The organism is Micromonospora sp. NPDC005194, from assembly GCF_040608335.1.
GTDB lineage: Bacteria > Actinomycetota > Actinomycetes > Mycobacteriales > Micromonosporaceae > Micromonospora.
Genome location: NZ_JBEXIA010000011.1, coordinates 56,612 through 166,899, shown reverse-complemented (window position 1 = coordinate 166,899; position 110,288 = coordinate 56,612). Strand labels below are relative to the sequence as shown.

Here is a 110,288-nt window from a genome sequence, read left to right as displayed (position 1 = left end):
ACGCAGACCCTGGGCGAGAGCGAGGCCGCCGATGCCACCGCCGACGACGAGCACCTCAGTCATGGGTGAGGCCTTCTGGTGCGAAGAGGTCGCACAGCTGGTTGACCACCGACTCGGCCTTGTCGGGACGCAGACGAATGCCTTTGACGGTGGCGATCACCAGCTCGACGCTGGCAGCGACGTCGAGGTCCACCGACCAGACGTGTCGCGTGACGCCTTCGGTGAAGATCGCCGCGAGCGCGTCCCGCCAACCCTGTTCGTCCCGCTCGATATCGGCCCCGGTGGACTCGTCCCGTCGAGCCCGAAGGTCGAGCTCATCGAGCACGATGAACAACTCGGGCCGTTGCGCGACCGCGGTGGCGATCTCGCTGAGGTGTTGCCGCAATCGGGCGGCGGGTTCCAGGTCGGCGTGCATCGTGGCCTCGAATTGGCTGGTCACGTGCTCGAGCACTGCGGCGATCAGGTCGGCCTTGGTCCGGAAGTAGTGGTGCAGGGTGGAGTGGTCGATGCCGGCCGCCGCGGCGATCGGCCGCAGCCGGAACCCCTCGAAGCCACCCTCGGCGATCGCCGAGAAGGCTGCGTGCACCAGCGCCTGCCGGCGATCGAGCCGTTCGGTCATCCTCCACCATCCCCAACCAAGCGGTTGGTTGATAGTTCAGCATCGGTGTGTCGAGCTGTCAACCACCTGGTTGATGAAGACCTCCCGGTCCGGTTCGGACCAGCCGCAGCGATCGGGGCTGGTCGTGCCGACAAGGTTGATCGTCGAGTCGTCGACCTGCGAAGCTGCTGCATGTGACTGATGGTTCCGAGCGTGAGGCGACCGCCGTGACCGTGGTGCGCGACGGGAAGCTGCGCGCGGCGGGGCTGCGCCTTGGCGACGCCATCGTCTACGACTGGGGATTTCACCTCGACAATCGACCGTATGAGCAGCGCAGCTTCGTGCTGCTCGATGACGGGTTCCAGATCAATCAGCCGGTCCTATTCCCAGCCGAGCAGCAGGGCTGGTGGTACTGCGACCTGGTCCGAGTCATTGATCATGGGAGCGTGGTCACGGTCGACGACCTGTGGATCGACGTGATCGTCGGACCTGGCGACCATCCCTACCGAGTCCTGGATCTCGACGAGTACGCCACGGCCATGCAGGACGGCGCGCTCAGCATGGGTGAGGCGACCGAGGGACTCATCCGTACCCAGCGTTTCCTTGATCGACGTCTCAACCGACGGCACGACCCGCAACGCTCCTGGCCGGACTTCCCACCGGCCAGTATCACCGACCTGCTGCACGTCGTATTTCCTCAAGACTGGTCCCTCATCGACGCCGGATGAAGGCCAGTCCCGCTCAGCTGAGCCGGATGACAGCGGCGACGAGGAGCGGGCTGGCCGTTCGCCGGGACGGGCGGCCGGGTCACGCCACGGCACGCCCGTCCACGGCTTCCACCAGATCCCGTTGACGACCTGAACGTGATCCCCTAGGCGTAGCTGAACAACGGGGGAAAGACGAGGACCACGATCCAGGCCCACGCGGCGTACACCGGCAGGTAGCCTGTCTGCCACCGTTCGAGCGCCGCGAAGGGCCTACGCCGACGCAGGAAGCTCAGCAGGAGCCACGCCGACCACGCGAGGTTGACCAGCAGGATCACGTTCTCGCCGAGCGCTGCCGCCCGGTTGGGCGTACCGCCGTAGTTGTCGGTGATGCGCCCGGTGATCTCCACCAGCACCAGCACGTCGATGGCCAACGCGCTGACCACGAGCGCGAGCTGGAGTTTGTCGAACGGGCCGGGCGGGGCCAGCGGATCGCGGGCCGAGAGCGAGTAGAGCAGCAGCCCCAGCACCACGACGAGCAGGAGGTCGAAGAGGATCAACGCCTCGCGCTCGACGTCGATGCCGTGGCTGGTCCAGACGACGGCGACGAGGAAGGCGAGCAGGGCGGCGGTGAAGAGCGGGGTGAACAGCCGCGTGAGGACCGGCGCGATGTTCTCGACGACGCTCTGCTTGGCCTCGACGAGCCACCCGGCCACGACGACCGCGGCCGCGGCGCCGCAGGGCAGGAGCCACTGCGAGATGAACGCCTCCGGGACGATCCCGATGGCCGCGAAGGTGTTGAACAGGAACGCGGCGAGCACGCCGCCGCCGAGGGCCATCAGCACGAAGTAGATGAACCACTCGCCGGTGAAGCGGATGAAGTCCATGCGTCGACGCGACGAGCGCCAGTCGTCGGCGACATAGGCCAGACCGACCACGAGCCACAGGGCGATCGGAAGGTGGATGCCGGTCACGACCACGGACTGCGAGTCGTCCGCCAGGGGGTAGACGTTCGCCGCCACGGCACCGAGGGCGAACAGCGCCACCAGCACCGCGATCACCACCGATCGGGCTCGCCGGCGCCAGGCCAGGAACGCCGCCAGCCAGGGCAGCGCGAACAGCGTGGCGTTGCGCGCGTAGAACGACCCGTCGTCGTCGAAGGTCAACCCGAACAGCGCGGGCACTTTGACGGACGCCACCGCGCCGGCCGCACAGGCCAGCATGACCCACAGGTCCCGCCGGGAGCGCGAGCCGGCGGCCGGGTTGCCGGAGTCGCCGGTCAGCACCAGTTGCTTCCACAGCCGTTCCGAATGCTCCCGGGCGAACTCGCGGGAGAGCTCGTCGAGACTGCCCATCCGCTTGACCGCGACCAGGAACGCCTCGTCCGGGCTCAGGCCCGCCGCGACGAGCTCGTCGACCGAGCCACGGAGGTGGTCTTCCAACTCGTCGGCGTCCACCGACTGCAGCTCCCGACGCCGGAGCACGTATCGGCGCCACTGTGCGAACTGCGCTTCCAGCTCCTCCGGCCCGTCGTGCGCCGTCATGCGAGGCCCCCCAGCGGGCGCACCGTCAGCGGCGTACGGTCGTGCCAGATCTCCTTGAGCGCGCCCACGACGGTGTCCCACTGCCGGCGCTGCTCGGCCAGCTCGGCCAGGCCCCGGTCGGTGATCCGGTAGTACTTGCGTTTGCGCTCACCGGCGACCGACTGCCAGCTCGCCTCCACATAGGCCAGGCGCTCAAGCCGGTGCAGCAGCGGGTACAACAGCCCCTCGGTCCAGTCCAACTCACCTCCGGACAGCTCGTTGATCCGCCGGAGGATGGCGTAGCCGTAGCTCTCCCCCTCGGCCAGTATGCCGAGCACCATCGGTGTCGCCGAAGCGGCAACCAGATCCTTAGCGACCTTCACGAGACCTCCCACCTCAACCCTAGAAGCACAATGCATAGTACTGCTAGGTATTTCCCGGGCGCAACGACTCCCCGGGGGTGCGCGGAAAACCCCTCGCACGTCGGTGGTCGATCCCGCGACAATCGCCAGCGTGCAGGAGGTCGAGGTCGTCGTCGCCCACCGGGAGCGGTCGACCGTGCGCGTCGGCGACGTGTTCCTCAAGATCGACGCCGATCCGGGTCACGCGGACGTCGAGGTCGCGGCAATGGCCATGGCGCCCGTGCCAACTCCGGAGGTCCTGTGGCGCAACCCGCCTGTGCTCGCGCTCGCCGTCCTGCGCGGCAGGGCACTCGGCCGCCTCGGCGAGCCGTCGACCGCGCCCCCGACGGCGTGGGCCGCGGCGGGCGCCGCCGTACGGGCGTTGCACGACGCGCCGCTGCCACCCTGGCCCGGTCGGAGCCTCGACGAGCTGGCCGCGCAGCTCGACGGCGAGTGCCGGTGGCTCGTCGCGAACGGCGTTCTCCCCACCGACCTGGTCACCCGAAACCGCCACGTCGCCGAGGCTGCACTCCGGCCGTGGACACCTGTGTTCACGCACGGCGACCTGCAGGTCGCCCACGTGTTCGTCGACGGTGACGAGGTCACCGGCGTGCTCGACTGGTCCGAGGCGAGCCGGGGCGACGCCCTGTTCGACCTCGCCACGTTGACTCTCGGACACGAGGAGCACCTCGGCGACGTCGTGGCCGGCTACGGCGCAGACGTCGACCTCGACGTGATCCGGGCGTGGTGGTCGTTGCGCAGCCTGCTGGTGATCCGGTGGCTGGCCGAGCACGGCTTCGACCCCTCGGCGCCCGGCTGCGAGGTCGACGTGCTGCGGGCGCGGATGTGACGAACGTCAGGGGATGAGTCGGTCGAGCAGCTCGAACCGCTCGTATGGCTGGTTGTAGTCGCCGAAGTGCCCGTCGTCGCGCACGATCTGGGTGCCGCCGAGCCGCTCGAACATGGCGCGTCCCTGTCGGTCGTCGCAGCCGTACGGATCCGCGCGGGAGTTGATGAAGAAGATGTCGCGCACGTGCGACCGGATCGCGGCCCAGTCGTAGCTCTCCTGGAGCACCGGTTCCTCGCTGGTGTTGGGCCGGGTGCAGTAGCCGGCGACCAGGATCGCCTGAGCGACGGGCACCTCGATGTGCTCAAGCAGCGCCAGCAGCAGGGCCGCGCCGCCGGAGTGGCCCACCAGGACCGTGTCCTCGTCGAAGCGGCGCCCGTCGAGCACCGTCGGCAGGAACGTCGCGATCGGCTCGACGTTGATGCCCGGCAGGTGCGGCACCTCGACGGTGTAACCCCGAGCCTCGAGCCGCTGCGCCAGCCAGCGATACCAGACGACGTCCGGGTTACCGCCGGTCCCGTGGAAGATGATCGCTCTGCGTCCCACCATGCCCCCTTCGCATCGACATCGTGATCAAACCGCGTGACCCACAGAAGCGAGTGCGGCCTCAGGGGGCCGGCCGCTCCCGAGGTTCTAACGGCATCCGCATCCGCGGACAGCGGTCGCGTCCGGCGCCCTGTCACTAGGGTGATGGCTCCAACCGTTCGCGGTCGCGGGTGAGCTGGAGCCGCGTCGTTGCGTTGTGATGTGCCTGCCAGCCCATGTCGAGTGCCTGCCGGATGATCTTCGCGACCAAAGCCGGGGCGATCGGGCTCAGTTCGAACACTTCGGCCGCTCGGCCGGCAGGTGCGGTGATGATCGGTCCATAGTTCAGCCATGGGTCATCAAAGAACGCCATGACCTCCAATGCACCGCCGGGCCCGTCGCGCCAGACCTTGACCTTGACACGGCTCGGATCGACCAGTCCGACGGTCCATCGGTAGACGATGTCCTCGACGACGATGCTCCTGATTCGGGTACGCGCCACGGCGGAAGAGTAGGCACCGTCCGCGCAGTCCGGTAGCGAGGTACCGCTTCGCCAATCCGGCACCGCACCCTCCGATCACCTCGTTCTGCGCGCTGACCCAGACCGCAACTACATCCTCGCCGCACACATGGCTTCCGGGACACCCCCAGCGCTCGCGGCTCTGTCGAGTCGAGCGCGCTTGGGAGGCCGGCAAGCCATGGAGGGAGGCCGCGTCACTGCATAGCGGTCGCCGGGGGATGATCGAATGATTTGGGGCAGCGGAAGGTGTACAGCGAGTAGCCACGCCCGATCTGCACGCCGACGATGTCTGGGGACACGGTCGGGTTCTCCTCGGACGGGCGCCAGCTGCAATGCATGCCGTTCCAGTCGCCCGAGCCCACGGTGAAAATCAAGGTCATCGTGGTGCCGCAGGCAGCACAATCCATCGGGTACGGATCGGTCAGTGACCAGTTCGCGTACCCGCCGACCTTCCATCCCGGCGCCAGCGACAAGTCGGTCTGATACTGATAGTGGGGACGGCTATCGTCTTCGTCCCACTCGTCGAGCCGCTCGCGCAGGTCATCGGGGAGTAGAGCGGCGTATTGGTACTCGCGAACCTGCTCGGGGTGCACCACGCACGGAACCGGCAGGTACATGTCGCTGATCACCGGCGGCTCGGGAGGCGCTTCGAGCAGCGGGCCGACGGCGGAACTGTCGCGCCAGAAGAGGAAGACGCGAGGGCTGTAGTGCCGGTCCGAGTGGTCCACCGGGCACCACAGCACCTGGAGCAGGTCGGTGCCGTCCGGACCGGCGTAGTCCGGGACATCATGTCGGTACAGCTGCGCGACCGGGACCAACGGGATGGGGTCCTCGATCAGGTCGTCCAGGTCCAATGCGTCGGCCGCATCGAGCTCGGCCCGCTCCTGCGCAGTCAAGAAGTACCCGCCCGGCAGCGGCTCCCGGGCTTCTGCGGTCGCGAGGATCTCCCGCCTGCAGCGCAGGGCGGCCGGGGTGGCCAGGTTGTATGGCTCGTGCGCCCCGGCGTCGTCGCAGACCGGCCATACCTCGTCGGCCGGCCACAGCAGCGGTCCGCCGACCGAGCTGTCCCTAACGGTCGGAGCGCCGGGTCGGGGATGCAGGCGGGTAGCGGTGATGGAATGTTCCCGCAGTTCGGGGAAGAGCGCGGTGATGTCCAGGGGACGCGGAGGTGTGGTGCGGACCATAGAAGTAAACCTTATGGGCTGCGGTGTACCAGCAGGACCGCGCCGGTCTCCACGAGTGCGCCACAGACGACGACATGCATGACGGGATGAGAGCACCGGGATAGGACAAGCTCGGTCCAGCCCGAGGGCACGCGCACACATCCGGCTCCGCCAGGGACCAAGGCTGCGGATTCAGCGACCGGCGTCTGGCTCGGCCCTTAGCCACCGCACGATCGTCGCAAAGGGGTAGCAGATCACGATCGCTCCCCTGGCCGTTCGGTTTAGGGGCAGTTGCGGGGCGCGATCGAGCGCAGTCCGGGATAGCCTTGGCGCATATGGCTACCTATCGCAGCGCCTCAGTGCTTCTCTCCTCGGACGGCACCAGGACCCCTGGCACCGCCGCCCTCTTCGCCGAGCCCGCCCGCAAGGGTGGGATTCGACCGTGGGCAGGCGACTTCCGGCCCGCCAACAGCGCCGGCAACGGCCCCAAGAACGCGGTCGGGAAGGCCTTCACGTTGGAACTGCCCGACGGCAGCACCGGCAAGGTCGTGGTCCAGAGCCTCAAGAGCGGGAGGGGTGGCGTCGTGCTGGCGTTGATGGGCGAGGACACACCACCCTTCTGATCGAAACTGATCGCCGCCGACGTCACCGGCCCGAGCAGGCCCGCATGCGAGCCTGCTCGGCTCAGTCCAGTGTGACCACCCAGCGGGCGCCCTCGCCCCGCGCCAACCGGTCGAACGCGGTGGGCGCCTCGTCCAGCCCGATCGTGCCGCTGACCAGCACGCGCAGATCCAGTGCGCCGGCGGCCAGCTCGGTGGCCAGCACCGGCACCTCGCGGTCCGGGTCGGACGAGCCGTACACCGAGGAGCGCAGCGTACGGGCGGAGTGGAAGATGTCGAGCGCGCCGAGGCTGACCATGTCGTCCTTGGCGCCCATGCCGACCACGGTGACCGCTCCCCCGCGCCGGGTGAGACGCCACGCCGCCCGGATCGTGGCGGCCCGCCCGACGCACTCGAAGGCGTGGTCGACGCCGCGGCCCTCGGTGCGTGCCCGCACCTCCTTGGAGAGCCGGTCGTCGGAGAGCAGGAAGTCGGTGGCCCCGGCGGCGAGGGCCAGGTCCCGCTTCGCCTCGGCCACGTCGACGGCGAGGATCGTCGTGGCGCCGGCCCGGCGGGCTGCGGCGAGAACGGCGAGCCCGACCCCGCCGAGCCCGATGACGGCGACCGACTCGCCGGGCGCGACCCGGGCGGTGTTGCCGACCGCGCCGACGCCCGTGAGCACCGCGCAGCCGAGCAGCGCGGCCTGCTCGGCGGGCAGCCCGGCGGGGATCGGTACGACGGCGCTCTCCGGCACCACCACCGCCTCGGCGAGCGCGCCGAGACCCAGCGTGAGGTGCAGCCCGATGCCGTCCTCGGTCTCGCCGCGCGCCACGGTCGGGGCGGTGTTGGCGGCGCAGAGCCACGGCTCGTCGTGCCGGCACCACCAGCAGGTCCGGCAGGCGGGCGCCCAGTTGAGCACCACAGGCGTGCCGACCGGCAGCCGGGTGCCCGCCCCTGCCTCGGCCACCACGCCTGTCGCCTCGTGCCCGAGCACCAGCGGGAACGTCGCGGCCAGAGTGCCGTTGACCATGGACAGGTCGGAGTGGCAGACCCCGGCCGCCCGGATCGAAACCCGCACCTCGCCGGGGCCGGGCGCGGGCAGGCGTACCCGCTCGACCCGCAGCTCGGCGCCGGGCCCGCGCGCGACCAGCGCGCGGACGGTGACCGACCCGCCCGCCGGCTCAGCGCTGACCGCCGGCACGGCCGCCTGCTCCGCAGCCACCCCCGGTACGCCCGTCGACTCGGCGGCGCTCATCGCTGGATCGCCTTCAGCTCGCAGAACTCGGCGAGCCCGTGCACGCCCAGCTCCCGGCCCAGGCCGGACTGCTTGTAGCCGCCGAAGGGCGCGAGTGGGTTGAACGCCGCGCCGTTGATGTCGACCGCGCCGGTCCGCAGCCGCCGCGCCACCGCGAGCGCCGCCTCGGTGTCGGCGGACCAGACCGCGCCGGCCAGCCCGTAGCGCGAGTTGTTGGCGATGGCGACGGCCTCGTCGGTGTCGTCGAACGGGAGAACGGCGAGCACCGGGCCGAAGACCTCCTCCTGGGCGAGCGCGCTGTCCGGGTGCACGTCGGCGAAGACGGTCGGGGCGACGAAGTGCCCCCGCGCCGGGACCGGGGCGTCCGGGCCACCGGCGACGAGGCGGGCGCCGTCGGCGAGAGCCCGCTCGACGTGGCCGCGCACCCGCGTCGCCTGGGCGGCGGAGACCAGGGGGCCGAGGCGGGTGGCCGGGTCGAACGGGTCGCCGACGCGGTAGCCGGCCACCGCCGTCGCGACCAGGTCGAGCGCCTCGGCGTACCGGTCGCGGTGCACCAGCATCCGGGTCCACGCCGTGCAGGTCTGGCCGGAGTTCATCAGGGCGTTACCGACGCCGACCTTGACCGCGGCGGCCAGGTCGGCGTCGGGGAGGATCACGTTGGCGGACTTGCCACCCAGCTCCAGCGCGACCCGGGCGATCCGGTCGGCGGCGAGTCGCATGATCCGGGTGCCGGTGGCGGTGGAGCCGGTGAACGACACCAGGTCGACGTCGGGGTGCCCGGCGAGCGCCTCGCCGACCGCCTCGCCGGTGCCGGGGACCAGGTTGAGCACACCCGGCGGCAGACCGGCCTCGGTGACCGCGTCGAACAGCAGGTACGCGGTCAGCGGGGTCAGCTCGCTGGGCTTGAGCACGACCGTGCAGCCGGCGGCGAGCGCGGGCGCGACCTTCGCCATCACCTGGTGCAGGGGGTAGTTCCACGGGGTGATCGCGCCGACCACGCCGATCGGCTCGCGCACGACGAGGGAGTTGCCGATGGTCTCCTCGACCGGCGGCCGGGCGGCGAGCGCCACGTGGTCGCGCAGCACGATCAGCGGCAGCGCGACCTGCACGCGGGTGGCGAGCTTGAGCGGGGCGCCCAGCTCGACGGCGACGGTGCGGGCGAGGTCGTCGGCGCGCGCCGCGAGCGCGGCGTGCAGCCGGTCGAGGTAAGCGGACCGTTCGGCGGGCGCGGTGGCCGCCCAGCCGGGAAAGGCGGCGCGGGCGGCGGCGACGGCGGCGTCCACATCGGCCGCGGTGCCGGCGGGCACCTGACCGATCAGCTCGCCGGTGCTCGGGTTCTCCACGTCGATCACGTCGGTGCCGGCGGGAGACGTCCACTCGCCGCCGATGTGCAGGTGGCGCCGGAGGCGCAGGGCATCGGGCAGCAGCGACGGCGGGGCGGCGAGGTCCATGGCGTCCCTTCCGGGGTGGCGACGGGCGATGGGGGCGGGCTGAGCGGCGGGCGAAGGCGACGGGTCGCGGCGGGCGATGAAACTAGCGCTGGGAGTTTGGACGCTACCCGCTGGACCGCCCGGACTCCACCGGCCCGACGGTGCGGGCGTACTCGGCGGCCAGGCCGTGCAGCAGCGCGTCCAGGCCGAGGGCGAAGGCGCCCTCGTCCACGCTCTGCTGGTGCTCGGCGAGCCGGTGCGCCTGGCGCAGGTGCGGGTAGTGCGCGGCGTACAGCTCGGGATCCTCGACGAAGCCGCGGGCGAACGAGCCGAGCGCCGAGCCGGCCACGAAGTAGCGCAGCGCCGCGCCGATGTGGGTGGCGCGGGCCGGTGGCCACCCGGCGCGGACCAGGCCGCCGTAGACCGCGTCGGCCATGGCGAGGGCGGCCGGCCGGCGACCGGGCCCCTGGGCCAGGTACGGCACGATGTTCGGGTGCGCGGTGAGCGCCCGCCGGTACGACCAGGCCCAGTCGCGCAGCGCGCCGGCCCAGTCCCGGCCCGTGAAGCCGCTGATGTCGACGGCGCCGGTCACCGCGTCGGCGACCGCGTCGAGGATCTCGTCCTTGGTGGCGAAGTGGTTGTAGAGCGACGGGCCCTGCACGCCCAGCGCGGCGGCGAGTCGACGGGTGGAGAGCGCGGGCAGACCCTCGGCGTCGATGAGCGCCGTGGCGGTGTCGACGATCAGCTGCCGGGTGAGCCGGGGCTGGCGGGGTCGGGGCACTGCGCTCCTCGCGAGTCGGCGACGTAGGGTCTGGACGCATCAAAACTTACACCGCTAGTTTAGGGGTGACCGGCCGCGCCGACGCCAGGAGGACCACCGTGGACTTTTCGCTCACCGACGAGGAGCGGGCGGTGCGGGACACCGTCCGGTCGTTCATCCGCCGCGAGGTGATGCCCCTGGAGGCGGAGGTGCTGCGCCGCGAGCGGGCGCACCAACCGGGCCTGGATCACTCCGAGGTGCGCGAGCTGCAACTCAAGGCGCGCAAGTTCGGCTTCTGGGGCCTGGCGACCCCCGAGGAGTACGGCGGGATGAACCTGCCGGCCGTCCTCCAGTCGTTGATCTGGACGGAGCTGGGCCACACGTTCGTGCCGTTCCGCTTCGGTGGCGAGGCGGACAACATCCTGTTCCACGCCACCGAGGAGCAGAAGCAGGAATTCCTCATTCCGACGATCGAGGGCGAGCGGCGGTCCTGCTTCGCGATCACCGAACCGGGCGCCGGCTCGGACGCGGCGAACATCCGGCTCTCCGCCCGCCGCGACGGCGACGACTGGATCCTCGACGGCGAGAAGACCTTCATCACCGGCGGCCACGACGCCGACTTCGCCATCGTCGTCGCGGTGACCGACCGGGAGAAGGGCGCCCGCAACGGCGGCGCGACCGCGTTCCTGGTCGACCGGGCGATGGGCTGGCGCTCGGAGTTCATCCAGACCATGGGCGAGGGCGGGCCCGCGTCGCTGATCTTCGACGGTGTACGCGTGCCGCACCGCAACATCCTCGGCGAGATCGGGCAGGGCTTCACCCTCGGCATGGAGTGGATCGGCAAGGGCCGCTACACCATCCCGTCGCACGCCATCGGCATCGCCGAGCGGGTCCTGCAGATGGCGATCGACTACGCCAACACCCGCGAGACGTTCGGCGCGAAGATCGGCACCAACCAGGCCATCCAGTGGATGATCGCCGACTCGGAGACCGAGTTGGAGGCGGCCCGCTGGCTGGTGCTGCGTTCCGCGTGGACGGTCGACCAGGGCCTCGACCCGCGGCACGCGTCGTCGATGGGCAAGCTCTACGGCGCCGGCATGGTCAACCGGGTGGTCGACAGGGTGCTCCAGATCCACGGTGGCATGGGCTACACCCGGGAGCTGCCCATCGAGCGCTGGTACCGGCAGGTGCGGCTCTACCGCATCTTCGAGGGCACCGACGAGATGCAGCGGCTGATCATCTCGCGAGACCTGCTGCGCGGGTACACGAAGATCGGGGGCCACCTGGCCTGAACCGCGTCACCCCGCCAGCGCCTCCAGGGCGGCGTCCACATCGGCCTCGGTGGAGTAGAGGTGGAACGAGGCGCGGACCCGCCCGGCGCGCACCGCCGCCCGGATGCCGGCCGCGGCGAGACGCTGCTCCGCGCCGGGCACCTCTACGGTGACGATGGCGCTGTCCCCCGGCGGCCGGCCCAGGCCGGTCAGGAACCGGTTGGCCAGTGCCACGTCGTGCTCCTGGATCGCCGGCACGCCGATCTCGGCGACCAGCTCCATGGCGGGGGCCGCGCCGACCCAGCTGAACCAGGCCGGCGAGATGTCGAACCGGCGGGCGTCGTCGGCCAGCCGCAGCGGCGGGCCGTAGTAGGAGGCGTGCGGGTCGCGGCCCGCGTACCAGCCGGCGGCGTCCGGGCGCAGGCGCTCGCGCAGCGCCGGGGCCAGATAGGTGTACGCGGTGCCGCGCGGGTTCATCAGCCACTTGTAGCCGCCCACGGCCACCACGTCGGCCCGGCTGCCATCGAACGGCAGCCACCCGCACGCCTGGGTCGCGTCCACCACCACCAGCGCGTCGTGTGCGCGGGCCGCGGCCACGATCTCGTCGTACGCGGCGACCGAGCCGTCGGCCGACTGCACCAGGCTGAACGCGACGAGGTCGGTGTCGGCGTCGATCGCGTCGACCAGCCGGTCCGCCGGCACCGTGCGGACCGTGACGCCGCGCTCCTCCTGAACCAGCCAGGGGAACAGGTTCGAGGTGAACTCGATCTCCGGAACGACCACGGTGGCCCCCGCCGGCAGCCCCGCCGCCACCGGCGCCAGCATCTGGGAGACGGTCGCGCCGACCGCCACGTCACTGGCCGGCACGCCGATCAGACCGGCGAACGCGTTCCGGGAACGCTGCACCGAGTCGCCCCAGCCCTCCCATGACGTGCTGCCGACCCGCCAGGCGGCCAGGGCCTCCTGCAACGCCGTCCAGGCCGGCTCTGGCGGCAACCCGTAGGAGGCCGTGTTCAACCAGCCGGGCTCCGGCTTCCACAACTGCTGTGCCTGCGCGATCTCCATGCCACCGACGCTAGGCGGGCTCGTCGCGCAGGGGCACGGCCAATCGGAGTCCTGCGGCCTGCGGGCTCCCGGCGGCGGACTGCCGGCGGTTCGCGGGCTTGCGGGCTGCGCCCGGCACCCCGCACCCGGCGCCCGCCGCTCGCCACCCGGAGCCGGGCACCGGGGAGGGCGTGATGACTCTCAGGTATAGATATGACTCTGAGGTATGTCGCTCACGACCAACCTGCCGCCGAGGCGACCAGCCAGGCGCGGGCGGCGACGTCATCGACGCCGATTCGCGTCCGGCGGGTGGATCCGGGTGAGGCTGTCGGCGAGGCCGGCGAGCCATCGATCGACCTCCACCAGGTGCCGCACCGCCGAGGCGTCGACCGCGCCGAGCAGCGGACGGACCCGGTCCACCTCGTCGACACAGTCGGTCGGGGCCGGCACCGCGCCCGCGGCCCGGCCCTGTGCCACCTCTCCGGCCAGCTCGTCGTACGCCGAGCGCAGTTGCCCGGCCGCGTCCCGCAGCAGGACCGCCGCCGCCGGCCAGCCGGCGAGGCAGCCGGGCGGGTTGCGACGCAGCAGCGACTCGGCGCCGGGCACCACGTGCTGCCCGGCGCCCAGGGCGGCGTCCCAGTTCACGCGTGCGCGCTGCGGGTCGTGGCGCTCGGAGTGGTACTGGCAGTAGGACGAGTCGACCAGGACCATCCGCTGGCGGACCCGATCGAGGTCGTCCTCGGGCGGCGGCGCGTCGCCGAGCACCGCCTCGACGGTCCGCTCGACCGCGTCCCCGCTGGCCGTCAGGTAACGCGCGGCGTTGTGGCGCAGGTCGCGGCTCGCACCGCGCGGCCACATGGCGACACCGGCGAGCACACCGATCACCGCGCCGAGCCCGACGTCGACCAGCCGGGCCTCGGCGAGCCGCCAACCCTCGGGGCTGAGCTGACTGAACACGACCGTCAGCAGCAGGGTGAACAGCGCCTGTTGCCACACCGGGCCCAGCAGCCGACCGACACCGAACGCCAGCAGCAGCGTGACCGGCAGGACGACGGCGTACACGATGGGGTCCTCGACGAGGAGCACCAGCAGGCCACTGACGACGACGCCCGCGATCGTGCCGAGCACTGCGGGTCGCAGCGCGGTGCGGGTGTCGGCGGCCGAGGTCCGCAGGACCGTGAGTGTAGCCAGGAGCACCCAGAAGCCGTGGTTGAGCTGCAACACCCCGGCAGCCACCCGGGCGACCGACAACGCCACGGCCAGCCGAAGCGCGCTGTGCAGGTGTGCGGAGCTGGGAGCAAGGTGGGAGCGGAACTGCCACCAGTACAGCGTCCACGGGCTGTGTCGCGCGTACCCGAAAAGTCTGGGGTAGGCCTCGCCTCCGGCGGGCCGTGCCCCGGCGGCGACCCGGGCACCGACGGCGAAGACCCGCACCTGGTCGGCGAGGGCCAGCGCGGTCGCGTCCCGGCACATCCGGGGTACGTCCGGCGCGTCGGCGCCGCCACCTCGCCCCACTGGGTAGGCGGCCTCGGCCGCGCGGATCGCGACGTCCAGGCCAGCGAGGTCGACCGGCGGCGCACCCGGTGACAGGCTCCGGCCGGCGGCCCGGGTCGTCTCAGCGCAGGTGCGCACCAGCCGCGCCGCCGCCAGCTCTCCGATCGGCTCCGGCGGGGCGTCCCCCGCGAGCCGGTCCGCCTCGGCGAGCACCTCCCGCAGCGCCGCCGCCGAGATCCGCAGAGCCCGGTCCTGGGCGCCCGCCGCGGTCGGCGCCCGCTCCGGCGGGTTGCGGCCCAGACCGAGCGGGGCCACCAGGTCGTACGCCCGCGCGCGCCGGCTGTCCCGACCAGCGTGACCGGCGTGCGGGTCGGTCAGCGCGTCGGCGGCGTCGTCGAGGAACGCCCCGACGCCGTCCGCCGCCCGGGTGAGCAGCTGCCGGAAGGTGACCGGCACCGGGTCGGGCCAGAGCAGCACCTCGGCCGCGGCGAGCAGCACGATCGCGAGCGTGACCCCGCCCAGTCGCTGCGGCAGGGTGTCCGGTTGGTACGGCGGAAAGGACGCCAGAATGTAGAAGAGCTGGAACGCGCTGGCCAGACCCACCAGGCGTGGATTCCCGACCCCCGCGAACGCCACGACGAACCCGACGACAAGCATCCCGCCGGCCGCCGCCCACGTGCTCCACGCCAGCAGCGTGCCGGCCGCGATCAGCGCCCAGACCGCCGGCAGCGACGTGACGAGGATCCGCGCCCGCTGCGGCGCCGGACCGGGCAACTGGGCGAACGACCCGGCGGCGATCGCGCCGAACAGCCCGTACGTGGCGAGCACCGGGCTGCCCGCCCCGTACCGGCAGGCGTAGAAGATGACGGACGCGACGAGCGTCAGGCGCACCGCGCGCCGCAGGACGGCGTCCCCCGGGTCACGGCGGCGCAGCCGGCCAAGGAGGCTGGTTGCGAGCACGCCTGCTCCCCCGGTTCGTCGCGGCACCCCTTCCCGACCCACCATTCTCCACCGCACCCCGCCACGGGCTGCGGGTTTGGCGACGAATCACCGCCGAGAGCGGCCGCGCAGGCCGAAGCGGAGCGCCCGGAACAGGGTGCCGGGGCGGCTCAGGGCGGCCGGGTGGTCGAGCATTGTGGTCACCCGCCCCAACCGGGCGTTGAGCACCGGGTCGGTGAGCGACGCCCGGAAGAGCAGATCGCCGAACCACTTGGTGACCCGGTAACCGGGCGGGTACGGCCCGTCGACGTGCGGCAGCTCGATGTCGGCGGTGGTGGAGACCTGCCAGGCGGCGTCGACCACCACGCGGACCTGGTCGAAGTACGCCCGCGCGGGCTCGTCGTGCGGCTTCGGCCCGGACCGCAGATAGTTTGACAGGCAGGAGGCGTGCAGCGTCGCGGAGGTCATGCCCTGGCCGTACACCGGGTTGAAGGACGCGACCGCGTCACCGGCGGCGACCAACCCGGCGGGCAGGCGGTCGAGCTCATGGAAGTCGCGGCGTCGGCTGTCCGCCTGGTGGTACGTGACCACCGGGCCGAGCATCTCCCCGTGTTCGGCGATGTCGCCGAACATCTGCGGGTAGTGCTTCCGGCAGCGGGTGGTGAAGTCGGCGACATCGCGGCTGGGCCGGTCCCCGTCGTAGCCGGCGACCAGCATGATCCAACGGTCCCCTTCGACCGAGTTGATCCCGCCGATCCGGGCGGTACGCCCCTTGCCCGCCATGGTGTGGAAGACCGCCACCCAAGCGTCGCTGACCTTCTCGTCGCGCTTGTAGAGCGCCGTCGCGTAGTTCAGCTTGATCGGCATACGGTGCATCGGCGGGCGCGGCCACCCCTCCTCGGCCAGCCAGTCACTCAACCGGCTGGACCGGCCCATCGCGTCCACCACCAGGTCCGCCGTTTCGACGACCGGCTCGCTGCCGCCCTCGGGCACGTACCGGGCGCCGGTGACGCGCCGCTCGTCGAAGAGGAGGCCCTCGGCCCGGCCGTACACCATCTGGATGTTGTCGACGGCGAGGGTCCGCCGACGGACCAGCGCCTCCAGGAACGGACGCGTGGTGATCAACGCCGGCCCGGTGCCGGTCGCTGCCGGCGGCAGACCCAGTACGCCGTTGATGAAGACCTTCGCGGTGCCCTGGTCGCGCGGCGGCGGAGGGGCGCCGAGCGCCAGCGCCTCGTCGGCGATGCCGGGAAACCAGCGTTCCAACTGGACCTGGCCGGCGGGCAGCAGCGCGTGCACCTGGCTGCCCTGGGGCACCCCCGGCCGAGGCCCGGCGTCGACATTGGACGGATCCCGTTCGATGATCAGCACTTCCTCGGCGTGATCGCTCAAAACCCGGGCCGCCAGCAACCCGGCCATGCTGCCGCCGAGCACCACCGCTCGCCGCATGACCACTCTGGTCTCGGCCGGTCGTTCGGCCGTCGCTATCTCCGCGAAGAGCCGGGACGGAGAGGGGGCCATGCGATCACTCCTCGAACGGTCGGGAAACCTCGGCATCCACGACCGTAACCACCGCAGCGCCCGCCGTCAGCCTTCAGTTGGCCCGCTGGCGTAGCGCCGTGCCAGCAGTGTGCCGGCCGCGATCAGCGCCCAGACCGTCGGCAGCGACGTGACGAGGATCCGCGCCCGCTGCGGCGCATTACCGCCGCGAGGGCCGACGGCGCGCTACGCGGTGGTGCGTCGCCATTGTTGGCTGGCGCCGGTGCCGCACGTCCACTGCACGGCCTGAGCACCGTCCGCCGTGGCGGCGTTCAGCACGTCGAGACACTTCCCGCTGTGGCGGGCCACGAGCCTGACGTAGCCGGTTCCGAGGTCCTCGACGCGCCACTGCTGATTGGTGCCGCCGTTGCAGGTCCACTGGATCACGCGGACGCCGTCGGCGGTGGCGCCCGCGCCGCCGTACACGTCGAGACACTTGCCGCTGCTGACACTTGTCACCGTCGAGTAGCCGCCACCGGCGTCCTGGAACCGCCACCGCTGGTTGGCCTGCCCGTTGGCGCCCCACTGGACGACGTTGGCGCCATCGGCGGTGGACGCGTTGAAGGCGTCGAGGAGCTTGCCGCTGTGCCGCGCGGCCACCGTGTAGGTGGTCGGCGTGGGGGCGGTGGTCAGCGGCGCCACCCGGTACAGGCCGCTCCCGTGGGCGGGGATGGATCGGGTGAGCGTGCCGGTGACGGTGCCGAGACCGGCGCCGGACCACAGGTCGGTGACGGTGGCCGAGCCGATGCCCAGGTCGGCCAGGTTCACCGAGACGTTAGCCGTCGCGCTCTCGCGGTTGAACAGCGCCACGTACCGGTGGTCGGTGCCGGGCACATCGGCGGTCCACACCTGCCGGGTGCCGCCGACGAGCTGCCGGTTGTTGGCGCTGTTCTGGTCGACGGCGAGCACCGCCGCGTTGGTCATCAACGCCAGCTCGGCGGCGCGGTTCTCGACCAGGTTGCCGCCCCACATCAGCGGCGCCCGGTTGATCGCCCACAGGGTCATGAGGGTGCGCTGCTCGTCAGCGGTGAGCCCGGAGTAGCGGGGTGCGCCGACCGGGCCGTACTTCGACAGCCGCCCGATCGGGATCATGTCCGGATCAGGCCAGGCGCCAGTCGTCCGGTACGGCGTCCAGTTGCGCAACTGGTCGAACAGCGCGTCGAGCGACGACCAGTTGTCCCACAGGTCGTTGACGATGCGCCACATGTGCGCGTTGTCCCGCACGTGCCCGCCACTGGCCAGCGGTGTCGCGCCGGGCGAGAGGCTCAGCACCATCGGCCGACCGCTGTGCTGGATCGCCGTCCGGTAACCCTCGACCTCGGCCTGCCGGTACGTCGGGGCCGCGATGTCGTCCACCTTCACGTAGTCGACACCCCAGCCGGCCAGGAGCTGGAAGACCGAGTCCAGGTACGCCTGCGCGCAGGCGTTGGACATGTTCAGACCCCACATCAGGTTGAGCCAGGCCGCGGTGGTGGTGTTGTTGATCTGGTTGGCCCGGCAGGTGGTGCCGAGGATCGGCACGTTGTCCGCGACCGCCTGCCGCGGGATGCCGCGCATCAGATGGACGCCGAACTTCAGTCCCTGGTCGTGCACGTAGTCGGCGAGAGGCTTGAACCCGTTGCCGCCCGCCGCCGAGGGAAACCGCGTGGTGTCCGGCAGCAGCCGTCCGTTGGCGTCCATCCGCAGCCGGGGATTGAGGTTGGCGTCCTGGTTGGGGCTGTTGTTGTGCTGGCCCGGGTAGTACCAGGCCCAGTCGATGACGACGTACTGCCAGCCGTGCTGGCGCAGGTTGTCGCGCAGGTAGTCCGTGTTGGCCCGGACGTCGGCCTCGGTGACGCTCCAGTTGAACGAGTCGTAGCTGTTCCACCCCATGGGCGGGGTGTTCGCCGTGCCGTTGTCCCACGCCACGGCGGGCTTCGGGGAGATGACGGTGAGGCCGACGGCGAGCAGCACGACCAGAGCCGTGAGCCCGGCCATCCGCCGTGCGGTGGAACGCGCGAGGACGAGCGTCATCGGACCTCCCGACAGACAATGGCGCTTATCGATGTTAACGCTCACACGCCCCCTGTCAAGTGCACGGAGGGTGGGTACACAGAACCCGTGACCTACTTCGTGGACCTGACGCCGTACACGTACCTCAAGCGGCATGACGAGGACGGGCGTGGGCCATCCGACGAGCCGCTGCTCAACGTCGGCTGGCTGGACGCCTCGCATCCGTTCCCGACCGGCGCTCCCCCGGGCGGGTTGATGCCAGCTCTGACGGAACTGGCCAAGGTGCGAGTCCGCCAGACACGGGGACACCACTACTGCGAGATCTGCATCCGGGACCTGGGCGACGACGCCAGAGAAGCCATTCGGGAGGGCATGATCGCCCGCGAGAGCGCCGAATTCGAGGTGCGGGGCGACAACGTCGCGTACGCCGCTCCTCAGCTCCTGCTCCACTACGTGGACGCCCACGGATACCTGCCACCAGCCAAGTTCCGTGCGGCGGCCCTGAGGTCGACGAGCTGACCCAGGGCGACGCCGTCCGGGGCGCGGGAGGCGGTTGACAGGGTAGATCTTGGACAGTTTCCGTTAGCAGCTAACGGAAAGTGTCCAAGATTGCCAGCGGTGGCGGGGCCCGAGGTCGTGTCGCACGGGAGCGTTTGGTCTCTGTCGTCAGCCGGAGGTCAACCTCTCGGTGAAGATCGACACGAGATCAGCGATATCGGGGTGTCCTACAAGCTTGGATACCCCGATATCGCCGACCTGGAGTCGACCACCCCCCGGGACGGTCAGGCCGGGACGCCAGCTGGCGCGGTCGATTCGTCGGGGCGTGCCGCCGACTCGTCGTCGTGGTCGTCGAGCATGGTGGCCTCGTCGAACGGGTCGTCGCCGCGCAGCACGCCGGCCGCCCGGTCCCGGTCGAACTCGCCGGTCCAGGTTCCCACCAGGACGGTCGCCACCGCGTTGCCGGCGAAGTTCGTCAGCGCCCGCGCCTCCGACATGAACCGGTCGATGCCGACGATCAGCCCGACGCCGTCCACCAGATCCGGCCGGTGCGACTGGAGGCCACCGGCAAGCGTGGCCAGCCCCGCGCCGGTGACTCCGGCGGCGCCCTTCGACGCGATGATCATGAACAGCAGCAGCGAGATCTGCTCGCCGATGGCCAGGGGCTTGCCGAGCGCGTCGGCGATGAACAGCGACGCCATCGTCAGGTAGATCGCCGTGCCGTCGAGGTTGAACGAGTACCCGGTCGGCACCGTGATGCCCACGACCGGCTTGCTCACGCCGAAGTGCTCCATCTTGGCGATGAGCCGGGGCAGCGCCGACTCCGACGACGAGGTCGACAAGATCAGCAGGAACTCCCGGCCGAGGTAGCGCAGCAGCGAGAAGATCGAGATCCGGGCCACGAACCACAGCAACGCGCCCAGGACGACCAGCACGAAGATCAGACAGGTGGCGTAGAAGCCGAGCATGATCTGGGCGAGGCTCTTGAGGGCGTCCACGCCGGTCGCGCCGACGACGGCCGCCATCGCGCCGAACGCGCCGATCGGCGCCAGCCACATGATCATGGCGAGGACCTTGAAGACGACCCGCTGGAGGACGGCGATCACGCCGAGCACGGGCTCACCGCGCCGGCCCATCGCCTGCACCGCGAAGCCGACGAGCAGCGCCACCAGCAGCGTCTGGAGTACCTCCCCCTCGGTGAGCGCGGAGAAGAGCGTGGTCGGGATGATCCCGAGCAGGAATTCCGCCGTACCGCCGGCCTCGTCTCCGGCGGCGGCCTTGCCGGCGCCCGCGAGGTCCTGGCCGAGGTCCAGGCCGGAGCCGGGGTGGATGAGGTTGCCGACGACCAGGCCGATGGCGAGCGCGACGGTCGACATGGTCAGGAAGTAGCCGAGCGCCAGGCCGCCGACCTTGCCGACCTTCGCGGCCTGCCGGACGGAACCGACGCCCAGCACGATCGTGCAGAAGATGACCGGGCTGATCATCATCTTGATCAGGTTGACGAAGCCCGTGCCGATCGGCTTGAGTTCCTTGCCGAAATCGGGGGCGACCAGGCCGACCACGATGCCGGCGAGCACGGCCACGATGACGGCCAGGTACAGGTAACGGGTACGGTCCCGGCGGGCCGACGGCTCCGCCGTGGTGGTGGATGCGGTGGTGTCCATGTCGACAATGTGAAGCGCGTCTCACCCGTTGACATCCTTGCGGTCATTCTGTTCACCGCGGATGCGTCAGCGGCGGCGTGCCGAGGAGGTGGTGGAGGTGGCCCGACGGCAGTTGAGCATCGCGGGGCAGCTGTTCGCCCTCCAGGCGGTGGTGGTGACGCTGCTCGTGCTGGCCGGCGCGGCGGGCGCCGTCTGGCTGGCCCGCGTCGACTCCCGCCAGGCCGCGCAGGAGGAGGTGCTCGCGGTGGCGCAGACCGTGGCCCGCTCCCCCGACGTCCGCGCGGCCCTCACGACCGCCGACCCGGCCAGCATCCTTGCGCCGTACGCCGAATCGACCCGGCTGGCCACGGGCACCGACTTCGTGGTCGTGATGGCCCCCGACCGCACCCGTTTCTCGCACCCGACCCGGGACCGCATCGGCGAGCCGTTCGTCGGCGACATCGGGCCCGCCCTGGCGGGGCACCCGTTCACCACCACCAACGTCGGGACGCTCGGCGAGTCGGTGCGCGCGGTCGTGCCGGTGTACGACGAGCAGCGGCGCATCGTCGGCCTGGTCTCGGTGGGCATCACCACCCGGGCCATCAACCGCAAGCTGCTGCGCCAGCTCCCCGTGCTGCTCGGCGTCGCGGCGCCGGCGCTCGCGCTCGCCGCGACCGGATCGTGGCTGCTCAGCCGCCGGCTGCGTCGCCAGACCCACGGCCTGGGACCGGCGCAGATGACCCGGATGTACGAGTACTACGACGCGGTCCTGCACTCGGTGCGCGAGGGTCTCGTGGTGCTGACCACCGATCGGCGGGTGGCGCTGATCAACGACGAGGGCCGGCGGTTGCTCGATCTCGACGCCGACGAGCCGGTCACCGACCAGCCGGTCGCCGGGATCGACCTGCCGCCCGCCGTGGCCGAGCTGCTCGGCTCCGGGCGCGACGCCCTCGACGAGCCCATGCTGGCCGGTGACCGGGTGCTGGTGGCCAACCAGCGGACCGCTCGCTTCGAGGGCGCGCCGCTCGGCACCGTGCTGACCCTGCGCGACCAGACCGAGCTGCGTACCCTCGCCAGCGAGCTGGACTCGGTCCGCGCGCTGACCGAGGCGTTGCAGGCGCAGACCCACGAGTCGGCCAATCGCCTGCACACCGTCCTCACGCTTGTGGAGCTGGGCCGCGCCGACGAGGCGGTCCGGCTCGGCACCCGGGACCTGGCCCACGCGCAACAGCTGACCGACCGGGTGGTCGACGCGGTCACCGAGCCGGCCCTGGCCGCGCTGCTGCTCGGCAAGTCCGCCCAGGCCGGCGAGCGCGGCGTGGACCTCGTCATCGAGCCGGACTGCCGCCTCGACGACAGCCCGTTGCCGACCAACGACCTGCTCACCGTCGTCGGCAACCTGATCGACAACGCCCTGGAGGCGGTCGCCGGCACGCCCCCGCCGCGTACGGTGCGGGTCTTCGTCGGCGCCGTCGACGACGAACTGGTGGTCCGGGTCGCCGACAGCGGCCCCGGGCTGGCCGAGGACCGGGTGGCGGACGCGTTCCGGCGCGGCTGGTCCACCAAGAGCAGCGGCCGGGGTCTCGGTCTGGCGCTGATCGGGCAGGTGGTCCGCCGCCACGGTGGCCGGCACGAGGTGGCCCGCTCGGACGACGGCGGCAGCCTGTTCACGGTCCGACTGCCGGTCGGCGGTGCCCCGCGATGACCGACATTCGGGTGCTGGTCGTCGAGGACGAGCCGCTGCTGGCCGAGGCGCACGCCGCGTACACCGAACGGGTTCGGGGTTTCGTGGTGGTCGGGGTGGCGCACACCGCGCGGGCGGCGATGGCGGCTCTGCGCGCGGGTGGCGGCGGCGACGTGGACCTCGTACTCCTGGATTTTCGGCTGCCCGACCTGCACGGCCTGGACGTCTGCCGGGCGCTGCGCGCGGCCGGCAGCAGCGTCGACGTGCTCGCGGTGACCTCCGCGCGGGACCTGGCGGTGGTGCGCACCGCGGTGTCCCTCGGGGTGACCCACTACCTGCTCAAACCGTTCACGTTCGCGGCGTTCCGCGACAAGCTGGAGCGCTACGCCGACTACCGCGCCCAGGCGCTCGCCGAAGGCGAGGTGACCGCCCAGCACGACGTGGACCGGATGTTCGCCACCCTGCGCGGCACCGCCGGGCACAGCCTGCCCAAGGGCCTCGACGCGCAGACCCTCAGTCGGGTACGCGCGGCGCTGGCCGACGGATCCGGCCCGGGGGCGGGGTTGTCCGCCACCGAGGTGAGCGCGGCGACCGGCATCTCCCGGGTGACCGCCCGCCGCTACCTGGAGTACCTGGTCACCATCGACCGCGCGGTGCGCACCCCCCGCTACGGCACCCCCGGCCGCCCCGAGGTCGAGTACCGCCCCCGCTGACGCAACGCGACGTCAAGCGGCGCCGGGTGGATGCTTGAGTGATCAACGGCTGCTGTGGCCTGCACATGTGCTGATCGTCAGATCAGGCGATCTGGCGCAAGTCGTCGCCGTAGTCGAAGATGATCCGCATTCGGGCGCCGAGCGCTCGCGCATACCGACTCAGTGTCGCGACCTCATTAGCCTCCAGATCACCGTTCTCGATCTGGCTGATTCGGCCGGGCGTGACACCCATCAGCTCGGCCACCTGCCGCTGGGTCAAGCCCAACCGCTTCCGCTCCTCGGCAAGGTGGAACGCGCTGATCCACGCCTCGGTACGGGCACGTTCGGCGTCGAGCGCTTCATCGTCCCCGTCGTGCAGCTCGGCCCGGATGTCGTTCCAATCATGGAAGTCGCTCATCAGCCCTCCCTCCGCTTCTTCTCGAAGGCAAGCCAGCCCTCGTACGCAATCTCGGCCACCGGAATCGCCTTGTCGTACCATCGATTCCAATCTCCCGCCTTGTTGCCGGCCACCAGCAGGACGGCCTGGGACCAGGGATCGAAGACGAACAGCACCCGAACGGCAACGTCCCTTCCGGATCTCGGTCGAAGCTCTTTCAGGTTGCTGATGGTCGAGCCCTTGAGGGTGTCGACCAGTGGCCGCCCCAGGGCCGGACCGGTATCCGCGAGCATGTCGATCGCTACGTTGACGGACCGGTACGTCGCAGGGTCGGCATCTCGCAGGGATCGCAACCAGTTACGGACATCCGTTGTCGTCTTGATCGCCCAGCGACGTGGCGGCTCATGAGACATGGACCAACTATAGCCTGAGCTATACAGAACCGCTGCGCTCTAATGCGGTGGCGGGGTCAAGATCCGTTGTTAGACTTGCCGGGTTGGGTTGGCGGTGCGACCAGGGAGACCAGACATGGCGGGTGACGACGACATCTCCGGGTGAGACCGGACGTGTTCGGCCATCGGTTCGGCGCGCGTAGGCGCAGCCGCCGAGGCCATGCCGTCGTTCCACCGGTTCCCGTTGTCGTCGGGCGGCTTAGGCGCGCGCCCACCCCACCCTTTGAGGTCACTCGCATGTCTGATGCGTACATCGTCTGCTCGAACCTGTCCTTCTCCTGGCCGGACGACACCCCGGTCTTCTCGGAGCTGTCCTTCACCGTCCCGGGCGGTCGTACCGGCCTGGTCGCGCCCAACGGCGCCGGCAAGAGCACCCTGCTGCGGCTGATCGCCGGGGAGCTGACGCCCGGCGGCGGCAGCGTCACCGTCGACGGCGTGGTCGGTTACCTCCCGCAGACGCTGCCGCTGGTCGGCGACCTGACCGTGGCCCAGGTGCTCGGCGTCGCCGAGCGGATCGCGGCGCTGCACGCCATCGAGGCCGGCGACGCCAGCGAGGCGCACTTCGTCACCATCGGCGACGACTGGGACATCGAGGAGCGCACCCGCGCCGAGCTGGACCGCCTCGGCCTGGGTGACCTGGCGCTCGACCGCCGGCTGCACACCCTCAGCGGCGGTCAGGTGGTCTCCCTCGGCCTGGCGGCGCAACTGCTGCGACGGCCCGACGTGCTGCTGCTCGACGAGCCGACCAACAACCTGGACCTGGAGGCTCGGCACAAGCTCTACGACGTGCTGTCCGACTGGTCCGGGTGCCTGCTGCTGGTCAGCCACGACCGGGAGCTGCTGGACCGGATGGACCGCATCGCCGAGCTGGAACGAGGCGAGATCAACTGGTACGGGGGCAACTTCACCGCGTACACCGAGGCGGTGCAGGCGGCGCGGGAGGTGGCCGAGAGCAACCTGCGCAACGGCGAGCAGGAGGTCAAGCGGGAGAAGCGGGAGATGCAGCAGGCCCGTGAGCGGGCCGACCGGCGGGCCAGCAACGCCTCCAAGAACCTGAAGAACGCCGGTCTGGCCCGGATCGTCGCTGGTGGGCTCAAGCGCAGCGCGCAGGAGTCGGCGGGCAGGTCGCAGGAGACCCACTCCGCCCGGCTCGGCTCGGCCAAGGCCCGGCTCGACGAGGCCGGCCGGGCGGTCCGCGACGAAGACAAGATCACCGTCGACCTGCCGGACACCACCGTCCCGTCCGGACGGACGGTCTTCTCCGGTACGGGGCTGCGGGCCCGCTTCGACGATCGGGAGCTGTTCGGCGGCGACGGCGCCGACCTGGTGATCCGGGGGCCGGAGCGGATCGCGCTCACCGGGGCGAACGGCGTCGGCAAGTCGACCCTGCTGCGCCTCGTCAACGGCGATCTCGAACCGGCCGGCGGCGAGATCAAACGGGCCGACGGGCGGATCGCGTACCTGTCGCAGCGGCTGGACCTGCTGGACCTCGACCGCACGGTCGCGGAGAACTTCGCCGCGTACGCGCCGAGCCTGCCGGACGCCAAGCGGATGAACCTGCTGGCCCGGTTCCTGTTCCGAGGCGCCCGGGTGAACCTGCCCGTCGGGGTGCTCTCCGGCGGCGAGCGGCTGCGCGCCACCCTCGCATGCGTGCTCTGCGCCGAACCGGCGCCGCAACTGCTGCTGCTCGACGAGCCGACGAACAACCTGGACCTGGTCAGCGTCGCCCAACTGGAGAGCGCGCTGACCGCGTACCAGGGTGCGTTTGTCGTGGTGAGCCACGACGAACGGTTCCTCGCCGAGATCGGCGTGCAGCGCTGGCTGCGGCTGGCCGACGGCCAGCTGCGCGAGATCGCTGCGCCCGACCAGCGCTGACCCGGCGTCGCGGGCCGGCCGGACGCACGCCGGCCGGCCCGGTACCGGGCCGCTAGCGGATGTTGCTGGTGTGGCCCAGGGAGTAGCGACCGGGCTGCGGCCAGACGGTGAGGCCGTGCGGGCCCTTGCCGACCGGGATCCGGGCCAGCAGTTTGCCGGTCGAGGTGTTCAGCGCGTACACCTCGTCGGTGAAGCGCCCGGAGAGCCACAGCACCTTGCCGTCGGCGGACAGGCCGCCCATGTCGGGGCTGCCGTTCGGGATCCGCCAGGTCGCGGTGGGCTTCAGGTTCGCCAGGTCGAGCACGGTCACCGTGCCCTCCTCGCGGTTGGTGACGTACGCCTGCCGGGCGTCCCGGCTGAAGTAGATGCCGTGCGCGCCCCTGCCGGTGGGGATGAACGCGGTCTGCCGGGTGGCCAGGCCATCGAAGACATACACCCCGTTGGCGCGCATGTCGGCGACGAGGAAGTGCTGGCCGTCCGGAGTCAGCCGGGTGTCCTGCGGCATCCCGTCGGGCGTCCGGTCGAGGCGAAACTCGCGCACCTTGCGCAGGGAGGCAGTGTCCAGCACCAGCATCCGGTTGGCGAACTCGCAACTGAACAGCATCGTCCGGCCGTCGGCGGAGTAGTCCATGTGGTTGATGCCGCCGCACTCGGGAAACCGCACCGACCGCACCCGCTGCCAGCTAACCAGGTCGTAGAAGTCCAGTCGCTGGTACGCCTCGGCGACCACGATCGCCTGCTTGCCGTCGGGGGTGAAGTAGAGGTTGTAGACGTCCTCGAGGTTGCGGAACTCGCCCGGCTCACCGGTCCGGGCGTCGATTGGGATCAGGCCACCCCGGGGGATCTGACTGGACGCCACGTAGAGCGTCCGCAGGTCGTAGGAGGGGACGACGTGCTGGGGCTCCGGGCCGCCGGAGAACTTCCCCACCACCTGGTACGTCCCGGGGTCGATCAACCAGACATCGTTGCTCTTGGTGTTGGGCACGTACACCATCGGGCGGTCGCCGCGTACCGCATCGGTCAGCTGGTCGGGGCCGGCGGCAGCGTAGACGTTGCCGGCCGCCGGATAGGTCGGCATTCCCGGTGCCAGCGGGCCGAAGGCGGTCGGTGCCGGCCCGGCCGCGCTCGCCCCGGCTGAGGTCGGCCCAGCCGCGGTCGACCCGGCATCGGCTTCGTTGGTGGACCCCCGGTCGGTGCAGGACGCGAGGCCGACCACCAGTGCCAGGGCGGGGACCACGGCCCGCAGGTGACGACACGACACCTTATGACGATAACGGACATTTCCCCTGATGTTGGTGATTCCCCACGGCCAACCAGGTCAGCTCACGTTGGCCGGGCCGAGGACGCTCTTCAGGTCACCCATCAGCGCGGTGGTCGCCGCCACCCGGAACGGGCCCAGCCGCAGGGTGGTGGTGCGCCCACCGTTGAGCAGCTTGACGTGCACCTCGGTGTCACCGGGGTGCAGCACCAGGGTCTCCTTGAGCCGTTCCACAAGCGGCGGCGTGCACCGGTGCACCGGGATGGTGAGGGTGACCGGCTTGTTGGTGGCGCTGGTGCTGACGTCCGGCATGGACATGTCCATCGCCATGATCCGTGGGGTGTCGTCGCGGCGGTCCACCCGACCCTTGACCACCACGATGGCGTCCTCGGCGATGTACTGCCCGATCACTTCGTAGGTGTTGGGGAAGAACAGCGTCTCCACCCCACCGGCCAGGTCCTCGAGCGTGGCCGAGGCCCAGGCCCGCCCCTGCTTGGTGACCCGCCGCTGCACCCCGGAGAGGATGCCGGCGAGTGTGACGACAGCCCCGTCCGGCACCGCCCCGTCCTCGGCCAGGGACGCGATGGTGGTGTCGGCCGCCGCGCCCAGGATGTGCTCGAGGCCGAACAGGGGGTGGTCGGAGACGTACAGGCCGAGCATCTCCCGCTCGAAGGCCAGCTTGTCGCGCTTGTCCCACTCGCCGTCGCCGATGACCGGCATCACCGTCGTGCTGCCGGTGTCGGCGTCACCGAAGCCGGCGCCGAACAGGTCGTACTGGCCGACCGCCTCCTTGCGCTTGACGTCGGCGTACGCGTCGATGGCGTCGGCGTGCACCGCGAGCAGCCCCTTGCGGGGGTGCTCCATCGAGTCGAACGCGCCCGCCTTGATCAGCGATTCGATGGTCTTCTTGTTGCAGACCACCGCGTCCACCTTGGACAGGAAGTCGTAGAAGTCGGTGTAGTCGCCCTTCTCCTGGCGGCACCGCATGATCGAGGCGACCACGTTCGCGCCGACGTTGCGGACCGCGGCCAGGCCGAAGCGGATGTCCTTGCCGACCGGCGTGAACGGCCCGGCCGAGGTGTTCACGTCCGGCGGCAGCACCTGGATCCGCATCCGGCGGCACTCGGACAGGTAGAGCGCCATCTTGTCCTTGTCGTCACCGACGGACGTGAGCAGCCCCGCCATGTACTCGGCCGGGTAGTGCGCCTTGAGGTACGCGGTCCAGTAGGACACCAGGCCGTACGCGGCGGAGTGCGCCTTGTTGAAGGCGTACCCGGCGAACGGCACCAGCACGTCCCACACGGCCTGGATCGCCTCGTCGGAGTAGCCGCGCTCGCGGCAGCCGTCCCGGAACGGGATGAACTCCTTGTCGAGGATCTCCTTCTTCTTCTTACCCATCGCCCGGCGCAGCAGGTCCGCCTGACCGAGGGTGTAGCCGGCGAGGATCTGCGCGGCGCGCTGCACCTGCTCCTGGTAGACGATCAGGCCGTGCGTGGGCGCCAGGATCTCCCGCAGCGGCTCCTCCAGCTCCGGGTGGATCGGCGTGATCTCCTGGAGGCCGTTCTTGCGCAGCGCGTAGTTGGTGTGCGAGTCGACGCCCATCGGGCCCGGCCGGTACAACGCCAGGACGGCGGAGATGTCCTCGAAGTTGTCCGGCTTCATCAACCGCAGCAGCGACCGCATCGGCCCACCGTCGAGCTGGAACACGCCGAGGGTGTCACCGCGGGCCAGCAGCTCGTACGCGGCCTTGTCGTCCAGCGGCAGGCCCAGCAGGTCGAGCTTGAGGCCGTGGTTCAGCTCGATGTTCTTGACCGCGTCGTCGATGATCGTCAGGTTCCGCAGGCCGAGGAAGTCCATCTTCAGCAGCCCGAGCGACTCGCAGGTCGGGTAGTCGAACTGCGTGATGATCGCCCCGTCGGCGTCGCGGCGCGTCAACGGGATGTGCTCGATGATCGGCTCGGCGGACATGATGACGCCGGCGGCGTGCACACCGGTCTGCCGGATCAGCCCCTCGATGCCCTTGGCCGTGTCGATCACCTTGCGGACGTCCGGGTCGGAGTCGTACAGGCCCCGGATCTCGCCGGCCTCGGCGTAGCGGGGGTGCTTCGGGTCGAAGATGCCGGTCAGCGGGATGTCCTTGCCCATCACGGCCGGTGGCATCGCCTTGGTGATCCGGTCGCCGACCGCGTACGGGAAACCCAGCACCCGGGCCGAGTCCTTGATCGCGGCCTTCGCCTTGATCGTGCCGAAGGTCGCGATCTGGGCGACCTTGTCCTCACCCCACTTGTCGGTGACGTACTTGATCACCTCACCGCGCCGACGCTCGTCGAAGTCGATGTCGACATCCGGCATCGAGACCCGCTCGGGGTTGAGGAACCGCTCGAAGATCAGGCCGTGCTGGATCGGATCCAGGTCGGTGATGCCCAGCGCGTACGCCACGAGCGAGCCGGCGGCCGAGCCACGACCCGGGCCCACCGCGATGCCCTGCTTCTTCGCCCACTGGATGAAGTCGGCGACCACGAGGAAGTACGAGGGGAAACCCATCTGGTTGATGACGCCCAGCTCGTACTCGGCCTGGACGACGTGCCCCTCCGGGATGCCGTTCGGGTAGCGGCGGGCCAGCCCGGCGAAGGTCTCCTTGCGGAACCAGGACTCCTCGGTCTCGCCCTCGGGCACCGGGAAGCGCGGCATCAGGTTGTGGAACTCGAACATGCCCTTCGGGTCGACCTTCTCGGCCACCAGCAGGGTGTTGCGGCAGCCCTGCTGCCACAGCTCGGACGAGTCGACCGCGCGCATCTGGTCGGCGCTCTTGACGAAGTAGCCGCCGCCCTCGAAGCGGAACCGGTTCGGGTCGTCGATGTTGCTGCCGGTCTGCACGCACAGCAGCACGTCGTGCGCGGTCGCCTGCGCCTCGTGCGTGTAGTGCGAGTCGTTGGTGACGACCGGCGGGATGTCGAGCTTGCGGGCGATCTCGGTGAGACCCTCGCGGACCCGACTCTCGATGGAGAGGCCGTGATCCATGATCTCCAGGAAGTAGTTCTCCTTGCCGAAGATGTCCTGGTAGCTCGCGGCGACCTTGAGCGCCTCGTCGAACTGCCCCAGCCGCAGCCGGGTCTGCACCGCGCCGGACGGGCAGCCGGTGGTCGCCATGATGCCCTCGGCGTGCTCGGCGATCAACTCCATGTCCATCCGGGGCCACTTGACGTAGTGCCCCTCCATGGACGCGCGCGAGTTGAGGGTGAACAGGTTCTTCAGACCCTGGGCGTTCTTCGCCCACATGGTCTTGTGGGTGATCGCGCCGTTACCCGAGATGTCGTCGCTCTTCTGCTCCGGCCGACCCCACTTGACCCGCGCCTTGTGATAGCGCGACTCCGGCGCCACGTACGCCTCGACGCCCAGGATCGGCGTGATCCCGGCGGCCATCGCCTGGTTGTAGAAGTCGTTCGCGCCGTGCATGTTGCCGTGGTCGGTGATCGCCACCGCCGGCATGCCCAGCCGGTTGGCCTCGGCGAACAGGTCCTTCAGCCGGGCCGCTCCGTCGAGCATCGAGTACTCGGTGTGCACGTGCAGATGCGCGAACGAATCAGCCATGCCTGGCGCCCCCCGGCGGTGTGGATCTCGGTGGTCGGAGCCGACCGGGACCTACCCTACCGAGGTGATCTCGGCGGCTCCACCGTCCGCGCCGAGGGTGGTCCGCGTCTCCCCCACGACTATTCTCGGAACATGGCGAGGTATTACGACGTACACCCGGAGAACCCGCAGCCACGGGTCATCGGCCAGGTCGCGGACCTGATCCGCGGCGGCGGCCTCATCGCCTACCCCACCGACTCGTGCTTCGCCCTCGGCGTGCAACTGGGCAACCGGGACGGCCTGGACCGGATCCGCCAGATCCGCCACCTCGACGACCGGCACCACTTCACCCTGGTCTGCCGGGACTTCGCGCAGCTCGGCCAGTTCGTGCAGATCAACAACGCGGTCTTCCGCCTGGTGAAGGCGTCCACGCCGGGCAGCTACACGTTCATCCTGCCGGCCACCAAGGAGGTGCCGCGCCGGATGCTGCACCCGAAGAAGCGGACCGTCGGCGTGCGGGTGCCCCGGCACACCGTGACCCAGGCGCTGCTCGCCGAGTTGGGCGAGCCGCTGGTGTCGAGCACCCTGGCGCTGCCCGGCGAGGACGAGCCGATGACCCAGGGCTGGGAGATCAAGGAACGGCTCGACCACCAGCTCGACGCGGTGCTCGACGCCGGCGACTGCGGCAAGGAGCCGACGACGGTGATCGACCTGTCCGGGCCCGAGCCGGAGATCCTGCGCCGGGGCGCCGGCGACGTCTCCCGGTTCGAGTAGCGCGGGTCGGGTGCCGGACCGGACGAGGGCGGGCCACCGCCGCCGGCCGTACGCTTGAGGATCGGCCACCGGCGAGCATTGGACACCCGGCATGCCCGACCCCCCGGACCTCGACGCCCTGGCCCGCCGCGCCGCGCAGGGCGACCCGGCGGCGCTGGACGCCCTGCTGGTCGCGGTGCGTCCGGAGGTGCTGCGGCTGTGCGCCCGATTCCTGCCCAACCGCCAGGACGCCGAGGAAGCCTGCCAGGACACGCTCCTGGCGCTGGCCGGCGGCGTCGACCGATTCGAGGGTCGCTCCTCGTTTCGCACCTGGCTGCACCCGCTGGCCGCCAACCGGGCCCGCTCCACGTACCGCACGCTGCGACGCCGCTGTCGACTGGAGGCCGGCGGCGTTCCGGTGCCCGACCAGGCCGATCCCCGACGGACCAGCGTGGTCGCGGGCACCCGCCTCGATCTGCTCGACGCGTTCGACTCGGTCCACCCCGACCACGCCGAGGTGGTGGCCCTGCGCGACGTCCTCGGGCTGAGCTACCCCGAGATCGCCGCCCTGCTCGACGTGCCGGTGGGCACTGTGAAGTCCCGGTTGCACCTGGCCCGGCGGCAGGTCCGGCAACGGCTCGGCGCCGGATGAGCCCGGCGTCGTCCCGCCGGCTCGTCGTCGTCCTCGCGGCCACCGTGGGGGTCGCCGCATGTCGGAGCGGCCGAAACGGGGCTTGGGCAAACACGATGATGTCGTAGTGGACAATAGTGTGTGCCACACAGTATGGTGTGACACATGGTTAGCGAGGATGTTCTACGGACGCACCTGCAGGAGCTGCGTCGAGGCACCGTCGTGGTGGCCAGCCTGGTCGCGCTCCGCCGACCGGACTACGGCTACGCACTGCTGCAACGGCTCACCGACCACGGCTTTCCGGTCGACGCCAACACGCTCTACCCGCTGCTGCGCCGCCTGGAGGACCAGGGCCTGCTCACCAGCGAGTGGAACACCGAGGAGAGCCGGCCGCGCAAGTTCTACCGGACCAGCGACGAGGGCGAGTCGATGCTGAGCCGGCTCCTGGACGACCTCGCCGCCGTACAGACCTCCATCACCGGGCTGATCCAAGGAGTGGACCGATGAACACCCTGACCGACCGCTACCTGGCCGCCACCCTGCGCTCGGTGCCCGCCCAGCGGCGCGACGAGATCGCGACCGAGCTGCGCGCCTCGATCGAGGACATGATCGAGGACCGGACGGGGGGCGGCGAGGACGCGGCGGCCGCCGAGCGGGAGGTGCTCACCGAGCTGGGCAACCCCGACCGGCTGGCCGCCCGCTACGCCGACCGCCGACTCCAGCTCCTCGGCCCCACCTACTACCTGGTCTGGTTGCGGCTGCTGAAGCTGCTGCTCAGCTTCATCCCGGCGCTCGCCGGCACGGTGGTCACGGTCGTCAACGTGGTCGAGGGCAAGGGCTTCGGCGCCATCGGGCCGGGCCTCGTCGTCGCCCTGCACGTGGCCGTGCACATCAGCTTCTGGCTCACGCTGACCTTCGTCCTCATCGAGCGGTCCCAGCCCACCGCCGACCTGCCCGACTGGACCGTCGACGAGCTGCCCGACGTCCCCGCGCACCGCGACGTCTCCCTCGTCGACACCATCGCGGCGGTGGCCATGCTGGTGCTGACCATCGGCTACCTGCCCTTGCAGCACTACCAGTCGTGGGTGCGTGCCAGCGACGGCGACAACATCCCCGTCCTCGACCCGGCGCTCTGGTCGTTCTGGCTGCCGGCGCTGATGGTCGTCCTGCTCGCCATCGCGGTGTTCGAGGTCGTCAAGTACCGGATCGGGCGCTGGAGCTGGCCGCTGTTCGGGGTGAAGGCGCTGCTCAACCTGGCGTTCACGGTGCCGCTGGCCGGGCTGGCGCTCTCCGACGCGCTGCTCAACCCGGCTCTGGGCGAGCGGCTGAGCTGGCTGGCGGACGCGGACAACCGCAGCCTCCTCAACGCCCTCATCGCGCTGGGCGTCGCCGTGGTGCTGGTGTGGGACCTCGTCGACACGGCCCTCAAGAGCCGTCGCCAGACGACCTGAGCGACAGCGGAGACGGCGGCCCGGCGCGGACACCGCGTCGGGCCGCCGCACGTCGGCGCGCTGTCCCCGCCGGGCCGTCCGGATAGCGGACGCGGCTGACGACGTGGCATCGTTCCCGGATGACCGAGGCACAGCGCGACGAGTGGCGCCGTCCGGGCCCGACGGCGGAGCAGCGGCGGATCGACCTGTGGATCGGGCTCGCGGTGACCGGGCTGGCGCTGGTCAGCCTCACCCTGGCCCGCAGCACCGGGGCGTTCCTGCTGGGGCCACCGCCGTCCGGGCCGGAGCAGCTGTTCTGGACCGTCGCGGTGACGCTTCCGCTGGTCGGGCGGCGGCGCTGGCCGGCAGCCACCCTGCTGGTCGTCGCGGTGGCGTTCATCGCCGCGCAGGCCCGGTCGGCGCCGGAGACCCAGTTCTCCGCGTGGGCCCTGTTCTGCGCCCTCTACACGATGGGCGCCTGGGGACCGGACCATCAGGTGGCCCGCCGGCTGCGGATCGGCGTGATCGCCACGATGTTCGCCTGGCTGGGCGTCTACTACGCGGTGACGATCGACCACATCCCGCCCGGCGCCTTCGACGACGCGGTCGGCCCGGTGCCGCCGGTGCTCGCCGCGATGGTCAGCGGCGTCCTGGTCAACGTGCTGGTCTTCGGGTTCGCGTACTTCTTCGGCGAGACCGCCTGGGTGGCCGCGCGGCGCGAGCACGAGCTGCGCGAACAGGCCGAGGAGCTGCGCCGGTCCCAGGCCGAGGGCCGGGAGCGGGCGGTGCTCGGCGAACGGGTCCGGATCGCCCGGGAGCTGCACGACGTCGTCGCCCACCACGTGTCGGTGATGGGGGTGCAGGCGTCCGCCTGCCGCCGGGTGTTCGACCGCGACCCGGGCAAGGCCCGCACGGCACTCGCCGCCATCGAGCAGAGCGCCCGCACCGCCGTCGACGAGCTGCGCCGGATGCTCGGCGTGCTGCGCGCCTCCGGCGACAGCGACGTCGAGCGGCCCGCGCCCGGCGACGTCGAGCGCATCGGTGAGCTGGTCGAGCGGGCGCGGGCCGCGGGCCTGAGGGCCACCCTCGGGGTGTACGGCGAGCCCGTCGCACTGCCCGAGTCGGTCTCGCAGGCTGCCTACCGGGTGACGCAGGAGGCGGTGACCAACACCCTGAAGCACGCCGGGGCGGATCTGCTGGATGTGCGGGTCCGCTATCTGGCCCGGGAGGTGGAGGTCGACGTGACCGACGACGGACGGACCGGCGGCCGGGCCGATGCCGCCGGGCTCGGCCTGATCGGGATGCGCGAGCGGGTCACCGCGCACGACGGCGAGCTGGAGGCCGGGCCCCGGGCCGGCGGGGGTTGGCGGGTCCGTGCCCGCTTCCCGCTCGCGGACCCGGCGATCGGCCGGCAGCGCGAAACCGGAGACGGACGGTCGTTGACGGCCGGGGCGGGGCGGTCGTCGTGAGCACCGCACCGATCACCCCGATCCGGGTGCTGCTCGCCGACGACCAGCATCTCGTGCGCACCGGCTTTCGGATCATCCTGGAGGTGGAGGACGACATCACGGTGGTCGGTGAGGCCGCCGACGGCGCGCGGGCCGTCACCATGGCCCGCGCCACGCGCCCGGACGTGGTGCTGATGGACGTGGAGATGCCCGGCATGGACGGGCTGGAGGCCACCCGGCGGATCACCGACGACGGGCCCGACGCACCGGCGGTGCTGATCCTCACCACCTTCGACCGCGACGACTATCTCTTCACCGCGCTGCGGGCCGGGGCCAGCGGTTTCCTGCTCAAGAACGGCACACCCGAGGAGCTGATCGAGGCGATCCGGGTGCTGGCCCGCGGCGACGGTCTGCTCGCCCCGGAGATCACCCGCCGGGTGATCTCCACGTTCGCCCGTCCCGGTGATCCGGCGGGCACCGCGCACCGGGGGGCCGAGGCCGCGCTGGGCGAGCTGACCCCACGGGAACGGGAGGTGCTGGTGCTGCTCGCCGCCGGCTCGAGCAACGCCGAGATCGCTGCGACGATGTGCCTCGGCGAGGCGACGGTGAAGACGCACGTGAGTCGGGTGCTGGCGAAACTGGGCCTGCGCGACCGGGTCCAGGCGGTGGTGTTCGCGTACGAGAACGGGGTGGTCCGCCCCGGCGGATGACCGGTGTCCGTCGCTCGGCGGACCCCTCGGCTCAGCCCCCGGAGGGATGGCGGGCCGACGGGTTCGATCTAGCGTGGACGCGTGACGAGAACGCTCCAACTCGACGGCGTCGACCGCAGTTTCGGCGACCGGCAGGTGCTCAAGAACGTGTCCTTCGAGGTGGCCGCCGGCCGGATGACCGGCTTCGTCGGCGCCAACGGCGCCGGCAAGACCACCACCATGCGGATCATCCTGGGTGTGCTCGCCCCCGACGCCGGGGAGGTGAGCTGGGGCGGCGCGAAGCTCACCCGGCAGGACCGCCGCCGCTTCGGCTACATGCCGGAGGAACGGGGCCTGTACCCCAAGATGACCACGCGGGAGCAGGTCGCCTATCTGGGCCGGTTGCACGGCCTGGACGCCCCCGCCGCCCGCCGCGCCACGGACGCTCTGCTGGAGCGGGTCGGGCTGGGTGAGCGCGGCGACGACCTGCTGGAGACGCTGTCGCTGGGCAACCAGCAGCGGGCCCAGATCGCCGCCGCGCTGGTGCACGACCCCGAGGTGCTGGTGCTCGACGAGCCGTTCTCCGGTCTCGACCCCCTCGCCGTCGACACGGTCGTCGCCGTGTTGCGCGAACGCGCCGCCGCCGGAGTGCCGGTGCTGTTCTCCAGCCACCAACTCGACGTGGTGGAGCGCCTCTGCGACGACCTGGTGATCATCAATGACGGGGTGATCCGGGCCGCCGGAAGCCGTACGCGGCTGCGCGACTCGTACACCTCGCCCCGCTTTGAGCTGGTGGTGGCGACCGACGCCGGCTGGGTCCGCGACCAGCCCGGGGTCACCCTGGTCGAGCTGGACGGCGCGCGGGCGGTCTTCGACCTGCCGGTCGGCGCCGACGAGCAGCCCATCCTGCACGCGGCCCTCGCCCGCGGCCCGGTCCGCGCCTTCCGCCCGGTCAGCCCCTCGCTCACCGAGATCTTCCGAGAGGTCATCCAGTGAACGTCACCCAGGCCACCCGGCTGGTCGCCGAACGCGAGATCCGGGTCAAGCTCCGCGATCGCACCTTCCTGTTCGGCACGCTGTTCTTCCTGGTGATCGCCGCCGCCGGCACCATCCTGCCGCCGTTGCTCTCCGGCGGCCCGAAGAGCGTGGCCGTCACCCAGGACGCGGCCGGCCCGCTGCGCGCCGCCGGGCTCGACGTCCGGGTGGTAGCCGACGACCGGGCCGCCGAGCAGGCCGTCCGCGACGGGGACGTGGACGCCGCGGTCGTCAGCGGTCCGGCGGTGCTCGCCATGGACGACGCACCTCACGAGGTGGTCCGGGCGCTGAGCATCGCGCCGCCGGTGCGCCTCCTCGACCCCGACGCGGTCGACCCGGTGGTGGCGTTCCTGGTGCCGTTCGTGTTCGCGTTCGTCTTCTTCATCACCTCGCAGACCTTCGGCCTGCAGATCGCGCAGAGCGTCACCGAGGAGAAGCAGACCCGGATCGTGGAGATCCTGGTGGCGGCCGTGCCGGTACGGGCGCTGCTGGCCGGCAAGGTGATCGCCGGGGGCATCCTGGCGCTCGGGCAGATCGCGCTGATCGGTCTCGTGGCCGTCCTCGGCATGCGGATCGGCGACAGCGGGGACCTGCTCACCCTGCTCGCTCCGGCGATCGGCTGGTTCGTGCCGTTCTTCCTGCTCGGCTTCGTGCTGCTGGCCGCGATGTGGGCGGCGGCCGGCGCCCTGGTCAACCGCCAGGAGGACATCGCCGGTGTGTCGACACCGGTGCAGCTCGCCGTCATGCTGCCGTTCTTCGCGGTGATCTTCCTGAACGACAACGCGACCGCGATGCGGGTGCTGTCGTACCTGCCGTTCTCGTCGCCCACGGCGATGCCGCTGCGGCTGTTCACCGGCGACGCGGCCGGCTGGGAGCCGATCGTGTCGCTGGCCGTCCTGCTGGTCGCCGCCGGCGCCTTCGTGGTCGCCGGGGCCCGCGTCTACGAGGGTTCGCTGCTCCGCACCAACGGCCGGACCTCGCTGCGCGCTGCTTGGCGGGAGCGCGAGAGCATCGGCTGACCGGCGACGGCCCCCGCGGGCGTCGGTGTCCTGAGCGGACACCGGCGCCCGTCGCGTACACCGGCCACCCGACCAGGTGTTTCTCGTCGATCCGGTGCCGCAGTGCTGACCGACCACACGGCCGGCGCGGCTCACACGGCAGTCGCCCGTGGTCAGCGGGTGGGCACCGAGGCCCAGCCGGCCGGCAACCGGGGCGCCGACCAGGCCGGATCGGGTTGCCACCGCGCCCACGCCGGATCCCACCACCGCTGACCCGCGTCGAGCAGGGCGGCGATCCGGTCGCCCTCGCCGCGGATCGCGTCCGCCATGCCCGGGTAGCGCCCCTCGACGAGGCGCTGCGCGAACATCTCGACGTCCTTCCAGACGTACCGGTCGTCGTCCGCGCCCCACCACAGGTCCAGCTCGTGGTCGAGAGTGTCCACCCCGATCGGGGTACGCCGCAGCGGATCCTGCAGGTTGAAGTACCAGCCCGCGAAGTCGCGCTGCGGGCCCGTCCAGAACACGTCCACCGAGTGCGCCTCGCCCGGCCGGTGCAGCATCAGCTTGCCGTGCCCCGACCAGGAGCGGTGGCCGGCCGTCTCCCACGGGTGCCGGCCACAGGGGAAGACGCCGTCGGTCGGGAAGCCGAACTCCGCCCCCGGCGGGAGGTAGAGGGCGAGCAGGTCGGGCGAGTCCTCGACGCAGATCGTCGGGCAGCCGAACCAGACCTCGCCCCGCAGGATCTCCCGCCGGACGACCACCTCACCCGGCGCGAATCGGCGTTCCACCATCTCCCCCGGAACCTCCTCGTTCGCTCCCCGAGGAAGGAAGCCTACGGCCGCCGCTCCCCTAGACGAATAGGTCCTAACTCGAGACGGGGCTGGGGTTGCGGCGAAGGGCGCTGGTCATCCGCTTTGGCTGCCCGCCGTGTCGGACTGCTGTTGAGCGGTATACCTCAGAGGTATGAATATGACTCTGAGGTATACCGCTTACGACCGCATCCGCCCCGACGGAGGTGACCGAGGGTCACCGCTGGCCGCGCCCACCGCCCCAGCCAAGATTAGGCCTTGGCGTGCGTCACGAACGCGGCCCAGGCCGCCGGGGAGAAGGTGAGCGCCGGCCCTTCGACGTCCTTGCTGTCCCGGATGGCCACGACATCGGGAAGGTTGTCCGCGACCTCCACGCAGTTGCCCTCATTGCCACTACGTGTGCTCGTGCGCCAGCGGGCACCGGTCAGATCACTCATCGTAGGTCTCCTTGATCACTGTGCTCACCAGATCCTCCGAGGCGCGCTCGGGCAGGGCAAGATCCCAAAGCGCCTGCCAGACCTCAGAGTACGTCTGGACCTCCGCCGGACGATCGAGGTAGAGGCCACCGGTCAGCGACTCGCTGTAGACCGTGCTGGGCTCCGCCGGCCGGGTGCCGACTGCCGGAAAATCGAGCAAGACGAAGGCTCCGGCAACGGATGCCCGGTGCGGTCCGATCCCCAGCGGCAGCACCCGGACGGCGATGTTCGGCGCTTGAGCGGCGTTGACCAGGTGAGCGAGTTGCATCCGCCAGCCCTCGATGTCATCGATGGGTCGGCGGACCACGGCTTCGTCGATCACGACATCAAGACGCGGGGCCGCAGGACTGCGCCTGGTCAACAGCTTCTGTCGCTGCATCCGTAGGGCGACCTTCTGCGCCACCTCCTGCGGGGTACGCCCGGGTTTGGTCTCGAACACCGCGGCCATGTACTCCGGGGTCTGGAGGAGTCCGGGAATGAGGGTCGGCTCGTACTGGCGGATGGAAGAGGAGGCGGCCTCCAGTCCCACGTACAACTCGAACCAGCCCGGGATCACCTCGTCATAGGCGTGCCACCACCCCCGGGACTTGCTCTCCCGGGCAAGACTGACCAACACCTCGGTCAGTTCGGCAGACGTGCCGTAGAGCTGACACATCAACACCACGTCATGAGTACGCAGCGCAGTCTGGCCACTCTCCAACCGGTACATCTTGGCGCGGGACCATTCGAGGTCATTGGCGGCAGCCTCAAGGTTGATTCCGGCTTCCTCACGTGCCTGGCGCAGAAGCCGCCCGAGTTGCCGCCGTGGGACTGACGAACCGACCTCACTCATTCGGCCTCCGGTCTCACCTCTCGTGGCCTGTCTGTCTCATCTGGAACAGCATGGCCGGCCAAACGAGAAGCCGTCAATCTCGAAGCGCGGTTTTCGGTGTGAGACGTTGCAGATCGTTGGCCGGCAACGGAATCCTGCCTGCTAGATGCCCTACTCGCATTGACTTCGGGAGGCAGGCCGTGTGCCGTTGGAAGTGGTTTCACCGACCGGATGAGCCAGTCGACGTGGTGGAGCGGACCCGGTTCCCGGGCCGGGCTGGCGCCTACCGGCGCACCACGCCGCTCGCGTCGAGCGAGGAGAAGAGCGCGGCGTCGCCCCAGCGAGGTGATCGCCATGATGGGTGAGGAGCCCCGACCCGAGCCGCCGTTCCTCGTGACGATGGCGAGCTACGTGATCGACTTTCATCATCGCAACGTCTGCACCAGGTGCGGCCCGGATGGTTCGTGTCCCCGGCTGGTCGAGGCAAGTGATCATCTCAAGGCGTGGCGCGACCGGAAATCCGGCGGCCGTGCGGGCGGGTGACCTCTTTCAGGTCACCCGCGCGGCGAGTATCCAGTTCAGCCGGCCGATCCTGTTCCGCGTCATCCGCGTTCTCGACTGGCCAACCTATGACGGGTGGATCTGGCTCGACGGCTACGAGGTGGGGCCGAGACTGGACGCGATCGCCCGACGGTCGATCGTCGTGCGGCCTGCCGGGCTGCTGCCGGTGGCACCCGTCATCCCGAGCCGATCAAGGGGGCGCTGACACACGTCAGGTCGCCGATGTGGGGGCAACCGCTCGCGCGGACACCCCCACATCGGCGACCTGGTGTGGATCACGCCGGGCAGGCCGGACGGGCCGGACCTCAGGCGTCGACGGCCGCCATCACGTCGTCGCTGACGTCGAAGTTCGCGTAGACGTTCTGCACGTCGTCGCAGTCCTCCAGGACGTCGATCAGCTTGAAGATCTTGCGGGCGCCCTCTTCGTCGAGCGGGACGTTCATGCTGGGGATCAGGGAGGACTCGGCCGACTCGTACTCGATGCCGGCGTCCTGCAGCGCGGTGCGCACCGGAATCAGGTCGGTCGGCTCGGAGACCACCTCGAACGCCTCACCGAGGTCGTTGACCTCCTCGGCGCCGGCGTCGAGGACGGCCATCATCACGTCGTCCTCGCTGGTGCCCTCCTTGGGCACGATCACCACGCCCTTGCGGGAGAACATGTACGACACCGAGCCGGCGTCGGCGAGCGAGCCGCCGTTGCGGGTGAGCGCGGTGCGCACCTCGGTCGCCGCCCGGTTGCGGTTGTCGGTGAGGCACTCGATCAGCATCGCCACGCCGTTCGGGCCGTACCCCTCGTACATGATGGTCTGCCAGTCGGCGCCGCCGGCCTCCAGGCCGGAGCCGCGCTTGACGGCGCGGTCGATGTTGTCGTTCGGCACCGAGCTCTTCTTCGCCTTCTGGATCGCGTCGAAGAGCGTCGGGTTACCGGACGGGTCGCCGCCACCGGTCCGCGCGGCCACCTCGACGTTCTTGATCAGCTTGGCGAACATCTTGCCGCGCTTGGCGTCGATGACGGCCTTCTTGTGCTTGGTCGTCGCCCACTTTGAGTGGCCGGACATCTTCTACCTCCGTCTGTCATTGCACGCCTGCGTCGACTGCCGCACCGATTCCGCGCCGCATCGGCGATCCGGCGGCCGGTCGGCCCCGCGGGAAGTGCCGCGCCGGGCGACGGCCCTGCCGAACCGCGACAATCTTACCGAGGTCCCACCCCGCCATGTCACACCCGGGACCGGCCCGGGGCGGCGGCACGGCGCCGGGGCCTGCCCAGACCAACGATCCGGGGGCGGGATTCATGCCCGCCACCGCGCTTCCGCCGCTCAGGCGGCGCGCACCAGCTCCACGAAGTACGCGTGTACGCGCAGGTCACCCGTCAGCTCAGGGTGGAACGAGGTGGCCAGCAGGTTGCCCTGCCGCACCGCCACGATCCGCTCGGCGGCCGGGCCGCCGGTCACCTTCCCGATCACCTGGACGGCCGCGCCGACGCGCTCGACCCACGGCGCGCGGATGAACACCGCGTGGAACGGCTCCCCCGGCACGCCGGCGACCTCCACCGGCGCCTCGAACGAGTCGACCTGCCGGCCGAACGCGTTACGCCGTACCGTCATGTCGATCCCGGCGAAGCCGCGCTGGTCGGCCCGACCGTCCAGCACCTCGGTGGCCAGCATGATCATGCCGGCGCAGGAGCCGTAGACCGGCATGCCGTCGGCGATCCGCTTGTCGATCGGCTCACGCATCTCGAAGATGTCGGCGAGCTTGCTGATGGTGGTGGACTCGCCCCCCGGGATCACCAGCCCGTCGACCGCGTCCAGCTCGCTCGGGCGGCGGACCGGGCGGGCGTCCGCGCCCGCCGCGGCCAGCGCCGCCACGTGCTCCCGGACGTCGCCCTGGAGCGCGAGCACACCGATGGTGGGTCGGTTCATCCTCACCAACCGCGCTCGGCCAGGCGGTGCGGCTGCGGGATCTCGTCGACGTTGATGCCGACCATCGCCTCACCCAGACCCCGGGAGACCTTCGCCAGCACATCCGGGTCGTCGTGGAAGGTGGTGGCCTTGACGATCGCGGCGGCCCGCTGAGCCGGGTTGCCGGCCTTGAAGATGCCGGAGCCGACGAAGACGCCCTCCGCGCCGAGCTGCATCATCATCGCCGCGTCGGCCGGCGTGGCGATCCCGCCGGCGGTGAACAGCACCACCGGCAGCTTGCCGCTCTCGGCGACCTCCTTGACCAGCTCGTACGGGGCCTGCAGCTCCTTGGCCGCGACGTACAGCTCGTCGGCCGGCAGCGAGGACAGCCGGCGGATCTCCTGGCGGATCTTGCGCATGTGGGTGGTGGCGTTGGAGACGTCACCGGTGCCGGCCTCGCCCTTGGAGCGGATCATGGCCGCGCCCTCGGTGATCCGGCGCAGCGCCTCGCCCAGGTTGGTCGCGCCACAGACGAAGGGCACGGTGAACGCCCACTTGTCGATGTGGTTCGCGTAGTCGGCCGGGGTCAGCACCTCGGACTCGTCGACGTAGTCGACGCCGAGCGACTGGAGGATCTGCGCCTCCACGAAGTGACCGATGCGGGCCTTGGCCATCACCGGGATGGACACCGCCTCGATGATCCCGTCGATCATGTCGGGGTCGCTCATCCGGGACACCCCGCCCTGCGCGCGGATGTCGGCGGGCACCCGCTCCAGGGCCATCACCGCGACCGCGCCGGCGTCCTCGGCGATCTTGGCCTGCTCGGCGTTGACGACGTCCATGATCACGCCGCCCTTGAGCATCTCGGCCATGCCCCGCTTCACGCGGGCCGTGCCGACGACGGGGGCGGTGCCGGTGGTCGAGGCGGTGTTTTCGGGCACGGGTCATCGCTCCTTGGACGTGCGGTGGGGGTGGCAGCGAAAATGCTACGCACTGGTCAACGCCGCGCCGACAGCCAATCAGACCCCCGGTGGCCTGCACTGTGGCCCTGCTCACCGCCGCGCCGGCCCGCCCCGGTCAGCCTCCGCCCGCCCCGATCAGCCGGCCGGAACGTCGGCCGGCACGACGAGCGTCGGGTCGTCGATGTCGAAGTAGCGCGGCCACTCCCGGCCCCGCCCCATCCGAAACAACCGCACCAGCGGACGACTGCGCGCCGACCGGGCGTCGCGAACCAGGTCGGTGTGCACCTGCCGGGACAACGCGAGACGGCGGCTCGCCGCGATGACCGCCGTGCAGTCCGGATCGGCCGGGTCCAGCCGCACCGAGCGCAACTGCCGGGTCAGGTCGTTCTCAGCCGCCTCCCGCTCCTGCGGCGGAGCGTCCAGCGCGATCCGGGCCGCCGCGTACAACTCGACGCCGAAACGCCGCTCCGCCAGCACCGCCGCGGCCGCCGCCCGGCGCAGCAGGTGGGCGTCGAGGGCCCGCGCCGCCAGCTCCGCGCGGCCCTGCAGCCGCTCGACCCGGCCGGCGGTCCAGATGAGGTACGCCGCAAGCACCCCCACGAGCACACTCGCGGCCACCACCCACCACATGTGCGGCATCGTAGTGCTGCTCCGTTTCTCCTCCGTTGCGCACGCCCGCGCCGGTCACCGGCGTCACCAGCCGCACCATCCGTCACCCGGGTCAGCCCAGCCCCACCCATTCCTGGTCGATGACCCGCCCGTCGGTCGCCTCGATCGCCGCTGCGTATACCTCAAGAACACGCCGAGCAACCACCGGCCAGTCGAAATTCGCCACCACCTGATCGCCGCAGGCGCTCAGCGTGGCCCGCCCGGCCGGGTCGTCGAGCAGCTCGGACAGGGCGTCACGCAATCCCACCGCGTCTCCGGTCGGAAACAGCCGCCCCGCCCGCCCACCGTCGAGCACCCGGCGGAACGCGTCCAGGTCACTCGCGATCACCGTGGTGCCGGCGGCCAGCGCCTCGGTGAGGATCATCCCGAACGACTCGCCGCCGGTGTTCGGCGCCACGTACAGGTGCACGCTGCGCAGCATCCGGGCCTTGTCCGCCTCGGAGACCAGCCCGAGGAACGTCACCCGCTCCCGCAGCGCGGCCGGGAACTGGTCGTACAGGTCGTCCGGGTCACCCGGGCCGGCGACCAGCAGCCGCAACCCCGGTCGGGTCGCCGCCAGCGCCACGAAGGCGTCCCGCAGCACCGGGAAACCCTTGCGCGCCTCCGTGAACCGGCCCAGGAAACCCACCGTGCCGCCGGTGCCCGGCCCGCACTCCCCCGGCCAGCCTGGCAGCGGCTCGGCGTCGGCGAACTTCGCCACCGCCACCCCGTTGGGGATCTCCACCGCGCCGCCGTCCATGTGCTCGACCTGCACCTTGCGGGCCAGCGCGCTCACCGCGATCCGGGCGGTGATCCGCTCCAACACGATCTGCAGCACACCCTGCGCGGCGGCCAGCACCCGCGAACGGGTCATCGCCGTGTGGAACGTGGCCACCACCGGGCCGCGAGCGGAGAGCACCGCCAGCAGCGACAGGCTCAACGTCAGCGGCTCGTGCACGTGCAGCACGTCGAAGTCACCGTTGGTGAGCCAGCGCCGGACCCGCGCGGTCGAGACCGGGCCGAACGCGATCCGGGCCACCGACCCGTTGTACGGCAGCGGCACCGCCCGGCCGGCGGACACCACGTACTCCGGCAGCGGCGAATCCTCATCCGCCGGAGCGAGCACGCTGACCTCGTGACCGAGCACGATCAGCGCCTCGGCGAGATCCATGACGTGGTTCTGCACCCCGCCGGGGACGTCGAACGAGTACGGGCACACGATGCCGATCCGCATGCGTCAGCCCACCCCTTCAGCCCTGGCCGGGGGCTGACGAGGGCAGCGCCGTGCCCTCCCCCGCCCTCCTCTGGTCCAACCACATCCGCTGCAACATGTGCCAGTCTTCCGGATGCCGGGCGATACCCGCCGCCAGACCGTCGGCGATCAGCTGGGTCAGCGACCGGACCCGCTGGTCCAGAGGCCCCACCTCGGGCCCGGGCACCGGCAGCGGGCCGGCGAGCGAGGCGCACGCCACGTCCTGCTCGTACCACAACGAGGCCACGTACAGCGGCGCTCCGGTGTGCAGGGCGAGCAGCGCCGGCCCGGCCGGCATCCGGGTCTTCCCACCGAAGAAGTCCACCTCCACCCCCCGGGCGGAGAGGTCCCGGTCGGCCAGCAGCGGCACCACCGCGCCGGCGCGGACGCGGTCCAGCAGCACGTCGAACGCCGGACGCGGGCCACCGTGGGTGGGCAGGATCTCCATCCCGAGCTCAGCCCGGAAGGCCAGGAAACGCTCGTACACGCCCTCCGGCTTGAGCCGCTCCATGACTGTGGTGATCGGCCAACCGGTGGCCGCGACCCAGGCGCCCGCGGCATCCCAGTTGCCGGCGTGCGGCAGCGCCACCACCGCGCCCCGGCCGGCGGCCACGTCGGCGGCGAGCAACTCCGCGCCGTCGAGGCGGAACCCAGCCAGGATCTGCTCCCGGCTCAACGCGGGCAGCCGGAACGCCTCCATCCAGTACCGGGCGTACGAGCGCAGCCCGCGCTTGACGAGATCGTCCAGCTCCGCCTCGGGCAGCTCCGGGCCGACCACCCGGCGCAGGTTCGCGCGCAGTCGGGCCGTACCCCCGCCACCGCCGCGATGGGCGCGGTCCGCGCCCGCCTGGAACGCCGCCGCCACCAACGGCCGGGGAAGCGCGCGGACCAGCCGCCATCCGACGACGTAGCCCAGCTCGGTGAGGTTCACGCGGCCCGGCCGCCGGTCGTCCGACGCCGGGTCGCCGGCAGCCCGCTCACGCCTGGCCGTCCGGCTGGAGCTGCTGGGCCTGGCGGTAGACGTGCGCCACCCGCTGCCCCACCGTGAAGATCGAGATGGCGGCGAGCAGCCAGAGCGCGATCTCCAGGGCCGGCTTCACGCCGACGCCCGTGAGGATCCCGCCGACGCCGACGATCAGCAGCCGCTCGGTGCGCTCGGCGATGCCCACGTTGCAGGTCATGCCCAGCCCTTCGGCGCGCGCCTTCACGTAGGAGACGAGCCCGCCGGCGGCCAGGCACAGCAGCGCGGCGGCCACCCCGGAGTGGTCGCCCCGGGTGGCCAGCCAGTAGGCCACCGCGCCGAAGACGGCGCTGTCGGCGACCCGGTCCATGCTTGAGTCGAGGAACGCGCCGAAGCGGGTGGAGCCGCCGCTCATCCGGGCCATCGTCCCGTCGAGCAGGTCGGTGAGCGCGAACACGGTCACGATCAACGCGCCCGCGACCAGATGGCCGCGGGCACCGAAGCCGAGCGCGCCGATGAGCACACCAACGGTGCCCGCGACGGTGACGGCATTGGGAGTGACGCCCGCGCGCAGGAGGGCACGTGCGATCGGCTCGACGACGCGGGTCATCCCCGCGCGGGCCGACACTTGGAAGATCTTCGCCATGGCGGTCCCCACGATAACGGTCCGCCCAGGTCCGGCGATACGGCCGGTCCCTGCGACCCGCCCGGGGCAGGCTTGTGCCTGTACGGCAACGGGTGTGAGATCGAGCCGGGAGGTGAGCCAGCTCACCCGCCCGCCCGTTGAGTTCCCGCTGTGCAGCAGACCACCGGAGGATATCGCCGCGCACTCGCCCCGGGCCGCTTCCACCTCGCGCGGCGGTCGCCACCCACCACCGGCTGAGGGAGGTGCGCCCCATGGCGCAGAAAAATCAGGAAAAGGGGGCCACCGGCGGCACGCCGGTGGTGACCGACCCCGCGCGGGTACGCAACGTGGTGCTCGTCGGGCATTCCGGTGCGGGCAAGACGACGCTCGTCGAGGCGCTGCTCGCCGCGACCGGCACCATCGGCCGGGCCGGCAGCGTCGTCGACGGCACCACGGTCGGCGACCACGACCCGGCCGCCGTACGCCAGCAGCGCTCGGTGAGCCTGTCCTGCGCGCCCCTGCTGCACAACGGCATCAAGGTCAACCTGCTGGACACACCCGGGTACGCCGACTTCGTCGGCGAGCTGCGGGCCGGCCTGCGGGCCGCCGACGCCGCGCTGTTCGTCGTCTCGGCGGCCGGTGGGATGGACGCCGCCACGGTGGCGCTGTGGGAGGAGTGCGCCGCGGTCGACATGCCGCGCGCCGTCGCGGTGGCCCGACTGGACCAGCCCCGCGCCGACTTCGACGAGGCAGTGGCGCTCTGCCAGCGGGTCTTCGGCGACAACGTGATGCCCCTGTACCTGCCGATGCTCGGCGACGACGGGGTCTCCACCGAGGGCCTTCTCGGGCTGATCACCCGACGGGTCTTCGACTACTCCGCCGGGCTGCCCGCCGACGTGCGCGACCCGGACCCGGAGCACCAGCGGGCCATCGACGAGTCCCGCGACGAGTTGATCGAGGGGATCATCGCCGAGAGCGAGGACGAAACCCTCATGGACCGCTACCTCGACGGCGAGGAGATCAGCACCGAGGTGCTCATCGAGGACCTGGAGAAGGCCGTCGCGAGGGGCCACTTCTACCCGGTGGTGCCGGTCTGCGCCGAGACCGGCGTCGGTCTGGACACCCTGCTGGAGGTGCTGACCGCCGCGTTCCCGTCACCGCTGGAGCATGAGCTGCCGGCGGTCACCGGCGTGGACGGCTCGCCCCGCCCGCCGCTGACCTGCGACCCGGACGGCCCGCTCGTCGCCGAGGTCGTCAAGACCACCGTCGACCGCCACGTCGGTCGGGTCTCGCTGGTCCGGGTCTTCTCCGGCACGCTGCGCCCCGAACAGACCGTGCACATCTGCGGGCACGGCATGGCCGAGCGCGGGCACCCCGACCACGACGCCGACGAGCGGGTCGGGCACATCTACACCCCGCTGGGCGCGACCCTGCGCGAGGTGCCGCACTGCGTGGCCGGCGACATCTGCGCGATCACCAAGTCGGGCAGCGCGGAGACCGGCGACACCGTCTCGGCCAAGGACGACCCGCTGCTGATCGCGCCGTGGGAGATGCCGGAGCCGCTGCTGCCGGTGGCGATCGTCGCCCGCAGCCGCGCCGACGAAGACGCGCTGGCCCGCAACCTCGCCCGGCTGGTCGCCGGCGACCCCACCCTACGGCTGGAACGCAACCCGGAGACCCACCAGCTGGTGCTCTGGTGCATGGGCGAGGCGCACGCCGACGTCGTGCTGGACCGGCTGCGCGCCGGAGGCGTCGAGCTGGACACCGAACCGGTCAAGGTGTCGCTGCGCGAGACGCTGACCGTGCCGGCACGGGGGCACGGCCGGCACGTCAAGCAGTCCGGCGGCCACGGCCAGTACGCGGTCTGCGACATCGAGGTGGAGCCGCTGCCCCGCGGCGCCGGCTTCGAGTTCGTCGACCGGATCGTCGGCGGCGCGGTGCCGCACAACTACATCCCGTCAGTCGAGAAGGGCGTCCGCGCCCAGCTGGAACGCGGGCTGGTCGCCGGCCACCCGGTGGTGGACCTGCGGGTCACCCTCGTCGACGGCAAGGCGCACAGCGTCGACTCCTCCGACGCGGCCTTCCAGACCGCCGGCGCGCTCGCGCTGCGCGACGCCGCCGAGCGCGGCCAGCCGACGCTGCTGGAACCGATCGACGAGGTGATCGTCCGGGTGCCGGACGGCTCGGTGGGCGCGGTGATGGGCGACCTGTCCAGCCGGCGCGGCCGGGTGCTCGGCACCGAACCCGACGAGGACGCCGAGGGCCGTACCCTCGTGCGCGCCGAGGTGCCGGCCACCGAACTGCTCCGCTACGCCGTCGAGCTGCGCTCGATGACCGCCGGCACGGGCACCTTCCGCCGCCACTTCGTACGCCACGACCCGATGCCCACCCACCTGGCCGACCAGGCCCGCAAGGAACACACCCCGTAATCCTGCGTGCCCCCTGCGTATTCGCTGGCCCTGTCTGCCCGCTGGCCCTGGTGCCCGCGCGCCTGTCCCGGACGACTCCCCGTCGCGCGCGAGCCGTCGCGCGTGGGCGGGGCTGCGGCGCGGCCTACGTGTTCGCGTCCTGTCGAGCTGCCCCACATTCGGGGCGCCGCTGCCGGAGCGGACCACATCCGCACCGACGCTGCCCCAGATCTGGGGCAGCTCGACAGGACGCGACACCAGCACAGCACGCGGCGCCGCCATGGCACACGGCACCGCGCGGCACGCCACAGCACGGGACGGGACGGGACCGGCGTCGGAGAGGGCGTGCCCGCACTGCGCGCGGTGTGCGGGTCAGGGGTGGGTCGTGGGGTGGGTGGGGCGGGGCCAGTGTGGGCGATCGGCGTCGCGCAGCGCGGCGGTGCGCAGGGCGGCGAGTTGGCGTTCCACCTCGACGAACTGGTCCGGCGCCAGCGGCCCCCGGCGCAGCGCGGCGGCGTTCTCCTCGACCTGGGCGACCGTACGGCAGCCGGGGATCGGGATGGTGCGCCCGCTGCGTGCCCAGATCCAGCCCAGCGCGCCCTGGGCGAGGGTGCGCCCGTCGGCGGTCAGCGCGGCGCGGACCGCCCCGACCCGGCGCAGCCACTCCGGCGCGGGCCGGCCGCCGCGGAACCACTCCAGCCAGCCTGGCGCCAACCCGCGCACGTCGTCGCGGGGCAACGTCGACGTGGCCGTGTACTTGCCGGTGAGCAGGCCCATCCCCAGCGGCCCCTGGTTGACGCTGGCCAGGTCGTACTTGTCGCAGACGGCGAGCACCTCGGGGGCGTCGCGCAGCACTGACAGGGCGTGCTGCACGGCGGTGGCGCCGGAGGCGGCCTGTCCGAAGGCGGCGGCCCGGTCCGGGCGGTCGGTGCTCCACCCGTACGCGCGGATCAGGCCCTCGGCGACCAGGTCCTCGCAGACGCCGATCAGCGCCTCCGCGCGGGGCACCGGCAGGTCGGCCAGGTGCAGCTGGTAGAGGTCGATCCGGTCGGTGCCCAACCGGCGCAGCGACGCGGTCACGGCCCGCCGCAGGTACGCCGGTGACGCGTCCTCCCCGGTCGCCTGCCGGGTCGCCTCGTCGAACGTGTAGCCCCACTTGGTGGCGATCACGGCCTCGTCCCGGCGGCCGGCGAGGGCCCGCCCCAGCACCCGCTCGCCGTGCCCCGCGCCGTACGTGTCGGCGGTGTCGAAGAGTGTGATGCCCTCCTCGAGCGCGCGGCGTACCGCCCGCACGGACTCGTCGTCGTCGACCGCGCCCCAGCCCAGCGGCTGGCTGCCCTCCGCCCATGGACCGGCGATCGCCCAGCACCCCATGCCGAGGGCGCTGACCTCGATGCCGCTGCGCCCCAACATCCGTGTCGTCACTGCCATCGGCCGATCGTGCCACCTTCACCGGGCGGGGCGTAGCAACTCCGCACGCGGAAACGCGGTACGCGCGCGCCGGGGCCGTACGGCATGATCGACGCCATGCGACGGCTGGGCGTGGACATCGGCGGTGTGCTCATCGAGCCGGCCGACGACGACGCCGACACCTCCTTCTTCGGCGCGCACTACCTGCGGACGCCCATGGTCGACGGGGCATTCGACGCGCTCGGAGCGCTCGGGCCGGCGTTCGACGAGGTGCACCTCGTCTCCAAGTGCGGCGAGTCCACCGAGCGGCGGACCCGGGAGTGGCTGGCCCACCACGATCTCACGGCTCGCACCGGGATCCCCGTCGAGCGGGTGCACTTCTGCCGGACCCGGCCGGCCAAGGCGCCGATCGCCCGGCGGCTCGACCTGACCCACTTCGTCGACGACAGGCTGGAGGTGCTCGGCTACCTCGACTCGGTGCCGCACCGCTACCTGTTCCGGCCCCGCCGGGCGGAGGTCGCCGCGCACGCCGCGCTGCTGCCCCGCGTACACCCGGTAAGGAGCTGGGCGGAGCTTGCCGACCTGCTGCGCGCCGACTAGCCGGACCGGCGCGGTCCTCGCGGCGGCGAGGTCAGGCCCGGCGGGTCAGGACGGCCAGGCGCGGGCGAGCAGGTCGCGGGTGTCGCCGAGCAGCTGGGGCAGCACCTTGGTGCGGCCGATCACCGGCATGAAGTTCGCGTCGCCGCCCCAGCGCGGCACCACGTGCTGGTGCAGGTGGGCGGCGATGCCGGCGCCGGCCACCCCGCCCTGGTTCATGCCCAGGTTGAAGCCGTGCGCGTTGCTGACCTTGCGGATCACCCGCATCGCGGTCTGGGTGTACGAGGCGAGCTCGACCGTCTCCGGCTCGTCGAGGTCGGTGTAGTCGGCGACGTGCCGGTACGGGCAGACCAGCAGGTGCCCCGGGTTGTACGGGTAGAGGTTGAGCACCACGAAGACGCGCTCGCCGCGGGCGACCACCAGGCTCTCCTCGGAGGGCAGCCCGGGGGCCAGACAGAACGGGCAGCCGGTCGGCTTCTCGTAGCCCTCGGCCGGGCGGTCCTCGCCGGAGATGTAGGTCATCCGGTGCGGCGTCCAGAGCCGATCCAGGCCGTCCGCCATGCCGTCGCTGTCCGTGTGCCGCTCCGCCCCTGTCACGAGCCGATCCTACGGAGCCGCGTGGGCCAGCCGCGACACCCGTCACCGGGAAACTCCTTGCTGCAAGTTGTTGACGGATTGCCGCCGAGACCTGAAACTTCCATGCATTCAGGCACTTGAATAAATGAATGGAGAGCTTCATGATCCGACGACTCGGCAGGGTCATCGCGGCGCTCGCGCTGGCCGTCGCCACCACGGTGACCGGGGTCACCCTCACCGCCAGCGCGGCGCACGCGGACGGCTGCTACACCTGGGGGCGCACCCTGTCGCAGGGGATGTCCGGCGAGGACGTCCGGCAACTCCAGATCCGCGTCGCCGGCTACCCCGGCTACGGCGCCGTGCTCACCATCGACGGCGCCTACGGCCCCGCCACCCGGTCCGCGGTGATCCGCTTTCAGCAGGCGTACGGGTTGGGCGCGGACGGCGTCGCCGGCCCGCAGACCTTCAACCGGCTGTACGCCCTCCAGGACGACGACTGCACACCGGTCAACTTCAGCTACGCCGAGCTGAACAACTGCAACAGCACCTGGTCCGGCGGAGCGGTCGCGGCGAGCACCGCCCGCGCCAACGCGCTCGTCTCGATGTGGAAGCTCCAGGCCCTGCGGCACGCCCTCGGCGACGTGCCCATCGCGATCAGCAGCAGCTTCCGTAGCTACGCCTGCAACAGCGCGGTCGGCGGGGCCTCGAACAGCCGCCACCTGTACGGCGACGCGGTGGACCTGGTCGGCTCACCGTCGCTGTGCCGGCTGGCTCAGCAGGCCCGCAACCACGGCTTCGGACAGATCCTCGGCCCCGGCTACCCGGACCACAACGACCACACCCACGTCGCGGCGGTCGGCGGCTGGTCGGCACCCACCTGCGGCATCTGACCAGGCTGACGCCCGCTTCGGGCGGGATCGCGCCCGAACATGGAAGTAGTGGCCTCCCACGGCGGGGAGACCACTACTTCCTGGATCGAGCACGATCGCGACACGCGACACGCGACGCCGACGCCGGCTACTCCGGTGCGGCCGACGGGCCGACGTTCGTGCGGGAGGTCACCACGTCGAGGACGTGGGTGACCGCCTGGGCGATCGGCACACCGTTGCGCTGGGAGCCGTCGCGGTAGCGGAAGGACACCGTGCCGGCCGCCACGTCGTCGTCACCGGCGATCACCATGAACGGGATCTTCTGCTGCTGCGCCGTACGGATCTTCTTCTGCATCCGGTCGTCACCCGCGTCCACCTGGGCCCGGATGCCCTCGGCCCGCAGCGCCGCGACGAAGCCGTGCAGGTAGTCGGTGTGGTCCTCGCGGATCGGAATGCCCACCACCTGCACCGGGGCCAGCCAGGCCGGGAACGCGCCCGCGTAGTGCTCGGTGAGCACCCCGAAGAACCGTTCGATCGACCCGAACAGCGCCCGGTGGATCATCACGGGCCGCTGGCGGCTGCCGTCGGCGGCCTGGTACTCCAACCCGAACCGCTCCGGCTGGTTGAAGTCGACCTGGATGGTGGACATCTGCCAGGTCCGGCCAATCGCGTCGCGCGCCTGCACGGAGATCTTCGGCCCGTAGAACGCCGCGCCACCCGGATCGGGCACCAGCTCCAGACCCGAGGTCTCGGCGGCGGTCCGCAGCGCCTCGGTCGCCTCCGCCCAGTCCTCGTCGGCGCCGATGAACTTGGGCGAGTCGTCCCGGGTCGACAGCTCCAGGTAGAAGTCGTCCAGGCCGTAGTCGCGCAGCAGGTCCAGCACGAAGCTGAGCAGCGTGGACAGCTCGCCGGCCATCTGCTCGCGGGTGCAGTAAATGTGCGAGTCGTCCTGGGTCAGGCCACGGACCCGGGTCAGGCCGTGCACGACGCCGGACTTCTCGTACCGGTAGACCGTGCCGAACTCGAACATCCGCAGCGGCAGCTCACGGTACGACCGCCCCCGCGACCTGAAGATCAGGTTGTGCATCGGGCAGTTCATGGCCTTGAGGTAGTAGTCCGCGCCCTCCAGCTGCATGGGCGGGAACATCGTGTCCGCGTAGTACGGCAGGTGCCCGGAGGTGTGGAACAGCTGCGCCTTGGAGATGTGCGGGGTGTTGACGAACTCGTACCCCGCCTCCTCGTGCCGCCGCCGCGAGTAGTGCTCCATCTCGCGGCGGATGATGCCGCCCTTGGGGTGGAAGACCGCCAGGCCCGAGCCGATCTCGTCGGGGAAGCTGAACAGGTCGAGGTCCGCGCCGAGCTTGCGGTGGTCGCGCCGGGCGGCCTCCTCCAACAGCTTCAGGTACGCCTTGAGCTCGTCGCGGGTCGGCCACGCGGTGCCGTACACCCGCTGCAGTTGGGGGTTCTTCTCCGACCCGCGCCAGTACGCGGCGGCCGAGCGCATCAGCTTGAACGCGCCGATCAGTCGGGTGGTCGGCAGGTGCGGACCCCGGCACAGGTCCGACCAGCAGACCTTGTCCTCCTTGGCGTCGAGGTTGTCGTAGATGGTCAGCTCGCCGCCGCCGACCTCCATCACCTCGTCGGTGTCCAGGCCCTCGCCCTTGACCTCGATCAACTCCAGCTTGAACGGCTCGTCGGCCAGCTCGGCGCGCGCCTCGTCGAGGCTGCCGAAACGGCGGCGACGGAACCGCTGCCCGGACTTGACGATCTCCTGCATTCGCTTTTCGATCTTGCTGAGGTCATCGGGCTGGAACGGCTTGGCGACGTCGAAGTCGTAGTAGAAGCCGTTCTCGATGGGCGGGCCGATGCCCAGCTTGGCCTCGGGGAAGATGTCCTGCACGGCCTGGGCGAGCACGTGCGCGGTGGAGTGGCGCAGCACGGTGAGCCCGTCGGGCGAGTCCAGGCTGACCGGCTCGACGACGGTCTCCTCGGTCGGCGCCCAGTCCAGGTCGCGCAGCTGACCCTGCGGGTCGCGGACCACGACGATCGCCTTGGGGCCGTTCGCGGGCAGTCCGGCCGCGGCCACCGCGTCGGCCGCCGTCGTCCCGGCGGCGACGACGACAGGGTCGGCCACGGCGGGGGTACGGGGTGCGGACACGGTGACTCCTCCAAGCAGTACGAAACGATGCCGATCCTCGGCTCCTGCCGATGCTATCGGTCCACCCCCTCGCGGCCGGGAAGGGCACCTTCCTCGCGTCCGGCGTTGAACCTTTCGCGCCTGCCAGCCGAACTAGAAGGTGTGGCCGGAAACCGGAGCCGGTCACGTCGAGACGGATGGGGGCACGAGATGGCGAGCACGCACGGCGGAGGCCGCCCGCGGCGAATCGCGGCGGTGACCGCGCTGACCGCCGCGGGGCTGCTGCTCTGGCCCGGTACGGCGGCGCACGCCGCGGACGTGACGACCACCCCGACCGAGGCACGGCAGGGCGACGCCGTACGGCTGGAGTTCAGCGTGCCCGAGGAGCGGGCCGGCACGAAGACCACCCGGATCGAGGTCCGGTTGCCGGCCGACGCCCCGGTGGCCGAGGTCTACCCGATGTCGGTCGACGGCTGGGCGCCCAAGATCAGCTCCCGTACGCTGGACAAGCCGGTGGCCGGCATCCACTCCTCCGGAGTGAGCACCGTGACCACGGCGGTGACCTGGGTCCGCGTCGGCGCGGGCGCGTCCGGCCCGGCCCGGCTGGCCCTGTCCATGGGCCCGCTGCCGCAGGCGGAGCGGCTCACCTTCGAGGTCGTCCAGACGTACGCCGACGGCACGGTCGTCCGGTGGGCGGACGCCAGCGGCGCACACCGGGCCCCGGTGCTGACTCTGTTGCCGGCGGCGGCGGGTGCGGCCGGGCCGGTCGGGCACGGCGGGCACGGCGCCCCGGCGGCGGACGCGGGGAACGGTCCCGCCGCAGGGGCGCAGGGCGCCGACGGCGCTTCCGGCGGCGGTGACACGGCGGCGGGCGGCTCCGCAGAGGAATCCGGCAACGCCGACGCGATGCTCGCCGCCGGCTTGCTGGCCGGCCTGGGCGGCGGCGCGGCGATCGGCTGGCTGGTCAGCCGTATGCGGCGACGTGACCCGGCCGAGCGGGGAGCGCTGGCAGCGGTGACCGGCGCGGCGGAGACCGACACGGTGACGCCGGCGTCGCAGCCGGACGGCACGGACGCGCCCACGGATCCGGCGGCCGCCGCGGAGCTGGCCTCGGCGGCCACTCCTGCCCGCACCGGCTGAGGCAGCACCGGCCGCAGCGGCGGACGGGCGTCAGCTCATGGCCGGGCGGCGGCCGCAGCCCTTCGCGCGTCCTTTGCTCTGCTTCAACCCGCGCACCACCCAGGCCCCAAAACTGTTGCGCGGGTTGAAGCAGAGCAAAGGTGACGTGGCACCCTTGGCGGCTGTGAACGCAGCCGGTGAGGCAGGGCTGCCGAGCGTTCGGGACACCGGACAGTCAGGGACACCACGAGGCCAGGACCTGGCAAGGGGCACCCACGGTGCCGGGCAGGCGAGCGGTCAGGGTAGCCAGGTGGGCAGCGGCTCGCGGGCGGCCAGCCACGCCTCGGGCACACCGCCCGGCGTGCCGACGCCGGTGTACGCGGCCACCACCGCGCCGGTGATGGCCGCCGTGGTGTCCACGTCACCGCCGGCGCGCACGCAGACCCGGATGGCCTCCGGGTAGTCGTCGAGGTGGGTGGCGGCCACCCAGAGCGTGAACGCGACGGTGTCCTGGGCCGTCACGCGGGCGCCGTTGCCGAGCGCCGCCACCACGCGGGACAGGGGCCGGCCGAGCAGCCCGACGGCGCGGTGCACGCCGCGGTGCACCTCGGTGCCCGGGTCGACCGCGGCGGCGATCCCGGCCAGGAGCCGGGCCGGGGCCGGTCGGTGTCCGTCGAGGCGGGCCCGGGCGGCGAGCGCGGCGGCGACCGCCACCGCGACCGCGCCGGCGATTCCCTCGGGATGCGCGTGGGTCACCTCGGCCGAGGCGCGGGCCTGCGCGGCGGCGCGGGCGGTGGAGTCGGCGAAGTACGCGCCCAGCGGGCCCACCCGCATCGCCGCGCCGTTGCCGCAGGAGCCCTGGCCGTCGAAGGCGGACGCGGCGGCCACCGGCCACGGGGTGCCGGTGCGGATCAGCCGCAGGATCAGCATCGCGCCGGGGCCGTACCCGCGCCGGGCGTCGCAGCGTTCCGCGAACGCCAGTGCCAGCCGGTCCGGGTCGATGCGGCCCGTCGCGGCCAGTTCCGCGACCACCGAGCAGGCCATCTCGGTGTCGTCGGTCCACTCCCAGGGCGCGGGCGGCAGCGTGGCGTCGGCGAGGTCCTGCGGCGGCCCCGGCAGGAAGAACCGCGCGCCGAGCGCGTCGCCGGTGGAGAGGCCGGCGAGGCTGTCCCGGGCGAGCGCCAGGCGGGCGTCGGCGAACAGGGTGAAGGACATCGTTGTACCAGCTTGCCCGGTTCCCAGGCACGTCGCAACGCGATCAACTTGCCAGGCCAAGTACGGTCTTGTCGTGGCCTCCGTGCTCCTGGTCGAAGACGATCACGTCGTACGCGGCGCGATGCTGCGGTCCCTCGCTGACCGGGGGCATGCCGTGCACGCCGTGGGCACCGCCCTGGACGCGTTGCGCCGGGTCGCCGCGGAGACACCCGACCTGGTGGTGCTGGACCTCGGCCTGCCCGATCTCGACGGTTCCGACGCCCTGCGGATGCTGCGCGGCATCACCGACGTCCCGATCATCATCGCCACCGCCCGCGACGACGAGCAGTCGGTGGTCAAGCTGCTGCGCGCCGGGGCCGACGACTACATGGTCAAGCCGTTCACGGGCGCGCACCTGGACGCCCGCATCACCACGGTGCTGCGGCGTGCCGGGCGGGCCAGCCGGACGGTGCAGCCCGCGGTGCACACCGTCGGCGGGTTGCGGGTCGACGTCGGTGAGCGCAGCGCCCAGCTCGACGGGGAGCCGCTGGCGCTGACCCGTAAGGAATTCGACCTGCTGGCGTATCTCGCCGCACGACCCGGGCGGGTAGTGTCCCGCCGGGAACTCTTGGAGGAGGTATGGCGGCAGCCATCGGTCGGCGAGGATCAGACCATCGACGTACACCTGTACTGGCTCCGCAGAAAGATGGGCGAGTCCGCGGCGAAGCCGCGCTACCTGCGCACCGTGCGGGGGGTCGGGTTCCGGCTGGTGGCACCGGACTGAGGACGGCGCTGGCCCTGCTCACGGCCGGCATGTGCAGTCTCGTCGCGCTCGCGTTCCTGATCCCGCTCGGGTTGAGCCTGCGCGAGCAGAGCCGGGAGGAGGCGATCGCCGACGCGGCCCGGCGCAGCGCGCTGGTGACCGGGGCGCTGGCGGTGAGCACGGACCCGGCGGTGGTGGAACGCGCCGTCGTGGCCAGTGGTGACGGCGCGTCGACCCGGCCGGTGGTGCACGGGCTGGGGTTGGACGAGTCTGCCGGCCGCGCGAGCGGCAGCGACCTGGACCGGGCCCGCGCCGAGCGGCGCTCGCTGGTCACCGACGTCGACGGCGGGGTGGTCCGGCTCGACCCGGTGGTCCTCGGCGATCGGACGGCCGTGGTCGAGGTGTTCGTGGCGGACTCGACGTTGGGCGAGGGCGCCGGCAGCACCTGGCTGCTGCTGTTCGGGGTGGGCGCGGCGATGGCCGGCGCGGCGGTGCTGGTGGTCGACCGGGTGGCCGCCCGCGCGGTGGACGCCACCCGAGGTCTGGTCAAGGCCGCCCTGTCGATCGGCGACGGCGACCTGGGCGTACGCGTGGAGCCGACCGGCCCCCGTGAGCTGGCGGAGGCCGGGTACGCCTTCAACCGGATGGCCGACCGGCTGGACGCGGCGCGCACCGATGAGCGGGAGCTGGTGGCCGATCTGTCCCACCGGCTGCGGACGCCGTTGACCGTGCTCCGGCTGGACGCGGAGGCGCTGGAGTCCGACGACACCAGCGTGGGCTCGTTCAGCCCGGCGGAACTGGACCGGCTACGGGGCATCCGGCGGATCCGGCAGGCGATCGTCACCCTCGAAGGTGAGATCGACGTGCTGATCAAGACCACGCGCAAGGCGGTGGCCCACGAGGCCGGCCCGGCGATGTGCGACGTCAGCGAGGTCGTCCGGGACCGGATGGTGTTCTGGGCGGCGCTCGCCGGTGACCAGAACCGGCCACACCGGGTCAACGGCGCTCAGCTGCGCATCCCCGCGCCCGTGCCACGCGCCGAGCTGGCCGCCGCGCTGGACGCGGTGATCGGCAACGTCTTCCGCTACACCCCGCAGGGAACGGCGTTCGAGGTGGCCGTGTCCCGCCGCGACGGGTACGTGGCGATCCGGATCGACGACGCCGGCCCGGGGATCGCCAACCCGGACCGGGCGCTGCGGCGGGGCACCAGCGACCAGGGCTCGACCGGGCTCGGCCTGGACATCGCCAAGCGGGTGGCGTTGCAGGCCAACGGCTCGGTCAGCATCGACCGGGCCCGGTTGGGCGGCGCCAGCGTGGTGATGCTGCTCGCCGACCCGGAGGCGACGCCCCGGCAGGTCAACCGGTTCGGCCTCGTGGGCCGGATGGCGCGCGACGCCCGGGACCAGAAGACGAGCGGCCGTCGCTGGCCCCGCCAGCGCCCCACCGACGACTGAGCAGCGCCGCGCAGGCGACTAAACACCTCCGACCGATCGGCCGACGGGGGCGCTCCGATCGGCTGAGCGGACCGGGGCTGTGCGGCGGCGCAAGTCTTCCTTAGATCGCGGTTAACGACGGCGGTCGGAGGCCCGCGGGCTGACAGGATCAGAGCACGAACCCACCAGTTCCACCGGCCAGCGCACCGCGCACCCACGGGCCGGTGGAGCCGCGCGCGCGGCGGGAGTCTCAGGTCCCCCCACACCCACGCTCCCGCCGCGCGCCCCGCTCACCCGAGCGGCCCAGCCGACCGGCGTCAGCCGGCGCTGGCGACGTACGCCTCGATCTCGGCGGTGATCCGCTGCTTGCCGGCCGGGTCGAGGAAGGACGCGGTCACCGCGTTGCGGGCCAGGGCGGCCAGCTCCCCGGGGCCCGCCCCGAGCAGCCGGGCGGCCACCGCGTACTCGTCGTTGAGGGTGGTGCCGAACATCGGTGGGTCGTCGGAGTTGATGGTGACGAGCAGCCCGGCCTCGACCAGCCGGGGCAGCGGGTGCTCGTCGAGACTGGCCACGGCCCGGGTCCGTACGTTGGACGTCGGGCAGATCTCCATCCCGATCTGCCGCTCGGCCAGGTACGCGAGCAGCTCCGGGTCCTTGGCGGCGGAGATGCCGTGCCCGATCCGCTCGGCGCCCAGCTCGTTCAGCGCGTCCCAGATGGTCTGCGGGCCGGTGGTCTCGCCCGCGTGCGGCACCGAGCGCAGCCCGGCCGCACGGGCCTGGTCGAAGAAGGGCCGGAACTGCGGCCGGGGTACGCCGATCTCGGGGCCGCCGAGACCGAAGCTGATCAGCCCGTCCGGGCGCTCGTCGAGCGCGATGCGCAGCGTCTCCTCGGCCGCCGGCAGGCCGGCCTCGCCGGGGATGTCGAAACACCAGCGCAGCTCAAGGCCGAAGTCGGCGGCGGCGCGCTTGCGGGCGTCCTCGATCGCCTCGCAGAACGCCGGCGCGGGGATCCCCCGGCGCACGTGCGAGTACGGGGTGATGGTCAGCTCCGCGTAGCGGACCTGCTGGCGGGCCAGCTCCCGGGCCACCTCGTGGGTGAGGAGCCAGACGTCCTCCGGGTCGCGGATGAGGTCGACGACGCTCAGGTAGACCTCGACGAAGTGGGCGAAGTCGCGGAACTCAAAGTAGGTGGCCAGGGCCGCCGGGTCGGCCGGGACGGGCGAGCGACCCTCGTGCCGGGCGGCCAGCTCGGCGACGATGTGGGGGGAGGCGGAGCCGACGTGGTGCACGTGCAGCTCCACCTTGGGCAGGCCGGCGATGAAGGTGGTCAGGTCGGTCACGGGTTCTCCTGGGCATGAGCGCCGGTGCGGGCGACGACGAAGACGCGGCGGAACGGGAAGGACACCTGGCCGTGCCGCACCGGGTACGCGGCGGCGAGCCGTACGCCCAGCTCGGCCCGGAAGGCCGACCAGCCGGCGGCGTCCAGGGCGGCCCGGACGGGGCGCAGCGCGGTGCCCTCCATCCAGGCCAGCACCGGGTGGTCGGCGGCGGGTTCGGCCGGCAGCAGGTGCACGTAGGTAGTCTCCCAGGCGTCCACCGCGCAGCCGGCGGCGGTCAGCAGCTCCGCGTAGTCGGCCGGGTCGTCGACCGGGTCGGCGCGCAGCAGCGGGGTCAGCTCGGCACGCCAGGCCGGTCGGCCGGCGACCTCGCGCAGCGCCCGGTGCGACGGGGCGTCGAAGTTACCGGGGACCTGCATGGCGAGCCAGGCGCCGGCGGGCAGGTCGGCGGCCCACCGGCGCAGCAGCTCCTGGTGGCCGGGCACCCACTGCAGGGCCGCGTTGGTGACCACCACGTCCTCGTCGCCGGCCGGGCGCCAGTCGCGCAGGTCGGCGACGGCGAACTCGACCGGGGTCGGCAGGGCGCGCGCCCGGTCGATCATCTCCGGCGCGGAGTCGAGGCCGCGGACCCGGGCGTCCGGCCAGCGCTCGGCGAGGGTCGCGGTGAGCTGGCCGGGCCCGCAGCCGAGGTCGACCACCGTCCGGGGCCGCACGGCGGGGACCCGGGCGAGCAGGTCGTGAAACGGCCGGGAGCGCTCGTCGCCGTAGCGCAGGTACGTCGTCGGATCCCACATCTCCGCCTCCAAACCGTACGTCCGTCTTGTTGACGGTACGGCTCGCCTGGCAGGCCGGCAACCCGATCACTAGGCTCGGGGGCATGGAACAGCGCAACTTCAACCGGCTCGGCCGGACTGTCGGAGTGGTTGGCCTGGGCGCCTGGCAGCTCGGCGCCGACTGGGGCACGGTCACCGAGGCCGACGCCATGGCCGTGCTCAGCGCCGCCGTGGACGCCGGAGTCACCTTCCTGGACACCGCCGACGTGTACGGCGACGGCCGCAGCGAGCAGTTGATCGGCCGCTTCCTGCGCTCCCGGCCCGACGCAGGCCTGACCGTCGCCACGAAGATGGGCCGGCGCGTCGAGCAGCGGCCGGAGGCGTACACCCTGGCCCACTTCCGGCAGTGGACCGACCGGTCCCGGGCCAACCTCGGAGTGGACACCCTGGACCTGGTCCAGCTGCACTGCCCGCCGACCGCCGTCTTCGCCGACGACGCGGTCTTCGACGCCCTGGACACCCTCGTCGCCGAGAAGGCCATCGCGGGGTACGGGGTCAGCGTGGAGACCTGCGACCAGGCGCTCACCGCCATCGCCCGGCCCGGCGTGGCCAGCGTCCAGATCATCCTCAACGCCGTCCGGCACAAGCCGCTGGAGCGCGTCCTGCCGGCAGCCGCGCAGGCCGGAGTCGGCATCATCGCCCGGGTGCCGCTGGCCAGCGGCCTGCTCTCCGGCCGCTACGACGAGCACACCGAGTTCCCCGCCGACGACCACCGCAACTACAACCGCCACGGCGAGGCGTTCGACGTGGGCGAGACGTTCTCCGGCGTCGACTACGCGCAGGGGCTCGCGGCCGTCCGTCGGCTGGCGCCGCTGGTCGACTCCGACCGTACGATGGCGCAGTTCGCGCTGCGGTGGGTGCTGGACCAGGCCGGTGTCACAGTCGTCATTCCCGGCGCCCGCGACGCCGAGCAGGCCCGGCGCAACGCCGCCGCGGCCGACCTGCCGCCGCTCACGGCCGCGCAACTGGCTGGCGTACGCGAGGTCTACGACGAGCTGATCCGCCCGCAGGTGCACGACCGGTGGTGAGCCGCCCACCCCGGGTGCTCGCGTCGCGCCACCGCAACGGCGATGCTGGGACCCGGGGGCGGCGCGCCGCCCGATCCGGGAAGGAGGGCCCGCGATGAGGGGTTGGCTGACGCTCACCCTCGGCCTGCTGGCCGTGGTGGTCGGTGCGGTGTGGACGGTGCAGGGCCTCGGCTACGTCAGCGGCAGCGCGATGACCGACGAGCGGATCTGGGCGGTGATCGGCCCGATCGTGGCCCTGGCCGGGTTGGTCGTCATCTGGCTGGGCCTGCGCTCGCGCCGTCGACGCTGACTGATGAACGTGGGAAGCCCCGCATCCCGGAAGGGATACGGGGCTTTACTGCAACGACCCCTGGCCGGGTCGTCCACTGACCGGCGGGGGCCGGCCACCCTCGTCAGAGGGGACGGACCTGCTCGGCCTGCGGGCCCTTCTGACCCTGGGCGATCTCGAACTCCACTCGCTGGTTCTCCTCCAGCGTGCGGTAGCCGCTGGACTGGATGGCCGAGAAGTGGACGAACACGTCAGCACCCCCGCCGTCGACGGTGATGAAGCCGAAGCCCTTGTCAGCGTTGAACCACTTCACGGTTCCCTGCGCCATGTGTATCTCCTTCTAAAACTGGCGGCCGTGCACGCCGTGCGGCCGATTGGCCGTTTTCGAGCAGCGGCGTCTGAGGCGGCCCCCACGAAGGGAACGTCTCTCAACCCACGCCATCTCGCAACAGCGTGGAACAGCAAATCACGTACGCAAAAAGTCTGCACGACCTGTCCGACGAATTTCTCCGACATGTGACCTGACGGATGCCCGAGGTCGCTGGGCGGCGTGCGGAGCCGTGCGAAAGGCCCCCTTCCCGTCGATATGGAAGGGGGCCTCACGTCGATGTCGGTCAGTCCGGCCAGTGGCCGGTCATCCGGCGCACGCCGACCGCTCCACCCCGGTCCACAGCGGCGCGGACCACCGCGAAAATGGCCCCCTGCAACGCCGCGGCGGCCAGGATCTCGCCCCAGCCGCGGTCCTCGTCGGTGGCGTTGGGCGCCTCGCCGTCGCCCGCCGTGACCTTCCAGACCTGCCGGAAGATCGCGCCGGCCACCGTACCCGCGGCGATACCCAACAACACGCCGACCGGCCGGTACGCGACCCTGCCGATGCTCTTGCTCACCTACGCCTCCCCCGCACGATCATCAGCACCACCACGGTGGCCACCGCGCCGGCGGCGATCGCCGCCCACGGCACCGGGTTGCGTCGAACCAGCTCGCTCTTCTCGCGGACCAGGCCGCCCTTGTCGTACGCCTGGGCGCGTGCCATCTCGGCGCCGCGGGCGGCCTGCCCGCGGACCCGGGCCATGGTCTGCGCCGCCTGCTCGCGCATCCGCTCCCGCGCCTGCTCGGCGGACTCCTTCAGGCGGGCCTTGACGTCCGCCTTGGCGGCCAGCGCCTCCATCGTTTCGCCCAGCTCGACCCGGGTGCGGCGGATCTCCTCGCGGAGGGCCTCGGTGTCGCCCCTCCCGTTGCCTGTCATGCCCGGCCCCTGTCCTTCACGGCGGCGGCGACGGTGTCCACATCAGCCCGGAGGCTGCGGACCGCTGCCGCCGGCATCGGCGGGACCGCACGGCTGACCTGCTTCTTTCCCACCAGCGCGAGAATGCCGGCAACCAGGAAGAGAGCCACCGCGACGATCAGCGCGGCGGCCCAGGCGGGCAGCACCAGGTCGAGCAGCAGGATCGCCGTGACGACCAGCGCGCCCAGGCCGTAGAACGCCAGCGCGCCGCCGCCGCCGAACAGGCCGATCCCGATACCGGCGTGCTTGCCCTTCTGGGTCAACTCCGCCCGGGCCAGCGCCAGTTCATCTCGCACCAGACGGGAGACCTGTTCGGTGGCCCGCTGCACCAGCTCGGCGGTGGAGGGCTCGCTCCCATTGCGGGATGTGCGGGCATTTGCCACGTCAGCCATGCTGTCCTCCTTTCCTCATCACCGCGCTGTATGCCCGGAGTTGCCGCTCGTCAATCCTAGAGCGCCCCGAGTCGGTGACCGTTCCTGTTGCCCGGTTGCCGCGCCGATCGCCGACAGAGATGTCCGGCAGCAGGTCCCCCGCCAAAGCCAACCCAAACCTCCCCGCCCACCCCCCTTTGACGGTGATCAAGAGGTTTGCGTCAGGAGTCGCGCTTTCCGTGACGCAAACCTCTTGATCACCGGAATCAGCGGGTGGGGGTGGCGGGACTGGGGGTGGGGGTGGGGGTTTCGTCGGGGCCGACGAAGGCTTCGCTGCGGGCGTCGCCGTCGTCACTGCCGCCGAAGACGCGCGCGTCGTCGGGGGCCTCGGTGGCGCCCGGACGGCTGGTCGGCCGCCGGGGCTGGACCCACTGCCACGGCAGGTTGCTGCTGGCGTCGCCCAGCTCGGTGCGCATCCGGGGCATCGCGGTGGGCCGGTTGTCCCGGATCCAGGCCACCAGGTGCTCGCGGACGAGGCAGCGCAGGTCCCACAGGCTGCCCGCGTCGGCGGCGCTGACCAGCGCGCGCACCCGTACCGTCCCGCCGGTGGCGTCGGTGACCTGCAGGACGCAGACCCGGCCGTCCCACAGCTCGGTGCCCTCGACCAGCCGGCGCAGCTCCTCCCGCATGGTCTGCACCGGCACGGCCCAGTCGACGTCGAACTCGGCGGTGCCGAGCACGGCCGCCTCGGTCCGGGTCCAGTTCTGAAAGGGCGTGCTGGTGAAGTACGAGGTGGGCAGGATCAGCCGCCGGTCGTCCCAGATCTGGACCACCACGTAGCTGAGGGTCAGCTCCTCGATCCGACCCCACTCCCCCTCGACGACCACCACGTCGTCGAGGCGGACCGCGTCGCTGAAGGCGAGCTGCAGCCCGGCGAAGACGTTGCCGAGCAGACTCTGGGCGGCCAACGCGGCCACCACACCGACCACACCGGCGGAGGTCAGCACGCCGGCGCCGATACCGCGCACGCTCGGGAACGTCATCAGCATCACGCCGACGGTCAGGATGACGATCACCGCGACGGTCAGCCGCCGCAGCATCACCACCTGGGTACGCACCCGTCGGGCGTGCCGGTTGTTCGGCACGTCGACGCGGAACCGGGCGAGCGCGGTGTCCTCCACGACGATCAGCAGCGCCGCCACCAGCCAGGCAGCGCTGGCGATCACGCAGAGCACCAGCAGGTGCAGCAGCAGCCGCCGCCAGCTCTCACCGACGGCGTACCCGGTGCTCAAGCGGATGGCGAACTGCACCGCGAGCACCGTGACGGCGACCTGGAACGGGCGGTGCGCGTGGTCGGTCAACTCGGTCATCAACAGCGAGCGGCGACCGAACCGTCGGGTGAGCCGGTGGATGACCCCGACCAGGAAAAGGGCGACCGCCGCCGCGGCGAGCGCGGCGACGGCCGTTTCGAGATAGCTCTGCACGAGTGGGGCGCTTCCCTTCGACCGGGGGCGGTAGTTCGGGCAAAAGCCCAATAGTGCCCGACGTCCCCGGTATCGACCAGCTCAGACCTTGCGGTACCGGGACTGGAGGAAGCAGTAGACGCCGAAGCAGGCGATGCCCAGGGCGACCAGGGTCAGCAGGAAGGTGCCGTACGACTGCTCGCCAAGGGTGTGCAGCGCGGCGTCCAGACCGCGGGCCTTCTCCGGGTCGTAGTTCACCGCCGCCACGATGACCAGCAGGCCGGCGATGCCGTACGCGACGCCCTTCGCGACGTACCCGGCGATGCCCAGCCGGCGGGCCAGCTTGCGGGTCTTCGGGCTCATCTCGCCGGTCTTCAGGTGCTTCTCAAACTTTTTGAGGATCCCGTAGATCACCAGACCGACGCCGATGGCGGCGAGCACCAGCCCGGCGAGGCCGACCAGCCAGCGGCCCCCGGTGGAGGTCATCAGTTTGCCGGTCAGCGCCTCCTGCTGGTCGGCGCTGTTCGAACCGGCGTCGGAGAAGACCTTGAACGCGGTCCAGGCGAAGTAGAGGTAGACGATGGTCCGGCCGGCCGAGGCGAGCCGTTCGGTGACCCGCTCCCTGCCCCGCTCGGCGCGGTGCCCGACCGCCGCCTCCAACCCCTGCCAGATCGCCATGGCGAGCAGGCCGACCGCGGTGGCGATGACCAGGAACTTGCCCAGCGGTTGCGCGGCGAGCGTCCGCAGCGCGCCGGACTGGTCGCCGTCGTCGGACGACGAGCCGAACGCGATCTGCAGGGCCAGCCAGGCGAAGAGCAGGTGGACGATGCCGTAGCCGATGAAGCCGGCCCGGGCGAGGAGTTCCAGCCACCGGCTGTCCGCCGTTCGGGAGGCGGTGGCTTCGGCGCTACGGGTGAGTGACATGCGGCCACAATCTCCGATTTCGAAGATCCCCAAACGTCGGCCACCGCCGCCCGCCAGGTCAGTTGCCCGGGTTGCGGGAAACGCGGATCTTGACCTGCTGGTCGGTGACGCTGTCGAGGGTGACCGCGAAGCCGCCGGCCTCGGTGGCCTGCTGGCCGGTGGTGAGGGTGAGCTGCTCGCCGGCGACCTCGACGGTCACCTGGTCGCCCTCGGCCCCGACCAGCTTGGCCTCGACGCCCAGGATCGTGGCGCTCGCGTCGACACCCCGCTCGAAGGTGACCGTGCAGGCGTCCAGCCCGCAGTCGGTGGAGGCGCCCTGGGAGCTGCAACCGGCGAGCACGGCGAGGCCGAGCGCCAGGCCGGCGAAGAGGCCGGCGGCGCGGCGGACGGGGGGCAGGGGGATGGTGGCGGGTCGGTTCGTCACCTCGCCAAGGGTACGAGACGTCCGCGACGCCCAGGCGAGGGCGAGCGCGCAACGCATCCCGGCTAGGGTCCGGGCATGGCCTTCGACATCGCCCGTATCCGGGCCGCCTATCCCGCCCTGACCGAGGGCTTCGTCCACTTCGACGGCGCCGGGGGCACCCAGACCGCGGCCGGTGTGATCGACGCGGTCACCGACGTCATGCGCGCGGCCGTCGGCAACCGCAGCGCCGCGTTCGAGCCGGGCCGCCGCTCGCTGGAGCTGGTGGCGGCGGCCCGCTCGGCGGTCGCCGACCTGCTCGGCGCCGAGCAGGACGGGGTGGTGCTGGGCCCGAGCGCCACCGCGCTGACGTACACCCTGGCCCGTACGCTCGGCGCTGGTTGGCGGCCGGGCGACGAGGTGGTGGTGTCCCGGCTCGACCACGACGCCAACGTGCGCCCGTGGGTGCAGGCCGCCGAGGCCGCCGGCGCGACGGTGCGCTGGGCCGAGTTCGACAGGCACACCGGCGAGCTGCCCACCGGCCAGTACGCCGACCTGGTCGGCGAGCGGACCCGGCTGGTCGCGGTGACCGCCGGCAGCAACGCCATCGGCACCGTGCCGGACGTGCCGGCGATCGCCAAGATCGCGCACTCCGTCGGGGCGCTGGTCTGCGTCGACGGGGTGCACTCGGTGCCGCACGGGCCGACCGACCTGGCGTCGCTCGGCGCGGACGTGCTGGTCACCAGCGCCTACAAGTGGTCCGGGCCGCACCTGGCCGCGATGGTCGCCGACCCGGCCCGGTGGGCGGCGCTGCGCCCGGCGAAGCTGGTGCCGTCCGCGGACGCGGCGCCGGACCGTTTCGAGTACGGCACCCCGAGCTTCGCGCTGCTGGCCGGCGTGACCGCCGCGGTGGACCACCTCGCCGGGCTGGACCCGGACGCGGTCGGTGACCGCCGGGCGCGGCTGCGGGCCGGACTGGCCGCCGCGCAGGCGCACGAGGAGGCGCTGCTGGACCGGCTGCTCGCCGGACTCGCCGCGCGGCCCGCGATCACCGTCTACGGCTCGCCGGCGCGGCGCTGCCCGACGGTCTCGTTCCGGGTCGCCGGGATGTCGCCGGCGGCGACCCAGCAGGCGCTTGGCGACGCCGGGTTCTGCCTGTCGTCCGGCGACTACTACGCCTACGAGTACTTCCAGACGATGGGGTTGCGCGACAGCGGCGGCGCGGTGCGGGCCAGCATCTACCACTACAACACGGCGGACGAGGTGGACCGGTTGCTGGCCGAACTCGACGCGGCGGCCGACCGGACGGGGACAATGGCCCGGTGAGCACCCTCGTCGAGGACAACCCCGCCAAGAACCGCTTCGAGATCCTGGTCGACGACGCGCTGGCCGGCTTCACCGCGTACCTGCCCCGTGGGGAGGTGCTGGTCTTCACCCACACCGAGGTGGACAGCGGCTTCCAGGGCAAGGGCGTCGGCAGCACGTTGATCCGGGGCGCCCTGGATCAGGTGCGCGCCCGCGGCGGCCGGGTGGTGCCGCAGTGCCCGTTCGTCGCCGCGTTCATCGACAAGCACCCCGAGTACGCCGACCTGGTGGCCGAGCAGCCGTAACCGAACGGGTCGGCGTCAGCGGGCCCGGCCGGTCAGCACCTCGGCGGCGGCCTGCCCACTGGCCCGGGTGGCGCCGTGGGTGGCCAGGTGGGCCGACCCGGTGACCAGCTCGGGCACGCCCAGCTCGACCACCACCGCGTCGGGCCGGGCGCTGAGCGCACGCCGCACCGCGGCGCGCATCCACTCGTGCCGGTGCAGGTCACGGACCACCAGGACGAGGGGGCGGTCGCCGGCCCCGGCGCCCGGGTCGGCGGGCACGTCGGGCTCGGCGTGGCGCACCGTCGTCGTGCCGGGCAGCAGCTCGCCCAGCTGCTCCCCGATGCCCCACGGGGTCTCCGCGCCGATGGCGATGTTGCGCGGCGGCTCGAACTCGACCACGTACGCGGCGCTGGTCAGCGGCAGCGCGCTCGGCGCGTCCGGGCCGGTGGTGACCCGCACGGCACGACGGGCGGCGACCAGCCCGACGTCGGAGGCCCCGTGGACGGCGCCCGAGCGGGCGGCGCGGGCGGCCACCGTCCAAGCGGCGAGCTGCCCGACCCGCTTGGCGGCCTCGGCGAGACGTTCCTCGGGCAGCTCACCGGAGACGACGGCGGCCACGATGGCGTCGCGCAGCTCCCGGGCCGCCCCCTCGTCGGCCCGCTCACCACCGACGCAGATCGCGTCGGCCCCGGCGGCCAGCGCCCGCACCGCCGCGCCGGCGAAGCCGTACCGGTCGGCGACCGCGCGCATCTCCACCGCGTCGGTCACCACCACGCCGGAGAAACCCATCTCGTCGCGGAGCAGCCCGCCCAGGATGCGCTGGCTCAGCGTGGCCGGCAGCCGCTCGTCGAGCGCGGGCACCAGCAGGTGGCCGGTCATCACCGCCTGCACGCCGGCCGCCACGGCGGCGCGGAACGGCGCCAACTCGCAGGCGTCCAGACGGGCCCGGTCGGCGGTGATCCGGGGCAGGTCGTGGTGGGAGTCGACGCGGGTGTCACCGTGCCCGGGGAAGTGCTTGGCACAGGCGGCCACGCCGCCGCGCTGCAACCCGCGGACCCAGGCGGCGGTGTGCCGCGCGACGAGCGCCGGGTCGGCCCCGAACGACCGGACGCCGATCACCGGGTTGGCCGGGTTCGAGTTGACGTCGGCGTCCGGCGCGTAGTCGAGGGTCACCCCGGCCGCCGCCAGCTCGACGCCGAGGTCGAGGGCGACCGCCTCGGTCAGCGCCGGGTCGTCGACCGCGCCGAGGGCGAAGTTCCCCGGCCGGGTGCTGCCCCGGGCGGACTCGATCCGGGTGACGTCGCCGGCCTCCTCGTCGATCGCCACGATGACGTCCGGCCGCTCGGCGCGCAGCGTGGCGGTCAGCGCCGCCACCTGGGCGGTGTCGACGACGTTGCGGGCGAAGAGCACCACCGAGCCGAGCCCTTCGCCGAGCCAGCGGCACACCCACTGTGGCGGCGTGGTGCCGACGAACCCGGGTTGCAGGACGGCGGCGGCCAGCTCCGGAAGGTGCCCGGCGGGCGCGGTCACGCCGTGGCCCCGAAACGGTCGGCGTCGGTCGCGGGCGTCGGCGCGTTGCCGCCGACCCGCTGGTTGCGCTCGCTCATGCGGCCCCCGTACCCCATCTCTCGCGCGCCCTCGGCGCACCGCCACCGGCAGGCGGTGCTGCCATGGTCACACCGAGCGATTCAATAGTCAATAAACCTTACAGTTGCCCGGCGGCACCGTTCCCGGGAGAGTGCGGGGATGGACCCCGCCCTGCTGGCCGACGCCACGAGCCCGGCCGACATCCCCGGCGTACGCCTGCTCGGCCTGGTGGTCGGCGCCCTCCTGCTGCTCGCGGCGATCCGGGCGATGTTCGGCCGACGGTGAGCGATCAGGCCCCGGCCTACCGGTGTGGCCGACCGCGACCGGGGTACGGCTTCCCCATCAGCTGGTCCGCGCGCCGAAGGGGAAGCGATGAAGATCGGTTACTTTCTGTCCAGTGAGGAGTTCACGCCGGCCGAGCTGGTGGAGCAGGCCCGCGGCGCCGAACGGGCCGGCTTCGAGGCGCTGTGGATCTCCGACCACTATCACCCCTGGGTGGACGCGCAGGGCCAGAGCCCGTTCGTCTGGTCGATGATCGGCGCGCTCAGCCAGGTCTGCTCGCTGCCGGTGACCACGGCGGTGACCTGCCCGACCGTGCGGATCCACCCGGCCGTGATCGCCCAGGCGGCGGCGACCAGCGCGGTGCTGCACGGCGGGCGGTTCGTGCTCGGCGTCGGCACCGGCGAGGCGCTCAACGAGCACATCTTCGGCGACGCCTGGCCGCCGGCCGACGTCCGGCTGGAGATGCTGGAGGAGGCCGTCGAGGTGCTGCGAGAGCTGTGGGACGGCGGCTTCGTCAACCACCGCGGCAAGCACTACACGGTGGAGAACGCCCGGATCTACACGCTGCCCGACACGCCGCCGTCGATCTACGTCTCCGGCTTCGGCCCGAAGGCCATCGACCTGGCCGCCCGCATCGGCGACGGCTACGTGAGCACGATGCCCGACGGTGAGATGGTCCGGCGCTTCAGGGAGAACGGCGGCGGCGACAAGCCGTGCCAGGCCGGCTTCAAGGCGGCGTACGCGGCAAGCGAGTCCGAGGGCGCGCGGATCGCGTACGAGCGCTGGCCCAATGCCGGGGTGCCGGGCGAGCTGTCCCAGGTGCTGCCCTCGCCGCGCCACTTCGAGCAGGCCGCCGAGCTGGTCACGCCGGAGATGGTGCGCGACGCGTTCGTCTGCGGCAACAGCGCCGACGCGCACCTGGAGATGATCGACAAGTACGCCAAGGCCGGCTTCGACGAGGTGTACGTGGCCAACACCGGCCCGCACTACCAGGGCCTGTTCGACCTCTACCAGCGCGAGGTGCTCCCCCGCCTGCGCTGAGCCACCGACCCGCCGAGCCCATGATCGCCGAACGCGTTTCGGCGGTCGTGGGCTCGGGTACCTCCGGCCCTCGATGAAACTGTCCACGCATTCGATGACGTTGCGCCGCGCGGCGCGGAGCCTCTTCGGCTGGAAAGCGCTGCGGCCCAACCAGCTCGCCGCCATGCGCGCGGTGATGAAGCGACGTGACGCCCTGGTGGTGTTGCCCACCGGCGCCGGCAAGTCGGCCATCTACCAGATCCCGGCCAGCCTGATCCCCGGCCCGACCGTGGTGATCTCCCCGCTGCTGGCGCTGCAGCAGGACCAGATCGCGGCGCTCAACGAGCGGCAGCGTCCGGAGCTGCGGGCGGTGCGGATCAGCTCGAACGAGTCGGCCGCGCAGCAGGCCGAGGCGATCGCCGAGATCCAGTCGGGCCGGGCGGAGTTCCTGTTCATCACGCCGGAGCAGTTGAGCAACCCGGACCGGATGGCCGAGGTCGCCGCGCTGAAGCCGGCGCTGGTGGCGATCGACGAGGCGCACTGCATCTCCGCCTGGGGGCACGACTTCCGGCCCGACTACCTGGCGCTGGGCCACCTCATCGAGGGCATCGGCCGGCCGCCGGTGGTCGCGCTGACCGCCACCGCCTCCCCGCCGGTACGCGACGACATCATCGCCCGCCTGCGGCTGCGCGAGCCCGAGGTGGTGGTGTCCGGGCTGGACCGGTCCAACCTGTTCCTGGAGGTGGCGCACTGCCCCACCGAGGACTACCGGTGGCGGCGACTGATCGCGCTGCTGCGCGACGACGAGCGACCGGGGATCATCTACGTGCCGACCCGCAGGTCGGCCGAGGAGCTGGCCGCCCGGCTGACCGACGCGGGCTTCCCGGCGCAGTTCTACCACGGTGGGATGCCGGCCGGCGCGCGCAACGAGCTGCACGAGGCGTTCCTCGCCGACCAGGTGCCGATCATGGTGGCCACCTCGGCGTTCGGAATGGGCATCGACAAGCCCAACATCGCCTGGGTGGTGCACATGGCGCTACCCGACTCGCCGGACAGCTACTTCCAGGAGATCGGCCGCGCCGGACGTGACGGACAGCCGGCCCGGGTGCTGCTGCTCTGGCAGGCCGAGGACGTGGGCCTGCAACGGTTCTTCAGCGGCGGCCTGCCGGACCCCGACGAGTTGCGCGACCTGGCCGCGCTGCTGCGCCGCAAGCCGGCCACCAAGACCGAGCTGCGCGAGGCCACCGGCCTCGGCCCGCGCAAGCTGGGCCAGTACCTCTCGCTGCTGGAGCAGGCCGGCGCCGCCGAGCCGCGCGCCCGGCAGCGCATCGCCGCGCCCCGCTACTCGCCCACCCCGACCGACGCGGCGGCCGCGGCGCTGGCCGAGGCGGAACGCCAGCAGACGGTGACCCGCTCCCGCACCGACATGATGCGGGCCTTCGCCGAGACCACCGCCTGTCGCGGGCAGACCCTGCTGGCCTACTTCGGCGAGCAGATGACCGAAGTCTGCGCGCACTGCGACAACTGCCACCGGGGCACCAGCGTGGCCGACCAGGGCGCGGTCGGGCCGTTTCCGGTGCACAGCCAGGTGCGCCACGCGGAGTGGGGGCACGGCCTGGTGCTCTCCTACGAGGACGACAAGATGACGGTTCTCTTCGATGAGGTCGGGTACAAGACCCTGTCGGTGCGCGTGGTGTCCGAGCAGGGTCTGCTGACCCTGGACTAGCCTGACCCGGGCACCGGTGCGGGGCCCGTGGATTGACACACTGAGCAGGGCGGAAGGGGCGTTGCCGTGATCGAGCAGCCGGCGTACACCGGTTTCGGTTTCTCCGACGGGGAGTGGGGGCTGCTGGTCGGCCTCCCGCAGTCGGTGCTGACCGCGGCGAGCGCCGCCGAGTCCGACGGCACCCGCCGGACCATGGCGGAGAACGCGGCCGGGCTGGAGACCATCGCCGCGGGCCGGGAGTCGGCCAGCCCGCTGGTCGCCGCCGTGGCCGGCGAGATCGTCGCGCGGGTCGGCGACCCGGACAGCGGCGAGGAGCTGCCGGTCATCGCGCCCGCCGACCCGGGCGCGATGATCGACGACGTGTTGGTGCGGGCCGGCGAGGCGTCCGCGTTGCTGGCCGCCCGGGTCGACGAGGGCGAGGCCGGCGCGTACAAGCACTGGCTGGTGAAGATCGCCGAGCAGGTGGTCGGCGCCGCGTCCAGCGGCGGGCTGCTCGGCCTCGGCGGCGAGTCGGTCAGCGACTCCGAGCGGCGGTTCCGCGACCGGCTCGCGCACGTGCTCAACGACTGACCGACGACGCTTCCGACAGCGGCGTACCGTTCGGTTCGGTCGGCTCGGCGGCCAGCGCCGCCGGGTCGGCCGGCCGGACGCCGCGCAGCGTCACCAGCGCGGTCGCCGCGCCCAGGACCATCGCCACCATGGCGGCGATCGCGGCGAGGTGCAGCCCGTCGGTGAAGGCGAACCGGGCTGCGTGCAGCACCGCGTCACCCACCTCCGCCGGCAGTCCCCGGGTCACGGCGAGGGCACCGCCCAGCGTCTCCCCGGCCGCGTCGCGGGCGTCCGCCGGCAGCCCGGCCGGCAGCTCGTCGAGGACCTCGCGGCGGTAGATCGCGGCGCCCACGCTGCCCAGGATGGCCATCCCCAGCGCGCCGCCCAGCTCGCTGCTGGACTCGGTCAGCGCGGAGGCGACACCGGCCTGCTCCGGCGGCGCCGCACCGAGGACCAGCTCGGTGACCAGCGACATCACCATCACCAGGCCGCCCGCGTACACGCTGGCGCCGACCAGCAGCAGCCAGAGCGGCGTCTCGGGCGTGACCCGAGTCAGCACCGCGAACCCGAGCACGGCGATCGCGAAGCCGGCGCCGATCAGGTACGCCCGCTCGACACGCTGGGCGAGCGCGGCGGCGGCCGGGGCCACGCCGCCCACCGCCAGCGACGGCACCAGGCTCCACAGTGCCGCCCGCAGCGGGCTCAGGCCGAGCACCAGTTGCAGGTGCTGGGTGGTGAAGATGGCGAACCCGACAAGGGCGAACATCGCCAGCAGGTTCACCGCGAGCGACCCGGCGAAGCCGTGGCGACGAAACAGCGCCAGGTCGACCATCGGGTACGCCCGGGTCCGCTGCCGGTGCAGGAAGAGCGCCCCGACGAGCAGACCGGCGACGACGGCCAGCACCCGGACCGCGCTGACGCCGTCGCGTGCCATCTCCTTGATGCCGTAGATCACCGGCAACAGCGCGCCGAGCGACAGCGCCGCGCTGACCAGGTCGAACCGCCCGCGCACCGGGTTGCGGAACTCGGGCACCAGGACCGGGGCGAGCAGGAGCAGCAACAGCATCGCCGGAATGTTGATCAGGAAGATGGAGCCCCACCAGAAGTGCTCCAGCAGGACGCCGCTGAGCACCGGTCCGATGGCGATGCCGCCGGTGAGCGTGGCGGTCCAGATGCCGATCGCGGTGCCCCGCTGCTTGGCGTCGTGGAACATGTTGCGCACCAGGGCGAGCGTGGACGGCATCAGGGTGGCCCCGCCGACGCCGAGCACGGCGCGCGCGGCGATCAGCGTAGCGGCGCTGTCCGCGTACGCGGCCAGCAGGGACGCGGTGCCGAACGCGGTGGCGCCCAGCAGCAGGAGCCGACGCCGGCCGATCCGGTCGCCGAGGGCGCCCATGGTGATCAGCAGCCCGGCGAGCACGAAGCCGTAGATGTCGAAGATCCAGAGCTGCTGGGTGGCGGTGGGCCGCAGCTCCTCGCTGATGAACGGGACGGCGAAGTAGAGCACCGACACGTCCATCGAGACCAGGAGCAGCGGCAGCATCAGCACCGCGAATCCGATCCATTCCCGCCGGCCCGCGTGGGGTGCCGGTGCGGTCGTCGCTGTCATGGGAGAACTCCTTCTGCGTATGACGTACGCTGTTATGCGTAGACCATACGCAGAACTAGGATGGCGGGGCAAGGAGGAAACGTGGCGGAGACGAAAGACGACAGCGGCCCGGCGCTCCCGCCGGCCATCGAGAGCGCCTGGGGCCTGCGGGGGCGGCCACCGCGGGGTCCCCGACCCGGCCTCAGCGTGCCCGCCATCGTCGACGCCGCCGTCCGGGTCGCCGACGCCGATGGGCTGCCGGCCGTCTCGATGAGCCGGGTGGCCAAGGAGTTGGGCGCGGCCACCATGGCCCTCTACCGGCACGTCGGCTCCAAGGACGAGCTGCTGACGCTCATGGTGGACGCCGGGTACGGCCCGTCGCCCGGCCCGGCCTCGCCGGACGACGACTGGCGCGCCCGCCTGACCCGCTGGGCCTGGGCCGAACACGACGTGCTGCGACAGCGCCCCTGGCTGCTGCACGTGCCGATCACCGGCCCGCCGATCACCCCTCAGCAGCTCGACTGGATGGAGGACGGGCTGCGCTGCCTCGACGGCACCACCCTGCCCGAGGGCGAGAAGATGTCGATCCTCCTGCTGATCACCGGGTACGTCCGCAACGAGGCCACGCTCACCAACCAGATCGCCGAGGGCAGCCGGGCGGCCGGCGTCGAGCCGGGCGAGATGATGCCGGCGTACCGCCGGATGGTGGGGCGTCTCATCGACCCGGTCCGCTTCCCCGCGCTGCTTCGGGTGCTGAACGCCGGCGTCCTCGATCAGGACGACGACCCGGACGACGAGTTCACCTTCGGCCTGGACCGGATCCTCGACGGCATCGAGGCGCTGATCGCCCGCCGAGCGGCCTGAGGCGACGCCGATGCTGCCCACCGAGACCGTCGACACCACCGTCCTGCCACCCGGTGAACGGTTCGGCATGTGGCTGGACCTCGTGGCGCGCACCTCCGCGCCGTTGCGGATCCGGTCCGCGCACACGGCCGACTTCGCCGCCCGGGCCGATTTCGTCGACCTCGGCGCGATCCAACTGGTCGAGTACCAGTACCCGTCACTGGACGCCACCCGCACCCGCAAGCTGGTCCGCCGCTCGGACCCGGAGCTCTACGTGCTCGCCCTCACCACCGGTGGCGTCGGCACGTCCAGTCAGGACGGTCGCCGCAGCGAGATCCTGGCCGGCGAGTTCACCTTCTACGACGCCTCCCGCGAACACGACGTCTGCCACCACTCGACCGAGCCGCAACGGACCCAGGCCACCTCGATCATCACGCTGATCCCGCACGCCGCGCTGCCGCTGCCACCCCAGCGGATGGCCGCGCTCTACGGCGGCCGGATGTCCGGCAGCGAGGGGCTCGGTGCGCTGCTGGCGCAGTTCCTGCTCCAGGTGACCGGGCACCCCGAGCAGTACCACGCCGCCGACGCCGGCCGGCTCGGCGCGGTGGGGCTGGACCTGGCCACCACCATGCTCGGCCGGCACCTGGTCGCCGAGGACGCGGTGCCGACCGAGGTCCGCCGCCGGGCGCTGGTCGCCCAGGTGCAGGCGTACGTCCACCGCCACCTCGGCGACGCGACGCTCAGCCCACAGGTCGTCGCGGACGCCCACCACATCTCGCTGCGCACACTGCACCGGCTCTTCGAGGCCGAGAACTCCACTGTGGCGTCGTACATCCGGGACCTTCGGCTGGACCGGTGCCGGCGTGACCTGACCGACCCGACGCTGCGGACCCAGCCCGTGCAGGTCATCGCCGCGCGCTGGGGGTTCGGGGACAAGGCCCACTTCAGTCGCGTGTTCCGGGCGGCGTACGGGGTGAGCCCGCAGGCGTGTCGCGACGGCGACGCACTTGCGGCGCGGCCCGTCAACCGCCTGGCATCCAGAGTCAACTCGTCCGGGGCAGACTGACGACCGACGTGGCCGAGGCGGCGCCCGCGCACCGGGCTCGACAGCGGCCACGAACGGGGGCCGTGGCGAGGCGCCCGCCGCAGGACGCGGCGGGCGGCCGCCCGGTGTCGCCCCCGGGCCGAGGCCCCGGCCCCGTCGCTTCCCCCCAGGATCGTCGGCGGGGCCGGTCAGGCCTTCTCCAACAGGTCCAACACGACCCGCTCGATCTCCTCGCGCGGCGCACCCGGGTCCACCGGCGCCACCACTCCGTCGTGGTAGAGGTCGACGACCCGGGGGTCCACGTAGGACGTCCGCGCCACCGTCGGGGTGTTGCCCAGCAGCTCGGCCACCGCACGCATCACCGCCGCCACCGCCCTGCGCCGGGCGGTGGCCGAGCGGGCCGGGTCGGCCGCGGCCAACTCCGCGGCGGCCAGCACCGTGGCATGCCAGGTGCGGAAGTCCTTGGCGGTCATCTCGCCGCCACTGGCGTCGCGCAGGTAGCCGTTGACCTCGTCACTGCGTACGTCGCGCCACTCCCGGCCGTCCCAGTAGCCGAACAGCCGGTCCGCCCGCCGGCGACGCCGGCGCAGGTTGACCAGCACCTCGCACAACTCCGGGTCCTCGATCCGGCGCACCTGCTCGATACCGCCCTTGGCGGGGAACTCGAAGACCACGCAGCCACCGCGTCTGCGGGCGTGCTCCGGGCGCAGGGTGGACACCCCGAACGTCGGGTCGTCGCCGGCCGCGTACTGGTCGCTGCCGACCCGGAACATCCCCATGTCGAGCAGTCGGGTCACGGTCGCCAGCACCCGGTCCCGACCCAGCCCTCGCCCGCCCAGGTCCTGTCCCACCCGATCCCGCAGCCCCGGCAACCGCCGGGCCACCTCCAGCATGTGGTCGAACTTCGCCGCGTCCTGCTTCTCGCGCCACACCGGGTGGTAGACGTACTGCTTGCGTCCGGCCGCGTCGATGCCGGTCGCCTGGATGTGCCCGTTCGCGTGCGGCGCGATCCACACGTCCTGCCAGGCCGGGGGAATCACCAGCTCCCGCAGCCGCGCCAGGGTCGCGGGATCCCGCACGACCGCACCGCCCGGATCGACGAAGGTCCAGCCCTTACCGCGCCGGCGTCGCCCGTAACCGGGCCGACCCGGGTCGCTACGCCGCAACCGCACCGGAGACCCGCACCGCCCTCTCCACCTCGTCCACGGCGGCCAGCACCTCGTCGAGGCGCAGGGCCGTCAATGTCGGGTGGCTCCCTACCCCGTCCCACCTGCGCCAATCCCCCGCACCGGCCCACAGCGCCCGGTGCCGGGGCCGGTCCGGCGGTGGCCCCCACGCGGCCGGAGGCACCGGCCCGAAGAGCACCACCGACGGGGTCCCGTACGCGGTGGCCAGGTGGGCCACGCCGGTGTCCCCGCTGACCACCAGCCGGGCGTCGGCGACCAGCGCGGCCAGCGCGCCGAGGTCGGTCCGGCCGGCCAGCACGGTGGCCGGCGCGAGGCCGGCCGCGTCGGCGACCCGAGCGGCCAGCGCGCGTTCGTCGGCCGAGCCGGTGACCAGCACCCGATGCCCCCGTTCGTCGAGCGCCCGGGCCAGGGCCGCGAACCGTTCGGCGGGCCACCGCTTGGCGGGGACCTTGCTGCCCGGATGCAGCAGGGTGGCGCCGGCTGGTCGGCCGGCCTTTCCGGGCCGGCGCAGGCCGAGGTCACGGCGGTCGGTCGGGATGTCGTACCAGGACAGCAGCCGGCACCAGCGGTCCACCTCGTGCTCGTCGTCGACCCACCGCGGCCCGTCGCCGAACCCGGCGGCGGCGTTCGCGAAGGCGAGCAGCCGCCCCGGACGGGCGGCGGCCAGCAGGCGATGCGACTGTGGGCCGCGTCCGTGCAGATTCACCGCGACCTGCGGGGCGGGGCCGGGCCAGGACGGCCCGTCCAGCCCGGCGGTGTCCACCAGCCGGTCGACGCCCCCGACCAGGTCGACCAGCGGGGCCAGGCCGCCGGGCGCGGCGAGCGCCAGCTCCCTACCGGGGTACGCGGCCCGCAGCGCCCGCAGCGCGGGCACCGCGGTGACCAGGTCGCCGACGCCGAGGGCGCGCAGCACGAGGATCACGGGTACGACGTCTCCTGCTCGGCGCAGACCACCATCTCGCGCACCGCGCAGCCGGGCGGCTGGTTGAGCGCGAACATGACCGCCGCGGCCGTGTCGACGGGGTCGTTGAGGATGGCGTCCGGCCCCGGCTTGTACTGCGGGTCGCGCTCGTCGAAGAACGCGGTACGCATCCCGCCGGGAATGAGCAGGGTGACCCCGACCTGGCCGGCGAGCTCGGCGGCCAGGGCGCGGGTGAACCCGACCACGCCGAACTTCGCCGCGCAGTACGCGGTGGCGTCGCTGACCGCCTTGACCCCCAGGGTCGAGGCGACCGTGACGATGCGGCCCCGAGAGGTCTGCAGGAACGGCAGCGCGGCCCGGATCACCGCGGCGGTGGCCAGCAGGTCCACGGCGACGATCCGGTCCCAGATCTCCCCCGGCACGTCGGCGAGCCGACCCGGCACGTCCGTGCCGGCGGCCGTGACCACCGCGTCCAGGCCGCCGGCCTGCTCGGCGAGGTGCTGGGTGGCCACCTCGGCGGCGCGGGTGTCGGCGAGGTCGCACTCGGTCCAGGACACGCCGTCGACCGGCGCCTGCCGGTCCAGCACGAGCGGGCGGCCACCGGCAGCGGCCACCGCCGCGACCACCGCCGCGCCGAGCCCGCTGGAGCCGCCGGTGACCAGGACGGTGGGCCCGGCGCCGGACGTCGTGGCGGTCATCGGCTGCGCTCCCGCGTCGTCGACACCGGCTGCTGCGTGCGTTCACCCAAGCCGGGGGCCTGCCCGCCGGCCGAACGGGTGATCAGGTCACTTGTGGAACGACCGTCCAGGTACGGCACCACCACCGTGTTCCCGCCCCAGCGGCGCAGGACCTCCGCCTCGGGGAGCCCTTCCGCGTCTGGGCCGCCGGTCGCGTAGTCGCCGCCCTTGACCCAGACGTCGGGGCGCAGCCAGGACAGCACCGCCTCCGGCGTCGGCTCGTCGAAGACGAGGACGGCGTCGACGCAGCTCAGCGCGGCCAGCAGGCGGGCCCGATCACCCTCGGACATGACCGGCCGGTCCGGCCCCTTCAACCCGGTCACGCTGGCGTCGGAGTTCACGCAGACGATCAGGCAGTCGCCGAGCTGCCGCGCGGCCTGCAGGGTGGCCACGTGCCCGGCGTGCAGCAGGTCGAAGCAGCCTCCGGTGGCCACCACGGTGCCGCCGGCACCCCGCACCTCGGCGAGCAGCGTGGCGACCGCCGCGATGCCCACCCGGTCACCACCCGGGCCGGCGACCCCGTGCCCGCTCGCCGGTCCGCGGTTCGACCCCGCCCGCAGGACGCGCGGAAACGGCTGCTCCGGTGGCGGCAGCGCCGTGGCCACTCCCCCACCCGCCACGTACGCGGACGCCTCGGCGACCGCCGCCTGCACCGCCTCGGAGACCAGCGCGCCCTCGGCCAGCGCGAGACTGGCGGCGGCGGCGAACCGGTCACCGGCCCCACAGGTGTCGCCCTCGGCGCTGCCCGGGGTGGGCACCACAAGCGGCGTCGACCCGGCGTGGCAGAGCAACGCGCCGTCCCCGCCCAACGTCACCGCGACCGCGCCCGCCCGCCACCGCCGCCGCAGCCCCTGCGCACCCCGGGACGCGGTGGCCAGCCGGGACGCGCCGGGCAGCGCGGAGACCAGCTCGCGTACCTCCGACTCGTTCGGGGTGACCAGGTGCACCCCGGGCACCGCGGCCGGGCCGCGCGGGTGCGGGTCCCAGACGACCGGCGCGCGGGTGGCGGCCAGCGCGGCGCGCAGCGCGGGCTGGCGGGCCACTCCCCGGCCGTAGTCGCTGACCAGCACCGCCGACGCCGCGGCGAGCACCCGCAGCACCTCGTCGGAGGGCTGACCCGGCTCGCCGGAGGCGCCGCCACGGTCGTGACGCAGCAGCACCCGGCCCCGGGCCCGCAGCCGGATCTTCTCCGGGGTCGCACCGGACAGGCTCAGCGGGTACACCTGCACGCCGGCCGCGGCGAGCAGCGCGCTGAGCCGCGCGCCCCCGGCGTCGTCGGCGAGGGCGGTGATCAGCACCACCTCGGCGCCCTGCGCGGCCGCGAAGACCGCGGCGAGGCCGGCGCCGCCGGGCCGGTCGACGGCCGAGGTCTCGTCGAGCACCGGCACCGGGGAGTCCGGGCAGAGGCGGTTCACCACCCCTTCCACGTCCCGGTCGAGCAGGGTGTCCCCGACCACCACCACGGGTCCCCTCACGCTTTCCCCCTCATCCTCACGCGTCGACCTGCTGTCCGGCCCCGCCGTCGAGCACCACCTCGACCCCGGTCCGCACCGGCCCGGACGCGAGCCGACCGGCCGGTGCCGGCTCGGCGGGCACGCCCGCGGCGGCCCCGGTCACGGCCAGCGCGGCGGGCAGTTCCTGTTCGAGGTACTCGCAGATCAGGTGGCTGGTGACGAGATGCAGCTCCTGGACGACCTGGGTGTCTGCCGACGGCACGGCGAGCACCTCGTCGCAGGCGTCGGCGAGCGGGTTGGGAGCGGGCCCGGTGAGTGCCCACGTGGTCAGGCCGGCGTCGCGCGCCGCGTGCGCGGCGGTGAGCAGGTTGAGGCTGGTGCCGCTGGTGCTGAGCAGCAACAGGACGTCGCCGGGCCGGCCGTGGGCGCGGACCTGACGGGCGTAGACATCGCCGTAGCCGTAGTCGTTGGCGATGGCGGTCACCGCGCTGGTCTCGGCGTGCAGGGCGATGGCCGACAGGGGCTGGCGGTCGTCGTGCAGCTTGCCCACCAGCTCGGCGGTGAGGTGCTGGGCCTCGGCGGCGCTGCCACCGTTGCCGGCGACGAGCAGCCGTCCGCCGCCGGCCAGCCGGTGCGCGAGGGCCGCGCCCCAGCGCGCCAGTTGCGGTTCACACCGGCGGTACGGCGCCAGTGCCGCGGCGAGGTTGGTCAGGTGCACGTCGAGCGGGCTGCCCGCCGGCATCAGGCCACCACCCGGGTCGGCCGGCGCACGGCGGCGACCTCGCCGTAGACCTCGGCCAGGCGTTCGGCGGTGACCTGCCAGGAGTAGCGCGACCGGGCCCGCTCGCGCGCCGCCGTGGCGTACCGGAAGCGGCGGATCCGGTCGTCGAGCAGCCGCTGGATCGCGGCGGCGAGGGCCTGCGGATCCCGGGCCGGTACGAGGTCGCCGGTCGTGCCGTCGACGACGGTGTCGCGGATGCCGCCCACGGCGGTGCCGACGACCGGCACGCCGCACGCCATCGCCTCCAGCGGGGTCAACCCGAACGGCTCGTACCAGGGCGCGGCGACCAGCAGGTCCGCCGAGCGGTACCAGCGGCCCATCTCCTCCCGGGGCACCGCGCCGACGAGGTGCACCCGGTCGGCGACCCCGCACGACTCGGCCAGGGCGCGCAGCCTCCGGGCGTACGGGTCGGTCTCCAGCAGCCCCTCGGGCGGACCGCCGACCACCACACACTCGGCGTCGGGCACCAGCGCCATGGCGCGGACCACCGTCTGGAAACCCTTGCGCTCGACCAGCCGGCCCACGGTCAGGATCCGGGCTCGGCCCGGCTCACGGTCGGCGACCGGCCCGAGCGGGGAGAACGAGGCGAGGTTGACCCCGGAGGGCACGACGGTCATCCGGGACCGGGGCACGCCCATCCGGACCAGCTCTCCGACCTCGTCGCGGCACTGGGCGACCACCCGGTCCACCGAGCGGCCCAATTCCCGCTCGTAGGAGATGCGCCGGGCCGGGCTGGTGTCCTGCACGCCCTGGTAGCGGCGCTTGACCGTGCCCAGCGCGTGGTACGTCTGCACCACCGGCACCCCGGTCTGCCGACCGGCGGTCAACGCGGCCAGGCCACTCATCCAGAAGTGCGCGTGGATCACCTCGGGCGTCCAGTCCCCGCCGCGCCACCGCTCGATGAGCCAGCGGCTGAACTCGCGCATGTGCGGCAGCAACGCGTCCTTCGCGACCGGCTCGGCCGGACCGGCCGGCACGTGCACCACGTCGTACCCGTCCGGGGCGCGCACGGTCACCGGCAGGTCGAGGGCGTCGCGGCGGGTGTAGACCCGCACCTCGTGCCCGGCGGCGGCGAGCGCGGCTGACAGCTCGGCGACGTGCGTGTTCTGGCCGCCGGCGTCCTCGCCTCCGAGGATGGCGAGCGGGCTGGCGTGCTCCGAGATCATCGCGATCCGCATACTTCCTCCTCCAGCAGCCGGTCCCAGTCAGCGAGGAAACGGTCGAGGCCGTACCTGTCCCGAGCAGCGGCCCGTGCCGCCACGCCGGCCTGACGTGCGGCCGCCGGCTCGGCGATGAACCGGCGGGCGGCGTCGAGCAGGGTGTCCATCCGGGTGGAGAGCGCCCCCGCCTCCGGTGGCACCGCGGTCACCGCCTCGGTGGTGGCGAGCGCGACGACCGGCATGCCGATCGCCATCGCCTCGATGAGGCTGAGCCCGAGGGAGGTCCAGCGGCACAGGTGCAGGTACGCGCGCCGGCGGGCCAGCTCGGCGTGCATCCGGTCCTGGGGTACGTCGTCGTGGCTGGTGAGCCGGTCGGCGGACAGCCCGAGGTGGTCGGCGAGACCCGCGACGCCCATGCCGAACACGTCCAGCGGTGCGATCTCGGCGAACTCGGGCAGCAGGTCCGTGCCGGTCACCCGGCCCCGCCGCACCGGTTCGTTGATCACCACGGCTAGCCGGTCCAGTTCACCCGTGTACGACACGGTCGGCGCGACGATGCCGTGATCGACCACCCTGGTGCGGGTCGCGCCGGTGTCCCAGAAGATCTGGTTGAACCCGGTGACGTGGGCGACGAGCAGGTCGGCGCGGTCGGCCATCGGGTGGCGGGTGTTCGGCACGTCGCCCTTGGGGGTGTTGTGCTCGACGTAGATGGCGGGCACATCACGCCCGGGGCGCCGCCCGAGCCACTGCTCGGCCAGGTCGATCTCCTCTGGACGTTGCAGGACGACCAGGTCGACGTCGCTGCCGGGCAGGTCGTCGGGGGCCACCTCGACGGCGCTGTCCGGCCACGGGTAGGTGCGGGCCCGGCCGAGGCCGTACGGACCACGGTCGGGTGTGGTGGGGATCAGGTAGCGGTGGCTGCCGTGCACGAAGGACGTGGTCCAGGAGCCGTGCACGTGCCAGAGCAGGATGTTCATCGGTTGCCACCACCGCTGGGCACGAGCGTGCGTACCGCCTCGACCACCTCGGCCGGGTCGAGGCCGCTGAGGCACGGGTGCCCCGGGACCGGGCAGCTGGCCGCCCGGGTGTCACGGCAGGGCGCGCCCGCGTCGCCGAGCCGGACGGTGGGCACCCGGTAGGGCCCCCACTGCCCGAAAGGGACGGTCGGCGCGAAGAGGCTCACGACCGGCACCCCGGCCGCAGCGGCCAGGTGCGCGGGCCCGGTGTTGCCGACCACCACGGCGGCGGCGTCCGCGACGAGTGCGGCCAGCCCGGCCAGGTCGGTCCGGCCGCCCAGGTCGGTGCCGCCCGCCGCCGCGACCCGGGCGGTGACCGTACGCTCGTCGGGCCCGCCGGTGACCAGCACCCGATGCCCGGCGGCGGTCAGCGCCGCGGCGATCCGCGCCGCCAGCTCGGTCGGGCAGGCCCGGCTCGACGCGGCCGACCCGGGGTGGAGCACCACGTAACCGGGGTCACCGGCAGCGGCCGGGCGCAGTGCCACGGTGTCGCCCCGGAGCCGGAGCACGGGTTCGTCGCCGACCGGCAGCCGGTAGCCGGCGGCGGCGGCGAGGGAGAGCGCCCGCTCGGGTTCGGGGACGCCCACCGGCACCCGGTGGCGGATGTCCACCAGGGAGCCCGGGTAGTCGTCGCTGATCGCGGCGATCCGGTTGATCCCGGCCATCCGCAGCAGCAACGCGAGCGGCAGGGCGGACTGGTGGAACGACGTGAACACCACCGCCTCGTCCGCGCCGACGGCGGCGAGACGGGCGGTCAGGCCCCGCATGGCGTCCGGGTCGATCGGCGCCGGCGCGGGGTCGATCCACGGCAGCGGGTGCTCGATGATCTCGTCGACGCCGGGCAGCAGCTCGGCGGCGGCGCGTCCGCGGGGACCGCACAGCAGCACCACCCGCCGCGCGCCGGCCGCGACGGCGCGGATCGCCGGCCCGGTGACGAGCACGTCCCCTGCCGAGTCCGAGCGCACCACCAACGCCGTGCCCACCCGCTCGCCGGCCTCGGCGGGTTGCACGGCCCGCTGGCGGCGCAGGATCTCGTCCACCGCCGAGGGCAGGTCCGCAGCCACCCAGCCGGCGGCGGCGATCTCCTCCGGTCGGGTCACCGGGGTGGGCACCAGCACCCCGGCCGCACCGGCGGCCAGTGCCGCGTCCACGTCGCGGCCGATGTCACCCACCAGCACACAGCGCGACGCGCTCGTGCCCAGCTCGCGGGCGGCGGCGTGCACCAGACCGGGCGCCGGTTTACGGCAGTCGCATCGGTCGGAGTCGTCGTGCGGGCAGACCAGCCAGGCGTCGAAGCCACCCAGCAGCTCCTCCACGCGGGCATGCACCGCCCGCATCTGCTCCTCGCTGAAGTAGCCCCGGGCCAGACCCGACTGGTTGGTCACCACCGCCAGGCGCAACCCGGCGGCCCGCAGCCGGTCCAGCGCCGCCCGCGCCCCCGGGACCGGACGGACCTTCTCCGGGTCGCCGTTGTACGGCACATCCTCGATCAGCGTGCCGTCGCGGTCGAGCAGGACCGCGTCGTACAGGACTCCCCCGGGGGGTTCAGCAGGCCCGTGGCCAGCCCGGCCAACACCGGCGTAAACCCGGGCTGACCTGCGCTGATACGGATCCTCCTGGTCCTGTCGCACAGCCGGCGGGTTCCCGGCGCCCCGAGGAGTAAACGTCGTCGTCGGCGCCGTGGGCCAACGCCGGCGGCGGTGCCCCGGTCGGCCTTACCCGCCGCTTCCGAGAAGCTAACCCGCCGGCCCGTTAACCTCCGTCGCGAGGCGGGTATGGGAGCCCAGTGGCGATAGTGGAGAAAGTAATCGACGCTCCCCCGCAGCGGGTGTTCGACGTGCTGGCCGACGGGTGGACGTACAGCGACTGGGTGGTCGGGACCGCGCACGTGCGCGACGTGGACGACGCCTGGCCACGGGTGGGCAGCCAACTGCACCACCGGGCCGGGCCGTGGCCGTTCTCGTTGCAGGACGCCTCGACGGTGCTGGCCTGCGAGCCGCCGCACCGGCTGGTGCTGCGCGCCGGCCTGTGGCCGGCCGGCGAGGCGATCGTGGCGTTCACCCTGGAGCCGGTCGACGGCGACGCCACCCGCGTCCGCCTCGGTGAGGACTTCGCGGCCGGCCCGCTGCGCTGGATCCGCAACAAGATCAACGACCTGGTGCTGCACCTGCGCAACCGGGAGACGCTGGACCGGCTCTCCGACATCGCCACCCGACAGAAGGGCGCCCGGTGACGGGGCGGACGGTGGTGGTGACCGGCGCGAGCGCCGGTGTGGGCCGCGCGATGGCCCTCACCGCGATGGCCCGCCGCCTGCGCTGAGCGCGCCGCCACCTGCGGCCGGCCCGATCGACGGGGAGCCTTTTCAATCCGGATCGGGCAACTGGCTACCCTCTCAGGTAGCCCTGTCCGCAAACCGAGGATGTCCGACATGATCGAGCCCGTCCAACTGCCGTCGCCGTGGCGAGACGCACACCTGACCGTCGTCGTGCCCACCTACAACGAGGCGGGCAACCTCCCGGCGCTGGTCGAGCGGCTGCTCGCGCTGCCGCTGCCGGGCCTGCGCATCCTCGTCGCCGACGACAACTCCCCCGACGGCACCGGCGAGGTGGCCGACAAGCTGGCCATCGAGTATCCGGAGCGGATCGAGGTGATGCACCGGGCCGGCAAGGAGGGCCTGGGCCGGGCGTACGTCGACGGGATGAGCCGGGCTCTCGAGGGCGGCGCCGAGTTCGTGGCACAGATGGACGCCGACCTGTCGCACCCGCCGGAGGCGCTGCCGGGGATGCTGGGCGCGCTGCTCTCCACCCAGGCCGGCGTGGTGATCGGCTCCCGGTACGTGCCCGGTGGCGAGCTGGACGAGAACTGGCCGCTGTACCGGCGCGCGCTCAGCGGATGGGCGAACCTCTACGTGCACACGCTGCTGCGGGTGCGCATCCGGGACCTGACCGCCGGCTTCAAGATCTGGCGGGCCGACGCGCTGAAGGACATCGGCCTGCACCGCGTGCAGTCCAACGGCTACAGCTTCCAGGTCGAGATGCACTACCTGGCGACCAAGCTGGGCCACACGATCCTGGAGGTCCCGATCCGCTTCGAGGAGCGGCGCGACGGCGTCTCCAAGATGACCACGGCGACCAAGGTCGAGAGCGCGCTGATGCCGTTCCGCCTGCGCAGCAAACACCGCAACATCACCAACTGACCCCGCCCCCAGCGGTGATCAAGAGGTTTGCGTCACCGGCGAGCCGGAATCTGACGCAAACCTCTTGATCACCGCATCAGGTCGGGGGGTAGACGGCCCGGTGGGCGGTGGCGACCGCCGCCGCGTAGGCAGCGCCGGTCAGGGCACGGTCGCGGGCCAGGGCCGCGCGGGCCGCGTTCGCGCCCGGTGCGCCGTGCACCCCACCGCCCGGGTGCGCCGACGAGCTGGCCAGAAAGAGCCGGTCCACCGGGGTGTCCGCCCGGCCCAGGCCGGGAATCGGGCGCAGGAACAGCTGCTGGTACGCGGCGGCGGTGCCCCCGCCGAGCGCGCCCCCGACCAGGCTCGGGTCGCCCTTCTCCAGCTCGGCGGGCCCGGCCACGTGCCGTCCCACGATGAGCTGCCGGAAGCCCGGGGCCGCCGCCTCCAGCACGTCCTCCATGCGCTGCACGTGCCCAGCGATCTCCTCGGCCCGCCAGTCCTTTCGGAACGGCAGGTGGGTGTACGACCACAGCGACTCGGTGCCCGGCGGTGAGTGGCTCGGGTCGGCCACGGACATCTGCCCGACCAGCAGGAACGGGTCGCGGGGCAGTTCGCCGCGGGCGAGTTCGCCGGCGTAGCGGGTCAGCCCGTCGAGGTCCGCGCCGAGATGCACGGTGCCGGCGCCGGCGACCTCCCGGTTGGTCCACGGGACCGGGGCGGAGAGCGCCCAGTCCACCTTCAGCGTCGAGCCGTCCCACCGGAAGTGCGCCAGGTCCTCGACCAGCCGCGACGGCAGCACCGAAGCCCCGACCAGGTCGAGGTAGAGGGCCGGGGCCGGCACGTCGGCGAGGACGGCCCGGCGGGCCCGCCACAGCGCGCCGCCCTCGGTGCGGACGCCCATCGCCCGGCCGCGCGCGGTGAGCACCCGGTCGACCCGCGCGCCGTAGAGGATGCGGCCACCGCGCTCGGACAGGCGGGCCACCAGCGCGTTGGTGATCTGCCGCGCGCCGCCGTCGGGCACCGGCCAGCCGACCTGCTGGCCGAGCATGGCCAGCAGCCAGCCGTACACGCCGGAGCCGGCCTCCTCGGGGGACAGATCGGTGTGCAGGGCGCAGCCGGCGAGCAGCGCCGGCCCGCCCGGACCGTCGAACAGCTCGTCGCCGAGCTTGCGCACCGGCACCACGAGTCGGCGGGCCAGCCGCAGGGCGCCCGCGACCCGCAGCCGGCGCAGCAGGCCCAGGCCGCCGCGCACCGGGGGGAACGGCGTGGTGATGGTGGTGAGCATCGGCTCGGCCACGTCGAGCCAGTCGGTGTACGCGTTCAGCCAGCGCTTCCCGTCGCCGGGGGCGAACTGCTCCAGCGAGGCGGCCGTGACGTCCGGATCCCGGTTGATCACCGCCGCCCGGCCGTCGGGCAGCAGGTGTGCCAGCACGTCCGGGGCGTGCCGCCAGGACAGCCCGTACCGGCCCAGGTCGAGGCCGTTCAGCACCGGCGAGGCGTACCCCAGGGGGTAGAACGAGCTGTAGAGGTCGCTCAGGTAGCCCGGGGCGGTCACCTCGGCGGACTGCACCGCGCCGCCGGGTACGGCGGTCGCCTCCAGCACCACCACGTCCCAACCGGCGTCGGCCAGCAGGTTCGCCGCGACCAGGCCGTTGTGCCCGGCGCCGACGACGACGGCGTCCGCGCTCTGCGCGCCGGTGGTAGTCACCCGATCCGCCTACCCGGCGCGCAACCGGGCGAAACGCGTTTGTCTCGCCCGGGCCGGGGCATCCAGCGCCGCATGTACACGGTTGCGCAGCTGGTGGGCGGGGTGTGGGGCGCGGGCGGGGCCGGCGGCGAGCTGGTCGTCCACGATCCGGCGGACGGCGAACCGGTCAGCTCCGTGCCGGTCGCCACGGCCGACGAGGTCGGCAAGGCGGCCCAGGCGGCGCGGGACGCGACCGCGCAGTGGGCGGCGACCGCGCCGGCGGAGCGGGCGGCGGCGCTGCACCGGGCCGCGGACGCGGTCGCGGCCGTCACCGACGAGCTGGCGGCGGCGGTCACCGCGGAGATGGGCAAGCCGCTCGCGGACGCCCGCGGCGGCGTCGAGGCGGGTATCGGCACCCTGCGACAGTACGCGGAGCTGGCCCCGCTACGCGGCGGGCGGACGTTGAACGGCGCGACTGACGCGGTGGACTTCATGACGCCCCAGCCCCGGGGCGTGGTCGCCGTCATCACCCCCTGGAACGACCCGGTGGCGGTGTCCTGCGGACTGCTCGGCGCGGCCCTGGTCACCGGCAACGTGGTGCTCTACAAGCCCAGCGAGCGAACGCCGGCGACGGGTTGGCTGCTGACGCGCGCCCTGGACGCGGCGCTGCCGGCCGGGGTGCTGTCCCTGCTCACCGGTGGTCCGGAGGTCGGCGCGGCACTGGCCACACAGGACGTGGACGTGGTCGCGCACGTCGGTTCCACAGCCACCGGGCGGAAGATCGCCGCCGCCGCGGCCCGTACCGGCGTGAAGGTGCTGCTGGAGAACGGCGGCAGCGACCCGTTGGTCGTCGACGCGGGTGTCGACCCCGACTGGGCGGCGGAGCAGGCCGCGCTCGGGGCGTTCGCGAACGCCGGGCAGATCTGCGTCGCGGTGGAACGGATCTACGTACACCGGGAGGTGGCCGACGACTTCGTGGCGGCGCTGGTGCGGCGGGCCGGCGCACTGCGGGTCGGGCCGGGTCGGGACCCGGGCACCGAGCTGGGCCCGCTCGTCGACCGGCGGCACCGCGACCACGTACACGGGCAGGTGAGCGCGGCGGCGGCGGCCGGCGCGCGGGTGCGTACCGGTGGTGAGGTGCCGGACGGGCCCGGGGCGTACTACCCGGCGACCGTGGTCACCGACTGTCGGCACGACATGGTGCTGGTACGGGAGGAGACGTTCGGGCCGGTCGCCCCGGTGGTGGTGGTCGACTCCTTCGACGAGGCGCTGACCTGCGCGGCGGACTCGGAGTACGGGCTGGCCGCGACGGTGCTGACCGCGTCGATGAGCCATGCGCAGCGGGCGTGGCGGGAACTGCCGGTGGGCACCGTGAAAGTCAACTCGGTGTTCGGCGGGGCGCCCGGCGGTGCCGCGCATCCGCGCCGGGCCAGCGGGCAGGGCTTCGGGTACGGCCCGGAGCTGCTGGACGAGTTCAGCGCCACGAAGGCGGTGCACATCGAGGCGCCCGGCGGCGGTCACTGGTGAACGCTACGGGCGGACGCCGGGGTGGCGCGTCCGCCCGTACCGCGCTGTTCGTGGGTCAGTCGCCGCGAGCCTTGCGGGTGGCCCGGTCGTTGGCCTCCTCGATGGCCGTGACCAGCTCCGGCTTGGTCATGCTCGACCGACCGGGTACGTCCAGCTTGCGGGCCACCGACATGAGGTGGTCCTTGCTGGCGTTGGCGTCCACCCCACCGGCGGTGGGTGCGCGCCGCTCCGGGCCGCCGCCAGCGGCCTGCCGGTCGCTCGGGCCCTTGCGGCCCTTCGGCTCCCAGTGGTCGCCCACCTTCTCGAACTGGTGCTTCACCGCCGCGAAGGCGGTGCGGTGCGACCGCTCGCCCTCGCCGTAGGTCTCCACCGCCGAGTCGTGTGTCTTCTCCCAGGTGCGCTGCGCCTTGTCCGGGGAGCGTCGCAGCGTGCTGGGCAGGTCCTCGCGCCCGGGCATCTCGTCCTCCTCCGTGTCGACAGAATCACTGTCACCGTTCCCCGCGGGCGGGGTGGCAAACGCGTCGCGGGCGGGGCCGCACCACGGCGGCGTCGGCCCGGGTTTGTCGATTTCCCGCTTCGGGTACCGGCCGGGCCAGGCCCGACCGGATGACCGGTCATCCGGTGGCCGGGGAACAGGGAGCGGGCATGACGACCACGGAGCCCGGTACGACGCGCGCCAACACGCCGGGTGCGCCGGTGCCCCGGCGGATGCGGCAGCTGAGCTGGCGGACCTGGCGCGGGGTGCTGGTGCGCAGCGTGACGAACTTCGTCAACGACAACTGCTCCGACTGGGCCGCCGCACTCACCTACTACGGGGTGCTGGCGCTCTTTCCGTCCGCCATCGTGGTGGTGGCCCTGGTCGGTCTGGTCTCCGACGGCGAGCGGACCCTGGACACGGTTGTCGACCTCGCCAAGCAGGTGGGTGCCGGATCGGTGGTGGCTGACAAGGACGGCGGCGTGGTCGGGGTGATCCGGGCCGTGGTGGTTCAGCAGAGCAACGTGAAGGTGCTGCTGAGTTTCGGTCTGCTCGGCGCGCTGTGGTCGGCGTCGGGCTTCATCGGGGCGTTCACCCGTGCCTCCAACGCGATCTACGGGGTGACCGAGGGTCGGCCGGTCTGGAAGCTGCGGCCGGTGCAGATCGGCTTGGCCGCGGTGACGTTGGTGCTGCTCGCGGTGGTCGCCCTCGCGCTGATCGTCAGCGGCCCGGTCACCGACGCGGTCGGCGACCTGATCCACGCCGGCGGCCTGGCCCGGACGGTGTGGAGCGTGGCGAAGTGGCCGGTGCTCGCCATAGTCATGGCGGTGCTGCTGTCCCTGCTGTTCTGGATCGCCCCGAACGTGCGCCAGCCCCGCTTCCGCTGGCTCACCCCCGGCGGCGCGGTGGCCCTGGTCTCCTGGGCGGCGGTCTCCTTCGGCTTCGGCCTCTACGTGGCCAAGTTCGCCTCGTACAACACGACGTACGGGAGCCTGGGCGCGGCCATCGCGTTCCTGGTCTGGCTCTACCTGTCCAACTCCGCCCTGATGCTCGGGGTGCAGATCAACGCCGAGGTGCAGCGCGGCCGGCAGTTGCAGGCGGGCGAGAAGGACCTCCAGGAGCCGATTCTGCCGCCGCGGAAGGCCGCCGACTCCTAAGCGCCGGTTGTCCGCCCGGATGTCCGGCCCGGGGGCCGGTTCGTGACGCGGTGCCGGTTTACCGGGCGGGGTGCCGGGTAGCGCAGAAGGCATGGAGCGTGGCAACAGCAAGCACGGACCGAGGATCGACGAGCAGATGAGCCAGGAGGTCAGCGGCCTCGTGCAGGGGCCGGGGACCGGTGGCTCTCGGGTCGACGAGTCCCGGGTGCCGGAACCGGCCGGCGAGGACCAGCCGGAGACCACCACGGCACCGGCGGGCGACCTGCGCACCGGCACGCCGCAGGGGATGAGTTCCACCGACGTCGAGCAGCGCAGCCGGCTCGGCCGGTTCATCTCCATGAGCGCGCTGCCCGGCGACCGACTGGTGCTCATCGCCAGCGCCCGGGAGAACGAGGCGCCCGACGACATCGTGGCGGCGCTGGAGCGGCTGCCCGAGGGCACCGAGTACCAGACGGTCTCCGAGGTGTGGGCCGCGCTCGGCAACAAGAACGAGACAACTCGCTGGTGAGCAGGATCGTCCCCCGATCCGGCCATCACCCGCGACCAGAGGAGGGTTCCTGATGAGTGGCGTCACCGAACACGTCGAGGTTTCCGTACCCGTAAGCACCGCGTACGACCAGTGGACGCAGTTCGAGGAGTTCCCCCAGTTCATGGAGGGCGTGCAGGAGGTCCGGCAGCTCTCCGACACGATGACTCACTGGACGGTGGACATCGCCGGCGTGAAGCGCGAGTTCGACGCCGAGATCACCGAGCAGCTGCCCGACGAGCGGGTCGCCTGGCGCTCCACCGGCGGCACCCAGCAGGCCGGTGTGGTGACCTTCCACCGCCTGGACGAGGGCAAGACCCGGGTCACCCTCCAGCTCGAGTTCGAGCCGCACGGGGTGGTCGAGCAGGCCGGCGACAAGCTCGGCATCGTCGACCGGCGGGCCAAGGGCGATCTGGAGCGGTTCAAGACGTTCATCGAGCGGCGCGGTCAGGAGACCGGCGCCTGGCGTGGCTCGGTGGACCGCCCGCAGCCGTGAGCCCGCGAACCGACCGAGGATGGCCGCCGGAGTTCCCGGCGGCCATCGTCGTGTCTCGGGCCGGCTGGTACCCGTTTGCGATCATCGCGCCCGGGTACGGCTGAAGTCATGACGGACGACAGGGTGTGGCGCGACGAGGAACGGCTTCCGCTGGAGGAGTTGGAGCGCGCCGTGGCGGGCTCCAGCATCGACGGGCAGGCCGACGACGTGACCGGCAACGACGCCGGTGAGGAGGCCGCCTTCGGGCACGGGCCCGCGGCGGCCGACCGAGGCGGAGAGGCCGAGGGCGCCGGGCGGGAGCCGACCGACCCGCAGCGCGCCTACCGCCCGTCGACGACCGGCCGGACCGGACCGGACAACGGATAGTCCGCGTCGGGCAGAGCGGCCCGGGACTGGGCCGGCGCCCCGGACGCGGCGGGCTCGGACGCGGCGGGCCCGGCCGCTGCGAGCCCAGACGCATCGGAGCCGGGGCCGGGCTGCTCCGGCCCGCTCCCGGCGGCGGGCCGGCGGGCGCCCAGTTCGTAGAGCACGATCAACGCAAGCGCGAGCACCACCAGGGCCGGGCCGAGCACCTGCACCGACACGTTGCTGATCAGCACGCCGAGGCCTGTCGGGACGAGCGCCGCGCCGACACCGGCGGCACCGATCTGCAACCCGATGGCCCGGTCCGCGTGCGCCGCGCCGACCCGGTCGGCGGTGGTGAGGGTGAGCAGGGGGAACACCGGCGCGGCGGCGAACCCCAGCACGACCAGGCCGAGCACGGCCAGCACGGCCGACCCGGGCACCGCTATCAGCGCCGCACCGAGGGCCATGCCGCCCAGGCTGACCCGCAACACCAGCCGGGGCCCCAGCCGCTCGGCGACCACGCCCTGGACCACCCGGCCGACGAAGAGGCTGCCCCAGTACGCGGAGACGCAGCCGCCCGCCACGGCGGCGCTCAGGCCGCGCCCCTGGGTGAGCAGCAGGAACGCCCAGAGTCCGGCGGACACCTCGATGGCGACGTACAGCGCGAAGGCCAGTGCCCCGGACCAGACCGCCGGCAGCCGCAGCGTGGCCAGGACCGGCACCCGGACCGCGGGCGCGGCGTCGGTCGTCCCCACGCCCGGCTCGGGAGCGGGAGCGCGGCGCTGCCACGCGCGTACGGTGAGCGCGAACGCGGTGGCGAGAGCGAGTTGGGCGCCGGCCACGATGCCGTACCCCCACCGCCAGGCCAGCCCGGCGCTGAGCGCCGCCGTCATGATCAGTGGCCCGATCGCCACGCCGAGGCCGAAGAAGGCGTGCAGCCAGTTCATGTGTCGCGGGCCGAAGGCCCCGGCGGCGTACGCGTTGAGCCCGGAGTCGATCGCACCGGAGCCCAGCCCGAGCACCAGCGCGCAGCCCACGAGCACGGCCAGCCCGGGGCTCACGGCGTAGCCGGTCAGCGCCAGGCTGGCCAGCAGGGTGCTGCCGGCGAGCAGCGCGCCCACGCCGAGGCGGGCCAGCGTGAACCCGGCCAGCACGCTGGAGGCGAGATAGCCGACCGTGCCGGCGGTGAGCAGCAGTCCGACCGCCTCGGTGGGTACGCCGAAGTCCGCGCGGATCGACGGCCAGCCGACGCCGAGCAGTCCGTCGGGCAGGCCGAGGCTGACGAACGCGAGATAGGCCAGCAGGAGCAGCGTGGCGCGGGGCGGCGCGGGCGAGGTGGACACGGGACCCCATCCTGCCGCAGCGCACCTTACCGGCGGCGGGAGCCGCCCGTGCGCCGCGACAAGAACTGGTGTCCGGACGGTTGAGAATGCGGACAGCTCAGCCAGAATCGGCCGATCGGAGGACGGCAAAGGGGCCAGTTCGCGTAAGAATTTCGGGATGCATCAAGGCTTCGGAATCCTCTCCACGCGTCAGCGCCGCCTCGCCTGGCTCGGCTTCCTGCTCGCCGCGCTGCAGGCGCCCGTGTCGGCCTGGCTCGTCTCCGACGAGTCCTGGCTGTTCAGCGTCTGCGTCGCGCTCATGGTGGCCACCGTGATCATCGCCGACGACGCCGCCCGGCGTCGGCCGGCCAACGCGACCAGCGACTAGCCCTCGCCGACCGGCCGGGCCTCGTGTCCCGGTCGGCCCCGGGTGCGGCGGCGCTCCTTCATCTCCGCCTCGAACAGATGGCGTCGCCCGCCCACCAACTCGTCACGGGCCTGCCGGTCCAGTTCGCGGAACAACGCGTGGTAACCGTCGTCGAAGTCCTCGACGATCTGGAACGTCCACCGGCCGGCGATCACGTTGCGGCCGAGCAGTTCGGCGTCGATCCGTTCGGCGATGTGTGGATGTCCGGCGGAGCGGAACTGCTCCACCGCGTCGTCGAGCATCAGGTCGGCGTGCCCGATCAACTGGTGCAGCGAGTACAGGTGCCCACGGGCCCGTTCCACGCACTCCAGCGCCTCGCTGAGCTTGCCCAGCGCCGCGACCGTCTCGTCGCTCACCCCAGCCGGCCGCCGGTGCCGCTCGTCCGGCCCGTCCGTCGGTTCCCCCATCGGTGCCTCCCTGCTGTCCGCCGCACCCGGCGCCGTCCGTGCTCTGTGCCGGGCTGCGCCGTCCCTCTCCTGCTGCCCCGTCTGTGCCGGATCAACCCCCGCGGCCAGCCCGACTCGTCCGGTGGCACAACCGACACCCGCCGAGCGGCCGAGGCCGGTCCCGTGACCGGTCGGTTAGCCTCGGTCACCATGCGTGTGCCGTTCAACCGGGTCGCCTCCCGGACCGCCGTCGACTCGGCGCGGTCGACCCTGGCCGCCCTCACCGTCTCCGTGGGCACCGCCGGCCTCGCCGCCGCCGCCGCGCGTCCCGGACTGCTGGCGCTGGTCGACCAGCACGCCGCAGCCGTGCGGGACAGCCTGGACGGCGACCGGCGGCCGTTGACCGCCGCGACGCTCGCCGGCTACGCCGAGGGGGTACGCGAGGCCGCCCTGGAGCACGGGTGGACGCCGCCGCGGGGCCCGGTGGACTGGAGCGAGCCGGAGTGGCCGCTCACCCGGCTCGTCGCCGTCTGCGCGCTGGCCCGTTCGCTCGGCCGTTCCTGACCCACCCGGTCACCCCGTACGACTCGCGACGCGGAGAGGGCGCCCGCGCAACGCGGACGCCCTTTCCCTCACGATCGTGCCGTCGCGCCCCGCTACGGGCGGTACTGCTGGGTCTCGTCGGCCGCACCGGACTGGTACGTGCCGCGCCCACCGGACATCGTCGACTGCTCGTCGACCCGGGGCATGGCCTGGGTCCGGTCGCCGCCACGGTCGGCCATCTGCCGCTCCATGTCGCCGCGCCCGGCCGAGGTGGCCCGCCGATGCTCCTGCACCGCCCGGGCTTCCTGGGCGGCCCGGTCGAGCCAGCCGTCCCAACGTTTCTGCATCGGCTTCACCAGACCACCGCCGACGCCGACGATCAGGATGCCGGCGACCGTGGCGAGCACCGCGATCAGCACCGGAGTGGTGACCGTGGTGGCGATACCCACCTGGTTCAGCGCGGCGATCACGCCGAGCGCGATGATGAAGATCGCCGTCAGGTCGGCCAGGACCTTGCCGTACGAGAGCCCGCCCAGCGCCCCGGTGACCAGATCGCGGGCGGCGTTGGCGATCGCGGCCGCGATCACCACGATGACGATCGCGACGAACGCGCGCGGCAGCCAGGCCACCACACCGCTGATCAGGTCACTGATCGCGTTGGGCCCCCAGACTCCGAAGGCGAACTGCAGGGTGAACAGCAGGACGGCGTAGTACGCCAACCTGGCCAGGATGTCGCTGGCGTCGTACTTCGTTCTCTCCAGTGCCCGTTTGATGCCTCCGCGTTCGACGGCCTCGTCGAAATGCACCCGTTCCAGCACCGCATCCACGATCTTGAGGACCGCTCTGGCGATGATCCAGCCGACCACGAGGATGACGATGAAGGCCACTGCCTTCGGGATGAAGAGCAGCACCGACCTCCAGGTGTCGGCGATGGCATCGCCGATGTCGGCCTGCCGAACCGCGAGGGTTTTCAGCATGATGTCCCTCCTGTCGCATGGACTGCGCCGGGGGCATACCCGGCCACCGGTGCGGCAGTCCGTGTGGCTCCCTGCCATTTTTCCGACAAGTCGTCAAACAGGGGTCCTGACCTGCCCTAACAGTCACCCCGCCGGGGCCGGCCGCGACCCGCGCACATGATCGGATGCGGCTGGCCGACGGCCGGCTAGGCTGCGAACATGCCAGGAACGGTCGGGCGAGTCCCCACGCCAGCAATCCCGGTCCCCGGCGAATCCACCGGGCCCGGTGCGGCCGCCGTGCTCGCCCACGACTGGTCCGCCACCGCCCTCGGCCCGCGCGAGGGGTGGGATCCGGCGGTCCGGGCCGTGGTCGAGCTGATCCTCGCCTCGCCGATGCCGATGGCACTGGCGTACGGCGACGACCTCGTCCTGCTCTACAACGACGGCTATGCCGAGTTGTTGGGCAGCAAACACCCCGCTGCCCTCGGTCGACCGGCCGCCGAGGTGTACGCCGAGATCTGGTCGCTGCCCGGCTTCGGTGACGTGATCGAGCGCGCCTACCGGCAGGGCGTGCCCTTCCTGGAGAAGGAGTCCACGCTCCCCCTGATCCGGGACAGCTCCGGGGTGGTCGAGCAGGTGGTCTTCACCCGGGGTCACTCGGCTGTCCGCGACAGCGCCGGGCAGATCGTGGGAATCCTGACGGTGGCCGCCGAAACCACCCACGTGACCGAGCAGTTGCAGAGCCTCAGCGAGGTGGCCGCCGCGCTCGCCGGCACCCTCACCCTCGACGACGTGGCCCGGGTCGCGCTGCGCCACACCATCACCACGTTCGACGCCGACCGGGTCTCGTTCGTGGTCGACGAGGGTGGCGGTGGCTGGCGGATGGTGCGCCGGGTCCGCGGCGAGCTGATGGACGAGGCCGACGAGCGGTTGCCGCCGCTGTGGCGGCGGACGCCGGCGGACTGGCTGGGCCCGGTCGCGCTCGCGGCCCGCTCGGGCGAGTCGTCGTTCACCCGTGACGGGCAGCCGCTGCGCGAGACCGCCGTGGACCGCCACGACCAGAAGATCCGGTCGATGGCCGTGCTGCCGCTGGGCACCTCGGTGATCCGGGGTGGGTTGACGGTCGGCTACCAGGTGCCGCACTCCTGGTCGGCGGCCGAGCGGGCGCTGCTGGCCGCCTCGGCGGAGCTGATCGGTCAGGCCGCGGAGCGGGCCCGGCGGTTCGAGACCCAGCACGGCACCGCCCAGTTGCTGCAACGCAGCATGCTGCCGGAGCACCTTCCCGACCTGCCCCGGCTGCGGATCGCGGCCCGCTACGACCCGGGGGTGGACGGCAACGCGGCCGGCGGTGACTTCTACGACGCGTTCCTGCTGCCCACCGGCGCGCTCGGCGTGGTGCTGGGCGACGTCGCCGGGCACGACGTGCAGGCCGCGGCGCGGATGGGGCAGGTGCGGGCGGCGCTGCGGGCGCTGGCCCTGGCCGACCCGGCGCCGGACGCGGTGCTGGCCGGGCTGGACCGACTCGTGGCCAGCCTCGGCGTGGAGGCCGGCACCCACGAGCTGTTCGTCACCGTGGCGTTCGGGGTCATCGACGCCGAGCGCCGGGAGCTGACCCTGGCCAGCGCCGGTCATCCCGCCCCGCTGATCCGCCGCTGCTCCGCGGACGGCCGGTCGCACGCCGAGTACGTGGACCTGCCGGCCGGTCCCCCGCTGGGGCTGGGCGGGCGCCCGACCACCGTCACGGTCGCATTCCCTCCCGGCGACACCCTGCTGTTGTTCAGCGACGGCGTGGTGGAGCGGCGGCGGCAGAGCCTCACCGCCGGGCTGGACGCCCTCGGCGACGCCGTGGCCAAGGCCGGCACCAGTGATCCCCGCGCCCTCTGCGCGGTGGCCACCGCCGCCGTGTCCGGCGGCACCGAGGACGACGTGGCCGTGCTGGCGGTCGAGCACGCGCTCAAGCCGAGCCGGTCGGCGGCGATGGAGGTGCCGGCCGAGCCGACCGCGCCCAGCCGGGTCCGACACTGGATGACCGGCCAGCTCACCGAGTGGCAGGTGCCCGAGTCGGTGATCGGCGCGGCGGTGCTGTGCACCAGCGAGCTGACCACCAACGCGCTGCTGCACGCCGGCACGGCCGCCCGCGTGGAGATCGATCTCAGTCCGGAGCGGCTGCTGGTCTCGGTCGCCGATTCCGGCACCCGGGGCACCGTGACCCGGGCCCGCACGGACACGTTGAGCAGTCGCGGGCGCGGGCTGGGCCTGATCGAGGAGCTGAGCGACGCGTGGGGCACCGATCCGTCGGTGCGCGGCTCGACGGTCTGGTTCGAGATCCTCGTCCCGCCGGCCGAGCCGCGCTGAGGTCGACCGGCGTCGCCGAACCCGGACGAATCAGCCGACCGCCGAACGGGTAGGAGTGCGCCCATGGCCACCGAAAAACCCCACGGGGTGCTCTTCGACATCGACGGGACGCTTGTCGACACCACCTACCTGCACACGGTGAGCTGGTGGGAGGCGCTGCGCCAGGCCGACCACCCGGTGCCGATGGCGACCGTGCACCGCTCGATCGGGATGGGCTCGGACAAGCTGCTGGACCACCTGCTCGGCCCCGAGCGCGACCGCGACGACGACCCGAAGCTCCGCGAGGCGCACAACACCCTGTACACCGAGTACTGGGAGCGGCTGACTCCGCTGCCCGGGGCGGCGGACCTGCTGCGGGCGTGCGCCGAGCGGGGGCTGCGGGTGGTGCTCGCCACCTCCGCCGCGGAACACGAGGTGGGTGCGCTGCGCCGGGCCCTGAACGCCGACGACGTGGTGGACACCATCACCTCCTCGGCGGACGCGCAGGAGAGCAAGCCGGCACCGGACATTCTCGAGGCGGCGCTGGAACAGTCCGGGCTGCCCGCCGAGCGCGTCGTCTTCGTCGGCGACTCGGTCTGGGACGTCGCCGCGGCCGGCAAACTGGACATTCCCTGCGTCGGGTTGACCTGCGGCGGCACCAGCCGGGGGGAACTCGCCGGCGCCGGCGCGGTGGCGGTGTACGACGACCCGGCCGCGCTGCTGGCCGAGCTGGCGGATTCCCCGCTCATCCGGCCGAGGTGAGACTCACTCCGGTTCACCGGGGCGCACACGCATAGCCGGAAGTCTTCCGGGGCATGGTCTGTGGCCACCTGCCCGCGCCGCGCGGGTGCGGCGAAAGGGTGGTGTCCGTGGAGCCGGTAGACGTCGCGTTCGCGCTTGTGGGCCTGGGCGCGCTGCTCGCGGGCATCCTGCCCCGGGTGTTGGAGCGCCGCCCGTTGTCCATGCCCATCGCGTTCCTCACCCTCGGCATGCTGGTCTTCCTGCTGCCGGTCGGACTACCGACACCGGACCCGCTGGCCCACCCCGAGCTGACCACCCACCTGACCGAGATCGGGGTGATCGTCGCCCTGATGGGCGCCGGGTTGAAGATCGACCGGCCGTTGAGCTGGGCCCGGTGGTCCTCCACCTGGCGGCTGCTGGCCATCGCGATGCCGTTGTGCATCGCGGCGGTGGCGCTGCTCGGGTGGTGGTGGGCTGGCCTGGTGCCGGCCGCGGCGCTGCTGCTGGGCGCCGCGCTGGCGCCGACCGATCCGGTGCTCGCCGCCGACGTGCAGGTCGGCGAGCCGACCGATGTGGAGGACTCCGAGGACGAGGTCCGTTTCGCCCTGACCTCGGAGGCGGGCCTCAACGACGGTCTGGCGTTCCCGTTCGTCTACGCGGCCATCGCGATCGCCTCGACCAGCCTCGCCCCGCGCGCGTGGGTGGCCGAGTGGTTCACCGTCGACGTGCTCTGGAAGGTGGGCGTCGGTGTGGGGGGCGGCCTGCTCATCGGCTGGCTGCTCGGCAAGCTGTTCTTCCGGGCGCCCAGCGAGCTGCGGCTGGCCCGGCACGCCGAGGGTTTCCTGGCGCTGGCCGCCACCTTCCTGGCGTACGGGCTGGTGGAGGTGGCCGGCGGGTACGGCTTCCTGGCGGTGTTCGTAGCCGCGCGGGCCATCCGGGCCGCCGAGCGGACCCACGAGTTCCATTCGGTGCTGCACGACTTCGCCGAGCAGGTCGAGCGGTTGCTCACCCTGGTGTTGTTGCTGCTGCTCGGCGGCGCGATCGTGGGCGGTCTGCTCGCCCCGCTGACCTGGCCGGCGGCCGCCGTCGGGCTGGCGCTGGTCTTCCTGATCCGGCCGGCCGTCGGCTGGTTGTCGCTGCGCGGCGCGCCCGGCCGGCCGGCCGAGCACTGGGTGATCTCGCTGTTCGGCATCCGCGGGGTGGGCTCGTTCTACTACCTGGCGTACGCCACCACGAAGGCGGACTTTCCACAGGCGGAGCTGTTGTGGGCGACCGTCGGGCTGGTGGTGCTCGTCTCCGTGGTGGTGCACGGCGTCGCGGCGACCCCGGTCATGCAGTTGCTGGACCGCGAGGGTGAGCGGACGGAAGACCCGTCCGAACCCGAGGCCCGGCCGGTCGCCGCCGCCGGGCACCCCTGAGGAGTGGGCAGCGGCGTTCAGCCGAGGCGGGCGGCCAGCGCGCGACCGAGGTCGCGGCCGGAGCGCCAGGCGCTCTGCACGCGGGGCTTGCCGAACGCGTCGCCGGCCAGACCGATCCCGTCGGCGTCGAGGTGGTGGGTGTTCCCGGTGAGGTCGCCGGCCGGCTTGGCGTACGTCCAGCGGTGCACGTGCACGTCGGTGGCCGCCTCGGCCAGCCCCAGCAGGTCCCGGACGGCCTGCTCGATCGCCGGTCCGGCGCCGGAAGGCTGGGCCAGGTGCCGGGCGGCGAACTCCGGCACGGTGTGCGCCACCAGCACCGGCGCGTCGTCACCGCGCCGGTCGCCGTCGTCGCAGATGAGCGAGAGCACCGGATGGTCGTTGACGAACGCGCCGTGGAAGTGCGGCCAGCGCCGGGACGGGAAACGCAGCACCGCGGCCAGGGCCGGCCACCAGGTCTGCTCCTGCACGACCCGGGTGGCGTCGGCCAGGGCGGGATCGAGCAGCAGGGCGGCCTGCGGCCCCGGCATGGCCAGGGCGACCGCCGCGTACGGCTCGCCGTCGACGGCCGGCCCCGGCTCCACGGCGAGCACCAGCCGGTCGACGGTCACCGGCACCGCGCCGGCCAGGTGTTCGACAAGCGACCGCAGCCCGCGTGGCGCGGCGTAGCGCAGCGGACCGGGCACGTCGTGGCGGCCGTTGGTGTCGTACGACCAGAAGGTGTCGGTCCACTCCCGGACCAGGCCGGCGGCACGCCACTCGTCGACCACGGCGGCGAAGTCCGGGTCGCTGGCGGTGAAGTACGCGGCGCCGATGTCGGCGGGGCGGCCGTCGAAGCGTTTGCTGGCCATCCGGCCGCCGCAGACGTGCCCCCGTTCACGGACCTGAACCGGCACCCCGGCCCGGCCCAACTCCACCGCGCAGGCCACCCCGGCGATGCCCGCCCCGACCACCGCCACGCCCGAGGAGTTCACGCTCATCCGTTGATCGTAGGTGCCGACGGTCGCCACGGATGGGCATGAACCGGCGGTGATCGGGGTACTGGCACACCTGTTCGAAGAGAGGGTGATGATGATGACGGACCACAGCAACGACCAGGCCGACCCGCGCGGCGCGATCAAGGACCCGGACGAGTGGGTCACCGGCGACGAGCCGCCCACCGCGGCCCAGGAGTCGTACCTGGCCACGCTGGCCCGGGAGGCGGACGCGACGCTGCCGGACGACCTGACCAAGGCCGAGGCGTCCAAGCGGATCGACGAACTGCAGGCCGAGACGGGTCGCGGCCAGTAGCTCGGCGGTCAGGGGCGCGGCAGGGTGTGCAGCCGGACCCGCGTCAGTCGGGCCTGGGTTGTCTCGGCCTCCAGATAGGTGGCGTGCGGCTGGGATCGGCGGTCGGTGGGCGACCCGGGGTTGAGCAGGCGCAGCCCACCGGGCGCCACGCTGTCCCAGGGGATGTGCGAGTGCCCGAAGACCAGCAGGTCGACGTCGGGAAAGCGGGCCGCGCACCGCTGCTCCCGGCCGGTACGGGGGCCGGTCTCGTGCACCACGGCGACCCGTAGCCCGTCGAGGTCGACGCGGGCCACCTCCGGCAGCCGGGCGCGTAGCGCCGGGCCGTCGTTGTTGCCGTACACGCCGATCAGCCGCCGCGCGCGGGCGGTCATGGCGTCCAGCAGCGACTCGTCGACCCAGTCGCCGGCGTGCAGGACGACGTCCGCCGCCTCGATCGCCGTCCACAGCGGCCCCGGGAGGTCCCGGGCCCGCTTGGGGAGATGCGTGTCCGCCGTGAGCACCAGCCTCATGCCGGCATCATCCCCCGAGCGGGCGCCGTCCACCCGGGGACGCTCGTGGGGGCGCTCAGCTCCGGGCAGCTCGGCGCGACGTCGGTGTAAAGTACCCGGGCGGCATGCCGCGGCGACGCAGCCCCGGGTTCTGCTCGACGTCACTGAGCACACCGGCGGCGTTGATCAGGCCGATGTGCGAGAACGCCTGGGGAAAGTTGCCCAACTGCTCCCCGGTCGACGGGTCGACCTGCTCGGCGAACAGTCCCAGGTCGTTGACCCGCCCGGCCAGCGCGTCGAACAACTCGTGCGCCCGGTCCCGCTCGCCGGCCAGCGCCAGGCAGCACACCAGCCAGAACGAGCAGATGAGAAACCCCGCCGGGTCGCCGTTCCAGCGCCGCAGCAGGCCGTCGTGCGACAGCTGCGCCTCCACCGCGCGGACCGTCGAACGCATCCGCTCATCGTCGGCCGGGAGGAACCCCACCAGCGGCATCACCAGCACCGACGCGTCCAGGTCGTCGGATTCGAAACTCCCGGTGTACGCCCCGAGCCGGTCGCTCCACCCGCGTTGCAGCACCTCCGTGCGCACCTCGTCGCGGGCGGCCGCCCAGCGGGCCACGTCCTGCGGCTGACCGAGTCGTTCGCCGAAGCGGACCGCCCGGTCCAGGGCCGACCAGCACTGCACCTTCGAGGACACGTGGTGGCGTTCGATCCCGCGCTCCTCCCACATCCCCGCGTCCGGCAGCTCCCAGTCCCGCTCCGCCTTGTCGGCGAGTGACCGGAGCAGGTGGTAGACGTCCGGCTCCAACGGTTCCAGCCGGTCGCGCATCAGCCAGGCCGCGTCCAACGCCTCACCGAAGATGTCGGTCTGCCGCTGCCGCCACGCGTCGTTGCCGATCATCACCGGCGGGCTGTCGCGGTAGCCGGCGAGCTGATCCAGGCGGTGCTCCGTGAGGTCCCGCTCCCCCAGAACCCCGTACATGATGGGCACCGGCTCCTCGTCGATCCGGCCCATCGCGCGACCCAACCAGGCGAACTGCCGCTGTACCTCGTCGTAACACGCCGTCCGCCACAGCGCCCGCAGCGTCAGGCTGAAGTCGCGCACCCACACGTAGCGGTAGTCGTAGTTCCGGTCCCCGCCGAGCTTCTCCGGCAGCGAGGTGGTCACCGACGCCACCACCGCGCCGCTGGGTCGGTACGTCATGCCCTGCACCACCAACGCGCTGCGCCGCACGTGCTCGGCGTAGATCCCGTTGTACGCGTGCTGCCGGCCCCAGGAGCGCCATCCTTCGGCCGTGTCGGCGATGGTCCGGTCGGCTTCGGGCACCTGCGGCGCGGCGCGTCGTAGGTCGGGGCGTACCCGAGGGTGAAGTTGTGGGTCGTGCCGGCGCGGACGGTGAACGTCGCGGTGGCCTCGCCCTCGCCGCAGGTCAGCCGCAGGCCACTGACCAGGGCGAGCCGGCTGGCCCCGCCGACCGCCTCCAGGGCGCTCTCCCGCGCCGGGCTCCAGGGCGAGCGCGTCGGTCAGCTCCACCTCGCCCTGCGCGGTGTGGAAGACGGTCCGCAGCACGAGGGTGCCGTCGAGGTAGCAGCGTTCGACGGTGAAGTCGGCCTCCGGCAGATCGACCAGTGTCCGGCGTCCTCGCCGATCAGCCGCGCGAACACCGACGGCGCGTCGAACCGGCCCGGGCACCACCAGTTCACCGAGCCCGAGCGGTCCACCAACGCGGCCGTGCGGCCGTCGGCGAGGAACCCGTGGTCGCTGATCTGTCCGCTCTGCACCGGACTGCCTACCCGGACCGTCCCCGCACATGCCTCACCGGAGACACGCACCCCACTCCGGCGGCGGGCGTTACCGCCCGGCACTGGCGGGAACGCGGTCGGCTGACGAGGGAGGATGCTCATGACCTCAGCTTCGGGGCCGGCCGCCGCGTGGCGGCCCGGCGCAACCAGTGGCGACGTGCTTCCGTCCGGGCCGGCAGGCCGCCTGTCGACGCCGGCCGGGGACGGGCACGGGCCGGAGAGCGGCCCACCCACAGTGACGATCGGCTCGTATCCGGACTATCCGTCCGCGCAGAAGGTGGTCGACTACCTGGCCGACAACCGCTTCCCGGTGGAGCACAGCGCCATCGTCGGCACGAACCTCACGCTGGTGGAGACGGTGCTCGGGCGGATGACCACCGGCCGCGCGGCCCTGCTCGGCGCCGGCACCGGCGCCTGGTTCGGGCTCTTCATCGGCCTGCTGTTCGGCATCTTCACCGTCGGCAACTGGCTGGCGGTGATCCTGGTCGGCCTGGTCATCGGCGCGATCTGGGGCGCCGTGTTCGGCGCTGTGGCGCACGCGATGACCGGCGGGCAGCACGACTTCACCTCGGCCAGCTCGCTGCGCGCCGGCCAGTACGCGGTGACCGTCGACGCACAGCTCGCCGATCAGGCCCGGCAACTGCTGGGCCGGATGCAGGTGCCCGGCTCGACGCCGGCGAATTCCCGCTGATCCACCGGCACGACCGGCCGTCCCGGCAGTCCGCCGGGGCGGCCGGTCAGCCGTGGTACGCCAGCTCGCCGGCCCGCAGTGGCACGTCGACCCGGTTCTCCGGCGGCGCGAGGGGGCAGGCCCAGCGGTCGTCGTACGCGCAGCTGGGGTTGTAGAGGTAGTTGGCGTCCAGCCGGACCCGGTCACCGGGCAGCAGCTCGACGCCCCGGCCGAAGGTGCCCTTCACCGTGTCGGTGAGGTACCGCCCCCCGCCGTAGGTCTCCTGCCCGCAGGTGCCGTCGCGCAGCGGCACGAAGAGCCCACCCCCGTACGCCTCGATCCACCACAGCGTCAGCGGCCCCCACGGCGTCTCGGCCACCGCCACCCGCCGGTACGCGACGACCCCGTCCGGGCCGCCGGTGTCCACCCGCAGCTCGCCGCTGGCCGGTCGCAGGGGCGCCTCCACCACGGCCTCCGGGTTCGGCGCGAAGTAGCGCACACCGGTGAAGCCGGGCCGCTCGGCCGGCGGTATCGGGCTCTGCGGGTGGGTGGCGAAGAGCTCGTCGCGGCCGGCGCGGAAGCCGGCGAGGTCGACGTCGGACAGGTACAGCCGGGCCACCCGCTCCCGCCAGTCGGCCAGTTCCAGATCGGTCAGCATGCGGCGGACTCCTGATCGATTGACAACTCTCCGGACCGCAGGGGCCTGCCGCACGCCTGGCAGCAGACCTCGGCGACGAACACCTCACCGCACACGTCGTGGATGAAGTCGACCTTGGGTACCTCGGCGTCGCTGTAGGTGTCGCCCCAGCGCTTGAGCACGAGGATGACCTGCCCGAGGTCCCTACCCTTCTGGGTGAGTTCGTACCCGGCGACCTTGCCGTCCTCGGTCGATCGCGCCTGCAGGATGCCGGTCTCGGCGAGCTTTCGCAGCCGGGCGGCGAGCACGTCCCGGGGCGCGCCGACCGCTCGCAGGATCTCGGTGTAGCGGGAGGCCCCGAAGGCGAGCGCCCGCACGATGTGCAGCGACCACCTGTCGTTGACCGCGTCGAGCGCCACAGCGAGCGTGTCCCGAGACGGTTTGGAATTCAAACCACCGGTGCTACGGTTCGTCTGGTTGGACATTCAAACCACACTACCCGAGGAAGCACCCATGACGTCGCCACCCGAACCACGTACCGAGCGGGAAACGCCCGTCGTCACCCACCGCCGAGCCTGGCTCTCTCTCGTGCTCACCGGGCTGATCATCGGTACGGCCTTCATCGCCGTCTACGTCGGGCTGCAACGCGGTCCCGAGCCGCGCCACCTGCCGATCGCGGTGGTCGGTGAGCAACTGGCCACCACCGCACAGGCCGGGTTCGGCGATGCCGTCGCCGTCACGCCGGTGACCACCGTCGAGGACGGATCGGCCCTGGTCCGCGACGGCGACGCCGTCGCGGTACTCGGCGCGACCTCCCCCGGCGCGCTGACGCTCGACTACGCCGGCGCGAGCGGATTCAGCGAGAGCGGTGCCGCCCGGCAACTCGCCGCCGGTCTCGCCAGGCAGGCCGGCGCGACCGTCCAGGAGAACGACATCGTGCCGCTGGCGAGCTACGACAGCCGCGGGTTGTCCGCCTTCTACGTGGTGTTCGGGGTCACCCTCTCGTCGTTCGTCCTCGCGCAGGGGCTCACCGCGGCCACCGCGAAGGTGCGCCTGCGGCACCGGCTCTATGCCATGGGCGGATTCGCCGTCGCGATCGGCGTGATCGCGGCGACGGTCGCCGGCCCGGTCTACGGGTCACTGACGGCACCGTTCCCGCTGCTCGCCCTGTCGCTCATCCTGCTGTCGGCCGCCAGCGCCTTCACGACGAAGGCCCTCGGGGCCTGGCTCGGCCCGATCGGAATCGCGCTCGCCGTGCTCACCCTCACCACCATCGGCAACGCGACGAGCGGAGCGACCATCGGGATCGACCTGCTGCCGGGATGGGCGCAGGCGATCTCCGCGAAGCTCCCGCCGGGCGCGGCCGTGTGCGCGGTCAACAACTTCGGTTACTTCAACGGCTCGCACACGCTGGTGCCCCTGGCCGTCCTCGCCACCTGGTTCCTGGCTGGCCTGGGCTTCGTCCTGCTCCGACAGCGGACCGCGCGGCGACGCCCGCCCGCGACACCCTGATCCGAGGGTGGAGCCGGCCGGTGGGCGCACGACGGGTGCCCACCCGGCCGTCACTCCCGAGGCCAGTTGCTCAGGACGGCGTCGAGGGCGTCGAGGGCGCGGGCCCAGGATTCGTCCGTCGAGCGCGGGGTGTGGCGGAAACCGCCGGTCCGCTCCAGGCTCACGAAGCCGTGGAACGTGCTGTGCATCATCCGGACGGCGTCGGTCTGGTCCGGCTCGGAGAGCCGGTAGCCGCGCAGGATCGCCCGGGTCATCTCGGCGTGCCGGACGCCCGCGCTCGCGGCGGCCGTCTCGGGGTCGAGGTCGATCTGCATCGCGGCGTAGCGGCCCGGATGCCGTGTCGCGTAGTCCCGGTACGCGTTGGCGAAGGCGACCAGCGCGTCCTTGCCGGCCCGGCCGGCGAGCGCCTCGGCGACCCGGTCGGCCAGCTCGGCGAGCGCCAGCAGGGCGATCCTGACCCGCAGGTCATGGGCGCTCCTGATGTGGAAGTACAGGCTCGCGTCCTTCACGCCGAAGTGCCGCGCGAGCGCGGCGACTGTCACGTTCTCGACGCCCACCTCGTCGGCCAGCTCGGCCGCCGCCAGGGCCAGTCGCTCGGCGGTCACTCCGGCACGTGCCACGCAGCACACCCCAAAATCTAGTCTTGTTAATCGGTTGCCTAGGGGAGCTAGGCTGATGCCTATGTTAGCCCTCACCGAGCCCGCCATCCGCGCCTCCCTCGTCAACTGCACACAGGGCGAGGCGAAGCGGCTGGCCGTACCGAACGATCTTGAAATGCGCCCCTGGGACGACCTGGACTTCCTCGGCTGGCGCGAGGCCGCCGCGCCGCAGCGGGCCTACCTGATCGCCGAGGCCGACGACGGCCTCGTCGGGGTCGCGCTGCGGGTGGCGCCACAGCAGACCGGGCGGGTCCGGCGCAGCATGTGTTCCTTCTGCCTGACCACCCACACCGGCGACGGCGTCTCGTTGATGACGGCCCGCAAGGCTGGTCGGGACGGCCGACAGGGCAACTCCGTGGGCGCGTACGTCTGCTCCGACCTGGCCTGCTCGCTCTACCTGCGCGGCAAGAAGGACGCCGGGCGGCGGATCGACGAGACCATCACCCTGGCCGAGAAGATCGACCGCACCACCAGCCACCTCGCGGCGTTCCTGCGCAAGGTCACCGAGTAGCGAAGGAAGCCGGCCGGCACCCCGGTGGGGCCGCGCCGGTCCGATCAGCCGGTCAGCACGACCGCCCCGGCCGGGCAGGTTCGCCCCCTGTCGAGCTGCCCCATATGTGGGCCGGCCGTCGACGCGGACCCTTCGACTAGCGGTCGGTGGCCAGGCGGGCGTGCAGGTGCTCGTCGTAGCGGCGGCCGTCGCCGTACTGGTACGCCTCGCGCAGCGTCCCCTCGGCGAGATAGCCGGCCCGCTCGGCGACCCGGCAGGACGCCGTGTTGGCCACCGCGTGGCACAGCTCCACCCGGTGCAGCCGAAGGTCGCCGAACGCCCACTCGGTGAGCCGGATGACAGCCCGCGTCGCCACCCCGCGCCCGCGCGCCGCCGGCATCGTCCAGTAGCCGATGGAGGCGTCGCCGTGGTGGATGTGGTGCAGCGACACCGAGCCGAGCAGCTCGCCGTCGGCGGCGTTGGTCACCGCCATGGAGGCGTGGTCACCGGCCGACCAGTCGGCCCGGCGACGCACCCAGAGCAGGGCGGCCTGGTCGTCGACCGGGCCGCCACCCTGCGGGTTCCACTGCGCGATGGCCGGGTCGCGCAGGGCGTCGCGCACCGCCGGGGCGTCCGCCTCTTGCCACGGGCGCAGCAGCAGGTCGT

At 72.5% G+C, this 110,288-nt stretch carries 113 protein-coding genes and 1 pseudogene (2 of these 114 running past the window's edge); 50 read left to right on the top strand and 64 right to left on the bottom strand.

The features are described from left to right. Together ABZU53_RS12585 and ABZU53_RS12580 are read right to left on the bottom strand one after the other, a co-directional pair. Positions 1–63, bottom strand: partial view of an FAD-dependent monooxygenase gene (locus tag ABZU53_RS12585; protein ID WP_355065732.1) — the 5' end (the start) only. The gene continues 1,221 nt to the left of window position 1, outside the view; 63 of the gene's 1,284 nt are visible here — the first part of the coding sequence; the start codon lies at positions 61–63; the stop codon falls past the left edge of the window. Further along, the gene (locus ABZU53_RS12580; RefSeq protein WP_355065730.1) at positions 56–619 is read right to left on the bottom strand and encodes a TetR/AcrR family transcriptional regulator; all 564 of its coding nucleotides are present in this window, start codon (positions 617–619) and stop codon (positions 56–58) included. The genes ABZU53_RS12585 and ABZU53_RS12580 overlap by 8 nt, the downstream gene beginning before the upstream one ends. A gap of 173 nt (positions 620–792) precedes the next feature. Between ABZU53_RS12580 and ABZU53_RS12575 the strand changes: the two genes are divergently transcribed. Next, positions 793–1,326: a DUF402 domain-containing protein gene (locus ABZU53_RS12575; RefSeq protein WP_354856009.1), complete on the top strand. Its 534-nt coding sequence runs from the start codon at positions 793–795 to the stop codon at positions 1,324–1,326. Positions 1,327–1,469: 143 nt separating this feature from the next. On the opposite strand, the gene ABZU53_RS12570 is transcribed toward ABZU53_RS12575, so the two are convergent. Then, on the bottom strand, positions 1,470–2,846 hold the full coding sequence (locus ABZU53_RS12570; protein WP_355065728.1) for a permease prefix domain 1-containing protein: 1,377 nt from the start codon (positions 2,844–2,846) through the stop codon (positions 1,470–1,472). Beyond that, positions 2,843–3,208 (bottom strand): PadR family transcriptional regulator, encoded by a 366-nt coding sequence (locus ABZU53_RS12565; protein ID WP_354856007.1) that lies wholly within the window; start codon positions 3,206–3,208, stop codon positions 2,843–2,845. Before ABZU53_RS12565 ends, ABZU53_RS12570 begins: the two co-directional genes overlap by 4 nt. A 130-nt stretch (positions 3,209–3,338) precedes the next feature. On the opposite strand from ABZU53_RS12565, the gene ABZU53_RS12560 reads away from it, so the two are divergent. Continuing rightward, positions 3,339–4,076, top strand: a complete 738-nt coding sequence (locus ABZU53_RS12560) for a phosphotransferase (protein ID WP_355065726.1) — start codon at positions 3,339–3,341, stop codon at positions 4,074–4,076. Positions 4,077–4,082: 6 nt separating this feature from the next. Here the strand turns inward: ABZU53_RS12560 and ABZU53_RS12555 are convergent, their stop codons facing one another. From ABZU53_RS12555 to ABZU53_RS12545, 3 genes are all read right to left on the bottom strand, one after another. Next, a complete protein-coding gene (locus ABZU53_RS12555; protein ID WP_355065724.1) occupies positions 4,083–4,622 on the bottom strand; it encodes an alpha/beta hydrolase in 540 nt (179 codons plus the stop codon). A gap of 133 nt (positions 4,623–4,755) precedes the next feature. Next, complete coding sequence (locus ABZU53_RS12550) at positions 4,756–5,100, bottom strand: hypothetical protein (RefSeq protein ID WP_355065723.1); 345 nt, start codon at positions 5,098–5,100, stop codon at positions 4,756–4,758. A 212-nt stretch (positions 5,101–5,312) separates the two neighbouring features. Further along, positions 5,313–6,302 carry a hypothetical protein gene (locus ABZU53_RS12545; RefSeq protein ID WP_355065721.1) on the bottom strand — a complete coding sequence of 330 codons (990 nt, stop codon included), beginning with the start codon at positions 6,300–6,302 and terminating at the stop codon, positions 5,313–5,315. Positions 6,303–6,616: 314 nt separating this feature from the next. Between ABZU53_RS12545 and ABZU53_RS12540 the strand changes: the two genes are divergently transcribed. Continuing rightward, positions 6,617–6,904, top strand: a complete 288-nt coding sequence (locus ABZU53_RS12540; RefSeq protein ID WP_354856002.1) for a hypothetical protein — start codon at positions 6,617–6,619, stop codon at positions 6,902–6,904. A gap of 61 nt (positions 6,905–6,965) precedes the next feature. On the opposite strand, the gene ABZU53_RS12535 is transcribed toward ABZU53_RS12540, so the two are convergent. From ABZU53_RS12535 to ABZU53_RS12525, 3 genes are all read right to left on the bottom strand, one after another. Continuing rightward, positions 6,966–8,135 (bottom strand): zinc-binding dehydrogenase, encoded by a 1,170-nt coding sequence (locus tag ABZU53_RS12535; RefSeq protein ID WP_355065720.1) that lies wholly within the window; start codon positions 8,133–8,135, stop codon positions 6,966–6,968. Beyond that, the gene (locus ABZU53_RS12530) at positions 8,132–9,586 is read right to left on the bottom strand and encodes an aldehyde dehydrogenase family protein (RefSeq protein ID WP_355065718.1); all 1,455 of its coding nucleotides are present in this window, start codon (positions 9,584–9,586) and stop codon (positions 8,132–8,134) included. The genes ABZU53_RS12535 and ABZU53_RS12530 overlap by 4 nt, the downstream gene beginning before the upstream one ends. Positions 9,587–9,689: 103 nt before the next feature. Next, a complete protein-coding gene (locus ABZU53_RS12525) occupies positions 9,690–10,346 on the bottom strand; it encodes a TetR/AcrR family transcriptional regulator C-terminal domain-containing protein (RefSeq protein WP_355065717.1) in 657 nt (218 codons plus the stop codon). 98 nt (positions 10,347–10,444) lie between these two features. Between ABZU53_RS12525 and ABZU53_RS12520 the strand changes: the two genes are divergently transcribed. After that, the gene (locus tag ABZU53_RS12520) at positions 10,445–11,617 is read left to right on the top strand and encodes an acyl-CoA dehydrogenase family protein (RefSeq protein ID WP_354855998.1); all 1,173 of its coding nucleotides are present in this window, start codon (positions 10,445–10,447) and stop codon (positions 11,615–11,617) included. 6 nt (positions 11,618–11,623) lie between these two features. On the opposite strand, the gene ABZU53_RS12515 is transcribed toward ABZU53_RS12520, so the two are convergent. From ABZU53_RS12515 to ABZU53_RS12500, 4 genes are all read right to left on the bottom strand, one after another. Beyond that, the gene (locus tag ABZU53_RS12515) at positions 11,624–12,661 is read right to left on the bottom strand and encodes an aminotransferase class V-fold PLP-dependent enzyme (protein WP_354855997.1); all 1,038 of its coding nucleotides are present in this window, start codon (positions 12,659–12,661) and stop codon (positions 11,624–11,626) included. 261 nt (positions 12,662–12,922) lie between these two features. After that, on the bottom strand, positions 12,923–15,094 hold the full coding sequence (locus ABZU53_RS12510; RefSeq protein WP_355065715.1) for an FUSC family protein: 2,172 nt from the start codon (positions 15,092–15,094) through the stop codon (positions 12,923–12,925). A gap of 87 nt (positions 15,095–15,181) precedes the next feature. Next, entirely contained in the window at positions 15,182–16,594 is a 1,413-nt protein-coding gene (locus ABZU53_RS12505; RefSeq protein WP_354855995.1) for an FAD-dependent oxidoreductase, read from the bottom strand. Positions 16,595–16,798: 204 nt separating this feature from the next. Further along, entirely contained in the window at positions 16,799–18,625 is a 1,827-nt protein-coding gene (locus ABZU53_RS12500) for an alpha-galactosidase (protein WP_355065714.1), read from the bottom strand. Positions 18,626–18,712: 87 nt separating this feature from the next. Here ABZU53_RS12500 and ABZU53_RS12495 point away from each other — a divergent pair, with 87 nt between their 5' ends. Then, positions 18,713–19,123, top strand: a complete 411-nt coding sequence (locus tag ABZU53_RS12495) for a hypothetical protein (RefSeq protein WP_354855993.1) — start codon at positions 18,713–18,715, stop codon at positions 19,121–19,123. Between the two features lie 263 nt (positions 19,124–19,386). Here ABZU53_RS12495 and ABZU53_RS12490 read toward each other — a convergent pair whose 3' ends face one another. Then, positions 19,387–20,766, bottom strand: a complete 1,380-nt coding sequence (locus ABZU53_RS12490; protein WP_355065712.1) for a cation:dicarboxylase symporter family transporter — start codon at positions 20,764–20,766, stop codon at positions 19,387–19,389. Positions 20,767–20,827: 61 nt separating this feature from the next. Here ABZU53_RS12490 and ABZU53_RS12485 point away from each other — a divergent pair, with 61 nt between their 5' ends. Together ABZU53_RS12485 and ABZU53_RS12480 are read left to right on the top strand one after the other, a co-directional pair. Continuing rightward, positions 20,828–22,450: a sensor histidine kinase gene (locus ABZU53_RS12485; protein ID WP_355065710.1), complete on the top strand. Its 1,623-nt coding sequence runs from the start codon at positions 20,828–20,830 to the stop codon at positions 22,448–22,450. Continuing rightward, positions 22,447–23,142, top strand: coding sequence for a response regulator (locus ABZU53_RS12480; protein ID WP_355065708.1), 696 nt, complete (start codon positions 22,447–22,449; stop codon positions 23,140–23,142). Before ABZU53_RS12485 ends, ABZU53_RS12480 begins: the two co-directional genes overlap by 4 nt. 82 nt (positions 23,143–23,224) lie before the next feature. Here ABZU53_RS12480 and ABZU53_RS12475 read toward each other — a convergent pair whose 3' ends face one another. Next, positions 23,225–23,539: a helix-turn-helix transcriptional regulator gene (locus tag ABZU53_RS12475; protein WP_354855989.1), complete on the bottom strand. Its 315-nt coding sequence runs from the start codon at positions 23,537–23,539 to the stop codon at positions 23,225–23,227. After that, positions 23,539–23,931, bottom strand: a complete 393-nt coding sequence (locus ABZU53_RS12470; protein WP_354855988.1) for a type II toxin-antitoxin system RelE/ParE family toxin — start codon at positions 23,929–23,931, stop codon at positions 23,539–23,541. The genes ABZU53_RS12475 and ABZU53_RS12470 overlap by 1 nt, the downstream gene beginning before the upstream one ends. 276 nt (positions 23,932–24,207) lie before the next feature. Between ABZU53_RS12470 and abc-f the strand changes: the two genes are divergently transcribed. Further along, positions 24,208–25,845 (top strand): ribosomal protection-like ABC-F family protein, encoded by a 1,638-nt coding sequence (abc-f, locus tag ABZU53_RS12465; protein WP_355065706.1) that lies wholly within the window; start codon positions 24,208–24,210, stop codon positions 25,843–25,845. Between the two features lie 52 nt (positions 25,846–25,897). Here the strand turns inward: abc-f and ABZU53_RS12460 are convergent, their stop codons facing one another. Continuing rightward, the gene (locus ABZU53_RS12460; RefSeq protein ID WP_355065704.1) at positions 25,898–27,106 is read right to left on the bottom strand and encodes a YncE family protein; all 1,209 of its coding nucleotides are present in this window, start codon (positions 27,104–27,106) and stop codon (positions 25,898–25,900) included. 57 nt (positions 27,107–27,163) lie between these two features. Then, a complete protein-coding gene (dnaE, locus tag ABZU53_RS12455; RefSeq protein WP_355065703.1) occupies positions 27,164–30,694 on the bottom strand; it encodes a DNA polymerase III subunit alpha in 3,531 nt (1,176 codons plus the stop codon). A gap of 132 nt (positions 30,695–30,826) precedes the next feature. Between dnaE and ABZU53_RS12450 the strand changes: the two genes are divergently transcribed. From ABZU53_RS12450 to ABZU53_RS12415, 8 genes are all read left to right on the top strand, one after another. Further along, entirely contained in the window at positions 30,827–31,447 is a 621-nt protein-coding gene (locus ABZU53_RS12450) for an L-threonylcarbamoyladenylate synthase (protein WP_355065701.1), read from the top strand. A 91-nt stretch (positions 31,448–31,538) separates the two neighbouring features. Next, positions 31,539–32,078, top strand: coding sequence for an RNA polymerase sigma factor (locus tag ABZU53_RS12445; RefSeq protein ID WP_355065699.1), 540 nt, complete (start codon positions 31,539–31,541; stop codon positions 32,076–32,078). A gap of 144 nt (positions 32,079–32,222) precedes the next feature. Further along, positions 32,223–32,564, top strand: a complete 342-nt coding sequence (locus ABZU53_RS12440) for a PadR family transcriptional regulator (RefSeq protein ID WP_110564981.1) — start codon at positions 32,223–32,225, stop codon at positions 32,562–32,564. Beyond that, positions 32,561–33,508, top strand: coding sequence for a permease prefix domain 1-containing protein (locus tag ABZU53_RS12435; protein ID WP_355065697.1), 948 nt, complete (start codon positions 32,561–32,563; stop codon positions 33,506–33,508). The genes ABZU53_RS12440 and ABZU53_RS12435 overlap by 4 nt, the downstream gene beginning before the upstream one ends. Positions 33,509–33,627: 119 nt before the next feature. After that, a complete protein-coding gene (locus tag ABZU53_RS12430; protein ID WP_355065695.1) occupies positions 33,628–34,956 on the top strand; it encodes a sensor histidine kinase in 1,329 nt (442 codons plus the stop codon). Continuing rightward, on the top strand, positions 34,953–35,645 hold the full coding sequence (locus ABZU53_RS12425) for a response regulator transcription factor (RefSeq protein ID WP_355065693.1): 693 nt from the start codon (positions 34,953–34,955) through the stop codon (positions 35,643–35,645). Before ABZU53_RS12430 ends, ABZU53_RS12425 begins: the two co-directional genes overlap by 4 nt. Before the next feature lie 81 nt (positions 35,646–35,726). Next, the gene (locus tag ABZU53_RS12420; RefSeq protein ID WP_355065691.1) at positions 35,727–36,620 is read left to right on the top strand and encodes an ATP-binding cassette domain-containing protein; all 894 of its coding nucleotides are present in this window, start codon (positions 35,727–35,729) and stop codon (positions 36,618–36,620) included. Next, positions 36,617–37,678, top strand: coding sequence for an ABC transporter permease (locus tag ABZU53_RS12415; protein WP_355065689.1), 1,062 nt, complete (start codon positions 36,617–36,619; stop codon positions 37,676–37,678). Before ABZU53_RS12420 ends, ABZU53_RS12415 begins: the two co-directional genes overlap by 4 nt. Positions 37,679–37,830: 152 nt before the next feature. Here ABZU53_RS12415 and ABZU53_RS12410 read toward each other — a convergent pair whose 3' ends face one another. The 3 genes from ABZU53_RS12410 to ABZU53_RS12400 form a co-directional block, all read right to left on the bottom strand. Then, the gene (locus tag ABZU53_RS12410) at positions 37,831–38,448 is read right to left on the bottom strand and encodes a DUF402 domain-containing protein (protein WP_354861815.1); all 618 of its coding nucleotides are present in this window, start codon (positions 38,446–38,448) and stop codon (positions 37,831–37,833) included. 269 nt (positions 38,449–38,717) lie between these two features. Next, positions 38,718–38,903, bottom strand: a complete 186-nt coding sequence (locus tag ABZU53_RS12405) for a DUF397 domain-containing protein (protein WP_354861814.1) — start codon at positions 38,901–38,903, stop codon at positions 38,718–38,720. Beyond that, on the bottom strand, positions 38,896–39,774 hold the full coding sequence (locus tag ABZU53_RS12400) for a helix-turn-helix transcriptional regulator (protein WP_354861812.1): 879 nt from the start codon (positions 39,772–39,774) through the stop codon (positions 38,896–38,898). Before ABZU53_RS12400 ends, ABZU53_RS12405 begins: the two co-directional genes overlap by 8 nt. A gap of 333 nt (positions 39,775–40,107) precedes the next feature. Here ABZU53_RS12400 and ABZU53_RS12395 point away from each other — a divergent pair, with 333 nt between their 5' ends. Both ABZU53_RS12395 and ABZU53_RS12390 read left to right on the top strand, forming a co-directional pair. Next, complete coding sequence (locus tag ABZU53_RS12395; protein WP_354861810.1) at positions 40,108–40,296, top strand: hypothetical protein; 189 nt, start codon at positions 40,108–40,110, stop codon at positions 40,294–40,296. Next, complete coding sequence (locus ABZU53_RS12390; protein ID WP_355065687.1) at positions 40,283–40,519, top strand: hypothetical protein; 237 nt, start codon at positions 40,283–40,285, stop codon at positions 40,517–40,519. Before ABZU53_RS12395 ends, ABZU53_RS12390 begins: the two co-directional genes overlap by 14 nt. Before the next feature lie 100 nt (positions 40,520–40,619). On the opposite strand, the gene ABZU53_RS12385 is transcribed toward ABZU53_RS12390, so the two are convergent. The 7 genes from ABZU53_RS12385 to pgsA all read right to left on the bottom strand — a co-directional run bounded on the left by ABZU53_RS12385 (position 40,620) and on the right by pgsA (position 46,681). After that, positions 40,620–41,372: a YebC/PmpR family DNA-binding transcriptional regulator gene (locus tag ABZU53_RS12385; protein ID WP_139587604.1), complete on the bottom strand. Its 753-nt coding sequence runs from the start codon at positions 41,370–41,372 to the stop codon at positions 40,620–40,622. A 258-nt stretch (positions 41,373–41,630) separates the two neighbouring features. Next, entirely contained in the window at positions 41,631–42,233 is a 603-nt protein-coding gene (gene pdxT, locus ABZU53_RS12380) for a pyridoxal 5'-phosphate synthase glutaminase subunit PdxT (RefSeq protein ID WP_354861804.1), read from the bottom strand. A 2-nt stretch (positions 42,234–42,235) separates the two neighbouring features. Beyond that, a complete protein-coding gene (gene pdxS, locus ABZU53_RS12375; RefSeq protein ID WP_355065685.1) occupies positions 42,236–43,153 on the bottom strand; it encodes a pyridoxal 5'-phosphate synthase lyase subunit PdxS in 918 nt (305 codons plus the stop codon). A gap of 156 nt (positions 43,154–43,309) precedes the next feature. After that, positions 43,310–43,813 (bottom strand): hypothetical protein, encoded by a 504-nt coding sequence (locus tag ABZU53_RS12370; protein ID WP_355065683.1) that lies wholly within the window; start codon positions 43,811–43,813, stop codon positions 43,310–43,312. An 82-nt stretch (positions 43,814–43,895) separates the two neighbouring features. After that, the gene (locus ABZU53_RS12365) at positions 43,896–45,056 is read right to left on the bottom strand and encodes a glycosyltransferase family 4 protein (protein ID WP_354861798.1); all 1,161 of its coding nucleotides are present in this window, start codon (positions 45,054–45,056) and stop codon (positions 43,896–43,898) included. 16 nt (positions 45,057–45,072) lie between these two features. Then, positions 45,073–46,005 carry a phosphatidylinositol mannoside acyltransferase gene (locus tag ABZU53_RS12360; RefSeq protein WP_355065681.1) on the bottom strand — a complete coding sequence of 311 codons (933 nt, stop codon included), beginning with the start codon at positions 46,003–46,005 and terminating at the stop codon, positions 45,073–45,075. A 46-nt stretch (positions 46,006–46,051) separates the two neighbouring features. Beyond that, on the bottom strand, positions 46,052–46,681 hold the full coding sequence (pgsA, locus tag ABZU53_RS12355; RefSeq protein ID WP_354861795.1) for a phosphatidylinositol phosphate synthase: 630 nt from the start codon (positions 46,679–46,681) through the stop codon (positions 46,052–46,054). A gap of 251 nt (positions 46,682–46,932) precedes the next feature. Here pgsA and ABZU53_RS12350 point away from each other — a divergent pair, with 251 nt between their 5' ends. After that, on the top strand, positions 46,933–49,089 hold the full coding sequence (locus tag ABZU53_RS12350) for an elongation factor G-like protein EF-G2 (protein ID WP_355065679.1): 2,157 nt from the start codon (positions 46,933–46,935) through the stop codon (positions 49,087–49,089). Positions 49,090–49,440: 351 nt separating this feature from the next. Here the strand turns inward: ABZU53_RS12350 and ABZU53_RS12345 are convergent, their stop codons facing one another. Next, positions 49,441–50,499 carry an aldo/keto reductase gene (locus ABZU53_RS12345; protein WP_355065677.1) on the bottom strand — a complete coding sequence of 353 codons (1,059 nt, stop codon included), beginning with the start codon at positions 50,497–50,499 and terminating at the stop codon, positions 49,441–49,443. A 96-nt stretch (positions 50,500–50,595) separates the two neighbouring features. Between ABZU53_RS12345 and ABZU53_RS12340 the strand changes: the two genes are divergently transcribed. Beyond that, complete coding sequence (locus tag ABZU53_RS12340) at positions 50,596–51,078, top strand: hypothetical protein (protein WP_355065675.1); 483 nt, start codon at positions 50,596–50,598, stop codon at positions 51,076–51,078. Positions 51,079–51,123: 45 nt separating this feature from the next. On the opposite strand, the gene ABZU53_RS12335 is transcribed toward ABZU53_RS12340, so the two are convergent. Beyond that, on the bottom strand, positions 51,124–51,636 hold the full coding sequence (locus ABZU53_RS12335) for an HIT domain-containing protein (RefSeq protein ID WP_354861989.1): 513 nt from the start codon (positions 51,634–51,636) through the stop codon (positions 51,124–51,126). Positions 51,637–51,812: 176 nt separating this feature from the next. Here ABZU53_RS12335 and ABZU53_RS12330 point away from each other — a divergent pair, with 176 nt between their 5' ends. Next, positions 51,813–52,541: a D-Ala-D-Ala carboxypeptidase family metallohydrolase gene (locus ABZU53_RS12330; RefSeq protein ID WP_355065673.1), complete on the top strand. Its 729-nt coding sequence runs from the start codon at positions 51,813–51,815 to the stop codon at positions 52,539–52,541. Between the two features lie 127 nt (positions 52,542–52,668). On the opposite strand, the gene thrS is transcribed toward ABZU53_RS12330, so the two are convergent. After that, positions 52,669–54,678, bottom strand: a complete 2,010-nt coding sequence (gene thrS / locus ABZU53_RS12325) for a threonine--tRNA ligase (protein ID WP_354861970.1) — start codon at positions 54,676–54,678, stop codon at positions 52,669–52,671. 234 nt (positions 54,679–54,912) lie between these two features. Between thrS and ABZU53_RS12320 the strand changes: the two genes are divergently transcribed. Then, positions 54,913–55,797 carry a DUF1775 domain-containing protein gene (locus ABZU53_RS12320; protein ID WP_355065671.1) on the top strand — a complete coding sequence of 295 codons (885 nt, stop codon included), beginning with the start codon at positions 54,913–54,915 and terminating at the stop codon, positions 55,795–55,797. A 276-nt stretch (positions 55,798–56,073) separates the two neighbouring features. Here the strand turns inward: ABZU53_RS12320 and ABZU53_RS12315 are convergent, their stop codons facing one another. Continuing rightward, complete coding sequence (locus ABZU53_RS12315; protein ID WP_355065669.1) at positions 56,074–56,991, bottom strand: ADP-ribosylglycohydrolase family protein; 918 nt, start codon at positions 56,989–56,991, stop codon at positions 56,074–56,076. A gap of 73 nt (positions 56,992–57,064) precedes the next feature. Here ABZU53_RS12315 and ABZU53_RS12310 point away from each other — a divergent pair, with 73 nt between their 5' ends. After that, positions 57,065–57,754: a response regulator transcription factor gene (locus tag ABZU53_RS12310; protein WP_007458139.1), complete on the top strand. Its 690-nt coding sequence runs from the start codon at positions 57,065–57,067 to the stop codon at positions 57,752–57,754. 29 nt (positions 57,755–57,783) lie between these two features. Further along, positions 57,784–59,187: a HAMP domain-containing sensor histidine kinase gene (locus ABZU53_RS12305; protein WP_354861976.1), complete on the top strand. Its 1,404-nt coding sequence runs from the start codon at positions 57,784–57,786 to the stop codon at positions 59,185–59,187. A gap of 296 nt (positions 59,188–59,483) precedes the next feature. Here the strand turns inward: ABZU53_RS12305 and ABZU53_RS12300 are convergent, their stop codons facing one another. Both ABZU53_RS12300 and ABZU53_RS12295 read right to left on the bottom strand, forming a co-directional pair. After that, the gene (locus ABZU53_RS12300; RefSeq protein ID WP_355065667.1) at positions 59,484–60,506 is read right to left on the bottom strand and encodes an adenosine deaminase; all 1,023 of its coding nucleotides are present in this window, start codon (positions 60,504–60,506) and stop codon (positions 59,484–59,486) included. Continuing rightward, the gene (locus ABZU53_RS12295; RefSeq protein WP_355065665.1) at positions 60,503–61,297 is read right to left on the bottom strand and encodes a trans-aconitate 2-methyltransferase; all 795 of its coding nucleotides are present in this window, start codon (positions 61,295–61,297) and stop codon (positions 60,503–60,505) included. Before ABZU53_RS12295 ends, ABZU53_RS12300 begins: the two co-directional genes overlap by 4 nt. Positions 61,298–61,380: 83 nt before the next feature. Here ABZU53_RS12295 and ABZU53_RS12290 point away from each other — a divergent pair, with 83 nt between their 5' ends. Next, entirely contained in the window at positions 61,381–62,364 is a 984-nt protein-coding gene (locus tag ABZU53_RS12290; protein ID WP_355065663.1) for an aldo/keto reductase, read from the top strand. Between the two features lie 94 nt (positions 62,365–62,458). Next, positions 62,459–62,653 (top strand): hypothetical protein, encoded by a 195-nt coding sequence (locus tag ABZU53_RS12285; protein WP_354861983.1) that lies wholly within the window; start codon positions 62,459–62,461, stop codon positions 62,651–62,653. Positions 62,654–62,756: 103 nt separating this feature from the next. Here ABZU53_RS12285 and ABZU53_RS12280 read toward each other — a convergent pair whose 3' ends face one another. The 7 genes from ABZU53_RS12280 to ABZU53_RS12250 form a co-directional block, all read right to left on the bottom strand. Next, a complete protein-coding gene (locus ABZU53_RS12280; RefSeq protein ID WP_013732668.1) occupies positions 62,757–62,960 on the bottom strand; it encodes a cold-shock protein in 204 nt (67 codons plus the stop codon). Positions 62,961–63,246: 286 nt separating this feature from the next. Next, entirely contained in the window at positions 63,247–63,519 is a 273-nt protein-coding gene (locus tag ABZU53_RS12275; protein ID WP_354861985.1) for a DUF4235 domain-containing protein, read from the bottom strand. Next, the gene (locus ABZU53_RS12270) at positions 63,516–63,878 is read right to left on the bottom strand and encodes a DUF3618 domain-containing protein (protein ID WP_354861987.1); all 363 of its coding nucleotides are present in this window, start codon (positions 63,876–63,878) and stop codon (positions 63,516–63,518) included. The genes ABZU53_RS12275 and ABZU53_RS12270 overlap by 4 nt, the downstream gene beginning before the upstream one ends. Further along, positions 63,875–64,309: a phage holin family protein gene (locus ABZU53_RS12265; RefSeq protein ID WP_007458124.1), complete on the bottom strand. Its 435-nt coding sequence runs from the start codon at positions 64,307–64,309 to the stop codon at positions 63,875–63,877. The genes ABZU53_RS12270 and ABZU53_RS12265 overlap by 4 nt, the downstream gene beginning before the upstream one ends. Positions 64,310–64,554: 245 nt before the next feature. Next, entirely contained in the window at positions 64,555–65,772 is a 1,218-nt protein-coding gene (locus ABZU53_RS12260) for a mechanosensitive ion channel domain-containing protein (protein WP_355065661.1), read from the bottom strand. A gap of 81 nt (positions 65,773–65,853) precedes the next feature. Continuing rightward, positions 65,854–66,675, bottom strand: coding sequence for a DUF1206 domain-containing protein (locus tag ABZU53_RS12255; RefSeq protein ID WP_354860973.1), 822 nt, complete (start codon positions 66,673–66,675; stop codon positions 65,854–65,856). Positions 66,676–66,733: 58 nt separating this feature from the next. After that, positions 66,734–67,099 carry a hypothetical protein gene (locus ABZU53_RS12250; RefSeq protein ID WP_354860975.1) on the bottom strand — a complete coding sequence of 122 codons (366 nt, stop codon included), beginning with the start codon at positions 67,097–67,099 and terminating at the stop codon, positions 66,734–66,736. A gap of 75 nt (positions 67,100–67,174) precedes the next feature. On the opposite strand from ABZU53_RS12250, the gene ABZU53_RS12245 reads away from it, so the two are divergent. Both ABZU53_RS12245 and ABZU53_RS12240 read left to right on the top strand, forming a co-directional pair. After that, the gene (locus ABZU53_RS12245) at positions 67,175–68,401 is read left to right on the top strand and encodes a cysteine desulfurase-like protein (RefSeq protein ID WP_355065660.1); all 1,227 of its coding nucleotides are present in this window, start codon (positions 67,175–67,177) and stop codon (positions 68,399–68,401) included. After that, positions 68,398–68,685 (top strand): GNAT family N-acetyltransferase, encoded by a 288-nt coding sequence (locus tag ABZU53_RS12240; protein WP_354860977.1) that lies wholly within the window; start codon positions 68,398–68,400, stop codon positions 68,683–68,685. Before ABZU53_RS12245 ends, ABZU53_RS12240 begins: the two co-directional genes overlap by 4 nt. 15 nt (positions 68,686–68,700) lie before the next feature. On the opposite strand, the gene ABZU53_RS12235 is transcribed toward ABZU53_RS12240, so the two are convergent. Beyond that, complete coding sequence (locus ABZU53_RS12235) at positions 68,701–70,194, bottom strand: glycoside hydrolase family 3 N-terminal domain-containing protein (protein ID WP_354860978.1); 1,494 nt, start codon at positions 70,192–70,194, stop codon at positions 68,701–68,703. 216 nt (positions 70,195–70,410) lie between these two features. On the opposite strand from ABZU53_RS12235, the gene ABZU53_RS12230 reads away from it, so the two are divergent. From ABZU53_RS12230 to ABZU53_RS12215, 4 genes are all read left to right on the top strand, one after another. Then, positions 70,411–70,536, top strand: coding sequence for a hypothetical protein (locus tag ABZU53_RS12230; RefSeq protein ID WP_255421242.1), 126 nt, complete (start codon positions 70,411–70,413; stop codon positions 70,534–70,536). Positions 70,537–70,623: 87 nt separating this feature from the next. Continuing rightward, positions 70,624–71,574 carry a TIGR03557 family F420-dependent LLM class oxidoreductase gene (locus ABZU53_RS12225; protein WP_355065658.1) on the top strand — a complete coding sequence of 317 codons (951 nt, stop codon included), beginning with the start codon at positions 70,624–70,626 and terminating at the stop codon, positions 71,572–71,574. A 73-nt stretch (positions 71,575–71,647) separates the two neighbouring features. Continuing rightward, entirely contained in the window at positions 71,648–73,279 is a 1,632-nt protein-coding gene (locus ABZU53_RS12220) for an ATP-dependent DNA helicase RecQ (RefSeq protein WP_354860982.1), read from the top strand. A gap of 66 nt (positions 73,280–73,345) precedes the next feature. After that, positions 73,346–73,849 carry a hypothetical protein gene (locus ABZU53_RS12215; RefSeq protein WP_354860983.1) on the top strand — a complete coding sequence of 168 codons (504 nt, stop codon included), beginning with the start codon at positions 73,346–73,348 and terminating at the stop codon, positions 73,847–73,849. On the opposite strand, the gene ABZU53_RS12210 is transcribed toward ABZU53_RS12215, so the two are convergent. Further along, positions 73,839–75,437: an MFS transporter gene (locus tag ABZU53_RS12210; protein WP_355065656.1), complete on the bottom strand. Its 1,599-nt coding sequence runs from the start codon at positions 75,435–75,437 to the stop codon at positions 73,839–73,841. The two genes, ABZU53_RS12215 and ABZU53_RS12210, sit on opposite strands and share 11 nt — an antisense overlap. Positions 75,438–75,518: 81 nt before the next feature. Here ABZU53_RS12210 and ABZU53_RS12205 point away from each other — a divergent pair, with 81 nt between their 5' ends. After that, positions 75,519–76,280, top strand: a complete 762-nt coding sequence (locus ABZU53_RS12205) for a TetR/AcrR family transcriptional regulator (RefSeq protein WP_354860987.1) — start codon at positions 75,519–75,521, stop codon at positions 76,278–76,280. A gap of 10 nt (positions 76,281–76,290) precedes the next feature. Next, complete coding sequence (locus tag ABZU53_RS12200) at positions 76,291–77,325, top strand: helix-turn-helix domain-containing protein (protein WP_354860988.1); 1,035 nt, start codon at positions 76,291–76,293, stop codon at positions 77,323–77,325. Positions 77,326–77,492: 167 nt separating this feature from the next. Here the strand turns inward: ABZU53_RS12200 and ABZU53_RS12195 are convergent, their stop codons facing one another. The 8 genes from ABZU53_RS12195 to ABZU53_RS12160 are packed head-to-tail and all read right to left on the bottom strand — an operon-like array spanning position 77,493 to position 86,090. Further along, on the bottom strand, positions 77,493–78,476 hold the full coding sequence (locus ABZU53_RS12195; protein ID WP_355065654.1) for a DNA topoisomerase IB: 984 nt from the start codon (positions 78,474–78,476) through the stop codon (positions 77,493–77,495). Beyond that, positions 78,460–79,413 carry a glycosyltransferase family 9 protein gene (locus ABZU53_RS12190; protein ID WP_355065652.1) on the bottom strand — a complete coding sequence of 318 codons (954 nt, stop codon included), beginning with the start codon at positions 79,411–79,413 and terminating at the stop codon, positions 78,460–78,462. Before ABZU53_RS12190 ends, ABZU53_RS12195 begins: the two co-directional genes overlap by 17 nt. Beyond that, positions 79,410–80,111, bottom strand: a complete 702-nt coding sequence (locus ABZU53_RS12185; RefSeq protein ID WP_355065650.1) for an SDR family oxidoreductase — start codon at positions 80,109–80,111, stop codon at positions 79,410–79,412. The genes ABZU53_RS12190 and ABZU53_RS12185 overlap by 4 nt, the downstream gene beginning before the upstream one ends. Continuing rightward, positions 80,108–81,625 carry a PfkB family carbohydrate kinase gene (locus ABZU53_RS12180; RefSeq protein WP_355065648.1) on the bottom strand — a complete coding sequence of 506 codons (1,518 nt, stop codon included), beginning with the start codon at positions 81,623–81,625 and terminating at the stop codon, positions 80,108–80,110. The genes ABZU53_RS12185 and ABZU53_RS12180 overlap by 4 nt, the downstream gene beginning before the upstream one ends. A gap of 16 nt (positions 81,626–81,641) precedes the next feature. Continuing rightward, positions 81,642–82,349, bottom strand: coding sequence for an SIS domain-containing protein (locus tag ABZU53_RS12175; RefSeq protein WP_354861001.1), 708 nt, complete (start codon positions 82,347–82,349; stop codon positions 81,642–81,644). Then, positions 82,346–83,563: a glycosyltransferase gene (locus ABZU53_RS12170; RefSeq protein WP_355065646.1), complete on the bottom strand. Its 1,218-nt coding sequence runs from the start codon at positions 83,561–83,563 to the stop codon at positions 82,346–82,348. The genes ABZU53_RS12175 and ABZU53_RS12170 overlap by 4 nt, the downstream gene beginning before the upstream one ends. Continuing rightward, positions 83,548–84,522, bottom strand: coding sequence for a glycosyltransferase (locus ABZU53_RS12165; RefSeq protein WP_355065644.1), 975 nt, complete (start codon positions 84,520–84,522; stop codon positions 83,548–83,550). The genes ABZU53_RS12170 and ABZU53_RS12165 overlap by 16 nt, the downstream gene beginning before the upstream one ends. Further along, entirely contained in the window at positions 84,519–86,090 is a 1,572-nt protein-coding gene (locus ABZU53_RS12160) for an HAD-IIIA family hydrolase (protein WP_355065773.1), read from the bottom strand. The genes ABZU53_RS12165 and ABZU53_RS12160 overlap by 4 nt, the downstream gene beginning before the upstream one ends. A 257-nt stretch (positions 86,091–86,347) precedes the next feature. Between ABZU53_RS12160 and ABZU53_RS12155 the strand changes: the two genes are divergently transcribed. Together ABZU53_RS12155 and ABZU53_RS12150 are read left to right on the top strand one after the other, a co-directional pair. Beyond that, a complete protein-coding gene (locus ABZU53_RS12155) occupies positions 86,348–86,794 on the top strand; it encodes an SRPBCC family protein (RefSeq protein WP_355065642.1) in 447 nt (148 codons plus the stop codon). 195 nt (positions 86,795–86,989) lie between these two features. Continuing rightward, entirely contained in the window at positions 86,990–87,757 is a 768-nt protein-coding gene (locus ABZU53_RS12150) for a polyprenol monophosphomannose synthase (RefSeq protein ID WP_007458081.1), read from the top strand. A 76-nt stretch (positions 87,758–87,833) separates the two neighbouring features. Here the strand turns inward: ABZU53_RS12150 and ABZU53_RS12145 are convergent, their stop codons facing one another. Continuing rightward, the gene (locus ABZU53_RS12145; protein ID WP_355065640.1) at positions 87,834–89,444 is read right to left on the bottom strand and encodes an NAD(P)/FAD-dependent oxidoreductase; all 1,611 of its coding nucleotides are present in this window, start codon (positions 89,442–89,444) and stop codon (positions 87,834–87,836) included. Between the two features lie 72 nt (positions 89,445–89,516). Here ABZU53_RS12145 and ABZU53_RS12140 point away from each other — a divergent pair, with 72 nt between their 5' ends. Beyond that, positions 89,517–90,950, top strand: a complete 1,434-nt coding sequence (locus ABZU53_RS12140; protein ID WP_355065638.1) for an aldehyde dehydrogenase family protein — start codon at positions 89,517–89,519, stop codon at positions 90,948–90,950. Between the two features lie 55 nt (positions 90,951–91,005). Here ABZU53_RS12140 and ABZU53_RS12135 read toward each other — a convergent pair whose 3' ends face one another. Then, positions 91,006–91,407, bottom strand: a complete 402-nt coding sequence (locus tag ABZU53_RS12135) for a ChaB family protein (RefSeq protein ID WP_355065636.1) — start codon at positions 91,405–91,407, stop codon at positions 91,006–91,008. A gap of 188 nt (positions 91,408–91,595) precedes the next feature. Between ABZU53_RS12135 and ABZU53_RS12130 the strand changes: the two genes are divergently transcribed. The 4 genes from ABZU53_RS12130 (at position 91,596) to ABZU53_RS12115 (ending at position 93,970) form a co-directional block, all read left to right on the top strand. Next, a complete protein-coding gene (locus tag ABZU53_RS12130; RefSeq protein WP_355065634.1) occupies positions 91,596–92,582 on the top strand; it encodes a YihY/virulence factor BrkB family protein in 987 nt (328 codons plus the stop codon). A gap of 91 nt (positions 92,583–92,673) precedes the next feature. Next, positions 92,674–93,090 carry a DUF2795 domain-containing protein gene (locus ABZU53_RS12125; protein WP_354860120.1) on the top strand — a complete coding sequence of 139 codons (417 nt, stop codon included), beginning with the start codon at positions 92,674–92,676 and terminating at the stop codon, positions 93,088–93,090. Positions 93,091–93,142: 52 nt separating this feature from the next. Continuing rightward, the gene (locus ABZU53_RS12120; protein ID WP_354860122.1) at positions 93,143–93,604 is read left to right on the top strand and encodes an SRPBCC family protein; all 462 of its coding nucleotides are present in this window, start codon (positions 93,143–93,145) and stop codon (positions 93,602–93,604) included. Between the two features lie 108 nt (positions 93,605–93,712). Beyond that, positions 93,713–93,970: a hypothetical protein gene (locus tag ABZU53_RS12115; RefSeq protein ID WP_354860125.1), complete on the top strand. Its 258-nt coding sequence runs from the start codon at positions 93,713–93,715 to the stop codon at positions 93,968–93,970. On the opposite strand, the gene ABZU53_RS12110 is transcribed toward ABZU53_RS12115, so the two are convergent. Then, positions 93,925–95,292 carry an MFS transporter gene (locus ABZU53_RS12110; RefSeq protein WP_355065632.1) on the bottom strand — a complete coding sequence of 456 codons (1,368 nt, stop codon included), beginning with the start codon at positions 95,290–95,292 and terminating at the stop codon, positions 93,925–93,927. The two genes, ABZU53_RS12115 and ABZU53_RS12110, sit on opposite strands and share 46 nt — an antisense overlap. Before the next feature lie 157 nt (positions 95,293–95,449). Between ABZU53_RS12110 and ABZU53_RS12105 the strand changes: the two genes are divergently transcribed. Beyond that, entirely contained in the window at positions 95,450–95,659 is a 210-nt protein-coding gene (locus ABZU53_RS12105; RefSeq protein ID WP_355065630.1) for a hypothetical protein, read from the top strand. On the opposite strand, the gene ABZU53_RS12100 is transcribed toward ABZU53_RS12105, so the two are convergent. After that, positions 95,656–96,105, bottom strand: coding sequence for a hypothetical protein (locus ABZU53_RS12100; protein WP_355065628.1), 450 nt, complete (start codon positions 96,103–96,105; stop codon positions 95,656–95,658). The two genes, ABZU53_RS12105 and ABZU53_RS12100, sit on opposite strands and share 4 nt — an antisense overlap. Before the next feature lie 189 nt (positions 96,106–96,294). Here ABZU53_RS12100 and ABZU53_RS12095 point away from each other — a divergent pair, with 189 nt between their 5' ends. After that, complete coding sequence (locus ABZU53_RS12095; protein ID WP_355065626.1) at positions 96,295–96,648, top strand: DUF6401 family natural product biosynthesis protein; 354 nt, start codon at positions 96,295–96,297, stop codon at positions 96,646–96,648. A 92-nt stretch (positions 96,649–96,740) separates the two neighbouring features. Here the strand turns inward: ABZU53_RS12095 and ABZU53_RS12090 are convergent, their stop codons facing one another. Beyond that, a complete protein-coding gene (locus ABZU53_RS12090; RefSeq protein WP_355065625.1) occupies positions 96,741–97,604 on the bottom strand; it encodes a hypothetical protein in 864 nt (287 codons plus the stop codon). 198 nt (positions 97,605–97,802) lie between these two features. Here ABZU53_RS12090 and ABZU53_RS12085 point away from each other — a divergent pair, with 198 nt between their 5' ends. From ABZU53_RS12085 to ABZU53_RS12075, 3 genes are all read left to right on the top strand, one after another. Continuing rightward, on the top strand, positions 97,803–99,938 hold the full coding sequence (locus tag ABZU53_RS12085) for a SpoIIE family protein phosphatase (protein ID WP_355065623.1): 2,136 nt from the start codon (positions 97,803–97,805) through the stop codon (positions 99,936–99,938). A gap of 63 nt (positions 99,939–100,001) precedes the next feature. Then, entirely contained in the window at positions 100,002–100,679 is a 678-nt protein-coding gene (locus ABZU53_RS12080) for an HAD family hydrolase (RefSeq protein WP_355065621.1), read from the top strand. Between the two features lie 107 nt (positions 100,680–100,786). Further along, entirely contained in the window at positions 100,787–102,076 is a 1,290-nt protein-coding gene (locus ABZU53_RS12075; protein WP_354860143.1) for a cation:proton antiporter, read from the top strand. A 17-nt stretch (positions 102,077–102,093) separates the two neighbouring features. Here ABZU53_RS12075 and ABZU53_RS12070 read toward each other — a convergent pair whose 3' ends face one another. Beyond that, complete coding sequence (locus tag ABZU53_RS12070; RefSeq protein ID WP_355065771.1) at positions 102,094–103,032, bottom strand: FAD-dependent oxidoreductase; 939 nt, start codon at positions 103,030–103,032, stop codon at positions 102,094–102,096. 112 nt (positions 103,033–103,144) lie between these two features. On the opposite strand from ABZU53_RS12070, the gene ABZU53_RS12065 reads away from it, so the two are divergent. Then, the gene (locus tag ABZU53_RS12065; protein ID WP_354860183.1) at positions 103,145–103,363 is read left to right on the top strand and encodes a DUF3072 domain-containing protein; all 219 of its coding nucleotides are present in this window, start codon (positions 103,145–103,147) and stop codon (positions 103,361–103,363) included. Positions 103,364–103,371: 8 nt separating this feature from the next. Here ABZU53_RS12065 and ABZU53_RS12060 read toward each other — a convergent pair whose 3' ends face one another. Beyond that, the gene (locus ABZU53_RS12060; RefSeq protein WP_355065620.1) at positions 103,372–103,872 is read right to left on the bottom strand and encodes a metallophosphoesterase; all 501 of its coding nucleotides are present in this window, start codon (positions 103,870–103,872) and stop codon (positions 103,372–103,374) included. A 55-nt stretch (positions 103,873–103,927) separates the two neighbouring features. Beyond that, positions 103,928–105,633: pseudogene (locus tag ABZU53_RS12055) on the bottom strand (glycoside hydrolase family 15 protein). A gap of 121 nt (positions 105,634–105,754) precedes the next feature. On the opposite strand from ABZU53_RS12055, the gene ABZU53_RS12050 reads away from it, so the two are divergent. After that, a complete protein-coding gene (locus ABZU53_RS12050) occupies positions 105,755–106,345 on the top strand; it encodes a general stress protein (RefSeq protein ID WP_355065618.1) in 591 nt (196 codons plus the stop codon). Positions 106,346–106,391: 46 nt separating this feature from the next. Here ABZU53_RS12050 and ABZU53_RS12045 read toward each other — a convergent pair whose 3' ends face one another. Together ABZU53_RS12045 and ABZU53_RS12040 are read right to left on the bottom strand one after the other, a co-directional pair. Further along, positions 106,392–106,979 carry a DUF1684 domain-containing protein gene (locus ABZU53_RS12045; protein ID WP_355065769.1) on the bottom strand — a complete coding sequence of 196 codons (588 nt, stop codon included), beginning with the start codon at positions 106,977–106,979 and terminating at the stop codon, positions 106,392–106,394. Beyond that, positions 106,976–107,380 (bottom strand): helix-turn-helix domain-containing protein, encoded by a 405-nt coding sequence (locus ABZU53_RS12040; RefSeq protein ID WP_354860150.1) that lies wholly within the window; start codon positions 107,378–107,380, stop codon positions 106,976–106,978. The genes ABZU53_RS12045 and ABZU53_RS12040 overlap by 4 nt, the downstream gene beginning before the upstream one ends. Positions 107,381–107,474: 94 nt before the next feature. Here ABZU53_RS12040 and ABZU53_RS12035 point away from each other — a divergent pair, with 94 nt between their 5' ends. Next, positions 107,475–108,473, top strand: coding sequence for a hypothetical protein (locus ABZU53_RS12035; protein ID WP_355065616.1), 999 nt, complete (start codon positions 107,475–107,477; stop codon positions 108,471–108,473). A 50-nt stretch (positions 108,474–108,523) separates the two neighbouring features. Here ABZU53_RS12035 and ABZU53_RS12030 read toward each other — a convergent pair whose 3' ends face one another. Beyond that, a complete protein-coding gene (locus ABZU53_RS12030) occupies positions 108,524–109,093 on the bottom strand; it encodes a TetR-like C-terminal domain-containing protein (protein WP_354860155.1) in 570 nt (189 codons plus the stop codon). Positions 109,094–109,148: 55 nt separating this feature from the next. On the opposite strand from ABZU53_RS12030, the gene ABZU53_RS12025 reads away from it, so the two are divergent. Then, positions 109,149–109,643 (top strand): FBP domain-containing protein, encoded by a 495-nt coding sequence (locus ABZU53_RS12025; RefSeq protein WP_354860158.1) that lies wholly within the window; start codon positions 109,149–109,151, stop codon positions 109,641–109,643. Between the two features lie 136 nt (positions 109,644–109,779). Here the strand turns inward: ABZU53_RS12025 and ABZU53_RS12020 are convergent, their stop codons facing one another. Continuing rightward, positions 109,780–110,288, bottom strand: partial view of a GNAT family N-acetyltransferase gene (locus tag ABZU53_RS12020; RefSeq protein ID WP_355065614.1) — the 3' portion only. Its footprint extends 25 nt past the window's final position; 509 of the gene's 534 nt are visible here — the last part of the coding sequence; its start codon lies beyond the right edge, outside the window; its stop codon occupies positions 109,780–109,782.

What these genes read in the sequence shown, in the direction of transcription:
- ABZU53_RS12580 (WP_355065730.1), bottom strand. Translation starts at nt 619, where the DNA reads ATGACCGAACGGCTCGATCGCCGGCAGGCGCTGGTGCACGCAGCCTTC.
- ABZU53_RS12570 (WP_355065728.1), bottom strand. Translation starts at nt 2,846, where the DNA reads ATGACGGCGCACGACGGGCCGGAGGAGCTGGAAGCGCAGTTCGCACAG.
- ABZU53_RS12555 (WP_355065724.1), bottom strand. Translation starts at nt 4,622, where the DNA reads ATGGTGGGACGCAGAGCGATCATCTTCCACGGGACCGGCGGTAACCCG.
- ABZU53_RS12545 (WP_355065721.1), bottom strand. Translation starts at nt 6,302, where the DNA reads ATGGTCCGCACCACACCTCCGCGTCCCCTGGACATCACCGCGCTCTTC.
- ABZU53_RS12540 (WP_354856002.1), top strand. Translation starts at nt 6,617, where the DNA reads ATGGCTACCTATCGCAGCGCCTCAGTGCTTCTCTCCTCGGACGGCACC.
- ABZU53_RS12535 (WP_355065720.1), bottom strand. Translation starts at nt 8,135, where the DNA reads ATGAGCGCCGCCGAGTCGACGGGCGTACCGGGGGTGGCTGCGGAGCAG.
- ABZU53_RS12530 (WP_355065718.1), bottom strand. Translation starts at nt 9,586, where the DNA reads ATGGACCTCGCCGCCCCGCCGTCGCTGCTGCCCGATGCCCTGCGCCTC.
- ABZU53_RS12515 (WP_354855997.1), bottom strand. Translation starts at nt 12,661, where the DNA reads ATGGAGATCGCGCAGGCACAGCAGTTGTGGAAGCCGGAGCCCGGCTGG.
- ABZU53_RS12505 (WP_354855995.1), bottom strand. Translation starts at nt 16,594, where the DNA reads ATGGCCCCCTCTCCGTCCCGGCTCTTCGCGGAGATAGCGACGGCCGAA.
- ABZU53_RS12500 (WP_355065714.1), bottom strand. Translation starts at nt 18,625, where the DNA reads ATGACGCTCGTCCTCGCGCGTTCCACCGCACGGCGGATGGCCGGGCTC.
- ABZU53_RS12490 (WP_355065712.1), bottom strand. Translation starts at nt 20,766, where the DNA reads ATGGACACCACCGCATCCACCACCACGGCGGAGCCGTCGGCCCGCCGG.
- ABZU53_RS12485 (WP_355065710.1), top strand. Translation starts at nt 20,828, where the DNA reads ATGCGTCAGCGGCGGCGTGCCGAGGAGGTGGTGGAGGTGGCCCGACGG.
- ABZU53_RS12480 (WP_355065708.1), top strand. Translation starts at nt 22,447, where the DNA reads ATGACCGACATTCGGGTGCTGGTCGTCGAGGACGAGCCGCTGCTGGCC.
- ABZU53_RS12475 (WP_354855989.1), bottom strand. Translation starts at nt 23,539, where the DNA reads ATGAGCGACTTCCATGATTGGAACGACATCCGGGCCGAGCTGCACGAC.
- ABZU53_RS12470 (WP_354855988.1), bottom strand. Translation starts at nt 23,931, where the DNA reads ATGTCTCATGAGCCGCCACGTCGCTGGGCGATCAAGACGACAACGGAT.
- abc-f (WP_355065706.1), top strand. Translation starts at nt 24,208, where the DNA reads ATGTCTGATGCGTACATCGTCTGCTCGAACCTGTCCTTCTCCTGGCCG.
- dnaE (WP_355065703.1), bottom strand. Translation starts at nt 30,694, where the DNA reads ATGGCTGATTCGTTCGCGCATCTGCACGTGCACACCGAGTACTCGATG.
- ABZU53_RS12450 (WP_355065701.1), top strand. Translation starts at nt 30,827, where the DNA reads ATGGCGAGGTATTACGACGTACACCCGGAGAACCCGCAGCCACGGGTC.
- ABZU53_RS12445 (WP_355065699.1), top strand. Translation starts at nt 31,539, where the DNA reads ATGCCCGACCCCCCGGACCTCGACGCCCTGGCCCGCCGCGCCGCGCAG.
- ABZU53_RS12440 (WP_110564981.1), top strand. Translation starts at nt 32,223, where the DNA reads ATGGTTAGCGAGGATGTTCTACGGACGCACCTGCAGGAGCTGCGTCGA.
- ABZU53_RS12435 (WP_355065697.1), top strand. Translation starts at nt 32,561, where the DNA reads ATGAACACCCTGACCGACCGCTACCTGGCCGCCACCCTGCGCTCGGTG.
- ABZU53_RS12430 (WP_355065695.1), top strand. Translation starts at nt 33,628, where the DNA reads ATGACCGAGGCACAGCGCGACGAGTGGCGCCGTCCGGGCCCGACGGCG.
- ABZU53_RS12410 (WP_354861815.1), bottom strand. Translation starts at nt 38,448, where the DNA reads ATGGTGGAACGCCGATTCGCGCCGGGTGAGGTGGTCGTCCGGCGGGAG.
- ABZU53_RS12405 (WP_354861814.1), bottom strand. Translation starts at nt 38,903, where the DNA reads ATGAGTGATCTGACCGGTGCCCGCTGGCGCACGAGCACACGTAGTGGC.
- ABZU53_RS12400 (WP_354861812.1), bottom strand. Translation starts at nt 39,774, where the DNA reads ATGAGTGAGGTCGGTTCGTCAGTCCCACGGCGGCAACTCGGGCGGCTT.
- ABZU53_RS12395 (WP_354861810.1), top strand. Translation starts at nt 40,108, where the DNA reads ATGATGGGTGAGGAGCCCCGACCCGAGCCGCCGTTCCTCGTGACGATG.
- ABZU53_RS12385 (WP_139587604.1), bottom strand. Translation starts at nt 41,372, where the DNA reads ATGTCCGGCCACTCAAAGTGGGCGACGACCAAGCACAAGAAGGCCGTC.
- pdxT (WP_354861804.1), bottom strand. Translation starts at nt 42,233, where the DNA reads ATGAACCGACCCACCATCGGTGTGCTCGCGCTCCAGGGCGACGTCCGG.
- ABZU53_RS12370 (WP_355065683.1), bottom strand. Translation starts at nt 43,813, where the DNA reads ATGCCGCACATGTGGTGGGTGGTGGCCGCGAGTGTGCTCGTGGGGGTG.
- ABZU53_RS12365 (WP_354861798.1), bottom strand. Translation starts at nt 45,056, where the DNA reads ATGCGGATCGGCATCGTGTGCCCGTACTCGTTCGACGTCCCCGGCGGG.
- pgsA (WP_354861795.1), bottom strand. Translation starts at nt 46,681, where the DNA reads ATGGCGAAGATCTTCCAAGTGTCGGCCCGCGCGGGGATGACCCGCGTC.
- ABZU53_RS12350 (WP_355065679.1), top strand. Translation starts at nt 46,933, where the DNA reads ATGGCGCAGAAAAATCAGGAAAAGGGGGCCACCGGCGGCACGCCGGTG.
- ABZU53_RS12345 (WP_355065677.1), bottom strand. Translation starts at nt 50,499, where the DNA reads ATGGCAGTGACGACACGGATGTTGGGGCGCAGCGGCATCGAGGTCAGC.
- ABZU53_RS12340 (WP_355065675.1), top strand. Translation starts at nt 50,596, where the DNA reads ATGCGACGGCTGGGCGTGGACATCGGCGGTGTGCTCATCGAGCCGGCC.
- ABZU53_RS12335 (WP_354861989.1), bottom strand. Translation starts at nt 51,636, where the DNA reads ATGGCGGACGGCCTGGATCGGCTCTGGACGCCGCACCGGATGACCTAC.
- ABZU53_RS12330 (WP_355065673.1), top strand. Translation starts at nt 51,813, where the DNA reads ATGATCCGACGACTCGGCAGGGTCATCGCGGCGCTCGCGCTGGCCGTC.
- ABZU53_RS12315 (WP_355065669.1), bottom strand. Translation starts at nt 56,991, where the DNA reads ATGTCCTTCACCCTGTTCGCCGACGCCCGCCTGGCGCTCGCCCGGGAC.
- ABZU53_RS12305 (WP_354861976.1), top strand. Translation starts at nt 57,784, where the DNA reads ATGTGCAGTCTCGTCGCGCTCGCGTTCCTGATCCCGCTCGGGTTGAGC.
- ABZU53_RS12295 (WP_355065665.1), bottom strand. Translation starts at nt 61,297, where the DNA reads ATGTGGGATCCGACGACGTACCTGCGCTACGGCGACGAGCGCTCCCGG.
- ABZU53_RS12290 (WP_355065663.1), top strand. Translation starts at nt 61,381, where the DNA reads ATGGAACAGCGCAACTTCAACCGGCTCGGCCGGACTGTCGGAGTGGTT.
- ABZU53_RS12285 (WP_354861983.1), top strand. Translation starts at nt 62,459, where the DNA reads ATGAGGGGTTGGCTGACGCTCACCCTCGGCCTGCTGGCCGTGGTGGTC.
- ABZU53_RS12280 (WP_013732668.1), bottom strand. Translation starts at nt 62,960, where the DNA reads ATGGCGCAGGGAACCGTGAAGTGGTTCAACGCTGACAAGGGCTTCGGC.
- ABZU53_RS12270 (WP_354861987.1), bottom strand. Translation starts at nt 63,878, where the DNA reads ATGACAGGCAACGGGAGGGGCGACACCGAGGCCCTCCGCGAGGAGATC.
- ABZU53_RS12265 (WP_007458124.1), bottom strand. Translation starts at nt 64,309, where the DNA reads ATGGCTGACGTGGCAAATGCCCGCACATCCCGCAATGGGAGCGAGCCC.
- ABZU53_RS12255 (WP_354860973.1), bottom strand. Translation starts at nt 66,675, where the DNA reads ATGTCACTCACCCGTAGCGCCGAAGCCACCGCCTCCCGAACGGCGGAC.
- ABZU53_RS12245 (WP_355065660.1), top strand. Translation starts at nt 67,175, where the DNA reads ATGGCCTTCGACATCGCCCGTATCCGGGCCGCCTATCCCGCCCTGACC.
- ABZU53_RS12230 (WP_255421242.1), top strand. Translation starts at nt 70,411, where the DNA reads ATGGACCCCGCCCTGCTGGCCGACGCCACGAGCCCGGCCGACATCCCC.
- ABZU53_RS12225 (WP_355065658.1), top strand. Translation starts at nt 70,624, where the DNA reads ATGAAGATCGGTTACTTTCTGTCCAGTGAGGAGTTCACGCCGGCCGAG.
- ABZU53_RS12220 (WP_354860982.1), top strand. Translation starts at nt 71,648, where the DNA reads ATGAAACTGTCCACGCATTCGATGACGTTGCGCCGCGCGGCGCGGAGC.
- ABZU53_RS12210 (WP_355065656.1), bottom strand. Translation starts at nt 75,437, where the DNA reads ATGACAGCGACGACCGCACCGGCACCCCACGCGGGCCGGCGGGAATGG.
- ABZU53_RS12200 (WP_354860988.1), top strand. Translation starts at nt 76,291, where the DNA reads ATGCTGCCCACCGAGACCGTCGACACCACCGTCCTGCCACCCGGTGAA.
- ABZU53_RS12185 (WP_355065650.1), bottom strand. Translation starts at nt 80,111, where the DNA reads ATGACCGCCACGACGTCCGGCGCCGGGCCCACCGTCCTGGTCACCGGC.
- ABZU53_RS12170 (WP_355065646.1), bottom strand. Translation starts at nt 83,563, where the DNA reads ATGCGGATCGCGATGATCTCGGAGCACGCCAGCCCGCTCGCCATCCTC.
- ABZU53_RS12165 (WP_355065644.1), bottom strand. Translation starts at nt 84,522, where the DNA reads ATGAACATCCTGCTCTGGCACGTGCACGGCTCCTGGACCACGTCCTTC.
- ABZU53_RS12150 (WP_007458081.1), top strand. Translation starts at nt 86,990, where the DNA reads ATGATCGAGCCCGTCCAACTGCCGTCGCCGTGGCGAGACGCACACCTG.
- ABZU53_RS12140 (WP_355065638.1), top strand. Translation starts at nt 89,517, where the DNA reads ATGTACACGGTTGCGCAGCTGGTGGGCGGGGTGTGGGGCGCGGGCGGG.
- ABZU53_RS12135 (WP_355065636.1), bottom strand. Translation starts at nt 91,407, where the DNA reads ATGCCCGGGCGCGAGGACCTGCCCAGCACGCTGCGACGCTCCCCGGAC.
- ABZU53_RS12130 (WP_355065634.1), top strand. Translation starts at nt 91,596, where the DNA reads ATGACGACCACGGAGCCCGGTACGACGCGCGCCAACACGCCGGGTGCG.
- ABZU53_RS12125 (WP_354860120.1), top strand. Translation starts at nt 92,674, where the DNA reads ATGGAGCGTGGCAACAGCAAGCACGGACCGAGGATCGACGAGCAGATG.
- ABZU53_RS12120 (WP_354860122.1), top strand. Translation starts at nt 93,143, where the DNA reads ATGAGTGGCGTCACCGAACACGTCGAGGTTTCCGTACCCGTAAGCACC.
- ABZU53_RS12115 (WP_354860125.1), top strand. Translation starts at nt 93,713, where the DNA reads ATGACGGACGACAGGGTGTGGCGCGACGAGGAACGGCTTCCGCTGGAG.
- ABZU53_RS12105 (WP_355065630.1), top strand. Translation starts at nt 95,450, where the DNA reads ATGCATCAAGGCTTCGGAATCCTCTCCACGCGTCAGCGCCGCCTCGCC.
- ABZU53_RS12100 (WP_355065628.1), bottom strand. Translation starts at nt 96,105, where the DNA reads ATGGGGGAACCGACGGACGGGCCGGACGAGCGGCACCGGCGGCCGGCT.
- ABZU53_RS12095 (WP_355065626.1), top strand. Translation starts at nt 96,295, where the DNA reads ATGCGTGTGCCGTTCAACCGGGTCGCCTCCCGGACCGCCGTCGACTCG.
- ABZU53_RS12090 (WP_355065625.1), bottom strand. Translation starts at nt 97,604, where the DNA reads ATGCTGAAAACCCTCGCGGTTCGGCAGGCCGACATCGGCGATGCCATC.
- ABZU53_RS12085 (WP_355065623.1), top strand. Translation starts at nt 97,803, where the DNA reads ATGCCAGGAACGGTCGGGCGAGTCCCCACGCCAGCAATCCCGGTCCCC.
- ABZU53_RS12080 (WP_355065621.1), top strand. Translation starts at nt 100,002, where the DNA reads ATGGCCACCGAAAAACCCCACGGGGTGCTCTTCGACATCGACGGGACG.
- ABZU53_RS12065 (WP_354860183.1), top strand. Translation starts at nt 103,145, where the DNA reads ATGATGACGGACCACAGCAACGACCAGGCCGACCCGCGCGGCGCGATC.
- ABZU53_RS12060 (WP_355065620.1), bottom strand. Translation starts at nt 103,872, where the DNA reads ATGAGGCTGGTGCTCACGGCGGACACGCATCTCCCCAAGCGGGCCCGG.
- ABZU53_RS12050 (WP_355065618.1), top strand. Translation starts at nt 105,755, where the DNA reads ATGACCTCAGCTTCGGGGCCGGCCGCCGCGTGGCGGCCCGGCGCAACC.
- ABZU53_RS12035 (WP_355065616.1), top strand. Translation starts at nt 107,475, where the DNA reads ATGACGTCGCCACCCGAACCACGTACCGAGCGGGAAACGCCCGTCGTC.
- ABZU53_RS12025 (WP_354860158.1), top strand. Translation starts at nt 109,149, where the DNA reads ATGCCTATGTTAGCCCTCACCGAGCCCGCCATCCGCGCCTCCCTCGTC.